Here is a 113,068-nt window from a genome sequence, read left to right as displayed (position 1 = left end):
CACCCATCGCACCGTGTCGCCGGCTGCTACCGCGCCGGTGTCGGAGAGTGTCTCGCCCTCCTGCAGCACAATGTCAGTGACCTGACCAACCGCGGCATAGACCTGATAAAGGCCGCCCGGTGCGTAGACGAACAGCTGTGTCGCGCCCTGCCAGCCGGCGGGGCGCGCGCTGATCCGCGCCGCATCGGTCGCCGCCGCGACCGGGCGCGCCGATGGCGGCGTGGATTGCGCGATGGTCGGTGCAGCCAAGAGCAAGAGGGGCGTGGCAAGTAGCAGGGTGCGCATGGTCATTCTCCGAGATCCTGGGACCAGTTGATGGCGTGGACGTAGAGTCCGAGCGGGTTGCGGCTGAGCGTCGCCGCGTCGGTGGGCGTGCGGACGACGATCGTGAGTACGCCGGTCCAATGGGTGGTCGCCGCGAGTTGGCCATGATCGTAGCGGCGCTCATCCCAGGCGATGCGGAAGCTGTCGGCAGACGCACGCACGACATTCTTCACGTCGATCGATACCTGCTTGTCGGCGAGATCGGCGAACGGATCGTTGCCGCGCGCATAGTCGTTGAGGACGCCCGCGCCCTGCTCGGTCGTGAAATCATAGGCCGCGCCCAGGTTTTGCCGCAGGACGATCGGGTCGGCCGGTCTCGAGCGGATATTCTCGATGAACCGCGCGAGGTGCCAAGCGATCTGCGGATCGGTCGGCCGATAATCGCTCGACACCGGCGCCACTGCGCGCGCAGCGCCCAGCCGATCGACTTCGACCACATAGGGAACGATATGGGAGCCGAATCTCAAGCGCAGATTGTCGGCGACCGATAGCGACAGCAGCGCGGTTGCCCCAAAGGCCATCAACCGCCAGCTCCGCGCTTGGACCCGCGCCGAGCCGATGCGCTCGTCCCATGCCTGGCCGGCACGCTGGTACGGGGTTTCGGGGACGGGCTCGCGGCCGAACCGCGACGAGGGACGACGAAACGGGTTCATGAGCGATCCTCCAGCGAGATGTGCGCCGACCCGCCATGGTGGTCGGCTGAGCGAAGTGTGTGGGCGGCGAGGGTTGCGCCTTGGACCATGGCTTGGCGGCGGCGCAGCTGCTTCGCCCAGGCCGGTGCAGGCACCTCGGCAGGCGCTGCCGCGGGCGAGGATATCGCTGTCCGTTCGCCGCTACTTTCCGGCCCAGCCTCAGCGGAGCCTGCAGCTCCCTCGGTGGTCGCCCCAGACGACCCGCCGGGTGCGGACGGGCCGGTACCGCTCTCGCCGCTGCCCGAACTAGCGCCGCCCCCCGGCGCTCCGGACGGCGGGGGAACCGTCGGAGCGCCGCCCGTCGGCGCCGGGGGAGCGGCAGGCCCCGACGAGGATCCACCAGACGGGGGCGAGCCGGCGGATCGGGAGAGGGTGGAGGCAGCAGCGGACCCTGCGCTGTTGGCAAGGCCGGCGGCGCCCGCGACGCCCATCGTCGCGGCGGCGCCGATCCCACCGACCACCGCGCCGGTTGCGACCGCGGCGCCGGCACCAAGCTGGGGGCCGCCTGAAATCAGGCCGGAGGCGATTCCAGGCCCGAAGATCGCAAGGCCGAGCAGCGTGAGCGCCGCCAGCGCGAGGCTCACGACCTGTTCGATCGTCGGCTGCGCGCCGCCGAAATCGATCACGAAATCGCGGAAGATGGTCGAGCCGATGCCGATGATGACGGCGAGCACCAGCACCTTGATACCCGATGCCATCACGTTGCCCAGCACGCGCTCGGCGAGGAACGCGGTGCGACCGAACAGCCCGAACGGCACCAGCACGAAACCGGCAAGTGTCGTCAGCTTGAACTCGATCAGCGTCACGAACAGCTGGATCGCGATGATGAAGAAGGCGAGCAGCACGATCGCCCACGCGAGCAGGAGCACAGCGATCTGGACGAAGTTGGTGAAGATGCCGACCGGCCCGACCAGCAGCGATGCCTGGTCGAGCAGCGGCTGGCCGGCATCGATGCCGATCTGCGCGATCTTGCCGGGATGGAGCAGATCTTCCGCATTGCCCGACCCGGCTGCCTTGAGGCCGATCCCCGAAAAACTCAGATAGATGATCTTGGCGAGGCCGTTCCAGTTCGTCATCAGGAACGCGAAGAAGCCGACCTGAAGAATTTTCCTGACGAGGCGCGCGACGATGTCTTCGCCTTCACCCCACGTCCAGAACAGGAAGGCGAGCGTCACATCGATGACGATCAGCGAACTCGCGAGAAATCCGACTTCGCCACGGATCAGGCCAAAGCCCGAATCGATGTAGCGCGCGAAGACATCGAGGAACCCATCGATGACACCTGTGCCTTCCATGGCTCAGTGCTCCCGTGATTGAAGGGACGGGACGGCGACATTCGCGATCGCGGGCGCCGGCAAAGGCGCCGGTTCGATCGCTGTCGGCTCGACGGGCGCCACGAAGCTACGGCTCTCGCCCATGAAACGGCGACGGTTCACGTCCCACGCCGCCTGGCACCGCGCATCGTCACGATTTGCCGGAAGCGTGCGGCACCGCGCCAGTTCGGCAAGGAGCGGATCGGTGGTGACCGGCGCCGATGCATCAGGGGTCTCGCCGACCGCATAATGCGCAACTGGCGGCGCCGTATCGGTTATCGTGACCAGGGCGAGCGCCCCGACCGTTGCTGCACCTGCGGCCATTGCAATCGACCGCCAGCCAAATCCGGCGAAGCGGCCGCGCGCCGCGCGTGTCGGTTCCTCAGTCACGGAACAGCGTCACGCTCTGCGGCACATAACCCGCGCCAGGCGCCAGGAACCGGCGGGTCTGTTCGCGACCCTGCGCCTCGTCTGCGGCAGCACGCGCAGCCTGGATCGCCGCCGCACGCGATTGCGCCGCGACCATGGCGGTCAGGTCGGCGAGCTGACGCGTCTGCAGCGCCACCAGCTGGTTGCCGGCTTGCGCCGCCTGCAGCGCGCCCGTCGCGCCCTGGCTGGCGGTCACCAACGTTGACGCCTGATCGCGCGTGCCATCGATATTGCCCGTTACCGTCGCGCCGGTGCGCAGCGAGTCCTGATAGGAGGCAAGAGCGTCGGTCCAACGCGACTGTGCGTTCGTGACGAGGGCGCCCGATGAACTTCCAGCGAGCGATCCCGACGGATAACGCTGGCTGAACACCTGATCGATATTCTCGACCTTGTAGGCGATCTGCTGCGCCTGCGTGATGAGCTGGCGGGTGCGATCAATGTCCCGCTGGATGCTCGACAACATGCTGGTCGGCAGGTTGGTCAGATTTCGCGCCTGATTGATCAGACTCTGCGCCTGATTCTGGATCTGGGTGATCTGGTTGTTGATCTGCTGAAGCGTGCGGGCGGCGGTCAGCACGTTTTGCGCATAATTGCTGGGATCATAGACGATCCCGCCGAACTGGGCGTCGGCTGGAGCGCTGAACACGAGCACCAGCGCGGCGGCGCCGACAGCGAATTTGGTCATACGAGAGCGGGTCATGCGAAAGTCTCCTTGAGGACGAGTTCATCGGCGGTGAGATGATCGGCGGCCCAGCCGAGCCCGCGGTGGCGCAGCCAGGCGACGGCAAAGCCGTCAGCCCCGTGCCGTTCGATCAATGCGGTGATCGCGGTGAGGTCGCTGCGTTGCGACGCCGCGGCGAAGGCGAGTGCGACCGGGCCCAACCCCAGATCGAACACCCGGTTGCCAAGCGCCGACTGGCAATAATAATCGCGCTTGGGCGTTGCCGAGGCGATAATCTCGATCTGGCGGTCATTGAGCCCGAACCGGCGATAGATGCCGGCGATCTGCGGCTCGAGCGCGCGCTCATTCGCGAGGAACAGCCGGGTCGGGCAGCTCTCGATGATGGCGGGCGCGATCGCCGAGCCTTCGATGTCGGCGAGGCTCTGGGTCGCGAACACGACGCTCGCATTCTTTTTGCGCAACGTCTTCAGCCATTCCTTCAGCTGGCGACCGAACATCGGATCATCGAGCGCGAGCCAGCCCTCGTCGATCAGGATCAGCGTCGGCCGGCCATCCAGGCGGCGGCCAATACGGTGGAACAGGTAGGCGAGCACCGCCGGCGCGGCCGGTGTGCCGATCAGCCCTTCGGTCTCGAAGGCCTGAGCATCACTTTCCCCGAAATACTCGACATCGGCGTCGAGCAACCGGCCATAGGGACCGGAGAGCGTATAGGGCGCGAGCGCGCGCTTGAGGCCCGATGCCTGGATCAGCACGGTGAGGCCCGTCAGTGTGCGCTGCGCGATCGGCGCGTCGGCGAGACTGCCGAGCGCGGTCCACAGATGGTCCTTCACCTCGGGCGTGATCGCAAACTCTTCGCGCGCGAGGATCGCGGCGAGCCAGTCGGCGGCCCAGGCCCGCTCGTCCGGCTCGTCGATCCGGGCGAGCGGCTGGAGCAGTACCGGCGCGGCATCGCCGCCAAGCGCGCCGCCGAGGTCGTGCCACCCGCCGCCGACGCCAAGCGTCGCCGCCCGGATCGAGCCGCCATGATCGAAGGCGAAGATCTGCGCCGCCTCGTAGCGGCGGAACTGCAGCGCCATGAAGGCGAGCAGCACGCTTTTGCCCGAGCCGGTCGGGCCGACAACCAAAGTATGGCCCACATCCCCGACATGGAGCGAAAGCCGAAAAGGGGTGGCGCCCTGAGTTCGGGCATGAAACAGGGGCGGCGCCTTGAAATGCGTGTCGCGCTCTTGGCCGGCCCACACCGCCGACACCGGCATGATATGCGCGAGGTTGAGCGTTGAGATCGGCGGCTGACGGACGTTGGCGTAAGGGTTGCCTGGCAGCGAGCCGAGCCACGCTTCGATTGCGTTCAGACTCTCGGCGATGCACGCGAAGTCGCGGCCGCGGACGATCTTCTCGATCGCCTGAAGTCGGAAATCGGCGTCCCGGGGCGTATCGCCCAGCACGGTGATGGTCGTGGTGACATAGGCATAGCCCGCGATATCCGCGCCGAGATCCTGCAGCGCCGCGTCGGCTTCGGCTGACTTGTTGGCGGCGTCACTGTCGACCAGCACGCTCGCTTCGTTGGTCAGCACTTCCTTGATGATCGCGGCCAGGCTCTTGCGCTTGGAGAACCAGAGCCGACGGATGCGGGTCAGCATCCGCTGCGCCGACACCTTGTCGAGGCAGATCGCTCGCGTCGTCCAGCGATAGGCGAAGCCGAGCCGGTTCAGCTCGTCGAGCATCCCCGGCACCGTCGAGGCCGGAAAACCGGTGATCGAGAGGCAGCGCAGATGCTTGTCGCCGAGTTGCGGTGCCAGCCCGCCAACCAGCAGTTCGTCCGCTAGCAACGCGTCGAGATGCATCGGCGTCTCGGGCACGCCGATGCGTTGATCATGGGTCGAGATCGTCGAATGGAGATAGGTCAGCGTCTCGGCAGGCGAGAGCCACGCCGTCTCGGGCATCACCCCCTCGATCATGTCGAGGACCCGGCCGGTATCGCGCTCGAAATCGTTGAGCTGATCCGCGGCCGTAGCCACGTCCTGCGCGCCGCCCTCATAGAGGAGCGAAGCCGCCTTCGAGGTATCGTCGGCCGGAGGCAGCCATTGCAACGTCAGATAGTAGGCGCTGGTGAAATTGGGTTGGGTGATATCGCCGCCCTCGAACAGGTCGCGCCGTTCCTCATCGATCAGCGCCGACACCGGGTCGGCGAATCCGTCTGACAGCGGATAGCCGGGCGATGGTTTTCGCTGCGCTTCGACATAGATCGCCCAGCCGGTGCCGAGCCGCTTGAGCGCGCTATTGAGCCGCGCCGAGGTCGCCATCAGCTCGGCCTGCGTCGCGCTGTCGAGGTCGGGGCCGCGGAACCGCGCAATGCGCAGGAAGCTGCCATCCTTGTTGAGGATAATGCCGGGTGCAATCATCGCCGCCCAAGGCAGGAAATCCGAGAGCCGCGACGCGCGGCGGGCATGTTCGCGCAGGAACATCATGGGGTCAGCTTTCGAAAAGAGTGGGAAGGGCCATGTGTCGGCGAGCGACGGGCAGGATCTGCGGATCGCGGCGCGCGGCGAACACGGCGAGGCCGTGGCCCACCACCGCCATCACCAGACCGGCGATCCAGAGCCGCAGGCCGATCCCCATCGCAGCGGCGAGCGTGCCGTTGACGATCGCGAGCGCGCGGGGGGCTCCCGCGAGCAGGATCGGCTCGGCGAGGGCGCGATGCACCGGCGCCGCAAATCCGGGCAGGTCTTCCTGCATCAGACGAGCGCCCCGCCGCCGAAGCTGAAGAAGCTCAGGAAGAAGGACGAGGCGGCGAACGCCACCGATAGGCCGAACACGATCTGGATCAGCTTGCGAAAACCCCCCGACGTGTCGCCGAACGCGAGCGTCAGACCGGTGATCACGATGATGATCACGCCGATCACCTTGGCGACCGGACCCTGCACCGAATCCACGATGGATTGGAGCGGCGTCTCCCAGGGCATGCCCGTACCGCCGGCCCAGGCGGGCATGGCGTAGAGCATCGCGGCAGCAGCAAGGCTGGCGCGATGGATAGTCTTCAGTCTGGTCATGATGCGGCTCCTTGGGGTTTGTGGATCGTGAGAAGGCGGTAGCTGCCGTCGGGCTCGAGCCCTTCGACGCGGACGAGTTCGAAAAGGCGGCGCTCGGTGCCACGGCCGGTCAGCACTGCGATCACGTCGATCGTCTCCGCGATCAGAGCGCGCGGGACATGGGCGATGGCCTCAAGGATCAGCTGCTCGAGCCGGTGCAATGCGGCGGTCGCGGTGCCGGCGTGGATCGTGCCGATCCCGCCCGGATGGCCTGTGCCCCAGGCTTTCAAGAGGTCGAGCGCCTCGGGGCCGCGCACCTCGCCGATCGGAATGCGGTCGGGGCGCAGACGAAGGCTGGAGCGCACGAGGTCGGTCATGGTGACGCCGGGGGCAGTCCTGAGCGCCACGACATTGGCGGCATCGCATCGTAGCTCGCGCGTGTCCTCGATCAGGATGATGCGGTCATGCCCGCCCGAGGCGACAGCCAACAGCGCATTGGTGAGCGTGGTCTTGCCGGTCGATGTGCCGCCCGCGACGAGGATGTTGGCGCGCGTCTGCACCGCCTGAGCCAGATAGGCCGCCGCCGTGGCGGTCATCGTTCCGGCGGCGACATAGTCGGACAGCGCAAGAGGCAGGCTCGCTGGCCGCCGAATCGAGAAGACCGGCTCCATCACCACCGGCGGCAACAGCCCCTCGAACCGCTCGCCACCTTCGGGAAGTTCCGCTGACACCCGGGGAGAGCCGCGATGCACTTCGGCGCCGACATGATGGGCGACAAGGCGGATGATACGTTCTGCCTGCGTCGGCGACAGGCGCTCCTCAGTCGCGGCCATGCCCTTATCGAGGCGGTCGACCCAGAGCCGGCCGTCGGCATTGAGCATGATCTCGGCGACTTGGGGCTCATCGAGCCAGCCAGCGATTGCAGGGCCCAGGGCACTCCGCAGCATCGCGGTGCCGCGTGCGTGAACGATGGCCGAAGGCTGGGTCACTTTGGGCTGTCTCCGTTGGTTCGGACCGCGCCATCGCGGCGTCGGAGACAGGTAAAGAATGCGAATTTCAGCCGGTTACAACAGCATTGCGAAGGCGTCGTAGGACCGGCGGCGCGGGGTTAGATAAGGGTGAGTTGGGCTTGAGCCAGTTCAGCAAAGAGCCGGCGATTCCGTTATCACAATGCCGTCAGGGCGAGTCGGCCGTCTGATGGAATCAAGGTCAAGCCGTGGCTGTGCAGATAGCCAGGGATTGGGGTTGGTCCGACTCGAACTCAGCGTTACCCTGTCAGATCGGGAGGGCACGGTATTGGATCCTTGGCCAACAATACCAGAAGATGTCGTGACGTGGTTCCGCAGCGTGTTCGCCCAGGCGAACCGAAGCGTCTGCGAGCGCCTCATTAATCTGCCAAATATTCGGGAAACATCCCTCGACGACGGTCTTATCGAAGCGCTGATCCCAGACAGCGCGCCAACGCTTCTACCGTCAGGCGCGATCGTCCGCATGGATACGCATAACATCGGCGGCCTGCGCAGGTTGGGAGCCCCGCACTTGGACTGGGATTTTCCGCAACGCCTCCGCTGGGAAACGGCCGACATCGCCATTTTGGTTTTCGTCTATCGGCGTGACGTCCTTGTCGCCAAGAAGATCGGCCTTCTCCAATCCAAGCGTCTGTTCCCGACAAATCAGGATGTCGATGACGAGGATGAGATCGGCTTCCTACACGGCATGAACGCCTTCATCCGTCGCGAAGGGCACCAGGCCGCAGCCTCGCTCCACCGGACGTTTAGTTTCGATGACACTTGCACATATGGTGCAATTCAGGCCGGCGATCGTCAGGTCGGCTTGATCGATAATTTGAACCGGGAGTTCGGAAAGGCAGTATTCTACCTTCTTTATAATCCGCCCGTCGTCCCCTGTTCTGTCAGCTATCCTCTTCAACAGCGAATCCGCGTTACCGACGCCCCGGTCGGCGGTCGAGTCATGGATGCCGACGACGTCCATGGCGCTTTGGCCGGCCTCCCCGAGGGGCAATCACCCAGCTTTGCCTTGCTCCGCTCCGCATGCGCGGCGCGCGACTGGCCGTTGGAGACCTGGGCTGCGGATCTGCTGCTCACTTGCAAGGTTGGACAGCAGTTCGACGACAGCAATGATGATCGTGTCCGCTACTTCCTTGAACGCCGGTCGGGCCCGATCGGCGCGGCGCTCGCCGCATCGATCACGCTACCCGACGAGGCGTAACCCGGCTATCTCCAAGACATGAGAAGTGGCGCTATCCCGTTCAAATTTGATCTCACCGACCTGCTCGGCCGAGCCCGTCGGCAGGTCACCGGGCGGATTGGCGATGTCACGTTGAACCTGCCGTTTGTGAGCATCGCCGTCCGCCCGAAAGACCGCGAACGCCAAGTTGCTCGCGAAATCGTTTTGCGACTACGCGACCGTCGTGTGCTGTCGGCTTGGGAATGCTGCGACGATTGCATCGAAAAAGCCCTCATCTCTCTCAAGGAGATTCGGCAGCTTATCGTCGACAAGGAGGTCGAACTTGCCGATCTCCAGGACGGACCGCTCTTCCTGCTTCTGGACGTAATGGCAGCTGGCATCCGGCAGTTCATGACGTTCGAGGAATTGCTGCGCCGTGAGGACGATGCACCACCTCATCCGCGCTTCGGTGATTTTCATCGACCCGCAGATGCGCGCCAGGGCTATTTCGATGGGCTCGAAATGTTGCGAGGGCATTTGAGCCGCTGTCTCGGTCAGATCGCGTTAATCGCCGGAATGGCCGCGCCCAGCGATGGCATAGTAGCGAACTATCAGGGGCCATGGCAGCTCGAAGCCTATAAGGAGCCGCCCAGACTTGCGGCGCCGATAGAATAGTCCGGTCGTGGAACAGTCCGCCCCGCACGATCCGCACTCCGATGATCCTCCAATCGATGCCGCGAAGCGACCGTTGAAAGGCGCGGCCGCCGCCCAGGCCGGCTATGATTATCAACTCGACGTCTCGATCCTTGCGGCGTTGCGGCTGCTGCTGATCACCAAAGCCGCGAGCCGGCTCGTGCTCGAGCCGGCGAACGAGGAGGACCTCGAAGCGGACCTTGCCCCCGCGACGCCAGGACGGGTCCAGCCGAGCGCGACGGTGGCGGGCGGATACAAGCTGGTGATCCAGGTCAAGCTGCGCGGCGGCGAGCCCTGGTCGATCGAGGATTTCCGGGTCCTGCTGAAGCACGGCAAGGTACGCCGCCCAGCTCTTCATCATCTCGACGATCCGGACACGCGTTACCTTCTGGTGACAAGTGCGGACGCAAAGGGCGTGGCGCGAGATCTGCTGGTAGGGAGTTTCGAGGAGCCTGCGGACAAAGACAAATTCCCAAAAACATTAAACTCCACCCTGAAGAAGAAACCCGCCGGCCGGGTGGCGATCTGGGGGAGCCTTACGGAAAAACAACTCGCGTCCGATCTGCGGGAGATGATGTCGGACTTGCTCCACGTCCCGAAAACCCGGCAGCGGGACCTGCTTGTCGAACTCCGCGCAGAGGCCAAGCGCCGTATGCGCGGCTCGACGCCGGGCGTGTGGACTCGTGAGGACCTGCTTGCCACGGTACGCAAACATGGCGGCTTCCTCGCGAGTTCCGCCAGCCTCGAGCTATTCGTGCCGCCCGCAAATTTCGATCAGATGATCAAGCTGCTAAATGACCGCGGCGCGATCGTCATTCGCGGACCGTCGGGAACCGGCAAAACACAGACTGCGCTCAAGCTATGCGAGATTGCCCGTGAACGCGACGGTTCGCTCGACATCGTGACGGTCGGCCCCGACGACGCTCCGGCCGGTACCCGGAAGATCATCGATACCGGGCCGACCTTATTTTATGTCGAGGACCCCTGGGGCCAGTATAGCCTGCGGGGCGGCTCGGAGGCGTGGACCGAACAACTACCACGGCTATTGGAAAGAGCGGGCCCGGATCATCAATATGTGATCACATCCCGTAGCGACATGATGCGCAGCGCGGATGTTGGCCACGGGCTCGATCACTGGTCGATCGAGCTGGATGGCGACCATTACAGTGATGGCCCGCTGATGACGATCCACGACAACCGAATGGACCAACTCCCGCCTGACTTGCAGGCAAAAGCGTTCGCCTTTCGTCGCGAGGCGTTGGAAGCGTTTGAGACGCCGCTAGAGATCGACCTCTATTTCAAGCAGATGCAGATCGGTCCTGAGGACGGCGAAAAAGATCACGAATTCTATCGCCGGCTGCTCACCGCGGCACATCGTGGCGCCGTGCAGGACGTCGTGTGCAGGTATTTGGAGAAGATCGACTCCTCCGGCCTGGCCGCAGTTGTTTGGGCATTGCTCGCTGTGCGCTCGCAATTCGACCGCGCCCAGCTAACTGCGCTCCAGCGCGTGCTGCGCCGGCTTTCGCCAGCGCTTTGCGACGATCTCGAGAAGGTGGTCGATCGCTTGGTCGCCACCCGCCATCTACGACAGCCGGCCCGGACTGTGGCCTTTGCCCATCCGAGCGTCCGCGAAGGCTTTGAGACGTTCGTCAAATCGGATTGGCCGCGAAGCGAAGCTGCGATCGAGATGCTGATTTCCGCGCTTGTACAGCTGAGTGGGGCCTATCGTGACTGGGGCGCAGAGACCGCGGCCCGTGCCCTTCAAGTCACCAAGGCATTGAGCAAGCAGATCGAGGGCCTCGATCCTCCGTTTGATGTCGATCGCAACAACCATACCGCCATTGACGCGTGGTTGGACGAAGGTCTGTTGGACGCCAAATCGGACTTTCCGCCACTGCTCGAGCTGGCGTCGGACGTAGGATCCGAGGCGTCAGCCCCAAGCGAGGTCGCACGCTGGCTACTCCTCGGCGTGCAGCGCGGCGCCTCTGTGTTTCTCAAGAACTGGGCACCGCCCGATTTCACAAACGAATGGTACGACCGAATTGGGCGCGATCCCCAAACGGCAAAGGTCGCCGCCCGCTTCGTTCGCGAGGAGCTTCCGTGGGATCGCGGAAGCTATGGGCGCGGCTTCCCGACCAAGCTCGACCGTATCGCACCAAACCTGACGGCAGCTTATGTTGATGCGGCACGAACGATGGTCGGCAACGGGTTCGAGTCCAATGCCGATACCGTCGCGACGGGCGCCGTGCGGGACCCGACCGCCTTCGAACCCGTGCTAGAAGCCGCGCTCGACGATCTCGCGGAACTGCGACGCCATGCCGCACAGGAAGGCGCCGAGGAATGGCGGGCGATAAAGGATGGTGAACGCGACTATGCCGTCGAGGAGGGTCACCAGTCCAGTCATGAGGGCGACGGCTATACTTCAGGCGTGTTTGTCGATGCCTATGTGGGGCAACTGCGCGGCGAGGGCCGATGGCAGAAAATCGCAAACCATCCACGCATCGATGAGCTGGTCGAGCCATGGGCACGCGCGATAGCGGTGTCCGCAAAATCGCCGGAGGACGCGGAGCTCGAAGCCGTATTGCGGCTCACCCAGGGAGGGCCTTTCGAGCAACAGGCGTGGTGGGCCGCCCGGGAAAATTGGCGTGCCATCCTCGCGCCGCAACTCCTGTCACGCCTGTTGGCAAGTGCGTCCGACACCGGATTGCGCGAGGAGCTCGCGACCTGCGGTCTCTTCGCGTCGCCCACGACCCTAATCGAAGCAATCGATGCGCTCGCGTTGAAGCCGGCGAACCAACTGAAGCTGCTTGTCGATGTTTGGTCGGTGCGAGGAAGATTGCGATCGAAGGGCCGCGCCTCCGCCTTGCAGAGGATCGGCAAAACCTTGCCGTCCGAACTCGCGGAAATCATAGGCGCCTTGGCGTTCAAGAGCCGGAAGGCGAAAGGCGTTGGGCCGGCCGCTCTTGCCTATCTTGAGACGACAATCGGCTCATTGCCCGCCGATACGCTCGAGGCGATTGTCCCCGTCATCATTGCGAGTGGCGGAAATGCCGCTGTCGCCATTGGCAAGTGGTTGGCCGAGGCTGACGAGAACGATTCGGCGCGCAAGGCCACCGAAGCGGCGAGAGCGATCGGCGACCACACGCTTTTAAAGCTCGCTCTGCATCACAAACGCGCGGAAGCCCGTCGCGTCGCGCTGCTCGCGCTCGCGCCGACCATGGCGGATCCGCTGCCGACCGACGTCCTCGAGTTGGCGAACGACCCGGGAAGCCGCGTGCGCCGGGCGCTGGTCTCAATCCTCAAGGATCGGCCTCATTCCGAACACCAGCGCGTGCTGCTCGGCCTCACCTCTGATACCTGGTCGAGCGCGGAGGCATTTTACAACGAGCCGGAATCCTACCCGATCGCGTGCGAGGCGGTTGAGGCGCTCGCCCAATACAAGAGCCTGACCGACCATGTCGGCCTTCAGCTCCTTGCGCTAGCGGACCGCACCCCAGACCGCGGGCTCGGCCAGTACGCGCTTATTCTGGCCTCGCATTCTTGCGGTCCGGAAATACGCGCGAGGATTTGGGCGCTGGTCCACATTCCCGAGTCCCGATGGATCCGCCTGGATGCGCTCGACGCGCTTGCCGATGCCGATTTCGTTGAGTCCGAAATCGTCTCGCAGGTCACCGCACAGTCGCTCCTTCAGCTGCCTGCGGTCCTGGCAGTCCCGGCGACCGTCCTGCTTGCTACTCATGCGCCAGTGGCGGAAGCCGTTCGAATTCTCGAACGCGTCGCCAGTTCAAACAAACGGCGGGCGCTGTTGTTGATTGGCGCGGTGACCCTCGCATCGAGAGACCCCGACTCAGCCCGCGGAGTCCTAGATCTCCTGGAGCCGAACCATCCGGCGCGCGCGATCCTCGATGCGGCCGAGCCGCTTCCCGACTCGATCCTCGACGATCTGGGAAAGATCCGCTTGCGCCGGGCTGTCCGCGAGCGGCTAGGGGACAGGCTTGCCGAGGCGCAAACCGACCCCGCAAGCAGTTAACTGCCTGTCGCGTCGATGGGGCAGCAAATGTTCGACGGCAGCGCCAAGGCGCACGCTTCAATCGAGACGATAGGGTCCATCGCCGCGCGCGCCGTCCCACGCTCCGGACGAGAAGGACGGTGAACCGTCGTCGAAGCCGGCGTCCATCCAAAGGCCATCGAGCATCGTCTTGAGCGCCAGCGCGTCGAGATCTTCGAGCGCCGCCACCTTCAATTCGCCGAGCGACACGTCACGGCGACGTCCGAAGCTGCCGCTTCGATGCCCGGCATAAGGCTCCACTGCCTCCAGTTCATGCAGGCTTGTGACCAGAAGAGCGGGTCCCGAGAAGCCGGTCACGACCGCAAGACGGGCGAGACGCGTGGCGCCATCCACGATCTTCGCTTCGAGTTTGTGCAGCTCGAGGCCGGTGATGGTGTCGTCGCCCTCGAAATAGGCGATCGTCTGCAGCGTCTCAAAAGCGCCGGGTCGCAGAACTCTGGTCGACCAGCGCGCCTCGTCGTTCGGCTTCTCGGGAATCGGCCGAAGCGGATCGTGGCTCGCCCATTGTCGCGACGTCGCGGTATCGATGCGGCGATTGTTCGCGAAGTCAACGGGCACGAAATTCGGCCGCAGCGATTTCATCAGGGCGTTGTCAAAGATATGATCGCGCGGGATCGTGAGCGGAACGAGAGCCAGTTTGAGACAGGGCGAGGACACAATGGCCGGCGCCTCGCCAGCCTGGCGACTGCTGTCGAGCAACGCGAGACGGCCCCGCGCCTGATCCAGAAGCGTCTCGTCGTCCATCGTTGCCAGCAGTCGTTTGCCGAGGACGAAATCGATGATCTGGCCGAGGTGATCCACGAGCAGATCGGCATAGGCGTCACGCGCGTTTCGCCGGGCACCGTCGGCGATCCCCGGCGCAGCCGAATATTCTGTCGGTCGGCGCATCAGCGCCAGATCGAAGGGCAACTCTTTGAAAGATCCAAACGCGGCATTGAACGCCAGAAGGATTTGCTCGTCGTCCAGAACATGGCGGGCATAGCCATATTCGAACATGACGTTCGGATTGGGCATCAACTTGCCGGCGCCGGTGCCGGCGACGTCATTCTCGGCGCGGCCGACGAAGGTCATATCGGCGACGAAGATGTCGCACGCATCTATCTTTCGCAGGATTGTTGGGGTGATCGGCGGCGTGCCGGCCACGCCCTTGGTATCCCGGTCGATTGCAAGGACGACGCCGCGCTCGGTCTCGATCCTTTCCTTGGCGGCCTCGAGCGCGCCCTCAATGAAATTGCGGCAGAGCTTGCTGTCGCGATCGCTTTGCCAGGAATAGAAGAGGTGCACGGACTCCATCGAGAGGCTGTAGCATCACGGTGCAGGTCTCCGAAACGATCTAGTCCTTGAAAGCTGCGAGTCTCCGGCGACCCGATGCCCGAGGAGCGACGATGACAGAAACGACGCAAGTTTATCCACCCGTCGACGGGACAAACGCAGCCAAGGTGGAAGCGATGCGCACGGTCCTCGCACCACTCTGGGGGCTGCAATCGCCCGGTCCGGACAACTTGTACCAGCACCCCGCTTTCGCAGCACTGAAGGCATTTTGCGAGGCAACTTATCCCTCAGCTGAGCCAGGTCTCGGCTCGGCCTTTGCGCTGGGTGACGCCTTGCGGGCGCTTGGACTCCCATGCTCAATCAAGCCGCCCAGGTCCGACCGTGTGGGCTCACTGGAGGATGCTGCAGAGCGTTTTGTCCATGCGCTCGAGGCGATGAAGATCACACAACGATATCTGAGTCCGCTTGATTGGGCGGACACCTTGCCCGACATGGAATTCGGCCGGGCCTTCGTCGGATCCCTGTCTCGGCCGGATCTTGCCGCACTCTTCGACGCGCCCCGCTTGGCGAGATTGTTTCCCGCACAGCCCCTGGACGTTAGCCGCCTGGCGCAATTCCACTGGCTTGTCGTCGAGGAGGAGGTGCTGCTGACCGAGGGCTTTGCAGAACGGGCCCTTCCGATGAAGCATCTCATGCAGAAGGATTTTGGCGAGATCGAGGTGCATGCCGGTGAACATAGTGCCGCACTAACCGACGCGCTGTTCGGTCTCCTGCTGGCGCCGTGGGAGGATTGGCATTCGACCGGAAGCGGCGACTGGCGAGCGTTTCGAATCCCCTGGATCCATGTCGAGACCGGCGACCTGTTCATTCGGCCGAAGCAGGTGCCACCTGCGGACCAGCTGAGCTGGACACCCTTCCACGTGGAGGAAGACGGCGAGCAGGTGGAAATCGAGGTGCCGCTGCATGTCTCTCTCTACGAGGAGGCAGAGATCGAGCTGCCTCAGTTCGGCCAGAGGTGGTGGGCGCAGCTGGAGATCGCGTCTTCATCGGTATTGTTCACGACGCCGATCAAGCACTTCCTGGTCCGAGCCTTCTTTAGTGACGGCATGGACGAGATCATGGCGCATATGACGACGATCGAGGCAGCGCTGGGGATGCACGAGGATTTCACTGGGCCGCGTCCATCACATGCGAAGAAGCTCAAGGTCCACGAACGCATGGCCCGGCGGATCGCCGCCTTGCTCGGCGATCTCCAGCTGGCCGACGACTACCGCGCTCTGTTCGAGCTCCGCAGCAAGTTCGTCCACGGACGGGCGATCGCCAACAAGGTCCCCAGCATCGATCGCATCAAGGCGCGCCGCCTTGCCCGCAAAGTGGTGGTCGGGGTCATCGACGCGGCCAACGGTTCGCTGGGCCAGCAGACCCGAGAGGACTATCTATGGTCTCTGGCGTGAGGCCGTTTCCCTGACTGGTGGAACCCCACCATGGGCGGAGAAGGATAGAATAGAGGGTTCAGCGGACCGGTCTCGGCATCAAATTTGTTCGGCAGGAGCTACTTGTAGCGCATGGCAATGTTGCTCGCTGACTCCAACGCACTGCGAAATCCCGATCTCAAGGCCTATCTGAGCGCGTCGCGCGACCATCACATAGCGCTGTCAGATCTTACCCTGATCGAGATGCGGAAAAGGAACGCCCTTTCGACCTCGCGGGAGTCACTCCAGATCACGTCGCAGTTCCCCGTTCAAGTGTTCGTCATGAAGAAGACGTACGAGATCCTGGAATTGAACATAGCCTCTGCCACGGATGTCGATTGGCTGTTCGACTACGAGGCTGGCATAGAGCTCGACCAGATTTCCGCCGATCTTATGACGCTACCATCGCCTGATCGGCTGAAGGCCCGCATAGCGGAACTCGAAGAGGAGGCGGTCAATGTAATCGCCGAGCTAGGGAAGCAGATGGAGGGCCTCGAGGATGCTCTGGTCAGCATGACCAAGGAGTTCACCCAGCCGCAGATAAGGCAACTGCGAACGGGCGAAGGCGTCAGCGACGACACGCAGCAAACGCTTTTTCGGCTGCTGAAAGAGACGACGGCTCGGTTTTTCGTGGATAATCACGCGCCGCTCAAACTGAAGGGCATAAAGGTCACGGAAGCGAGGGGAATGTTCGGATTCCGCTACTCTCTGTGCATGATGATCTACTATATTCTCTGGGTTCAGCAGGGTCGCCAAACCGGCCGGGCCGAGCATCTGCGCGTCAACGACGTCATCGACATGCAGCTCGCTGCGATCAGCACATATCTCAACGGAGTGCTGACTGGAGACAAGCTGGTGTGGGATACGTCTCGAACCGCCCGCGCGATCCTCAGGCGGTATGGCGCTTACGTCGGCGAGGATTGGGTGCTCCCGGCATCGCTCTCGTTCGACCCGTCAGCCTAAGCCTGCGGTCGTTCAGTCAACAACCGGTTTGGCCTTCGGATGCCGGAACATCCGATCGCCGACCAGATCGCCGCCGCCCCAGTTACAAAACGCGTCCAGGCTCTTTGCCAGCGGATGGTCCGCCACGGCGATCGGCCGATTGAGATCCGCATAGAGTTGATCAGGTCCGCGATTGCGGAAATGGTGGTAAAGGCTGTTCGCGAGCACATCGGCCGCCACCACGATAGGATCGGCATCGCTGACGATTTTGAGATCGAGCGATTTTACGCGCGTGGTGATGCGAAGCTCTTCTGGCCAGTAAGTTTCGAAACGCATCTCGCGCTTGATGACTTTGTTCGCGACGGGATCGAATCCGCTGGCGACCGTCTTCCGCGGCGCCGTGTCCAGCAGTTGATCGGCTTCGCGCCGGAAAGACTTCGCGATCGGGGTATCGACGGGATCAGTGCGCGCTTCGATTTCGACCTCGCCTGGGGAGCGTTCCTCGATGAAGGCGACCATATGCCCGTAGAGAGCCCGGAACAGCTCGACATGGAGGGAATCCGGCTTCTCGCGCGGCGCACCGGTCTTCACAAGATTCCCGAGGGCGCGGGCCTGGTCGGCTGCATCTTCGAGCAATCCGATCATCCGGTTGTGATGGGCGTGAAAGCCGGCGACGTGGATGGCGTACCAGAAGCATGGCAGTCGGCACGCTCGGATCGCTTCGTAGAGACCCTCCCGCAAGGACGCCTGCGCGGGCGCCAGCAGATCGGTGATATGGAGCTTGCCATCGGTTCCTCGATGCGGCGCGATCGCCGCCTCCAATGCAGCTTCGGTCTGGGCGAGGATGGACTCCGGCACCAGTAACCCAGCGAATACCCCCACCTGTCCGGAGTATTGCTCATCCTGGTCCGCATAGCCTTTGGCACCGGATTCGTCGCACGCGAGAATGAATTTCATATCCGTCCCAGATTTGGTGCTCGAGGTGAACGCGTCCAATCCGATCATCGGCACCTAACCTAGTGAAGCGTCGTGTCCGATACCAGAGTGAGGGCGACGGCGTTTCTGATGACAAACCATGCCGACAACTGCTCAAGATCCCGAGAGGCCATCAGTTCGTCGATCTTTGCTTGCAGAACGGCGGCTACATCGTCGCCGTGCTTCGCGATCAGCTCGCGCGCGATCTGGAAGGCTCTGGCTTCATCGTCAGGGTCCACGCTCCTCGCCTCCTCCTCTACTCGTCAACGTCGTCGAAAATCGTCGCGAGTTGCGCCAGCGAAGGACTGACAGGGCTGACGGGGCTCGCATGCCGCTCGACAGGCTCATCCTCTTGTTCCTCCAGCTCCGTGATCTTGGCATCGACCCGCTCGATTCCCGCCTGCACGATGGAATGATCTTCGCCGGCAGAGTACATGACGTAGCGCTCCAGGCTCGTTTTCAGATCTTCGAAATGAGCGCGTTCGTCCTCCACTGACCAATCTTCTTCCCAAGACCTGATCACCTCATCGAGATTGCCGACGATCTCGGCTTGGAACCGTTCGCTCAGCGCCTCAACCTCCTGTTTGGTAAGGATCGAAGCAAGATTGGTGTCGCGGAATACCGAACTGTCCACCACATCGATCGTCAGCTCGGCAATCTTATTGGCGGCGGTCAAACGGTCCGCCTCATCAAGCATTCCAACCTCGTTCAGCCGCGCGAGGAGATCCGTGTTGGCATCATATGCCATGGTCGACCCAATTGCTTTGATGAGGGCCGCTACGAGTGTCGGCTCTTGGTCAAGATGCGTTCTCAGGAATGGCCCATCGCAGCGCTTTGCCAAGAAGCGCCGCACGAACCAATCGCTTCGAGATTCGGCAATGCGCGTGCGAACAGAACTGTAGAGCTTCGAAGGTACGCGCACGCTCGCGCCCTGAATCTCGATCGCACCGCAGATCACTTCGTCCAGCAGGCGTTCGATCTTCGCGCCTCCGACGTATAATTCAATCAATTCCGGTGATTCTCCCACCAGCGTGGCGAACGCATCGCTGATCGTCGGATGCTTGTAGATCCAGCGCGGCCCGTCTTCCTGCTGAACGAGCAGGGTCAGGCTGTTGTTCATCGCTTCCAGAGCCCGCCCTATGCTTGGCAGGTTGACACCGAGCAGGCGCTCGACAGTCTCGGACGCCACGGATGGTTCGAGCGGTGACGGTTGGCCGGCCTGACCATGCAAGAAGATCAGTGCCATCGCGGCGCGTGAGTGATCGTCAAGATTCTCAAGCACCTCGCGCAGGAACGGCTCGGGTTTTTCGATGAACTCGATCACGCCGGCCTGATCCAGCCTCAGCGTATTCGTGAAGATTGTCGACCCAAGCCGCCGCGCGGTTTCGGGAAGGAAGCCGGCGTTCGCCGCCGCCGCAGCGAGCAACGGTTTCAATATCGTTCGGGTTTCGGGGGGCTGATCGCCCATCTTGAGGTGGTTGTAGAGGATCTGGGCACGCTCATCGTCCGATAAGCCGTGGACGTTGATGATCACCTGACTCCGCCCCAGCAAGGGGAACTGGCTGATCTTGAGATTGGGGCGCGCCGACTCCCAGATATGGGTACGCGATGTGAATAGAATGCGTGCACCCGCCTTGATCGCCGCCCGGAGCATCAGCAGTTCCTGGTTCCACCCGTCAACGCGCGACTGAAGATACTGGGTGGGTCCAAAGGCATCATCCACCCAGAAGAACTGGTCCGGCTCGTTGGGATTCCAGTGCCGCTTGAATTCCTCCGCCGATGTGACGCGCACGGTACGGCCACACCCATCGTCGAGCGCGCCGACCGCCAATGTCGCGCCGATCGTCGATTTGCCCGATGCCGGATCTCCCAAGAGCAGAACGAACCCGTGACGCGTCAATGCCTCGATACTTCGGCGGTGCGAATCTGTCGTCACGAAGCAGCGCAGGTCATCGCCCATCGCACTTAGGATGTACTGAGCCTGCAGATAGGCCCGCTCATCGATGATCTGCGAGAGATCGCCCAAGCCATAGACGCGCGGCACCATCATCCTCAGGCGTGGACGCTCGCGGATCTGCGCGGTGATCCAGTCACGACCGAATGTTCGGACGGTCCCGGCGCCGGCCGCTTTGAATCGAGCTTCGATCTCGGCGGCGGCAACACCTGACACGCCGTGGTTGGTCAATATAACATAGTCATCCGCTAGCCCGCGGCTGGCCAGTGACTGCACCTTCGAGAGTTCTGCCGTGAGATCCCCGGCGCCCAATGTAGCATCCGGGCGGCTCGTGAACTTACACTGGATCGTCGACCTGCTCCCGTCCGAAACCCCGACGAAAGCGCCGTCACGTCCACCATCGCGAGACGACAAAAATGTCTCCACGGGCTTTCCCAGCACCTCCGTTGCCACCGCCACGGCGAGATCCTGGAAAGCCTTCCAGCCCAGCGTGTGAAGATGATAATCTACGAGCGCCGCTTGCGGAGTAGCAGTAGCGCGAGCGCGTGGCTTCCGCGTCCGGCTCGCCGACCCAGCCGTTCGGATCGAAGCGCGGGGCGTACGACTAGGCAACGGCAGCCTGGCGTTGCCGAATGTCCGCGATCCAACTCGCCAGAGCCTTGATCTCGCGATCGATCGCCGAAGGCGCTGGCAACGCCGGGTTAAGCTCACCAGGCTGACTATGCAGGAGCAGCGAGCATCGGCCGAATGCCTCCCTCATGGCAGTGCAATCGGCCGCGGTCAGGACAGTGAGCTTCAGCAGACCCGTCGTATCGACCTTGCGCGCGAGCCGCTTGATGACGGGACAGACCGCCTCCTCCACGGCTCGTTCCCACGTTGTTCGAATCTGGTCCTGGAACGAAATCACCTCCCGAGACCATTTCGCCTGATCGCCACGCGCATGATGGACCGACACGTTCGCGAGATGATTGCCCATGGCTTCGATCACCTTGTCGAGTGGCATGACATTCGCTGGCGGATCCTGATGGCAAAAGCCGACCGCCTCCTCGCCGCGGCTGATCAGCCGATAGGCGATCAGGGTTTCGGTCCGATCCTTTGTCGCCCGACAGGCCTCCTCCATCAGCAGCAGGAACGCCATGTCGTGTGTAAAGACAATGACCTGCCTCGAGCGGCCCTCCTCTGCGAGCCGCGCAGCGACCTTGTCACGATGAAGATGGTCGAGCGACGACACCGGGTCGTCAAAGACGATGGCCGACTTGGCGTCGATGGTGGCCAATTCTGCAAGGAATGCGGCCAGTGCCACGCACCGGTGTTCGCCCTCGCTGAGCACCTTGCCCACCGGCTCGGATGGCTTGTCGATGAGGCGCACCTGAAAATAGGGCACGCCAGCGTTGGTCTTCGCCTGCTGCAGTTCGATCGCGAGCCCCGCTACACCAAGCTTCTCGACCTCACGGGCAAATCGGCCACGCAGCCGGTTGGTTACCAGTTGGCGCGCGATATCGGCGCTCTGCGTGGTGATCCGGTTAGTCGCGGTATCCTTCGTCGCGCGTACAAGCACCGCGATAGCTTGGAGGCGGACAATATGGGCCAGCACGTCCTCACGCACGATCGACAGCCATTTGCGGTCTGCCAAGCCGTTCATTTCGGTCACCAGCGCCAACCGCTCCGGCGAATCCGTTTCGGACTGCAGCGTCGCTGCACGCTTGGCCAGCTCGTCGCTCACCGCATGAAGCGGCTCAAGTGTCAGCGTCGTTGCTGGCGGCAGCTGGGCGGTTTCCCCGTGCGACGCCTTACGCAACAGTCCCCGCAACCGCCATGCATCGGTGACGGCGGCCCGGCGAACGGCTTCAGCAAGGGTCGTTTGTGCGAGTTCGTCTCGAAGCAGGGTCACCATCGCCCGAACTTTCGACATCGAAATCAGCACGGCGATCGCGGCATTCCTCGTGCGCGCATACGCACCCGCAGCGTCACGCTCTTGCCGCTTGCTCTCGTCCTTGATGAATGCCTCGAAGCTGCCGAGCCGGACCTTGGCCTCGTTATCGAGTTCCTGGTGACAGAGCACGCAGCGCGCGCCATCCTCTGTCACTGGAAACTGCCGTTCGGGGTATACGGACGCCTCCGAAAAGGCGCGGGCCGAATCCCAAAGCGCCCGCCACACATCAGACCCGACGTCGGGCAAGGGCTCTTTCGCGAAGAGGTCAATCGAAGCCGCGCGGGCGGCAGCGCGCGCGGTGACCAGAGACTTCGCCGTTTGTTCGAGAGCGTCCGCTGCCGTGGGCGAGACTGCTTCGGCCTGCGCGTTCAGCTTCGCGACAAATGCGGTGATTGTTGCGTGCATTGCCAGAAGGTGGCGCGCTGCCCTGCCTGGATCATTGCCAAGATCAGCCTGAAGCGCCTGCAAGCGATCCGTCTGTTCGACACCCAATCCCGCAAGGGCATCAATCTGGGCGACCGTGGTCTTCGCGGTAAGGCCGGCCATCAATCGGCCGACTGGGGTCGAGGCTGTGCATCCCGGGTTCGTGATGATCGCCGGTGTTTGCGACTCCAGAGCGGCAATCTCGGCCGAGAGCTTGGACTTCAGATCCTGGCAGGTCTGCGCAAGAGCTGCCAGGACCTTGAGGGGCAGGGGCGTATACGCAAGATCGTTGGTGTTCTCGACATGGACATTGGCCGTGCGGCTATCGAAGATACTGACCGCCGAGAGCAGCGCCTCGGCGCCGCTGCCCTGTGTCCAGCGGGACTCACGTTTCTGTCCGCCCACATGGAAATCGATACTGGCGGCGGGCACACCACTGCTGGCCGCATAGATGTTTGGGAGAATCGTTTCGCCTTTGGGCGAGCGCGCACGGCAGGCTTGTTTCAGAACCCGCGCATAGCCCGATTTTCCAGCGCCATTGTCGCCGTAAATGACAGTCACGCCGGCCTTGTTGAACGTCAGGCGCTCCCCGACGGCAAGCGCGTTGACATGCTCGAGCGCGTAAAGCGCGCTCAAGGAGACGTCGCCTCCGCTGGTGCTGCTGTCCCTGATGTGGGCCGACGTCAGCGGCTGCGCCTCGACGGCCCCTTTGCAGATTTCGAGGAGGGAAGTATGGTCAGTCGGCTCAAGCTTTTCCTGCATACAGAGCCGGCGAAGAGCATCGCGTTGCCAAGCTGGACAGTCGTTCGACCATGTCAGCAGCTCAGCAAAAACCATAGCCTCGCTCGTCGATCCGTCGCTTTGAGAATGTTGGTCGACCACATCGCCCCCCGGCATTTACTGTTGTGTTTGATCCTGTGCGATCGGTGTTCGACTGAACAACCTCCGCCACAGTGGTTTCCAGAAAGGTTCGGACTCAGCGACTGGCTGCGGATTTCGGCGCCGGACAGTCGCCTTGATCCGCTCGAACACCGTCTCGTGAAACCCCATCAGAAACAGTGCCCGCAGCAGGTCTTCCGCGCCGGGCTTAGCCTGAACCGTTTCGGCTTCGCGGCGCGCATAGTCGAGCAACAGCTCGCAGCGCGCGTGCAGATCGGCCACGTCCAGCAAATATTCCTCAAGCGCCGTCTTGAGGATATTTCGGCGACCGGGCGTGCCGGCCGCGGCATTGGCCTGCATCTCGCGGATGCGTCCGGATTGCACCTGCAAGTGCCCGAGAAGGTCGGCGATGACGTCCGCTGTGTCGTTCGCTGCGGCCTCGATCACAGTGGCCAGGGCAGCCGTTTCACCTTGGGGGACCGTGGGGATATCCCATGCGAGTAGCTGGTCCCGGTCGATGTGATTGCCAACGCTCGACAGATAGAGCTGCCGCATTCCCGCGGCGACCTGCCGCGCATAATTCATGATGCTGCTGAGAACGAGCGGCAGCGTCGATCGCGCCGCTGCGTTGCGGCGCTGCAGCCGGTCTTCCTCGATCGCGCGTGTCTGGCGTGTCTGGTGATAGACCAGTCCAGCACCGAGAAGCGCCGCGAGGATCGCAAGGATGCCCGCAATCAGCGTCTGCCAATGATCCGCAAAGCTGATCCAATCATCCATCGGACCGACCCTCCGTGACGATGGACGCTGGTTTGGTCATTCCGCCTCGCCGAGCCTGGTCCGACGGAGCTCAGCGAGCAGCTCCGCGCCACGCTCGGCGGCTTCCCCCGCAGCTATCGGATCGATGTCGTACCCGTGCGCGGCGCGATTCATGGCGTCGATCGCGGGACGGAACGCGGGAAAATCCGCCGGAAGGCGCCCGGTCTCTTGCAGTTCGGCCACCATCGGTCCGATGCTAAGCGGTCTGGAGGAGGTGCCGTCATCGACAAGCCGTCTCAGCTCGCGTTCAATTTCGATACGCAGTTTGACAAGGGACATGAGCGGAAACTCGCGCGCGAATTCTGCCACCGTCGGCAGCTCGGCCTGCAGCCCTTCCGGTAGCGCCGTAGACAGTCGGTATTCCGCCACGCCCATCGGTTTCTGGGAATCACGCAAGGCATACTCGACAATGACTTCGTTCTTGCCCTTGCACAGGATGATGCCGATGCTCGGCGCATCGTCAGCATGGCGGAGCTGCGCATCGACCGCAGAGAGGTAGAAATTCATTTTGCCAGCAAATTCGGGTTTGAAGTCCTCGATCTTCAGCTCGATGATGACGAAGCAGCGCAGCCGCAGGTGATAAAAAAGCAGGTCAAGATAATAGTCTTTGCCGCCGACCTCGAGATGGTACTGGCTGCCGACGAAAGCGAAGCCCTTGCCCAGCTCAAGGACCAGAGCGCGCAGATGATCGATCAACCCGTTTTCGAGCTCTCGCTCCGACATCTCGGTGCCGAGCGCCAGAAAATCGAAGCTGTAAGGATCTTTGACCAGTTCCTGAGCGAGGTCAGACTGCGGTGCCGGCAGCGTTCGCGCGAAATTCGTGAGCGCCTTGCCCTGTCGCCGGAACAGTCCAGTGTCGATCTGATGCGCGAGGACGTTCCGGCTCCAGCCATGCTCGATCGCCTGGCGCGCGTACCAGAGGCGTTCTTCCTCGTCCTTGATCGCCTCGACCAGCTTGATGTTATGGCCCCACGGCAATCGTGCAACGAGCTGTTGCACGATCTCCCGATCGCGATGCGCCTCGGCGAAGGCACGCATATATTTCAGGTTCCGCGAGGACAGCCCCGTCATGTCAGGAAAATCGCGCCGCAGATCCTGTGCCAGCCGGTCGATGACGCGGGTTCCCCAACCCTCCGCGCTCTGTCGCGCGAGGATATCGTCGCCAATGCTCCAATAGAGCAGGATTAGCTCCTGGTTGACGGTAACTGCCGCACGCAGTCGAGCCGTGCGGATCCGTTCCTTCAGCTCGTCCAGCAGCGCCGCATAACCATCCCCACCGAGCGCGGGAACAGAGTGACTCATATATTTGCCTCCTAGCAGGTCGCTTGTGGAAATGCGCGCATCCTGACGCCCCTCTGGCGACGCTGAAGCGGCTAGGCGACGGCTCAAGCGGCGCGGAGCACGAACTCCGCTTCCCCGCGCTGGATCGCGATCCACGCATCCAACGCAACGGCCGAGTAGACGACTCGACGCCCGATCTTTCGAAAGGCGGGACCAGTCCCCATCCAGCGATAGGTTTGCATCGTCCCCACCGTAAAGCCGAGGCGTACCGCCGCTGCGCGGGTGTCGAGCCACTGCGTCCTGATCACGTCGCCGAGCACGGGATCGCCTTTGGGATCGTCCACTGCCGTTTCCCCCGCCCAATATGCTCCGAACGGATCGTCGTTGGCCGTCGGCGCGCTCGTAACCCCCTCCGCGCCATGCTCTTCAAGATGCCTGGCGATCTCGTCGGAGATGCGTTCGGCCGCAGACTTCAGCGGATGGTCCGACAAATGGGTATAACGCTGCGTGGTCTTCGCGCTGCTATGACCGAGCAGGGCGCCGATGATCAGCATGCTGTCGCCGGTCGAGGCGCCGATCGACGCGAAACTATGCCGCAGATCATGAATGCGGACGTCTTCAAGCCGGGCGGTCTTGCGAATGCGCGTCCAAACTGCCTGCAGGTCGGTCACACGGGTGCCGTCCTTCTTGCCAGGCAGCAGATACGGATTGCCCTCGACCGGTGCCAGGGACGCAAGGATCCGGATCGCCGGAGCACCGAGATGGACGACCTTCGCACCCGTCTTGCTGTCGGGAAGCCGCAGGCAGCGATGGAATGTGTCCACATAGCTGCGCTTGAGCTTCAGTATCTCATGCTTCCTACAGCCGGTCAGCACCAGCAGCTTGAGGGCTGCGATCGCATAGGGGCTTTCGACATTGAGCGCCGTGGCTGCGGCCAGCGCCTCGCCAAGGCGCCCAAGCTCGGCCGGAGAAAGAAACCGCTCCATCTTCCTGCTTGGAAACCGCTTCACCCCGATCACCGGGTTTGCAGCTCTCAGCCCGCGCACGACGGCAACGCCCATCATTGCGCTCAGCACCGTGAGAACCTGATTGGCCGCACCTTTACCGCCGCGCACCTGCGAAAGCTTCCGATAGCCCACCTTCGCCTTGCGTGCCGTCTTGCCGCTCGCCACATCGCGCAGCAGTTGCTCGACCTCGACGCGCGTGATTGTCGAAGCCCGGCGCGATCCGAGGAGGGGCTTGATGTGGTTGTCGATATTGTTCCGCGCCGACTTCACCGACGTCTCCTTGGCCGTCGCAAGCGATTCCGTCAGATAGATCTCGCCCAACTCGGCAATCGTCAATTCTTGACGTTCACTGATACGCGCCTGCTGGGGATCGCTCCCGTCTACAATTTTACCTTGCAGGCTGCGCGCTTCCTGTCGCGCCGTCTCCGGCGTCCATGGCGATCCGTGCAACCCGATCTTGAAGCGGCGCTGGCGCCCCTCAAAGCGATATTGCAGTATGTAGGTGATGGTACCCACCGGCGAGATTCGCAGGCCAAAGCCAAGGACTTCATTGTCCCACAAGAAGAGCTCCTTCGGACCGGCCTTGAGGTCGCCGACGAGACGCTTGGTCAATTTTACACGGTGCTCGGACATTGCTACATTTACTCCCGATCCAGCTGCCGCGCCCAATCCCCCGATTCTGGAAACCGATCGGAAGCACGCGGTAGAATATCGACGACACCAATCTCGCATTTTGGCGTAGTCTGCTCAAGAATAAATGGCGGAAATCGTAGGTTTGGATAGTAATGAGTAAGTATAGATGCCACTTGGTAAGGCTGAGGTCGTGAGTTCAATCCTCACCGGCAGCACCATTTTTCTCGTCAGATCAAGCACTGGATGGTTTCCCTTCGGGGAGCCTTCGCCGCGAGAACATCGGCGACAGCGGTCAGCCGCATAGCAACGGGTATTCCGAAGCGCATCATGATCTGCTTTGCCGCGCAGTGCTAGGATCGGGTCAGCGCTCGGCCCGCACAACGCGATGCCCAAGCGCCCGGCCGATGTGTCAGCCACCGACGCACGATGTCCGTACCATGTAACAAAATTGAGCGCCAAACGTCACGGCGCTGAACAATAGAGTGCCTAACAGCCGCCTCGACCTGGCCATCCATTCGGTCAGACGGGAGGGTTTCATGAAGTTCAAGACCAGCAGCGCGGTCATCGCGCTGCAATTCGCCTGCGCACCCGCTTTTGCTCAGACGCAAGTCCAGTCCGGACCGCCATTTTCCGTATCGGAAGCGGCCGCCGATGTGCCGGAGCCGATCGGCGATATCGTCGTGACGGGCACGCGCGACCGGTCACGGACACAGTTCGACACGCTGGCGCCGGTCGACGTGCTGTCGGCGGACGCGGTGCGGTCGAGCGTTTCGGGCGACCTGTCCGACACGCTGGCGCAACTGCTGCCCTCCTTCAACGTCCAGCGCCTGCCCGCCGCCGATGGCCAGGCATTCGTGCGTCCCGCGTCGCTGCGCGGACTGTCGGCTGACCAGACGCTCGTCCTGATAAACGGCAAGCGCTATCACCGCTCCGCGCTGCTCGGCACGCGCGGTGCGCAGGCGCCCGATCTGGCCGGCGTCCCGTCGCTGGCGATCAAGCGGATCGAAGTGCTGCGCGACGGCGCGTCGGCGCAATACGGCTCCGACGCGATCGCCGGCGTGGTCAACATTATCCTCGACGACAGCCCGGGCATGGATGCCTTTGGCCAGTTCTCCCAATATGATCGCGGCGACGGGAAGGAATATCAAGTCGGCGCACGCGGCGGTATCGCTCTGGGCGACCGCGGCATGCTCGTCATCACCGGCGAATATGACCATAGCGAAGCGACATCGCGCACGCGTCAGCGGCCCGATGCCATCAAGTTCCAGGACCTCAACCCGGGGCTCGCGGTGCCCAATCCGGTGCAGCGCTGGGGCCAGCCCGACGAAGAGCGTATCCGCGGTGCCATCGACGCTCATTACGACCTGTCGGATGCGGCAACGCTTTATGCCTTCGGCACCGCACAGCAGGGCGAGGGCGTGACCGATTTCAACTGGCGCAACCCGGCCGGCACGGGCAGCGTGTTCAATACCAGTACCGCTTTTCCCGGCTTTTCCTTCCTCACCCTATATCCAGTCGGCTTCACGCCGCGTTTCAGCACGACGTTCAGCGACTACCAGGCGAATGGCGGCGTGCGCGGGGCGATCGGCGAGCGTTTCACCTATGATATCAGCGCGGCAGCGGGTCGCAGCCGGATCGACTATACGCTGAACGAAAGCCTGAATGCCTCGCTCGGTCCGCTAAGCCCGACCAGCTTCTATCTCGGCCGGCTGGAGCAGCGCGAATTCAACCTGAATGCCGATTTCGTCTATCGCCTGCCGCTCGGCACCGCCGATCCGGTCAATATCGCGTTCGGCGCCGAACGCCGGGTCGAGACTTATCAGGTCTCCGCCGGCGACCCCGCATCCTATGCGGTCGGCCCGGGCGCGGCGACCGGCCTTGCCCCCAATTCGAATGGGTTTCCGGGTTTCAGCCCGGCGGTGGCCGGCACCTTCGGCCAGACCAGCTATGCCGGCTATCTCGACCTGGAGTGGAAGCCGGCCGAAATGCTGACGCTCGGCGCTGCGGGGCGCTACGAGGATTTCTCCGAGTTCGGCAACACGTTCAACTACAAGTTCGCGGCGCGCATCGAGCCGATCAAGGGGATCGCGGCGCGTGCGACCTATTCGACCGGCTTCCGCGCGCCCACGCCCGCGCAGCTCAACACGTCGCAAACCACCCAGGGTCTCAACACAAGCACCCTGGAAATCTTCACGCAGGGCCGGTTGTCACCAAGCGATCCACTGGCCGTTGCCCTCCAGGCCAAACCGCTCACGCCCGAGACGTCGCGTACGGCGACGACGGGCCTGACTTTCCAGAGCCGCTTTGGTCTTAGCGGCAGCATCGATCTGTACCAGATCGACGTCAGTGATCGCTTCAGCCAGTCGCAGGCATTCCCGCCGCCGAATGACGTCCCCAATCCGCAGCGCTTCACCACGATCAGCTTCTTCACCAATGATTTCGACACGCGCACGCGCGGGATCGACGCTATCCTGTCCTATGCCCACCGGGCCGGTCCGGGGCGAGCGAGCCTGAGCCTTGCCTATAATTACAACCAGACCAAAGTGAGGAGCGGCATTTCCGCAGCGATTCCCAACAATACACAGCGCCGCGTCTTCGAGGAACGCCTGCCGCAACATAATGGCACCGCATCGATCGGCTATGATATTGGCCCGGTCTCGCTACTGGCACGCGGGCGCTATTATGGGGCGTGGACCGATATCGCCGCCAACGGCTCCGCCCAGTTGTTCCAGCGTTTCGGATCGATCGCCCTGTTCGACGTGTCGGCGCGCTATGCCGTGACCGAGCATTTCTCGGTACGGGTCGGGGCGGAGAATGTGTTCAACACTTATCCCGACGAAGCGACCAACCAAGCGGTGCGCGGTCTGATCTATTCGCGCAACGCGCCATACGATACCGATGGCGGGCAATATTATGTCCGGCTGGGAGTGACCTTTTGATGGCAACCGGTTTTCCGATCGACCGGCGTGCGTTATTGGCGGGTGCGGTGGCGTTGCCCGTCGCCGCGCACGCCGGGGCGCTACCTGGGGCGAGCGGTGACGATGATGCCTTTTGGCGCAATGTTGCGGCACAGTATGACGTGACGCGCGAGGTCATCCAGCTCGAAAACGGCAATTGGGGCATGATGGCCCGGCCGGTGCTGCGCGCCTATGAACAAGCGGTCGAACGAGTCAATCGCGACACCAGCTACTATGCCCGGCGCGGCATGGTGCGTGACGTGATCGCCGCGCGCGACGGGCTGGCCGCCACGCTTGGCGTGCCCGCCGAGGAAGTCGCCTTCACCCGCAACGCGACCGAAGCGCTGAAGACGCTGATTCTCGGCTATAACCGGCTCAAGACCGGCGATGCGGTGCTCTATGCCGATCTCGATTATGACAGCATGCAGGCATGCATGGAGAGCCTGGCCGCGCGGCGCGGTGTCGCGGTGGTGCGGATCGCACTGCCCGAACCGGCCACGCGGCAATCGATCATCGATGCCTATGCCGCGGCGATTAATGCCAATCCCCGGCTCAGACTGATGCTGCTGACGCATCTCAGCCATCGCACCGGTCTGGTCGTGCCGGTGCGCGAGATCGCGGCGATGGCGCGGGCGCGCGGGATCGATACGATCGTCGACGCCGCACATAGCTGGGGTCAGCTCGATTTCGCGCTGGTCGATCTCGATTGCGATTTTGTCGGGCTGAATTGCCACAAATGGCTCGGCGCGCCGCTTGGCGTCGGCGCGCTGCATATCCGCAAGCGCGCTCTAGCGGCGATCGATCGCGATCCGGCCAACGACGCCTCTGATCGCGACACGGTTCAGGCACGCGTCCATACCGGCACGCTGGATTTTGCCGCGCAGCTGACCGTGCCCGCCGCGATCGCCTTTCAGCAAGCCATCGGTACCAAACGTCGCGCCGACCGGCTGAGCATGCTGCGCAACCGGTGGGTCGCCCGTGCGCGGCAAATCCCGGGGATCGAGGTACTGACGCCCGAGGACCCGGCGTTGCACGGCGGGATCACTGCGTTCCGGGTCGCGGGCAAGACGAGCGTCGCCGACAATATCGCTTTGGCCGCGACGTTGCTCGAACGGCACCGCATCTTCACCGTACACCGTGTCGGACCGGCCAAGGGCGCCTGTGTCCGCGTGACGCCCGCTCTGTTCAACACCATGGCGGACATGGACGCGCTCGCCAGCGCCTTGCCGGACCTGGGCGGGTAGCGCAGGTACAATAATCCCCGGCATCCGCCGACAGGCATCGAGCCATGCGTCGCAGCAGGTCAGTCGCACTCGAACCGCGAATTTTACGGTATCCGGACGGACAATTAAGGCGCCTTCGGCAATGTGTCGATGATCACCTGCCGCGGCTGATCGCCGTCGTTTGGCTAAAAGGCGAATCCAGCCTGAGCAGCCTTGGGCGGTGATAGGTCGATGCCTTCGATTGCCAGCATCTTCATCTTCGCGTCCGACCCACCGGGCGCGGAGAAACCGCCGACCTTGCCGCCCGCCGCGAGGACGCGGTGACAGGGGATGATCAGGGGAACGGGATTGGCGGCCATCGCCTGACCGACATCGCGCGCCACCTCCGGTCCCTCGCCCAACTGCTTTGCGACGCCGCCATAGGTCGTCGTCTCGCCCCAGCCGAGCCGCCGAACCGCCGCATAGATGTCGGCGAAGAGCGGCGCCTGATCGCCGAGATCGACCGGCACGCCGGAGAAATCGGTTTCCTCGCCGTCGAAATAACGCTGAGCGGCGGAAATCGTATTGGCGACCGCAGTCGGAGGATCGGCGGCAACGGCATGCGGTAGTCGCTTCAATAACGAGCGCTCGGTCGCCTCGTGTGAACTCGCGGGCAGGCGAAAAGCGGTGATGCCGGTCGAATGCCAGGCGATCGCGGCAAAACCGTTCGCGGTCTCGAAGATACTGTAGCTTTGCGGGGTTTGCCCCATATCGCACTCCTGTGTCTTGCTCCTGCGAGATCGGCCGATACGACGCTGTTTTCAATCCGAATGTTGCGGTCAACGCTGTGGGCGTCGCACCGAAAAAGCTCGCCAAGGCGGTGGAAGGCGGGACGGCGATCGCGCGGGGCTTGCATGGATCGCCTCGATGCCGAATCCTCCTGGATTCGCGATAATCAGTCGAAGACAGCCGCGGCAACAATCGACCAAGTTATCGCGCCGAGTTTTGTTAACAGTCTCGAAACCGTCATAGAACCAAAACGGCTCATTCTTGCGCGTCACTATGACGCGGTAAGGTAGAGTTGAAACTATCGGCCCTAATAGCTGCCGAAACGGCAGTGATGGTGCCATCAATAGCCAAAATGGTCCCAATTCTCTCCTGCCAAGCACTCGACATCATCGATTCTTCGGAGGACAAGTTACACGTCGCACCGAACCGCGTGAAGACCTGAGGGGGGATCATGCTGCATCTCGATACCAAACTAGCCCGCACTAGCCTGTCTGTTTTGGCGATCGCGCTGACGATCGGATCCCCAAGCCTTGCCGCCGCCCAGGAGGGCGGGCGCATGGTGGAAAATCCACGCACGCTGGGCGATTCGAACCAGCCCGCGTCGAAGATGCTGCTCAGCGCCGTTCCGGGCACCGGCAGCACCCGCCCGGCGCCAAGCCCGACGGTCAGGGAGCGCGTGCTCAACCTGAACGTGGTGATGACCGACGGCCAGCTCTACAATCCGGCCACCGGATTGAACGACAAGGTGCGGCTGCGCAGCTATAACGGCACCGACGTCGATCCGACCAAACCCTATGTCTCGCCGACGATCGAAATCCGGCCGGGCGAGACGATCCGGGTCAATCTCGACAACCAACTGCCCGCCGATCCGGGCTGCGCGATGTCCGATCACATGCCGGACAAGCCGCATTGCTTCAACGGCACCAATCTGCACACCCATGGCCTGTGGGTGAACCCGGCCGGCAATGGCGACAATGTGCTGCTGTCGATCAATCCGGGCGTGAAATTCCAATATGAATATAATATCCCGGGCGAGCATCCGTCGGGCACGTTCTGGTATCATACCCACCGCCACGGATCGACCGCGCTGCAAGTGTCGAGCGGCATGGCCGGGGCGCTGATCATCCGGGGCGACCGGTTGCCGACGCTGCAAAGCAATGGCGATCTCGATACGATCGTCGCAGGCATGCCCGAGCGCATCCTGGTGATGCAGCAGATCCAGTACGCCTGCCGCACCGCGCCCTCGCCGGGTCATCCGCACGGCACGATCAAGCAGACCATCAAGGGCCGCTATCTGTGCGATCCGGGCGATGTCGGGGTGATCGAGGATTATGATCAGTTCGGCCCCGGCACCTGGCCGTCATCGGGCCGCTACACCTCGATCAACGGCGAAATCCTGCCCAGTTTCAACGCGGTGCAGGGCCAGGTCGAGCGCTGGCGCATGATCCATGCCGGGGTTCGCGACACGATCAGCCTGCAATTCTTCAAGGCGAAGCCGGGCAAGCTGGTGAAGAAGCTGCAGCTGATCAAATCGCCCGAGGATGAGGAAAAGGCGATCCGCGACAATTGCGGCACCGAGGCCCTGCCCTATTCGGTCGTCGCTGCCGACGGTCTGACCATGGCGGCGGGGCAGCAGACCAAGCTCACCACGTTCCAGCCCGGCTATCGCTACGATGCGCTGGTCGTGTTCCCCGACACCGCCGGCTATTGCGTGATCGATTCGGCGGCGCCCAAATCGGGCACGGTCAACGCGCTCGCGGTCAGCCGCCAGCTGCTTGGTTTCGTCAGGGTCGCACCGGGCACCAAGGTGACTGGCAATCTTGCCGACTATGTCACCGACGCACTGGTCCAGACCGCGACCAAGGTGATTCCGGCCGATGTCCAGCCGTCGGTCATCGCCGATCTCAAGGCCGGAATGAAGTTGACGCGCTTCGTGCCGCATCCGACGATCGAAGCAGGTGAAGTAACCGGCACGCAGGAACTGACCTTCTTCATCGATACCAAGACCGCCGACACCAAGTTCGAGGTCGGCAACACATTGGTCACGGCGGACGCGAAATCCTATGATCCCAACCGGCTCGACCGCGCGCTGAAGCTCGGCGGGGTCGACGAATGGACCCTGCAGTCGCATTTCGTCAGCCACCCGTTCCACATCCACGTCAATCCGTTCCAGATCGTCTCGATCATCGATCCCGATGGCAAGGATGTCAGCGCGATCGGATCGGCCGATGACGCCGGCGGCGATATCGACCCGCAATATGCCGGGCTGAAGGGCGTGTGGAAGGACACGCTATGGATCAAGAGCCTGATCGGCGGGACGAGCCTGCCGGAGGGTTTTTCCGGCATCTACACGATCAAGGTCCGCACCCGCTACGAGCGCTATATCGGCGAATTCGTGCTGCATTGTCACATCCTCGACCATGAGGATCAGGGCATGATGCAGAATGTCGCGGTTGTCCTGCCCGACGGTAATGTCGGCGCGCCGCCGGTGGCGCCACAGCAGCTGCAGGGCAATGCGCATGGCAACCACTAAAGCGCCCAAGCCGCCGAAACCGCCCAAAGCGCCCGCGCGCGCGGTGTTCGGCTATGCCGATGTGCAGACGATCCTGCGCGATGCGGGCGGGACGGGGTCCGGGGCGCTCGGCGCCTTCTGGGAATTGCCCTTACCGCAATTCCTCGTCCTCAGCGTGATGGGTGTGACGCTTATCGAACCGCAGGCCAGCGGCAGTTGCTGCGGAAAGGGCGGCGTATCGGATCGCGGTGCGCAATCCGGGCTGGTCCGCGGCCTGCGTGGCCAGTCGCCATACGACGGCGCACAATTCCCGCGCCTGCCCTGGGGCGGGGCGGCTGTGGCGGCGGCCGATATCGACCGGATCGAGGCGTGGATCGACGAGGGTTGCCCGGGGGCGCTGCTCGATACGCTGGCCATTGCCGGTGAAGTCAGCGTGCCCGGCGAAACCCGGGTCGAGGTGAGCGGCCTGTCCGGACCGGTGTTCGCACCGACCAGCGATCCCGGCGCCTACGCCTATGCCAAGGGCGAATTGCGTCAGCGCATGGACGTCGATGCGATGAGCGAGCCGCAGAAAGAGCGGCTGCGCTGCGCGTTTCGCGAACTCTACACGCTCAACAAATGGGTCGGCGACAAGCGCAGCTACAACAACCTCGCGCTGATCCATCAGAATCACTGTCAGCATGGCTGGGAGCGCTTCCTGCCCTGGCACCGCGTCTATCTCTATGAATTCGAACAAGCGCTGCAGGATCATTGTCCCGATGTGACGATGCCTTGGTGGGATTTTCCCGCGCCGCGCTATAATCCCGACGACCCGTCGAAGGGCGCGATCCTGCCCGAGGCGTTCAAGGCGTTCCTGACCGAAGCTTCGCTGCGCACGCTCGCCGGCCAGGGATTTCCGGTCAAGAAGCTGCAGCCCATCGTCGGGGTGCATTATGCGACGCTGAGCAAATTCCTTGCCGTGGTCGGCGCGGCGATCGGCGGCGATTATATCCAGGGCACTTATCGCGAACGGCTGATCGATGCCCTGCTCGAGGCCAATTCGCTTTGGTATCCGCTACGCTATTCGGGCGAATTCGGCCCCAACCAGACGATCAATACCCGGATTCACTACCATTATCCGCGGCCGGAAGACATTGACGAGATCATGGCCTTGCGCACCTTCCGCGATTTCGGCGGGGGCAGCCTATATGTCGACAGTTTCGGCTTTCTTGACCAGAATCCGCATAATACGATGCATATCTGGAGCGGCGGCATCAATCCGGCCTTCAATGCGGCAACGCCGCTCGACCGCAATCGCGCGGTGCAAGTGGCGGGCCGCAAATTCCACCAGCGCGAGGATCTGTACAGCGAACCGCAATTTGGCGACATGTTCAGCAACCTGACCGCGTCCTACGACCCGATCTTCTGGCCGATCCACGCCAATATCGACCGGTTGTGGCACAATTGGCAGCAGGAACATCCCGACGGACTGCCCGCCGATCTCGATTCGCCGCTGACGCCGTGGAGCTACGCCACGCGCGACACGCTCGACATGCATCGCTTCGGTTACGAATATGTCCGTGGTGGCAGCATGATCCCTGTCGGGCTGACCAATCCCGTCGGCCGGTTCGTGTCCGCGCCGCTGCCGGTGTCCGACGCGGTGTACAAGGGCTTCCGTTCGGCCGAGGTTCGGTTGCACCGCGTGCCGCAATTGCCGCGATCCTGCTTCATCCGGGTGTTCCTCAACACGCCCGATGCCGATGCGTCGACCCCACTGACCAGCGAAGGCTATGCCGGCTATGCGGCGGTGTTCGGGCACGGCGAATGCTATGGCGGCCCCGGTCATTGCGAACTGCCACCGGCGGACAATCGCAAGTTCGACCGGCGCGAGCGCAGCATGAACACGCCGCGCAACCACCGCATCGACGTGACACGCTGCGTGAAGAAGCTGCTCGCTACGGGGGCGAAGACGCTGACCGTCAGCCTGGTCGTGATCGGTGCCTCGTACGAGGAGGATCGCGAGTTGCTGCGGCTCGACGGGGTGTCGCTCAACTTTCTCGATTGAAGCAGCAGGGGGCGCCAATCGGGCGCCGGCCAAAGGGGAATTCTATGGCGTCGCCACCGGTATATCGTATCCATCCCGCGATCGGCATCGCCCGGCTGGGCGACAGCCCCGACGATTTCTGCATCACACCCGAAGGCCCGGCACAACTGCCGATCGAATGCGATTCGATGGGCAATCCGGCCAAGGGCAACAAGCCGGTCAAGACGTTCAAGGACAGCAAGGGCCGGATCAAGCGCCAGGCCGCGCGCTTCCAGATCTATGTCTATGACGAGGAACATCCGGATGGCCGCCGGCTCAAGCTCAACGAGGCGATCGAAGGCGGCGGCAACCAAGGGACATTGGTCGACATTCAGTGGCGCGTGCAGCTCGCCAACAAAAAGGCCGCCTGGTACACATTTGACGGCCTGCGCGGCGAGGTCGGTTATCCGAATGGCGCCCCCTTACGCAATCCGACGATCACCGATCCGCAGGAGCGGCAAAAGCTGATTATCGATCCCGGTCCGCAGACCGTCGATCACAAGACAAGGCGCAAGGCGAGCTTCAGCCGCAACGGCAATCCCGCCTATGCGGCCAATTTCCCGCCGACCGGCATGCAGCCGCGCGACATCGATACGCTTGGCGATTTGATCACCGACGATGACGGCCGGCTGCTGGTGCTCGCCGGGCACGGCAATAGCGGCTCGTTCGCGTCGGGCTTCGGCCATCCGCGCATCGACACCTATGCCAATAGCGACAGCTGGTTCGACGACATCTCCGACGGGCCGGTGATGGCTCGCCTCGTGATGCAGGCCGAGAATGTCGGCCAGCTGCGGTATGTCGATGTCGAATATCCCGCCTGGGTTCTCGCCGGCTATCCGCGTTATGCTCCGCAAGTCCTCGACATGATCACGTTGGAAGACGTGGTCGAGGATATGTCGATCCGTGAATTCGCCTATCGCACCGAAATGTACGGCACCGCCGGCACATTTGCCGCGCCGCAGAAGATCGATCCGGAAGACACGCCGGCCTTGCTCCATTGGAAAGCCGGGCCGGTGCAATGGAATCCGGATTATCGCCCATGGTTCTGGCGCGACATCTGGCCGATCCTGTTTCGCGCCGACGAATTCTCCTATTTCGCGTCGATCCTGCAGCTGTCGAATTTCCCGCACAACCAGTCGAGCCGGGGCACGTTCGATCCCTACCGACTGTGCATTCCGCCAAAGATGGCGCCACGCACGCTCGCCCGGAAACTGGCAGCGGCGGTCGATGCGCATCGCTCGGGCAAGCTGCTCGAAACGGCGCTCGAGCCGAGCCTGATGCAGCTCGATGCGACTCAGGCGCCGGGTGCGGCGGGGGCGATCGATATCGCGTCCGGCCCGCTCAAGGCAGCGGCGGCGGCATTCACCGCCGTCATATGTCCCCCGCTCGACGGCGAGACGCCCGAGGCCTTTGCCGCGCGCTGGCATCTGATCCAGACCGATAACGAGGCCGCGCCTTCGCCAGATTATGCCGCCGCGCATGCTGCATGGGGCGAAGCGGTCGATGCGGCGATCGCGGCGGTCGCGGCGGTGGTGTCGCCAAAGCTGAAGCCACTGCTGAAGCTGGCGCGCGGATCGTCGCGACAGGAACCGGACGCGCCGGACCGCACGCAGAATCCCGACGAACCGATCGAGTCGGTGCTGCGCCGGCTCGCCTTCGATTATCGCGCGGGAATCCTGCTCGATCAGGCACTCGATACCGCGCGGGCCGAGGCGACGACCGATCCCGGCCGTACCTATCGCCAATATCTGTTCGACCTGCTGCGCAAGCCGGGCGAGGAAAACAGCTTCCGCCTCGGCAGCAACCCGGCGACGCGAACCTATCATTTGCCGCTGATGCCGCTGCTCGCCGGCGACAACCCGATCACCAACAAGACAGTAAGCAAGTTCCTGCGGCTGACCGACACGCAGCTCTTCATGCTGCGGCAATGGGCCAAGGGACTGTTCATCGACGAAGTCGCGGCGGGTTTCGTACCCGATACGATCGATCCGTGGCAGCCGTACAAGGACTGGACGGCGACGACCGGGCGCGAGCTTGATCGCGGCATATTGTCCAATGGCCTTGGCGGCGCATTCTGCCCCGGTGGTGAGGTGACCTGGATCATCCGCAATCCGGCGATCTGGCGTGCGCCATACCGGATCAAGGCCGATCCCGAATGGTATCAGTTCCAGCTCACCGCCGCGCAGCAGAACGCCAATCGCTGGGGCGCGGGCGTCGGTGAGGAAGGTTATGTTTCCTACATCAACGATCCGCTGTCGCAGGGCAGCGATTTCACCGTCGGGCTGCAGCCGGGCGACATGACCAAGCTGTCGGGCCTGCCATGGCAGGCGGATTTCAACGAATGCTCCACGCAGATGATCGACGTCACCTATGAGGAGTGGAATCAGCTCAGTCCGGACAGCATCGGCGACAGCCTGATGACGCAGGAACAGCGTGTGTGGGAAACTTTGTGGTGGCCTGCGCACCGGCCGATGCAAGTCTATGTCCCGGCGGTCGTGGACGGCAAACCGACACTGCAGTTCCGCGCATGGGCACGCGGCATTCCGCAGACTTTGGCCGGCGACCTGAAGATGGTCACCGAATGGTCGAAACTCGGCTTCGTCGTGCGCAATCCACAAGCCGCCACCGGCCCCTCGCCCGACCAGAAATATATCAGCATCGAAGATTCGGGAGACTAAGCCATGACCAATCCATTCATTGGCAGCTGGACCTATCGCAGCCTGCTCAACGACCCAGATGTCGATACCGCGTTCAACGACCTGGAATTCGGGCTCGGCACGCTGGTCATCATCGAGACCGCGCCGGCCGAATTGGGCGGCACGATCGGCGGACCGGGCTGGTCGCTCGACCTGCGCGGCAGTTTCGAATTCGGATCGCCGATGGCGGTGCGCTTCCAGGGCAAGGGCGTGGTCGGCGGCGAGCAATGGATCTACGATTATATCGGCTGGCTGGTGCCAGTCTGGCCAAGCAGCACGGATGAGTTGCAGACCGCCGCGTTCGTCGGATCGGTGACGCGCACGATCCCGCATTCGAGCAGCGGCGGCGGCACCTCTCCGGCGGGCGTGGTCGCGTCCTTCTATGCCACCCGCCAGGGCTGAGATCGCGGTCATCGGCGGCGGCCCCGCCGGGGTGGGCGCCGCGCTGACCTTGCGCCGTCATGCACCGGGGTTAGCCGTGCGGCTGATCGAGGCGGGCGACTATCGAGCGCCACGACCGGGCGAGGTGCTGCCTGCCGTGGCGCGCGGCCTGCTCGAACAACTTGGCGTCATGGCAGCATTCGAGCGCGAGCGCTTCTTCGCAGGACGCGCGCTCGCTTCGGCGTGGATGGGTGATGACCTGGACGAGCGTCACAGCATCTTTTCCGCGCAAGGCCCCGGCTGGCATCTCGATCGGGCACGGTTCGACCGGATGCTCGCCGATGCCGCCATGGCGGCGGGCGTCGCGCTCTCGACCGGCAGCGCGGTGCGATCGGCCGCACCGGACGGCGAAGGCTGGCGGCTGACACTCGCCGATGGCAATCAGGTCGTCGCCCAGGCGGTGATCTGGGCGACCGGGCGAAGCTGGCGGTTGGCGCGGCCGTTCGGCGCGAAGGTGCGTGTGCATGGCGACCTGGTCGCACATAGTCGCTTCGTCGAAGGCGTGGCCGGGGATAACCGGACGGTGATCGAGGCGCGGCCGGAGGGCTGGTGGTACAGCGCGGACTTGCCCGGCGATCGCCGCATCGTCGCGTGCATGACCGACCCCGATCTTGGCGAGGCGCTCGCGCTTCGCACCGAACAGGGCTGGCGACGCGCACTGGATGCCACGCGCCATATACGCGCGCTCGTGCCGATCGATGCGCGGATCGGTGACGCGCGGGTGCGCTCAGCCGGCACCGGGACGGCCGAACCCGCCGCCGGGCGACGCTGGATCGCGGCGGGAGACACGCTGTTCGCCGCCGATCCGCTATCGTCGCGCGGCATCGTCCATGCGCTGCGCTCGGGTATCCTGGCCGCCTATGCCGCATCCGACATGGTCCATGGTGGTGACGTGCAGGGCCGGCAGGACGAAATCCGACGACGTTACGCGATGATCAGGGCGCATGGCTTCGAAGATTACACGCGTGCGCTGGCCGACCATTACGCAAACGGGTCGCGCTGGCCGGACGCGCCATTCTGGCAACGGCGCTCTCCCTTAGGCCAACTAAGGATCGGAGCGGCGCGATGATCATCGGTATCCCGGTATATGACGATGTCGACATGCTCGACGTGGCCGGACCGTATGAGATGTTCCGCTGGGCCGATATCGAGGTCGACCTGCTCGCCGTGAAGCGTGGCATGGTTCGGTTTCGCGATGGTTTCGAGTTCCGCGTCGAGCGGAGTTTCAATCAGGCGCGCCACTATGACGCGCTCTGGGTGCCCGGCGGCGACCCCAATGCGCTGTCGCAACTGATTCACGATCCGAAACGCGTCTATCTCGATTTCCTCATCAAGCAGGCGGCGATGACGCCGATGGTCGCGTCGGTGTGCGAAGGGGCGCTGCTGCTTGCCGCCGCCGGGCTGCTCGACGGCTATAAGGCGACGACGCACTGGGCGTTCATTCCGTGCCTGAAGGCGTACAAGCATGTCCGCGTGGTGCGGGGGCATCCGCGTTTCCATCTCGACCGCGACCGGCTGACCGGGGGCGGCATTTCCTCCGGGCTGGACGAAGCGCTGAAGCTGATCAAATTGCTGAAAGGCGGCAAGGTCGCGCGCGACGTTCAACGGACGACGCAATATTATCCCGACCCGCCGGTCAGCAGCAAACTCCCGGCCGCCAAAACCTGTCCCATGCCGCCCTGGCCACCGGCCGCAGCGCAAACATCGTCATGATCGGGCAGGCCGCCCGGCGCTGGCGTCATTGGCCGCTGGTCGCGCCGAGCCTGTTTGCCTGGGCCCTGCTGCTGTCGTGGAGCATCATCCCGATCCTGCCCGATCTATGCGGCCCGGGCGGGCATTTCTGGACCACGGTCCCGGCCAGTTTCGCCATCGCACTGCGCATCAATGCGCTACCGCCGCTGTTCCTATCCTGGCTGGTGATGCTGTGCGCGATGATGCTGCCGTTGCTCCATACGCCGCTGGCGCAGGTTCGCGCCGGCAGTGGTGCGCGTCGTCGCGATGCCGCGGTCGCGGCCTTTCTGATCGCTTACGTCGCCGTCTGGATTGCGGCGATCGTCGTCCTCGTCGCTCTGGCGTCATTGTTGCGGCTGACGACCGCCTCGTCGGTGCTGGCCGGCCCGCTGATCGCGCTTGGTGTAGCGGCGGCGTGGCAGGCAATGCCGATCAAGCAGCGCTGCCTGTACCGCTGCGGCGTTGCGCCGATGCCCCGATCCGGCTTCGTACATGAACTGAACGCGGCACGTCATGGCGTCATGGTCGGCGCCGCGTGCGTGGGATCGTGCTGGGCGCTGATGGCGCTGCCGTTCTTCTTCACAGGTGCGCCGCACATCCTGGTGATGGCGGCAGTCGCGCTGATCATGCTTTATGAGCGTTATGGTCGGCCGGAAGCGCATCGCGCGGCCGGACAAGGGTAACTCCTGTCCGGGCGGGAGCAACTCCGTTCAGCCCCCGGTCGTTCTCGCGCTCAACGGTCGGCCGACTCAACCGATAGGGTGCCTGCGATGCCAGGAGGTCGAGCCCTGATAGGCGATGCCCGCACGGATCAGCCCTGCTTCGTGCAGATGGCCCGCCACGAGCTGGAATCCGATCGGCATACCGGTCGCGTCATGGCCGCCGGGCAACGTAAGCGTCGGCAGGCCGGTCATATTGAAGGGACAGGTATAACGCTGAAGCGCGGCGATCAGGTGCGGCTGGTCGCCCAGCGTGCGGATGCGCTCCAGGGTGAGCGGTGCGAACGGATGGACCGGGGTCAGTAGCAAGTCGATCCGCGCGAGCAGCGCGTCGAACGCGCCACGCAGTGCCATGCGGCGCAACAGGATCCGCTGATACTCCATGCCCGACATGGCATGGCCCTGATCGAGAACCGCAGCGAGCACAGCGCCATAATCCAACTTGCGCGACGGATAGGTGGCCTGGTGCGCGACGGCGGCCTCCACCGCGCAATTCGCCGGCCAGTCGGCGACGGCGTCACCGACATCGGGCACCGTCACCTCGACGATCTCGGCCCCGAGCGCAGCAAAAACCTCCAGCGCTCCGGCGAGAACGGGCGGAACGATGTCATCCACGCCGTCGCCGTTCCACGCCGGATCGACCCCGATCCGGACCCCGCGCAAATCGCCCGTCGCTTCGCCGAAGCGACGGGGTGCCGGCGCCTGCACGGCGGTCAGATCCAGCGGGTCGGCGCCGGCAACAGCATCGAACAGCAATCCCGCGTCAGCCGCACTGCGCGTCAACATGCCGACATGGTCGAGTGAAGCGGCCAGTTCGAACACGCCGTAACGGCTTACCCGGCCCCAGCTCGGCTTGAGACCAGTGATGCCATTGGCCGCAGCCGGCCAGCGGATCGATCCGCCCGTATCGGAAGCGAGCGCGCCGTAACAAAGCCCCGCCGCAACCGCGACGGCCGGCCCGCTTGACGAGATGCCCGGCCAATAGTCCGCATTCCACGGATTGACCGGCGGCGTGACCGACGGATGATAGTCCGAATAGGCCCCTTCGGTCATTTCGAGCTTGCCGAGCAGGATCGCACCCGCCTCGCGCAACCGGCGGACGGCGGTTGCATCCTGCGCGGGCCGGAAATCGCGATGGATCGCGGTTCCAACCGCCGTCGGCGCATCCCTGGTCCAGAACAGGTCCTTGATGCCCAGCGGTACTCCATGAAGCGGGCCGCGCGCCTTTCCTGCTGCGATGTCCGCCTCGGCTTGCCGTGCCACGGCCAGCGTTTCCTCCGCCATCAAACAGGCATAGCTGTGCAGCGTGCGGTCTAGCGCCGCGATCCGGTCGAGCTGCGCCTGAACCACATCGACCGGCGACAGGTCACCGCGAGCAATCGCCGCGGACAATTCTTCGATCGTCAGATACTGCAACTCGGTCATGCAGCGAATCTGCCTGCGAGAACGGCGGCGATGAACTGTGCGATCGCCTCGCCCACCTCGCGCGGCGAATCTTCCTGCAGGAAATGCGCGCCCTCGACCGTGACCTCCTGCTGATTGTGAAAGCCGCGGCAATAGTCGCGCTGGGCGCCGATCAGAAAGCCGGCGGGGTCGCCATTGATGAACAGCTTCGGGACCGGGCTGGTCGCAAGCCAGGCCGAGTAAGCCTCGACCACCGCGACGACATCGGCGGGCTCGCCGGCGATCGGCAAGTCGCGAGTCCAGGCCAGCATCGGTCGGCGTGCTTCGCCCGGCACGCGAAAATGGCTGCGATACACTTCCATCGCCTCGCCGGAGAGACCGCGCAGCGGCAACAGATATTCGATGAACAGATTCTGTTCGAGAATCATCTTTTCCCCCGCCGCCGTGCGCTGGCCCTGGAAGAAATCGCGCGTCACTGCCGGCCACTCGTCCCATGACAGGAAAGGGCGCACGATCCCCTCCATATGGACGATCGCCTTGATCCTGTCGGGATGACGTCGCGCCCAGTCGAATCCGAGCGCCGAGCCCCAGTCGTGCACCACCAGAATGACGTCATGATCGAGGCCGAGCGCATCGAACCAGCCATCGACATAGCGCTGCTGGTCGGCCAGCCGATAGGCGCCGTTCGGCTCGGCACCCGAATTCCCCATCCCGGGATAATCCGGTGCGAGGCAGCGGCCGAAGGGCAGCGCATGCGGGATGATATTGCGCCACAGATAGGAAGGCGTGGGATTGCCGTGGAGAAAGACGATCGGATCGCCTTCGCCGACATCGACATAAGCCATCGGCACGCTGTGGACGGTGACATAGTTGCGGAAGATCGGGTTCTCGGTCGAGATTTCGGGCGCGGGATTCATGGCGGAACTCCTGACATCATGCGTCAACGAAGTAGCCGCGCTTCACTGAATCGTGCCGTTGGGCGATAGTTCATCGTTGTTGTGCGATCCTTTCTTGACATATATGCTGCGACTGACAAACGATCGTCGCTAACTTAACTAGATAAGTTTTTCTAATGCGAATGCCCGTATTGAACGGATTGCGCACCTTCGATGTCGTGGCCCGGCATTTGTCGATGAAGCACGCTGCCGAGGAATTGTGCGTCACCCCCAGCGCGGTCAGCCAGCAGCTTCGCGGTCTTGAGGACGAACTTGGCGTGGCACTGTTCCGGCGGGCGAACCGTGCCATCTACCTCACCGACGCAGGGCAATCGCTATTGCCGGGGGTGCGCCAGGCCTTTCGCCTGATGGCCGAAGCGGCGGACCGGGTGCGCGGCGGTGTCGAGAGCGGCGTCCTGACGATCAGCGTGACGCCATTCTTTGCGGAAACCTGGCTGGTTCCAAGGCTCGCCGACTTCCAGGACCGACATCCGACGATCGACTTGCGCGTGATGGCGGCGACGGGACTCGCCAATCTCGCGGCAGGCGAGGCCGATATCGCGATTCGCCACGGCCTCGGCAAATATCGCGACATGGTCAGCGACTTGCTGATCGCGCCGATGGTCGTGCCGGTGGCCAGTCCCGATCTCGTCGCCCGGCTCGGATCGCCCGCCCATGCCGCCGGTTTGCTCGACTGGCCGAAAGTGCACGGTGCTGATCGCGGGGGCTGGGCCTTATGGTTCGAGCATCAGGGCCTGGCATTGCCGGGCGCGGCGCGGGGCGCTTCGTTCGACGATGTCGGACTGTTGCGGATCGCGATCCTGTCGGGTCATGGCGTCGGACTGTTGCCCGCAGCGCTGGCCGAGCCGGACATCAGCGACGGAGGGCTGATCGCGCTTGCCGATCCGGCGCTGCTCGACGGGCTCGCTTATTATCTCGTCACCCCGGTCGCCACCACACTCCGGCCACCGATCATGGCCTTTCGCGATTGGGCGCTCGGGCAAATTCTCGCGTCCGGCGCCGGTGACGACGGCACTGGATAAGGCTACACGATCGGTCGGCCACGAAAATGCTCTCTTGGGAAACTGACTTGGACCTCGACGCCCTGCTCTATCATTATTTCGGCACCGAAAGCCTCGAGACGCTCGACGAAGCCGCGATCCAGTCGGGTCTCGAGCGGCTGCGCATCGATTTCGGCACCGAGCGCGACCCGAGCCGGCGTTTTGCCTTGTGGGTGCTGCTGCATGGACTTGGCGAGGCGCCCGATCCGGCGACCGCGTTCAAGGATGCGAGGGAGAGGCAGGCAGCGGAGAATTATGCCAGGGCCGCCGAGCGCGCGGAGCGCAACTCCTGACCGAAACGCTGAGCATTTCACTGGCGAGGCGTATTGCGCTGGGGGCGCAGGGCTTCGGCGCGGCGCTGCCAGAGACTGTCGGCCAGCATCATTTGCGGCGCACGATCGATACGCTGTCGCTGCACCAGATCGACAGTGTCAATGTCGCGGTGCGGGCGCATTACCTGCCGGCGTTTTCGCGGCTCGGAGATTATGACCGCACGCTGATCGACCGCGCCGCCTGGGGGCCGAAGCGCGAACGGCGGCTGTTCGAATATTGGGCGCATGAGGCATCGCTGCTGCCGATGGCGCTGCATCCGCTGCTGCGCTGGCGCATGGCGCAGGCCGATCGCGGCGAGGGCGGCTGGACCAGCCTCAGGCGCTTCGCGACCGAACGGCGCGGTGAAGCCGAACTGATCCTGGAGCGTATCCGGAGCGACGGGCCGATGGCCGCCTCCGATTTCGAGGAAGGCAAGAGCCGCAGCGGCTGGTGGGAATGGGGCGATACCAAACAGGCGCTGGAATGGCTGTTCCGTGCCGGCCACATCACCACCGCAACGCGGCGCGGCAGCTTCGAGCGCGTGTATGACGTCACCGAGCGTGTTATCCCGGCGGAGATCCGCGATGTACCCACGCCGAGCGATGTCGATGCGTTCCGCGCACTGACCGAGCGCGCCGCACGAACGTTGGGCGTGGCGACCGAGACCGATCTGCGCGACTATTTCCGCCTCAAGCCGGAGGCTGCGCGGACCAGTGTCGAAACATTGGTCGAGGAGGGTGTGCTCATCCCGGTCGCGGTGAGCGGATGGAGCAAACCCGCTTTCCTCCATCACGAGGCACGCCGACCGCGACGCATCACCGGCGCAGCGCTGCTGGCCCCGTTCGATCCGCTGATCTGGGAACGCGCGCGGACCGAACGGCTGTTCGATTTCCATTATCGCATCGAAATCTATGTCCCGGCCGAGAAGCGCCGGCATGGCTATTATGTCCTGCCTTTCCTGCTCGACGATCGTATCGTCGCGCGCGTCGATGTGAAGGCCGACCGGCAAGCGGGCCGGTTGCTCGCGCACCGTGTGACGGTCGAGTCCGGCGCTCCGGGCGAGACGATCGAGCGGCTTGGCGTCGAACTGCGACGCATGGCCAGCTGGCTCGGGCTGGAAAATATGGCGGTCGGCGCGGTGGTGCACGCAGAATAAAGACGCTTACCGCCGGGGCCGGAGGCGCATAAAAAGCCGCCGTGACCCGCAAGATCATCCATGTCGATATGGACGCATTCTATGCGTCGGTCGAACAGCGCGACAATCCCGACCTGCGTGGCCGGCCGCTTGCCGTCGGCGGGTCGAGCGGGCGTGGCGTGGTCGCGGCGGCGAGTTACGAAGCGCGCACGTTCGGCGTCAGATCGGCGATGCCGTCGGTTACCGCGCTGCGCCGCTGCCCCGATCTGGTGTTCGTGCCGCCGCGCTTCGAAGTGTATCGCGCGGTGTCGGCGCAGATCCGCGCAATCTTTCAAGACTATACGCCGCTGGTCGAACCGCTCTCGCTCGACGAGGCCTATCTCGACGTGACCGACAATCTGCGCGGCCTTTCTTCGGCGACCGCGACGGCGGCGGAAATCAGGGCACGTATCCTCGAGACGACCGGGCTGACCGCCTCGGCGGGCATTTCGTACAACAAGTTCCTCGCCAAGCTCGCATCGGACCAGAACAAACCCAATGGCCAGTGCGTCATCCCGCCCGGCGCGGGTCTGGACTTCGTCACAGCATTGCCGGTCGGCCGCTTTCACGGCATCGGACCCAAAACCGCGGAACGGATGAACAAACTCGGCATCGTTACCGGCGCCGATCTGCGGACGCACGAATTGCAGTTCCTCCAAGCCCATTTCGGCAAGGCTGGTGCCTGGTACCATGCCATTTCGCGCGGCGAGGACGACCGGCAAGTGACGCCCGACCGGCCACGCAAGTCGTCAGGTTCGGAAACGACCTATGAAGTCGATCTGATCGAGCCCGAACAGGTCGAGGCGGGCGTGCGCGCGATGGCCGACGATGTCTGGGCCTGGTGCGAGAAATCGGGCGGGCGCGGGCGCACCGTCACGGTCAAGGCGCGCTACGCCGATTTCCGCCAGGTCACGCGCAGCCGGACCCGCGCGTCGCCGGTGGCGGACAAGGAGACGCTGTACGATGTCTCGCTCTCGCTGGTACGCACGCTGTTTCCGCTACGCGCTGGCATCCGGTTGATCGGGGTCACACTGTCGACCTTCGACGCGGAGGAGGACACGACGCCGCAACTCGATCTCGAAATGTGACAAACCAAGCCTGCCGCGCGCTTGCCTTCGCCGCGATTCTCATGCCGTTCCCGCTGTTATATCGACGCAAATTTTTTCCATGCTGTTAATCGGCCGGACTGGTCCGATTTTCCGGCTGTTTTCCAATGAGTTGAAGCCGCTGCCGCTGTTATCGAATAACAGCGGTGGAACAGCCTGATAACAGCACGGAACAGCACGCTGTTATGCGCCGGAACAGCGTGCCCGACGCAGCTGGACAATTTCAACGATGAGAAAGAGCGGAGCGGAAATGCCGATGGTCTTCCGTCCGCTTGCATGCTGCAACAATCGGCCCCGGTCTTGAATCGGCACCGCCACTCGGACCGAACCTGCCCCCCGATTTCGCCCCGAGCTTGCCGAAAGGTCGCTTTTCTTCGACCCGGAACAGTGACCTCAGTGCATCGGCTCGCTCAGGGAATCAGCAACCCCGCCAGCGCCGCCGACATCAGGTTGGCGAGACTGCCCGCGCACAGCGCGCGCAGGCCGAGCTTGGCGATCATCGGCCGCTGATTGGGCGCAAGGCTGCCGGTGACCGCCATCTGGATCGCGATCGAGGAGAAATTGGCGAACCCGCAGAGCGCGAAGGTGACTACCGCGACAGTGCGCGGAGAAAGCGCCGCCGCTTGCTTGCCGAGGTCGATATAGGCGACGAATTCGTTGAGCACGATCTTCTGCCCGAACAGCCCGCCCGCGGCGCCCGCTTCGTTCCACGGCACGTTGAGCAGGAACATGATCGGCGCGAAAACATAACCGAGCAGGGCCTGGAAGCTCAGATTCTCCAGGCCGAACCAGTGACCGATGCCACCAAGGATGCCGTTGGCGAGCGCGACCAGAGCGACGAACGCCAGCACCATCGCGCCAACCGCGACCGCCAGCCTGACGCCGGTTTGCGCACCCTGCGCCGCCGCCATGATGATGTTGGCGGGCTTTTCTTCGTCATGGCTCGCCTCGGGCATGGGTTCGCCGGGCGTTCCCTCGGGCAAGAGCGCGGCCGGACCTTGTCCGCTGACGCGTGCCTCGGACAGCTTGATCTGCTGGTCCTCGGGATGGTCGCCGAGCGGCAACTCGCCCTGAACGGTCGCGGGGACATCGGGCATGATGATCTTGGCCATCAGGATGCCGCCGGGCGCGGCCATGAAGCTCGCGGCGAGCAGATATTCGATCGAGATACCCATTGAGGCATAGGCGGCGAGGATCGTACCGGCCACACCGGCCATCCCGCTGGTCATCACGGTGAACAGCTGCGCCGGGGTTAGGCTGGCGAGATAGGGGCGGATGACGAGCGGCGATTCGCTCTGCCCGACGAAAATGTTGGCCGCCGCGCACAGCGATTCGACCTTCGATACGCCGATCACCCATTCGATCGCACCACCGATCCAGCGCACGACGAACTGCATGATGCCGAGATAATAGAGGATCGACACGAGGCTGGCGAAGAAGATGATTACCGGCAGCGCCTGAATCGCAAAGTTCGCGCCCAGAGGATCGGCGGCAAGCTTGCCGAATAGAAAGCTGGTGCCGGCATTGGCATAGCCGAGCAGATTGGCGACGCCGCCCGACAGGAACTGCAGCACATGCTTGCCGGCGGGCACATAGAGCACGAGCAAGGCGATACCGGCCTGCAGCGCGAACGCCGCACCGACCACACGCAGACGGATCGCACGGCGGTTGTTCGACAACAGCACCGCAATTCCGAGAATGACGGCGATCCCCGCCAGACCGATCAGAAACTTGTTCATCGATTAACCCCGCCGGCGTTTGCCACGCCCAATTGGCCCCAGCTTCGCAGCATAAGCGGAAGTTGTGCAAGGAAATTGCGCCCCTCCCGATGCGCCCGCCCCTCACCTGCCGGATTGACGCAACGGCGCAAGCCATTAGCGTCGCTGCCATGAACCAAGCCAGTCCTGCGATCCCGCGTTCGCTCTTCATCTTCTCGGTGCTTTACGGCGGCATGGTCTGCATCGCCGGCGTGCTCGGTGTGAAACAGGTCGCGCTTGGGCCGCTTGCGGTGGAGGCCGGCATTTTTGGGTTCCTGTTGCTGGTCGTCATAAGCAGCGCGATCGCGGAGCTGTACGGCCAGAAAACAGCCACCAGCCTGGTCCGGCTAGGGTTCATCCCCCTGATCGTGTCGGCCAGCCTGATCCAACTCGTTCTGGCGCTCCCGCATGATCCGGGAATGTATCCGCCAGCGATCGACGCCTTCCCGATCGTGGTCGGGCAAAGCGCCCGCATGATGATCGCCGGACTGATATCCTATGGCATTTCCCAGACGTTGAACGTGCTGATCTTCTCCAAATTGTCGCGTGGTGAGGGCAAGCTGGTCTGGCTCAGGGGAATGATCGCCAGTGTCATTTCACAGATCATCGACACTTTGCTGTTCATCACCATCTCCTTTTATGGCGAACGGCCGATCCTGCAGCTGATGGAAGGACAGATGCTCACCAAGGTCGTGTTGTCGATCGTGCTGGTACCGTTCCTGATCACCGGCTTCGTCGCAATCGGACGGCGGCTGGACCGCACTTGACCCCGATACGATCGGCCGCGCGGTTCGATCCAGCACACCGCTTTCACTGGCGTAACTTCGGGGTTATGGCGCGCGCATGACAGATCATTCGCCAGACCCCGCTTTGCTCGCCAAGGCCGAAACGCTGACCGAAGCGCTGCCCTATATGCAGCGCTATGCCGGGGCGACCTTCGTGGTGAAATATGGCGGTCATGCGATGGGCGATCCGGAACTGGCCCGCGATTTCGCCGAGGACGTGGTGCTGATGAAAGCGGTCGGGATCAACCCGGTCGTGGTGCATGGCGGCGGGCCGCAGATCGGCGCGATGCTCAAGAAGCTCGGGGTCGAATCGAGCTTCATCGACGGCTTGCGCGTGACCGATGCGCAGACCGCGCAAGTCGCGGAAATGGTCCTGTCGGGGGCGATCAACAAGGAACTGGTTGCGTGGATCGGCCAGGCCGGCGGTCGCGCGGTGGGCATTTCGGGCAAGGACGCAAGCTTTGTGCGGGCAAAGAAGGTCGAGCGAACCAAGCGCGACCCGGATAGCAATATCGAGCGCGTGGTCGATCTCGGCTTCGTCGGCGAGCCGATCTCGGTCGACCGCTCGATCATCGACACGCTGAGCGCGGCGGGCGTCATCCCAGTGGTCGCGCCGATCGCGATCGGCGACGACGGCCATACCTACAACATCAATGCCGACACCATGGCCGGCGCTGTCGCCGCGGCGATGGGCGCGTCGCGGCTGTTCCTGCTGACCGATGTCGCGGGCGTGCTCGACAAGCAGGGCGAGTTGCTCACCGATCTCGACCCGGCTGCGATCGCCAAGCTGCGCGCCGATGGCACGATCAGCGGCGGCATGATCCCCAAACTCGAAACCTGCGTCGCGGCGGTCGAGGGCGGGGTCGATGCGGCAGTCATCCTGGACGGGCGCGTGCCGCATGCGATGCTGCTCGAGATCTTCACCCGCCAGGGCGCGGGAACCCTCGTCCACCGCTGACGTTCGCTTCAGGCGCGGCACGCGCTTGAACAGGGAGAACGTCATGCATCGTCTCTTATCGCTTATCGCCTCGATCACAGCAGCAGCCTTGCTCGCGGGATGCAGCATACTGAACGGACCCGGCGCGGCGGATATCGAGAAAATCGCGCGCCAGCAGATGCTGGACAATCTCGGCCCGGACGCCGGCGACCCGGCGGCGAAAAAAGCGCTCGAGGCGGCGGTGGCCGGTGCGACGATTTCCAAGAGCGGGCTGTGCAACAACAGCACGCCGGACCGCCAGGCCTGCGCCGTCAATGTCTCGATCACCATGCCCGGCGCGACCGAGGCCACCATGCAGACCTTCGTCGTCGAACTCGCCAAAGGCGCCGATGGGACATGGAAGGGCGTCTGACCGCACCGCGCCCTCGCGGCTGAGCACGGAACGATCCATGTCAGACCCGTGACGTTTTCGTGTCGCCCACCGTCACACCAGTGTCGCGTCAGCTTAACATCGTCGCGCTAAGCCGAAATCCGGTAAAGCGAAGGAAACGGCGATGACCCACAACCACAGCTTCGACGAGGCACGCTGGATCGCGGCCCTCGGCACCGCAATCGATCGCGCCACGGCGCCCGACCCGGTCTCTCCGGGTATTGCCTATCGCAGCGGCGCGACAACGCTCGCCTTTAGCGTCGATGCGGGCGGTGCGATCGCCGATATCCGCATCGTGCAAGGATCGGGCGACGCCAGCCTCGATCGGCGCGCGATCGCCAAGCTGCGCCGGGCCGAGCCGCTGCCGAGCGGTCCGATGGGCGTTGCCCGGCGCACGCATCTGGCGGTCGTCAGGGTCGCCGAGCCGGTGCGCGCTGCCCGACCCGTAACGGAAAAACCGCGGACCCTTGCAACCGCGTAACGATTGAGCCGGGCGCCCTTGTTCAGGGTACCCGCTTTCCGCTATCGATGCATATCCACGCTCAGCGGAGAGCAGCTTTGATCTTCATCCTTGGTATCGTTCAGGTACTGCTTAATGTCGTCTGGTGGATCATCATCGTTCAGGCGATCCTTTCATGGCTGCTCGCGTTCAATGTCATCAACACCCATAACGACACGGTCCGTACGATCTGGGAGGCGCTGAAGCGCATGACCGAGCCGCTGTATCGGCCGATCCGGCGCATCCTGCCCGATTTCGGTGCGCTCGACTTGTCGCCGCTGGTCGTATTGCTGATCCTCTATATCCTGATGAACAATGTGATCCCGGCGCTGCAGATTCAGTTGATGACCGCACCGACGGTCTGATCGCCCGCCCGGGCCGAACGCGGCGACGGATCCGTATCGCGGGCGATGTCGCTACGCTGGCGGGAATCGCCGCCGCATTCTATGGGGCCGAGGCATGAGCGCAGAGATCATTGACGGCAAGGCATTCGCCCAGGCCCTTCGCGGGCGCATAGCCCTTCAGGTCGCGGAATTCCGTGCGGCAGCCGGACGCGCGCCGGGGCTCGCCGTGGTGCTGGTCGGTGAAGACCCGGCCTCCGCCGTCTATGTCCGCTCGAAGGGCAAGGCGACGCATGCGGCGGGGATGGAGAGCTTCGAACACCGCCTGCCCGCCGACGTACCGCAGGCGGAACTGCTCGCACTGGTCGATACACTCAATGCCGATCCGGCGGTCGACGGGATTCTCGTCCAGCTGCCACTGCCGGGGCATATCGACGAGCGTCTGGTGACGACGCGGATCGACCCCGATAAGGATGTCGACGGTTTCCATCCGGTCAATGCCGGGCGGCTGGCGACCGGGCTGAACGGCTTCGTGCCGTGCACCCCACTCGGTTGCCTGATGCTGCTCAAAGACCGGCTCGGCGATCTTGCCGGGCTCGACGCGGTGGTGATCGGCCGGTCGAACATCGTCGGCAAGCCGATGGCGCAATTGCTGATCGGCGAAAGCTGCACCGTGACGGTGGCGCATTCGAAGACCCGCGACCTGTCCAGCGTGGTGCGCCGCGCGGATATCGTCATCGCGGCGGTCGGGCGGCCGCAGATGATCAAGGGCGAATGGATCAAGCCCGGCGCAACGGTGATCGATGTCGGCATCAACCGAACCGAGCAGGGGTTGGTGGGCGATGTCGATTTCGCCGGCGCGGCAAGCGTCGCGGGCGCGATCACGCCTGTGCCGGGCGGGGTCGGGCCGATGACCATCGCGGTCCTGCTGCGCAACACGTTGGTGTCCGCGCATCGCCGGGCGCTGGTGCCCTATGACAAGGGAGCGCTGTGATGCTGTTCGCGATGCTGCTTGCAGCCGCCGCTCCAGCACCGGCTGTCACAGCCATCGATGCCGAGCGCGCCTTTGCTGCCGTCGCGCAGACAGGCGGGCAATGGACCGCCTTCCGCCGCTACGCGACCGACGATGCGATGATGTTCGTGCCGCAGCCGATCAGGGCGCAGGAATTCCTCAAGGATCGCAAGGATCCGCCCAAGGCGATCAATTGGTGGCCGACCGAGAGCTATGTCTCGTGCGACGGATCGCTGGCGATCAATACCGGCGGCTGGAGCCGTCCGGATGGGGCGGTCGGTTATTTCTCGACCGTGTGGGTCAAGCAGCCTGACGGCAACTGGAAATGGATCGTCGATGGCGGTGGCGGGCTGGAAAAACCGCGCCCCGCTCCTGCGCAGCCCAAGGTCGTTCGTGCGCACTGCGGCAAAAATCTAGATCGAACGATAACGGTCGCCCGCGACGCGAAAGCGAGCAATGGCCAGTCCGCCGATGACACCCTCGCGTGGCAGTGGGTGGTAGCGACGGACGGCCGCAGACTATTCGAAGCACGGCTTTGGAACGGAAAAAAGTTCGTCACCGTAATCGCCGACAACATTGCAGCCGCACGGCAATGATCGAACTCTTCGTCTCTTCGCTGATCACCTTTTTCGTGGTGATCGATCCGCCGGGCTGCGCGCCGATCTATGCCGGGCTGTCGGCGGGCGCGACATCTGCCAATCGGCGGTCGATGGCGGTGCGCGCGGTGCTGGTCGCTGCGGCGATCCTGCTGGTCTTCGCGCTGTTCGGCGAGGATTTGTTGCGCGGGCTCGGCATCAGCCTGGCGAGCTTCCGTATCGCCGGCGGCATCATGCTGTTCCTGATCGCGCTGGAGATGGTGTTCGAGAAACGCACCGAACGCCGCGAGGACCGCGCCGCCAAGGTCGCGGCCGCACCCGAGGTCGAGGATGTGTCGATCTTCCCGATGGCGATGCCGATGATCGCCGGACCGGGGTCGATCGCATCGGTCATGCTGCTGATGAGCAAGAATGAGGGGATCGAGCGATCGCTCGTGATCCTCGGCGCATTGGCGACAATCCTGTTACTGACCCTGATCGCGCTGCTCGCCGCCGGCCCGCTCATGCGCGTGCTCGGTGCGAAGATCGAGGCGGTGATCACCCGGCTGCTCGGCGTGCTGCTGGCGGCGCTGGCCGTACAGTTCGTGATCGACGGAATCCGCACCAGCCTGACCTGAGAGTCAGTTTGAACATGCGCTGAACGCGGGCCTATGGCTTCAGTGCGGCGGTCCCGTAATCGATGCGGAACAGGCGAAACGGCGATTTCTTAGGCAGCGGTAGCGGTTTGAGCCAGGCGGGGACCTTGCCGGTGGCGAGCTGGTCGTAGAACCCACCGGGATTGCGCGCCCGATAGACCGTCGACTCGGCCATGTTCGGGCACACCAGCAGCAAGGTTGCGCCATGGCGCTTGGCGATCGTCCGGAAATCCTCCGCCGAGCGCGAAAAGGCGTGCTGCACGTCGAGGATCGCGTCGCCGTTGCGGTGATAGGGGCCGGCGACCGCATTGTGATGCGTCGTCGCGATCAGCCGCGGGCCGAGATCGACAAAGGTGAAGATGGTCTGTGCGGGATAACGGTCGAGCGGCTGCAGCGCCGGTAAGGTCATGCACAGACCGCTGGCGCGGTTGACGACATTGGTGCGCGGGGTGGGCCGATCGATCGGCAGATATTTGATCGCGGCGCCCGCAAACATGCCCGACACCGCCATGAACCCGATGACCGTGCCGAAGACGCGAACCAGCACATTCTTGTTGTTGAGCGTCCAGCCGAGCACGATCCAGGCAAGCGCGACCGCGCCGGGCACGGCGAGCAGTTGCGCCGCCGGACCGGCACGTGCCTGCCACAGCAACATCAGGCCGGCGAATGTCGAGAACATCAGCACCGGTACCCAGCCGTTGATGCTGATGTCGTTCCTCGCGCGCCAGCTGGCGAACGCCGCACCGAGGATGCCGATCACTGGCAGCGTGACGATCGGGAACGCCATGCGGAACGGATGTTTGTAGATCGGCCGCGCCTCGCGAACATTGTCGAGCCAGGTCCGCGCCAGTTCGGGCGACACTTGTTCGGGGCGCCCAAGGCATTGCGGGAAGAGCAGCGCAAAACCACCCGCGATCACCGCACCGGCGACCAGCGCGAGCGTCAGGCGAAGCCAGCGCTGTTCCGGGCTGAGCCGTGCCAGCGCAAACAGCAATCCGCCACCGACCACCATCACGCTCAGCCAGACCGGGGTCAGTGCGTCGCAGCGCAACACTTGGTTGGCGTGCGACGCGAACAGCAGGAAACCGATCCCGCTGCCGCCGGCGAGCGTCAGGCCATAAATCGACAGGCGCGCCGCTTCGCTTCGGTCCCACGCCCAGCGCAAGGTGATGATCGCGCCGGCCATCGCCGCATAAGGCAGCAATTCGAGTCCGATATTGAGCGACACCGCGCTCGCCACGCCGACCAGCGCGCCGCCGCGCATCTTTTTCGGGTCGGCCAGGCCCGCAACGGTCAGGCTGAGCATCGCGAGTTGCCAGCCATGATGGTCGATGCGATCGGGCATGAACATCAGCATCGTCGCGGTGCAGCCGATCAGGACGACGATCGCCAACGGCCAGGCGACCGGGCTGACCAGCCGCCGCGCAGTCGCGGCGAGACCGATCATCGCAATGCTCAGCGGCAACAGCGGCGCGATCCCGCAAGCGAGCTGTTCCGCCACGGGCGTGCCGGTGAATGGACGCAGGATCAAGATCAGGCCGGCGATCGGCAGATCGACGATCCGGCTCCAATGGATATCGAAACCACCGGGCGGATTGAGCCGGTACTGGCGCAGATCATACCAGCCCTGCCCGTCGAGCAAGGCGCGGACCTGCATCAGGCGCATATTGTCGTCGGTATCGCCCAGCGCCAGCCAATGGATCGAATACCAGCGATCGAACACATACCAGACGAGCAACACGCCCCACGCGATCAGCGTCAGCCGCAGCCAATAGCGATCGAGTTCGTCCCTGAGCGGCATGGTTTTCGGACCGTCGTTCAAAATGCTTCCCTCGCCCTGCTTCGCGCTCTAGTGCCACCGCCACAAAGGGCAAGACAGTGTGACGGCGATTATCAGACGATTTGAGATGTGGCGGACGAGTGGCATGCTCGGCCAGTTGATTCGCTTCGGCATTGCCGGGGGGATTTCGACGGTCATCTATTCGGCGGTGTACCTGCCGCTATCGGCCTATGTCTTTCGCCACGGCAACGCCGTACTCGCGGTGCCGTTCGCCTTCGCCGTCGCGGTGACCTGCGGTTTCTTCCTGCACAGCGGCTGGAGTTTCAAGGGGCATGGCACGCGCGACACCAGCGGCCGCCAGCATGTGAAGTTCCTCGTCGTGCAGGGCATCGGCCTGGCGCTCAACGCGGTATTCACCTGGGTACTGACCGGACCGCTGCATCAGCCCAATTGGGTTCCACTGATCCCGGTCGTGCTGATCACGCCGATCGCGACCTTTGCGCTCAATCGCCAATGGGTGTTCGGCGAGATGGCGAAAAACTGATGGATAGAATCGTTTACGACCGCATGGCGGCGCATGACTCGACGCACTGGTGGTACCGCGCGCGGCGCGACATCCTGGCCGATTACCTGACGCGCGAGGGCAATCTGCCCGACAATGCACGGATCCTGGAGATCGGTTGCGGCACCGGACATAATTTGCCGATGCTGGCGAGCTTCGGGACGGTCGAAGCGATCGAGATCGATCCGGCCGCGCGCGACATCGCCAGCCTGAGGCTCGGGCGCGAGGTCAGCGCCGCGCCATTGCCGATCCTGCCCGGGGTCGAGCGCGGCGCGTACGACTTGATCGCGGTGCTCGATGTGGTCGAGCATATCGAGGACGATATCGCGGCGCTGAAGGCGATGGCGACGTGCCTGAAGCCCGGCGGCAAGATCCTTATCACCGTGCCGGCGCATCAATGGTTGTGGAGTGCGCACGACGTGGTCAACCATCACCATCGGCGTTATTCCAAAGCGACGCTGACCGCGGCGATCCGCAAGGCCGGGCTGGAACCACGCAAGCTCGGTTATTTCAATTCGCTGCTGTTCCCGCTCGCTGCCGCGGCGCGGCTACTCGGGCGGATGACGGGCCGCGACGATAGCGACGATTCGCCCCCGCCCAAGGCGGTCAATTCATTGTTCGAGATGATCTTCCGGATGGAGCGCCATCTTGTCGGGCGGGTTCCGATGTCGCCTGGCGTTTCGATCATCACCCTGGCGGCGCCAAAGGCCTGAGCCGTGCTCGCTCGCTCGTTCGAGAGCGATTAGCCGAAGCGTCCTTTGATACGGCTACTCAGGGCGAACGGCGGCGGTTGCCTCGGGCGCTGGAATAGGCTCGGCCCGCAATTCGCCGCGCGGCTCGGCGCGATAACCCAGCGTCGCGGTACCCTTAACCGGCCCGGCGATGTCGGACACGAGGTAGAGCGGGCGGCGTTTCGATTCGACATAGAGCCGGCCGAGATATTCGCCGATCATGCCGAGCACGAACATCTGCACCGCACCGAGCAGTACCACGACCAGCATGGTCGAGGTCCAGCCCTGCACTGCCGTCCCGGAAATAAAGCCGATCGCAATATACACGAACAACAACAGCGACAGGCCGGTGAGCGCAAGGCCGACATGGCTGGCGAAACGCAAGGGCGCAGTCGAAAAGCCGGTCACCGCGTCGAACGCGAGACGCACCATCTTGCCGAGCGGATAATTGGTCTCACCGGCATGACGCTCGGCGCGGTCGTACAGGAACGGTACCTGACGGAAGCCAATCCATGCGACCATGCCGCGGATGAAGCGCGCCTGTTCGGGCAAGGACAGAAAGGCGTCGAGCGCGCGCCTGCTCATCAGCCGGAAATCGCCGGTGTCGAGCGGGATCGGCGTGTCGGTCAGCCGGTCGAGCATGCGGTAGAAGATCGCCGCGGTGATCTTCTTGAACACGGTCTCGCCCTCACGCTTGCGGCGCACGGCATAAACCACATCGGCGTCCTGTTCGGCCATGGTCCGGCGCATCTCGACGAGCAGTTCGGGCGGATCCTGCAGATCGGCGTCGATAATCAGGATCTGCGCGCCGGCGCACAGATCGAGCCCGGCGGTCAGTGCGAGCTGATGCCCGTGGTTGCGCGACAGGTTGATCGCGACAAGATGCGGATCGCTCGCGGCGAGGCGCTGCATCGCCGGCCAGCTGCCGTCGCGCGACCCGTCATTGATGAAGATGACCTCATAATCCTCGCCCACCGCCGCACGCGCCGCCGCCGATACGCGCGCATGGAGCAATTCGAGGCAGGATTCCTCATTGTAGCAGGGAATGACGACGGAGAGTGCGGGGCGGTTCATGGCAAGCGATGTAACGGCTGGCGCGACGCTCGTCATCCCCGTCCCATCCCTAACGGCGCATTCAGACCCGTTCGACCGTGCTGACCGCGTCGGCCGCGCGCAGGGCGGCGATCACGCGCGTCAAATGCTGCACGTCGTGCACTTCGACATCGATGGTGTTGGTATGAAAGCCGGTGTCGCGATTATCGAGCCGCAGGTTGACGATATTGGCCTTTTGCGCGCCGATGATCGTCGCGATCGTGCCGAGCGCGCCGGGTTCGTTCTTGACCTCGACCAGGATGCGCCCGATCGCCCCCTCCGTCTTGTCGCCCCAGGCGAGGTCGACCCAATCGGCATCGTCGCCCGACACCAGCTTCTCGCAATCGATCGCATGCACCTCGATCCCCTTGTCGGGACGGCGCAGCCCGACGATCCGGTCACCGGGCACCGGATGGCAGCATTCGGCCAGGTCGAAGGCTACGCCAGGGGTCAGCCCGCGGATCGAGATCGCGCTCGATTGCGGCGGCAGCTCGCGCATTGCCTCGGCCCCCGCCGATCCGGGCATCAGCGCCTCCATCACCTCGGCATCGGTGATGCGGCGACGCGCGATCGCTTCCATCAGGGATGGTTCGTCGACCAGCTTCAGCCTTTTGAGCGCGGCCTTCAGCGCATCGCCGGCGATCTGCGCGGGCAGGCGCTGGACGATCTCGTCATAAATCTTGTGACCGAGCGCCTGGGTTTCCTCGCGCTCCTTGTGGCGCAGATGGCGGCGGATCGCGGCGCGCGCCTTGCCGGTGAAGGCGAAGTTCATCCAGTTGGGCTGCGGCTCCTGTGCCTTGGAGCGCAGGATCTGCACCTGGTCGCCGTTCTCGATCTGGGTGCGCAGCGGCACGATTCGGCCGTTGATCTTCGCGCCGACCGCCTGGTCGCCGAGATCGGTATGCACGGCATAAGCGAAGTCGATCGGGGTCGCGCCCTTGGGCAGCTGATGCAATTCTCCCTTGGGCGTGAAGGCGAAGATGCGGTCCTGGTACATCGCCATGCGGGTGTGTTCGAGCAGTTCCTCGGGCGATTCGGCGGTGTCGAGGATCTCGATCAGGTCGCGGATCCAGGTGACCTGGGTCTCCGGCTTCACCTTGTCCTGCTTGTACGCCCAGTGCGCGGCGAGGCCGAGTTCGGCTTCTTCGTGCATGTCCTCGGTGCGAATCTGGATCTCGACCCGGGTATTGTCGGCATGGATTACCGATGTGTGGAGCGAGCGGTAGCCGTTGCGCTTCGGCGTCGAGATATAATCCTTGAAGCGGCCCGGGACCATCTGCCAGCGGCGATGGATCACCCCCAGTGCCTCGTAACAGGCCTCGACACTTGGCACGATCGCGCGGAACGCCATGATATCGGAAAGCTGTTCGAAGCTGATGTGCCGCTCGGCCATCTTCTTCCAGATCGAATAGGGATGCTTTTCGCGACCCGACACGTCCGCCTCGACACCGTGACGCGAGAGCAGGAGCTTCAGCCCCGATCCGATCTTGGCGATGCGATCCCCGCCGCCTTCCTTCAGTTGCGAAAGACGGCGGTCGATCGATTGATAGGCTTCGGGTTCGAGCTGCGCGAAGGCGAGCGTCTGCATCTCCTTCATGAATTCATACATGCCGATTCGCTCGGCGAGCGGGGCATAGATGTCCATCGTCTCCTTCGCGATCCGACGGCGCTTGTCCGGATTGGCGATGTGATGGAGCGTGCGCATATTGTGCAGCCGGTCGGCGAGCTTGACCAGAAGCACGCGGATATCGTCCGACATGGCGAGCAGGAATTTCCGCAGATTCTCCGCCGCGCGCTCATTCTCGGTCTGCGCCTCGATCCGCGACAGCTTGGTGACGCCATCGACCAGTCGCGCGACCGCAGGGCCGAACAATTTCTCGATCTCCTCGATCGTGGCGACGGTATCCTCGACCGTGTCATGGAGGATCGCGGTGGCGATCGTCTCATCGTCGAGATGGAGCTCGGTCAGGATGCCGGCCACCTCGATCGGATGGCTGAAATAGGGGTCGCCTGAGGCGCGTTTCTGCGTGCCGTGCGCGTTGACCGAGAAGACATAGGCGCGGTTGAGCAACGCCTCATTGGCGTCGGGATCGTAGCTCAGGACGCGATCGACAAGTTCATATTGGCGCAGCACCCGGCCAAGATGGGGCCGGGTGCTGCTGCTTTGCAACAAATTCGTTCTTTAGTGCTTTTTTGATATAGACGGAGCCAGCCCGCTCCCCCTCCCGACCACCCATTCAGGATACGCTGTGGGTGGTCGGGAGGGGGAGCGGGCTGGCTCCGAACCGACGTCAGTCGGCAAAAGCGTTACTTCGCGCGGGCGTTGCACTTTGCCAGCGCATCGGTATCGAACGCCGCTCCATTGGCAGTGAACGTGCTGAGCGCGCCGACGCGCTTGACGACGAGTTCGCACACGATCGTGTCGCGTGCCGAGCCCTTGGCGGCGGTGCATGCGGTGTCGCCGCACTTCCACATCATGCCGTTGGTGATGACGTTAGGCTTGGCCGGCGCAGCCACCGGGGTTGCGTTATAATAACCGCCGCCCTGCGCGCTGGCCGCCGTCGCGGGCAGAAGCAGCGTGGTGGAAGCAAGGGCGATGGCGAGCGAGATGAAACGAGACATTTTTTCCTCCGGGGAGTGCGTTGCAGCATAGGTTGCCAAACGCTACTTATCTCGTTAGGTTTCTCGTTGCAACTGAAAATTGATAATTCATTCGCAAGACACGGAAAATGGGTTAGGCTGATCGATCATGAACCAGAAATTGCGTGAACCTCTTCGCGACCTTGCCGAGTGCAGCCTGCCGGCGGCGCTCGAGGCGATGGGGGAACGCTGGTCCTTCCTCATTCTGCGCGCGGCGTTCAACGGCCTGTACCATTTCGAGGAATTCCAGTCGGAATTGGGGATCGCGCGCAACATCCTGGCCAACCGGCTCGCACGGCTGGTCGAACATGGCATCCTAAAGCGCGACGCGCTGCCCGAAGATCGGCGCAAAATCGAATATCGCCTGACCGACAAGGGATCGGCGCTGCTGCCAACGATGATCGCGCTCAGGCAATGGGGCGAACGCTGGGAAACCGGCATGCCAGCGACCCCGGTGCTGGTCGATGAGCGCGACATGCGCCCGATCGCGCCGATCGACGTCCGCGCCTGGGACGGCCGCATCCTGACCAAGCATGAACTGCTCTGGGCGCTGCCCGAGGATGTCGTGACAAGCGATCCGGCGGCACAGGCCGCCGAATAGCGCGCTGTTAGCTAGCGAGCAGCTTTTCCAGGAAAGCGCGCATCCCGGACGAGAAGGGCGCGGATCGCCCCTGCTCAAGATCGACGTTCACGCTCACCATCAGGATCGCGCAGTGCAGTTCGCCGGTCACCGCGTGGCACAGTTCGAATTTCTTGGTCAGGCTGGTCCCGCCAAGCCGGTCGAGTCGTACGAACGCCTCGATCTCATCGCCGAGGCGGAAGGGTTTCAGATAATCGATCTCGGTATGGCGAACGTTGAATTCCGCCCCGTGCCAGTCGGGTAGCGCGTCGATCCCGCTCCAGGCCCAGAACTCGGTCACCGCGACATCGGCATATTCGAGATAACGCGAGTTGAAGACGATCTTCTGTCCGTCGATCTCGGCATAACGCACCTTGAAGTGCGTCGAAAAGGTGAAACCCTCTCTCATGCCGCCGGTTGACCCGCGGCGAAGCGCTCCGCGATCCATGCCTCCGCCTCGACCCAATCGTCGATCCGCGCATGCGCGGCGGGTGCCTTGGGCACTTTGGGCGCGAGCGCCGGTTCCGAGATCATGTGCAGACGGTGGACCTGCGGCGCGTGGCGCGCGACCGAATCGTGATGGACGGCGAGATCGTCAACGAATACCGTGACCGGATCATTATGCTCGGCGACGAGGCGCGCGACCGGATCACCTTTGCCACCCTGGTTACATTCGACCCGGTGCGCGATGCCAAAGCGCGCCAGTTGCTCGATGCGCGGCTGGCGGCACTGATCCTGCAAATTGGTCAGGATGACGATATCGGCGCTCTGTGACAGCGCGGCGAGCGCTTCGCGGGCATGGGGCACGAGCGTCTGGCGATCCATTTCGGCGGGGAAGAACTGGTCGAGCATCGCCCACATCTCTTCACGCACCGGGGTCGGGCCGCCATCGCGGCGCTTCATCGAACTGGCGAAATCGCCGCCATTGGGGGAGAAATCGATCTCATGCGTCTCGCCCAGCCACACACTGAAATGCCGCACCATGTGCAGCAGCACCTCATCGCAATCGCAGATCAGCAGCGGCCTCATGCCTGGAGACTCCGATTGGCGGCAACCAGCGCCATGGGCGGGACCTCGATCGCGGCAGCACAAGCGACCAGATCGGGTTCATACCCCTCGAGGAACGCGAGCACCGCTGCCAAGACCGCCGGATCGCCGGCGCGAGCGCGCAGATCGTCGGGCTGTAGCCCGGTCACGGCAAGCAGCCGCGAGGCGCGATCGGAATCGCCAAGGATCCACACCAGCGCGCGCAGGGCGAGCGCGGTCGCGTCTTCATTTGTCTGTGGCACGCGCTTTTCTTATCAAGGAGGGGGGCCTATCAGCGTGAACTGAATGGAAGGATGGGCTTCGCGTGGCAAAAAGAGTGCTCGTTGTCGAGGACAATGAACTCAATCTAAAGCTGTTTTGCGACCTGTTGCGTGCGCACGATTACCTTGCAGAGGGGGTCCGTGACGAGCGTGAGGCGCTGACACGCGCGCGCGATTTCGCCCCCGACCTGATCGTGATGGACATCCAGCTGCCGCATATCAGTGGATTCGAACTGATCGTCCAGATGAAGGCCGATGATGCACTCAAGGCGATCCCGATCATGGCGGTGACCGCCTATGCCGGGCGCGAGGATGAGGAGCGGATTCGCGCGGCGGGCGCGGACGCCTATGTCTCCAAGCCGATTTCGCTGGCGCGCTTCGTCGATGCGGTGTCATCGCTGCTGCTGTGAAAGGCTTGTTTGAAAACTCGCTCTACCGCGAGTTTTCAAACAGACATAGGAAAGGGCCGCCAGGCGTGCGCCCGCGGCCCCGGATCCCGACTGGATCGGGATAACCAAACGGGGACTTACGCCCCCGGCCCGATCACTTGATCTTGGTTTCCTTGAACTCGACATGCTTGCGCACGACGGGATCATACTTCTTGAAGCTGAGCTTCTCGGTCTTGGTGCGCGGATTCTTCTTGGTGACATAGAAGAAACCCGTGTCAGCCGAGCTGAGCAGCTTGATCTTGACGGTTGTCGGCTTGGCCATGAGCCCGATTCCTGTACGATAAAAATGCAAAAGCGGCGGACGCGCCGCCGCTCACAGACCGGGGCGATTGGCCGAGGCCTGCGCGAATGTCAAGTCCGGCACCGGTTTAACCCCCTGTTTACCATATCGGGCGCAGCTTTCTAACGAAGGGGAAGCATGGCATGACGCAGCGGGAATCGGGGTACGACCCCATCAGGGCGGAACTGGCGGCACGAATCGGCCTGATCGACGCACGCATGTCGATCAGCGAATCGGCCGACGTCGCGCACGAGATCGATGCGATCCGGTCGATCGCGTACCGCAGCGGCATATATCCGGCTGTCACCGTCGCCCAGGCGCTCGAATCGGCATTGGCCCGCGGTGAGCGCGGACCGTTGATCCATGACTGGCTGGCGATCCTCAGCGATGCGGTCGATAGCGAGCGGACCGATGGCGCCGCCTGCGCGACCTATGCCGCCGCCTGCTCCGTTCGCCTGACCGGCTAAGCCGCCGACATGGATGCGCTGATGGCCGCCTTTGTCGCGGCGCTGCTGGCGCAGGCGAGCGACCGGACGCCATGGCTGACCGCCATACTCTCCACCCGATTCGCACGCCCCGCAACGATCATCCTTGCGACAGCGATCGCACTGGCGATCGGCAATGGCGTCGCCGCCGTTGGTGGGGCACTGATCGGACCACGCATATCGCCCAACGCCAGGGATCTGTTCCTCGCGCTCGCCCTGGTGTCGGCAGGCGGATCGGCGCTGTTCGCGATCAAGCCGCCCGACCGGCTGTCGGGCTGGCGGATCGGCGCATTCATGACCAGTTTTCTTGGCGTCGCGATTCTCGCCGCCGGGGACCGGACCCAATTCATCACGCTGGCCATTTCCGCACGCACCCCCTCCCCCGTGCCTGCGCCCATTCTGGCGGCGGTCGGCGCGACGATCGGCGCGATGGTCGTCAACGTACCCGCGATCATCGCTGGAGAGGGTGCGCGTAAAAAACTGCCGATCACCGCGATCCGCGTTGCGATCGGCATCCTGTTCCTCATCGTCGGCGTGGTGCTTGGCCTGGGCGCAATCCGGCTGATCTGATTGTTCGATCACTCTGATCGAACAAGTTCATCGCATATCGACGGAGCGTTTCCGCTATCGAATCGTTATCGCAACGACTCGACCGTAAACAGGATATTCCATGGCAACGCCCCCCGCACCGCTCAAGACGCCCACCGACCTCAAGACCAATGCCGCCAAGTCGGTCGCCGAAGCGCTCAATGGCATCCTCGCCGACAGCTTCGCGCTGTACTTCAAGACGAAGAATTTCCACTGGCATGTGTCGGGCCCGCATTTCCGCGACTATCATCTGATGCTCGACGATCAGGCGACGCAAATCCTCGGTACGACCGATGCGATCGCCGAGCGTGTGCGCAAGACCGGCAATACGACGTTGCGATCGATCGGCGACATTGCGCGCCATCAGACGATCAAGGACAATGACGCCGCTTTCGTCGCCGCCGCCGACATGCTGTCGGAACTGCGCGAGGATAATCTGAAACTGGTCGAGGCATTGCGCGAGGCCAAGGACATCGTCGACGACGCGAAAGACAATGCCACCAGCGGCATTCTCGACGACTGGACCGACCAGGCCGAGGAACGTGCCTGGTTCCTGTTCGAAGCAAGTCGGGGCGCTTAAGGTTTGTAAGACAGTGCCCACAAAACCCGGAACAAGCTCGCTCGGCGGGTCGTTTCGCCTCCGTACAACAGGAGGCGTCACATGATCGTGCTGCTGTTGACGGGTTTTGCTGCCGGCAAGGGCGTCAAGAGCCCGCTCGACTAGACTATAAATTTGGGGCCGGGTTCGCGCGTCGCGGACCCAGGGTCACGATCCACATCTCTGGCGGGGCGCCGATACGCATCGGCAGGATGCTGGTGCCGACCCCGCCGGTAACGATCATCGCATGATGGCCCTGATGCGAGAAGCCGCAGGAAAATTGTTCGCGATGATCGATGATCGTCCTGAGCGGGCCGAACCAGGGCAGTACGATCTGGCCGCAATGCGTGTGGCCGGCAAAGACCGGCTGGCTGCCGAGGCGCGAGATGCGGGCGATGTCCGGCGAATGCGCGAGAATGATATTCGCGCCTTTCAACTTGCGCATTGCCGCTTCGGTCTTCGGGACATCGTCATGCTCAGCGATCTTGTCGTTGACGCCACCGATTACGAGCGGCCCGCGCTGCACCGCCTCGTTGATCAACACATCGACTTTGGCGGCAGACAGTGTGCGGCGAACGGTCGCGGCGTCGGTCCAATAGTCATGGTTGCCGAGCACCGCGACCACCCCGAGCGGCGCGTGCAGCCTCGCCATCTCGGCAGTGAGGTCGGGCGAGACCGCGCGCGCGGTTCCCGCGTCGTAACCGGAGATGAAATCGCCCGCCAACAGGATCAGGTCGGGCTTCTGCGCCATGGCCTGATCGACGATCCGGTTGAGTCGTGCGGTGTTCATCGTCGAATTGCCGAGATGGATATCGCTGAGCAATAGCATCCTGATCGGCCGCGCGCCCGTCGGCCAATCGGCCAGGCCCATACGACCCTGCTTCACCACCGGATCGCGCCGCGCCTCGAAGAAACCATATACGAAGATCAACAGGGCGGCCAATGCGACCCAGGCGATCGAACGAAACACGAAGCGAAGGAAGGTGCGCATTATTGGCTCCCTAGCGGGAGCGTCCGCGATGCGCCATGCGTTGGTCCGTCATGCGCGCTTTCGCCGACCTTCTCGATTCGCTGATCTACACGCGATCGCGCAACGCCAAGCTTAAGCTGATCGGCGATTATCTGATTGCGACGCCCGATCCCGATCGCGGCTGGGCAATGGCCGCGCTGACCGGCGATCTCGATTTGCCCGCGGTCAAGCCGGCGGTGGTCCGTGGGCTGATCGAGGCGCGCGTCGACCCCGTGCTCTATCGCATGAGCCGCGATTATGTCGGCGACAGCGCCGAGACGATCGCACTGCTCTGGCCGACGCCACCGGTGCCGCCGGAGGAAAGCGGGCCGCTGACCATCGCCCAAGCGGTCGAGACACTCAATTCGCTGTCACGATCGGACGCCCCGGCCGCATTGGCTGCCATGCTCGACCGGCTCGATGCCGAGGAGCGCTTCGCTTTGCTCAAGATGGCGACGGGCGCGTTGCGCATCGGCGTGTCGGCGCGGCTCGCCAAGACCGCGCTGGCGAACGCGTTCGGCATTGATGTGGAGGCGGTCGAAGAGGTCTGGCACGGCATCTCGCCGCCCTATGCCGCGCTGTTCGACTGGGCCGAGGGGCGCGGGGCACAGCCGACCGCCGCCGACGTGCCGGTGTTCCGCCCCTTCATGCTGGCGCACCCGCTGGAGGACCTGCGCGTCAACCTCGACGATTATGCCGCCGAATGGAAATGGGACGGGATCCGCGTGCAGATCGTCCATATCGCCGGCACAACGCGCCTCTATAGCCGCGCCGGCGACGACATCACCGCCAGCTTCCCGGAGGTCGCGCGCGATTTCGCCGCGCTTGGCGTGGTCGATGGCGAGCTGATGGTGAAGGGCGATGTCCAGGGCGGCGCGCTGGAGGAAGGCGGCGGTGCTGCGAGCTTCAACGCGCTGCAGCAGCGGCTGGGACGGAAGATTGTCTCGGCGAAGATGCTCGCCGATTATCCCGCGTTCGTACGGCTCTACGACATCCTGTTCGACGGCGCGGAGGATCTGCGCGAGCTGCCCTGGACCGAACGGCGCGCGCGGCTCGAACGGTTCGCGGCAAAGCTCGACCCGGAACGGTTCGATGTCAGCCAGATGATCGAGGCGGACGATTTCACCGCACTGGAAGGGATTCGCGCCGGCGCGCGCGACGCCGCGATCGAGGGCGTCATGCTCAAGCGGCGCGATTCGCCTTATGTCACCGGGCGGCGCGTCGGCCTCTGGTATAAATGGAAACGCGACCCGCTGACCGCCGATTGCGTGATGATGTACGCGCAGCGCGGATCCGGGCGGCGGTCGTCCTTCTACAGCGATTACACCTTTGGTTGCTGGACAGAGGACGGCGAGCTGCTGCCGGTCGGTAAGGCCTTTTCGGGCATCACCGACGAGGAGCTGAAGATGCTCGACAAGTTCGTGCGCGGCCACACGCTCAACCGCTTCGGCCCGGTGCGCGAAGTGGCGAAAACCCTGGTTCTGGAGATTGCGTTCGATTCGATCCACGAATCGAAACGGCACAAGTCCGGGGTGGCAATGCGTTTTCCGCGCATTGCCCGCATCCGGACCGACAAGCCGGCGGCCGAGGCGGATACGGTGGCAGGGCTGAAGCGGCTGATTGTGTAGTTCAGCAACGCCCTTGCGCTCTGCGCCTCGTCTCGCCACCGCTGACCAATGCCCCCAATCGTTCTAGCCTCGATCCTGATGATCGCCTCCGGGTCGATCCATGCGGTGGTCAACGCGATCGTGAAGGGTGGCAAGGACAAGGCGTCCGGGCGTGCGGTGACCGATGGGACCAGCGCGCTGGTGTTGTTGCCCGCGACCTTGCTGGTGCCGCTACCCCATGGCGCCTGGCAATGGCTCGCGGCGAGTGCATTGATCCACGCGCTGTACCTCTATTCGCTGGTCCGGGCCTATTCGCTGGGCGACTTGTCGGCCGTCTATCCGGTGCTGCGTGGCAGCGCGCCGCTGATCACGGCGGGAGTGACGATCGGCGTGCTTGGCGAACATGCCACGATCACACAAATCGCCGGGATCGCGGTGATCGGCGCGGCGATGTTCGTGATGATCGCGGGCCGGCATATCGGCCACCGCGCGCTCGGATGGTCGTTGCTGACCGGCCTGTCGATCGCCGCCTACACAGTGGTCGATGCGATCGGCGTGCGCGCGGCGCCGACGCCCGCCAGCTATATCGTGTGGGTGTTCGTGCAGATGGGCGCGGTGGTGGTCGCGATGTTCGGCATCCTCACGCGCGGTGGCATCTTCGCTGCGGCGCGGCGGCAATGGCGGCCGGGGATGATCGCCGGGACGCTGTCGATCCTGACCTATGGCATGGCGCTCTATGCCTTCTCGCTCGGGCCGACCGCGCCGCTGGCCGCGTTGCGCGAGACGGGCATGGTCACCGCACTGATCATCTCGATCCTGTTCCTGCGCGAACCGGTGACGTCGGGCCGGGTGATCGGCGTGGTGGGGATATTGGGTGGCGCGGCGCTGATCCTGGTCGGTTAAGCCGTCGCTCTTTTCCGCAGGAAGCCGGGGCATTGATTGCCAGGAACGCGCCTGTTCCGCTGCGAGTGTTCGTGTTCGTCATGTGAAAGAGCGGGGCGGCGGCGAGAGAGGAGCCGTCCGAAAATCGTGTTAACGGTTCGACAGGCGGGGTTGAATCGACGGGGTATATCAGCAGGCGCCGTGCGTTTTGGGCACTGCCATCAGCAGTCAAATTCCCGCAGCGACGGGAAGCCTTACGGGAAAATGCTTTTTTGAGCGGCCTGCGGGAATTTACGGGAAATCCTGCGGGAATATTGTTGGATCGCCACGGGAATTTTTCGGCCGTGCTGCGGGAAAATCGGGAAGTGTCTGGGTGGGAGTCATGGCCTGCTCGTTTCCGGGTGTACTGATTCAAATGGTCGGGCGAATGGGCTTTTATCCGTGACGCGCAAACCCATGCGCCGGAGAGCAGTCCTGACGATCCCGGCAATCGATGTGAATCGAACCGGCATGCAGCCGAATGTCGTGGCCCGAATGCCAGAGCGGCAGTGGGTTCGCGCAGCGAGCGCCGGGACTCCGATCGATATGCACTGGGCAAAGAAAAACCCGGCGCGCATTTCGGCGCGCCGGGTTTTCTAACTCATTCGGCTCGCGGGTTACGCGATCGAGGTGAGGTTCACCGCTGCGTACTTGCCGCGACGATCGACTTCGAGTTCGAATTCGAGCCGGTCGCCTTCGTTGAGGCTGGTCATGCCGCCGCGTTCGACCGCGGAGATGTGCACGAACGCATCGGGCTGTCCGTCGTCGCGCTGAATGAAACCGAAGCCCTTCATCGCGTTGAAAAACTTGACCGTGCCGGTCGCCTTCTCGCCAGTCAGCTCGCGCTGCGGGGCACCAGCACCGCCGCGTGGCGCGCCGCCGCCCGGAGCCGCCGCATCACGCTCGCGCGGCGGGCCGCGGTCGGTGACAGGGAGCGGCTCTCCCTCGATTTTGAGGTCGGTTGCCGAGATACGGCCGCCGCGATCGACCAGGGTAAAGCCGAGCGGCTGCCCCTCGGCCAGACCGGTTAGGCCAGCCTGCTCGACCGCGCTGATGTGCACGAACACATCCTCGCCGCCATCATCGCGAACGACGAAGCCGAAGCCCTTTTGACCATTGAAGAATTTGACAATGCCGGTGCCTTCGCCAACGACCTGGGGGGGCATGCCGCGGCCTGCGCCGCCGCCGGCACCACCGCCGGCAAAGCCGCCGCCACCGCCACCGCCGCTGCGGAAACCGCCGCCACCGCCACCGCCGCCGAAGCGATCGCCGCCACCGCCGCCGCCGCCACCGAAGCGGTCGCCACCACCACCGCCGCCGAAACGATCGCCGCCGCCGCCGAAGCTGCTACCGCCGCCGAAATCGTCGCCGCCGAAACCATCGCGCTTGTCGCGGCCACGCCCGCCGCGATCCCCGCGGCGTCCTTTATCGAAACTCATGCCCTGTTCGTCTTCCCGGTCCGCCCAAATCGCCTATCAAGAACCGATACGCCGGACGAAGAGCGCAGGTCTTCGGGCACCAAACCAATCGTGCCACCGAATCGGTTTAGCCTAAAAACACCCGTGCTGCGAATGAATTCGTCGGAATTACTGCGCGCAGGTATCGTTCGCTTGCGCCCCTGTGGCCAAGACGGCACAGGGGCAAGCCATGTCGATCGTCGCGCTTCTGTCCGATCCCGCCGTCTGGGCGGCCCTTGCCACGCTGATCGTGCTTGAGGTCGTGCTCGGCATCGACAATCTGATCTTCATCTCGATCCTGTCGAACAAGCTGCCCGAACATCAGCAGGCCAAGGCGCGCCGGCTCGGCATCGGCCTCGCGCTGGGCCTTCGCCTCGTGCTGCTGTCGATGATCGCATGGATCGCGGGACTGACTCAGCCGGTGTTCGATCTGGGACTGAGCGGGGCACCCGGCGCGCATGGCGAGCCGAGTTTCGAAACCGCCTTTTCGTGGCGAGACCTGATCCTGATCGCCGGCGGCATCTTCCTGTTGTGGAAGGCGACCAAGGAGATTCACCACAGCGTCGATCCCGAGGAATCGGGCGAACAACTCGACAAGAAAGGCAAGGTCGCACTGAGCTTTGGATCCGCGATCGCCCAGATTCTTGCGCTCGACATGGTCTTTTCGATCGATTCGATCCTTACCGCGATCGGCATGACCGACCATCTTCCCATCATGGTCGTCGCCGTGATCATCGCAGTCGGCGTCATGATGTTCTCCGCCACCCCGCTGGCCAATTTTATCGCCCGCAACCCGACCGTGGTGATGCTGGCGCTCGGTTTCCTGCTGATGATCGGCGCGGTGCTGATCGCCGACGGCTTCGGCATGCATGTGCCCAAGGGTTATATCTACACCGCGATGGCCTTTTCCGCCGGGGTCGAGACGCTCAACATCTTCGCCCGGCGTCGCCGCGAAAAGCGCGCTGCGACCGACGTGCCGGTAGCACCAGGCCATTGAGCGGATTCGCGTTCGCGGCTAGGCGATTCGCATGACTGTATATTTCCACGAAGAAGACATTCCCGCAGGCCTGTTCGCCGATGGTACTGATATCGCCGTCGACACCGAGACGATGGGGCTGATAACGCCGCGCGACCGGCTGTGCGTCGTGCAATTGTCCGATGGCGGGCCGGACGAGCATCTCGTGCGCTTCGGACCCGGCAGCGATTATGCCGCGCCTAACCTGCGCGCGTTGCTCGCCGACCGGAACCGCGTGAAGCTCTATCATTTCGCGCGTTTCGACCTTGCCGCGATCAGCCATTATCTGAAAGTCACGGCGGCGCCGGTCTATTGCACCAAGATCGCCTCACGCCTGGTGCGCACTTATACCGACCGCCACGGCCTGAAGGAACTGGTGCGTGAATTGCTCGGCCAGGATATCTCCAAGCAGCAACAATCGTCCGACTGGGGCGGGCCGGTGCTGAGCGATGCGCAAAAGGACTATGCCGCGTCCGATGTCCGGTTCCTGCACGCGATGCGCGAGGAATTGAACCGCCGGCTGGTGCGTGAAGGCCGCATGGCGCTTGCCCAGTCCTGCTTCGATTTCCTGCCGGCGCGCGCCGAACTCGATCTCGCCGGCTGGCCCGAAGTAGATATTTTCGCGCATGTCTGAGGTCGCGGCCCGGATCCGCTCCGAACGGCAGGTCTGGGCCGCACCGGGCAGCAGCCACGACCGCGTCGTCGCCGGGTCGCGAATCATGCTGCCGGTGGGTATCGGCATCCTCGCCGCATTCCTGGTCATGGCGCCGCTGACCAAGAGCGGCGATGTCAGTTTCCTGCTCGACAAGAATAAGGTCGAGGTCGCGAAGGAACGGCTGCGCATCCAGCAGGCGCTTTATCGCGGCGAGGACGGCAAGGGCCAGCCCTTCGCACTGACCGCCGGATCGGCGGTACAAAAAAGCTCGCGCGAGCCGATCGTTCAGCTCAAGACCCTGTCGGCGGCGATCAGCCTGCCCGATGGCCCGGCGACGCTGGTCGCCGACAAGGGCAATTACAACATGAACAGCGAGCAGGTCGCGGTCGAAGGCCCGATCCGCTTCCGCGCGGCGAACGGTTATCAGCTCGACACAAACGACGCGACGGTCGACCTGAAGACGCGCAAACTGCAGAGTGGCGGCGCAGTGACCGGGACGGTGCCGCAAGGCATTTTCAGCGCCAACGGCATGAAAGCCGATCTCGAATCACATATCGTTACGCTTGACGGCAACGCGCGCTTGCGGATCGTGCCGGGAAGGAACAAATAGGCGCCCATGGTCACGCCAGCCCGCCTGTTCGCCGTCATCGCCCTCACTGCCGCTACGGCGGCAAGCGCGCAGTCGCGCCATAATTCGAACGCGCCAATCGATTTCGGCGCGGACCATATCGAGTTACAGGACAAGGCCAACCGCGCGATCCTGTCGGGCAGCGTATCGGTCAAGCAGGCAGAAATGACGCTCAACGCGGCGCGCATGAATGTCGCCTATACCGGCCAAGTGGTCGACGGCAGCCCGCAGGTATCGCGAATCGACGCCTCGGGTGGCGTCGTCGTGACGCGCCCCGACCAAAGCGCGCGCGGTCGATATGCGGTCTACGACCTCAACCGCCGCGTCATCACCATGCTCGGCGGGGTGTCGCTTCTTCAGGGCGGCAGCACCGTCAATGGTGGGCGGCTGACGATCAATCTCGATTCCGGGAAAGCGGTGATCGACGGATCGTCGGTCGGCGGCACCCGCGCCAATCCCGACGGCAGCACGACCACGACGCCCGGCGGACGGGTGACCGGCCGTTTCTCGGTCCCGAAGCGGAACTGAAAACCCTCGGCATCCCGCGTTTTTCCCGCGTTTCGCCGCGCTCCTCTTCCCTAAATCATCGGCCTGCTGCAAAGGGGCCATGCATGAAGCTTGCCAAGTCGTGTTTTGGTAAGGTTTTGCTAACCCTATGATGCGAGCACGGACTCAACCGATGACCGACACCGCAACCCTCGAAACGATCCCGCCGATCCACGAAGCACCCGCGATGGCCGGGCTATCGGTGGTGTCGATCGCCAAATCCTATGACAAGCGCGTGGTGCTGTCCGACGTCTCGGTCACGGTCGGACGCGGCGAGGTGATCGGCCTGCTCGGGCCGAATGGCGCTGGCAAGACGACCTGCTTCTATTCGGTGATGGGACTGGTGAAGCCCGATTCGGGCCGCATCATGCTCGACGGCGACGATATCACCGGCCTGCCGATGTACCGCCGCGCGATCCTCGGCCTTGGTTACCTGCCACAGGAAACCTCGATCTTCCGCGGCCTTTCGGTCGAAAAGAACATCCTGACCGTGCTCGAACTGGCCGAGCCCGACAAGGCAGCACGCGCCGAGCGGCTGGAGAAGTTGCTCGGCGATTTCGGACTTACGCGGCTACGCGACGCGCCGGCAATGGCGCTGTCGGGCGGCGAACGACGCCGCGCCGAGATCGCGCGCGCGCTGGCCGCCGATCCCTCGATCATGCTGCTCGACGAGCCGTTCGCCGGGATCGACCCGATCTCGATCGCCGACATCCGCGACCTAGTGTGCCAGTTGAAGGAACGCGGCATCGGCGTGCTGATCACCGACCACAATGTCCGCGAGACGCTCGACATCGTCGACCGCGCCTACATCATCTATGACGGCCGCGTGCTGTTCACCGGCTCGCCCGCCGAGCTGGTCGCCGACGCGAATGTGCGGCGTCTGTATCTGGGCGAGGGCTTCTCGCTCTGATCTTATGAGCCTCGCGCCCCGTCTCGATCTGCGCCAGTCGCAATCGCTGGTCATGACCCCGCAACTGCAGCAGGCGATCCGCTTGCTCGCGCTGTCGAACCTCGAGGTCGAGGGGTTCATCGCCGAGGAGATCGAGAAGAATCCGCTGCTCGAAAGCGGCGCGGCCGAGGATGACGGGCCGACGCTGGAGCGCGAAGCCGCACCCGAACCGCGCGACGAGCCAGCCAGCGCCGACGAACTGCTGATGGGTGGCGACGCGACTGGCGAAGCCTCGCTCGACGTCGATTTCACATCTGAAAGCTTCCACCACGACAGCGCCTCCGATCAGCCGGGCGGTGCCGGCATGGATGGCGCGCTCGGGCTGACCGGCGGCAGTGGCGGCGGCATGGGCGATGACGGCCCTGATTTCGACAGTTTCGCCGATACCGGCGCGAGTCTCGCCGATCATCTGCTCGCCCAGGCGGGGCCGGTGGTCGATGGCCCCGACATGTTCATTGCCGCGCATCTGATCGATCAGATCGACGAGTGCGGTTACCTGACCGTGCCGCTGCTCGAGATCGCCAATCGGCTGGGCATCGCGCTCGCACGAGTCGAGGCGGTGCTGATGACGATCCAGACCTTCGACCCGACCGGGATCGGCGCGCGCGATCTGGCAGAATGCCTTGCGTTGCAGGCGAAGGAAGCGGACCGCCACGACCCGTGCATGGCGCGGTTGATCGACAATCTCGACTTGCTCGCGCGCGGCGATCTAACGCGGTTGAAGCGGATGTGCGGCGTCGATGACGAGGACATGGCGGATATGATCCGCGAGCTGCGGGGCTATGATCCCAAACCAGGCTGCCGCTTCGGCGGAGAGCCGGCGCAAGCGGTGACGCCCGATATATTCGTCGCGCGGCGCAAGGAAGGCTGGGGCATCGAGATCAACGCCGCGACTCTGCCCCGCCTGCTGGTCAACCGCAGCTACTATGTCGAATTGTCGGGCGGACACCAGGACAAGGCGTCCAAGGCATGGCTCAGCGACATGCTGGCCAGCGCCAACTGGCTGGTCAAGGCACTCGACCAGCGGCAGCGCACCATTGTCAAGGTTGCGACCGAGATCGTCAAGCAGCAGGAAGCGTTCTTCCTGCACGGCGTCGCGCATCTGAAGCCGATGACGCTGCGTCAGGTCGCCGACGCGATCGAGATGCACGAATCGACCGTCAGCCGGGTGACCAGCAACAAATATATGAGCTGCGCGCGCGGGCTTTACGAACTCAAATATTTCTTCACCTCGGCCATCCAGTCGTCCGATGGCGGCGATGCGGTGTCGGCCCAGGCGGTCAAGAGCGCGATCCGTGCGCTGATCGGCGCGGAAGGCGCCAAGATCCTGTCCGACGACACATTGGTCGAACTGCTCAACGCCAAGGGCTTCGATATCGCACGTCGCACCGTCGCCAAATATCGCGAGGCCCTGGGCATCGGCAGTTCGGTGCAGCGCAGGCGTGCCAAGGCGCTGGAGGGTGCGGGATGAGTGTTTCGCGTTGGTGGCTCACGCTGCTGTTGTTGACTATGGCTTCGATCGCGACGGCGCAGACCGATTATGCGGCCGATGCCGCCGCTATGTCGAAGCTGTCGCTGGCCAGGGTCAGCAAGGCTGCGAAAACCTATCTCCTGCACGGCAAGGATCGGGCGGGATGCCCGGCCAATAGCGTGCGGTGCCGGCGAGCCGCCTATCTCGTGACTGGCGATCCGGTACTGATCGACGCTTCGGCCGGTGCTTTCGTGTCGGTCAACTATGTCGCCGCGAGCGGCACAATGACCCAGGGCTGGCTGCCCGCCACCGCCGTCACGCGCGTCGCGCCATTACCACCCGGTAGCGCCGCCTGGCGTGGCAATTGGCAACGTGACGAGGCGTCGATCGATATCAAACCGACCAAACGCCCCGGCCGCCTGAATATCGACGGCACGGCCAGTTGGGGCACGCATGATCCCGAACGGGTTGAACGGGGCGGCATCCACACGGGCGAATTGAATGGCGAAGCGACACCGGTCGGCGATCGCCTCTCCATTACCGACGGCCCGGACGGGTGCGCGGCCTGGCTCAGGCTGGTCGGCCCCTATCTTGTCGTGACCGACAATCTGCAATGCGGCGGCGTTAACGTATCGTTTTCCGGCATTTATCGGCGGTCACGGTGATCCCGAACAACTCGACCAGGGAGAAGCGCGCATGATCATCGTCACCGGAAGCATCATCGCCCGGCCTGATAGCTTCGACGAACTGCGCCAGGCGAGCCTAGACCATGTCCATCGTTCGCGCGCAGAAGATGGCTGCATCAGCCATTCGGTGCAGGTCGATTGTGAGAATCCGCTGCGACTATTCTTCTACGAACGCTGGCGCGATATGGCCGCGCTCAAGGCCCATTTCGTCCAGCCCGGATCGGCCGAATTCATCGGCGCGGTGCGCAAGTTGGCGGCGTCGAGCGAATCGGTCAGCGTGTACGAGGCAAGGGAAGTCCCGGCGGACGATCCGGCCTGACGCCTTCAATCGTAATCGAGGTTCGGATACCATTTCGGATCGCGCCCCTCAGGCGTCGTATCGAGCACGTTCCATAATGGCGTCAGGTCGGGTGCACCGCGCGGATCCTGGCCCGGGTCGGCGGTCTCGCCGCTCATCTCCCCGCCCCAGAAATGACGGATCGTGCCGTCGCGCCGGGTGAAGACATTATAGCCGGGAATGTCCCCCTGGTCGGTCCAGGTGAGATAATCCTTGCCGAATTGCTCGGTCGTATCGGTGTAGAGCAGCAGGTTGCGCCAGCCACGCTCCCGCTTGAATGCGACCAGACGGTCGATCGGCGCACGCGCGACCACCGCCAGCCCGGTGCGCTGCATGATGTCGGCGGCATTGGCGGCCAGCGGGCCGAGGAACGCGGTGCACATCGGGCAGGGCCGCTCGCGTTCGGGTCCGAACATGAAATTATACACGACCAGGCTGTCATGGCCCTGGAACAGGTCGGCGAAATGGACCGGACCATTCTCTCCCTCGAACGGATAGTCGATGGTCACTTCGCGTCCCGGCGGGAGCTGTCGGCGATGCTCAGCCACGCGTTCGATCTGGCGGCGCAGTTCAATCTCTTCGGCAAGCAATGCAGTTCGCGCCGCGCGATATTCCGGACTCTCGCCAGGAAAACGATAATTGCTCTTCGCGGCGAGTTCGGCGGATGTCGGGCGTTTGTCGGCATTCGACATGGCGGGGTCCTCTTCCTCGAGACAAACCATATCCGGTGGTTCGTTGTTCCACGCAACATGCCGGATGGCCTTGCACGCATTAGTAATATCGTAGGTGTCGCCCCGTATCGAAAGTTACATGGATGCAATTTTCTCCGTCGATGCCGATCCGTCGCGCGATCTGATTCGGATCCGGATGAGCGGCTTTTTCACGCCAGACAGCATCAAGGTCTTTCTGACTGCCAGACGCGATGCTCATGCGAAATTGCGCTGCGGCCCGAACGAACATCTGACGATAAACGACCTGCGAGAGATGAAGATACAGTCGCAGAACGTGGTCAGCCAATTCTATTCCGTCCTGGCAGACCCGGCCTATCGGTCGCGCCGACTCGCTTTTGTCGTCGCGTCGTCGCTGGCCCGGATGCAGTTGGTTCGCGCACTTGGATCGCGCTCGGCGGAATGCTTCACCGATCCCGCCGCGGCCGAGCAATGGCTGTTCGAAGATCTGATCGCGTACCGCGCCGCCGTCGCCGGACGTTAATGGCTTTGGGCGTCAATCGTCCTCATCCTCATAACCGACCAGAGCCAGCGCGCGCGCCTTTATCTGGCGCGCCATGCACCAATGGACCAGCGCGTCCTCGCGGCCATGCGTGACCCAGACTTCCTTCGGCGCGATTTCGGTCAGCGTGGTCGTCAGCTCGTCCCAATCGGCATGGTCCGACAGGATCAGCGGCAATTCGACATTGCGTTGCACCGCGCGCTGGCGAACGCGCATCCACCCGCTCGCCATCGCGGTGATCGGGTCGGGCAGGCGGCGTGACCAGCGATCGTTGAGCGCGGAGGGCGGGGCAAGGACGATATGGCCCTTGATTGCCGCCTTGTGCACGCCGGTCGCCGGGACCAGTTCACCGAGATCGACGCCCAGTTCGACATAGAGATCGCACAGCCGCTGCATCGCGCCATGAATATAGATCGGCGCGGTATGGCCGCGGTCGCGCAATTCGCGAATCACGCGCTGGGCCTTGCCCAGCGCATAGGCACCAACCAGCACGCAGCGATCGGGATTGGCGTGAAGCGCGGCCAGCAGCTTGTCGATCTCGTCGCCGGTTTCGGGATGGCGGAACACCGGCAGGCCAAAGGTCGCCTCGGTGATGAACACGTCGCATTTGACCGGCTCGAACGGCGCGCAGGTCGGGTCGGCGCGGCGTTTATAGTCGCCCGAAACGACGATGCGTTCGCCGCGATGTTCAAGCAGGATCTGCGCCGAGCCGAGGACATGGCCGGCGGGTACGAAGGTCGCCTTGACCTCGCCAAGGTCGAGCATCTCGCCATAGGCGACGGGATGGCCGGATTGCGGACCGTAGCGCGTTTCCATGATCGCCAGCGTCTCGGGCGTCGCCCAGACCGCACCATGCCCGCCGCGCGCATGATCGGCATGACCATGTGTGACCAGCGCGCGCGGGCTGGGACGCGCGGGATCGACCCAGATGTCAGCGGGTTTCACATAGATGCCGTGCGGTTGCGGATCGATCCAGTCGCCGAGCTTTGCCATCATGCCTATATGGTCGGGATGACTGGTTGTTCCAATTCTTGTGTATGCCTCACACGGTTCGTCACGCCGAAACAAGTTCAGCGCGACGGTGGACCCTGGAGCGCATGACGACCTTACCAGTACCCCTGGCCGACTGGTTCGCGCAGCGTGGCTGGGCGCCGCGCCGGCACCAGCTCGACATGCTCGCGGTCGGGCGCGCCGGGCGGCACGGGCTGCTGGTCGCGGCGACCGGCGCGGGCAAGACGCTGGCCGGGTTTCTGCCGACACTGACCGAGCTGATCGAGGCGCCGCCGACGGGGCTGCACACGCTCTACGTCTCGCCGTTGAAAGCGCTGGCGGTCGATGTGCAGCGCAACCTGATCACGCCGATCGAGGAGATGGGCCTCGACATTCGGGTCGAGACACGCACCGGCGACACGCCATCGGACCGCAAGGCGCGGCAGCGCATCCGGCCGCCGCAGATTCTGCTCACCACGCCCGAATCGCTCAGCTTGTTGCTCAGCTATCCCGATAGCTTCCTGATGTTCGAAGGACTGAGGACCATCGTCGTCGACGAAGTCCACGCCTTCGCCACAGGCAAACGTGGCGACCTGTTGTCGCTGTGTATGGCGCGACTGCAGGCGATCGCGCCCGGCCTGCGCCGTGTCGCTTTGTCGGCGACGGTCGCGGACGCCGATGGCTATCGCGCCTGGATCGCGCCCGATGGTGATATCGACCAGGTCACCCTGGTCGAGGGCGAGCCAGGCGCCGATCCCAACATCACCATCCTGCTCCCCGAAGGACGTGTGCCCTGGTCGGGCCATTCGGGCCGCTATGCCGCCGAGCAGGTGATGGCGGAGATCGAGCTGCACAAGACCTCGATCATCTTCTGCAACACGCGCAGCCTGGCCGAGCTGATCTTCCAGGATTTGTGGAAGGCCAACACGATGGGCCTGCCGATCGGTATCCATCACGGCTCGCTCAGCCTGGAGGCGCGGCGCAAGGTCGAAGGCGCGATGGTGGCGGGCCGATTGCGCGGGCTGGTCGCAACCGCAAGCCTCGATCTGGGCGTCGATTGGGGCGATGTCGATTGCGTGGTGCAGATGGGGGCGCCAAAGGGGTCGTCGCGGTTGCTGCAACGCATCGGGCGCTCGAACCACCGGCTCGACGAGCCGTCCGAGGCCGTGCTCGTGCCCGGTAATCGCTTCGAATATCTAGAGGCGCGCGCGGCGCTCGACGCGGTCGAGGCGGGCGAACTCGACCCCGACATTTTCCGGCCTGGCGGGCTCGACGTGCTGGCACAGCATATCATGGCATGTGCCTGCGCCGCGCCGTTCACCGAAGCGGCGATGCTCGACGAGATCCGCTCGGCGCTGCCTTATTCCGCGCTGACCGACGAGACCTTTGCGCGCGTGCTCGGCTTTATCCGCGACGGCGGTTATGCGCTGAAAGCCTATGACAAGTTCAAGCGGCTGACCCAGGACCTCGATGGCAGCTGGCGCGTCAGTCATCCGCGTTTCGTCGCACAGCACCGGCTGAACGCCGGGATCATCGTCGAGGCAACGATGCTGACGGTGCGTTTCAAGAATGGGCGCAGCCTTGGCAAGGTCGAGGAAGGATTCGCCGCGACGCTGTCGCCCGGCGACACCTTCTTCTTCGCCGGCATGAGCCTGGAAGTGATGGGCGTCGACACCGAGGATCTGCTGGTGCGTGCGACCGCGCGGCCGGCACGCATCCCGACCTATGGCGGCGCGCGCATGCCGCTGTCGACCAACCTCGCCGAGCGGGTGCGCGGGTTCCTGTGGGACCGCAGCGAATGGCCGCGTTTCCCGAACGACGTGCGTGAGTGGCTGGAGATCCAGGCGCTGCGCTCGCGCCTGCCGGAGCCGGGGCAATTGCTGGTCGAAACCTTCCCGCGCGAAGGCCGGCATTACATGGTGATCTACAGCTTCGAAGGATGGAACGCGCACCAGTCGCTCGGCATGCTGATCACACGGCGGATGGAAACGCAGGTGTTGAAACCATTGGGCTTCGTATCGAACGACTATGCGCTGGCCTGTTATGCGCTCGACCCCATTACCGATCCGGCGAGCCTGTTGTCGCCCGACATCCTGGAGGACGAATTCGTCGATTGGGTACAGACTTCGGCCTTGCTCAAGCGCGCCTTTCGCGAAGTCGCGGTGATCGGCGGGCTGGTCGAGCGCCAGCACCCCGGCAAGCGCAAGACCGGCAAGCAAGTGACCTTTTCGACCGACCTAATCTACGACGTGCTGCGCAAGTATGAACCGGGGCATTTGCTGCTCCAGGCAGCCTGGGCCGATGCGCGCGCGCGGATGACCGATGTCGGGCGACTGGCAAGCCTGCTCGACCGCGCGGTCGAGACAATGGTTCATGTCGACCTGCCGCGCCTGTCGCCACTGGCGGTTCCAGTACTGACCCTGATCGGCCGCGAACGAGTCGCGACGGGCCTTGCCGACGATGCGCTGCTGGTCGAGGCGGAAGTGCTGGCGGCGGAGGCGATGCGGCTTGATTGAGCCCGCTTGGCAAAGGTCCGGAGCGGGCGTACCCTGCCGACATTCGCCTGATCCCCGCCTTGATCTTCACGCTGTTCGCGGTGCCGTTGACCGGGCAGGCCGCCCCGCCTGGCGAACCCGTCATATCCCCCATTCTTCCCCCCCTTTTACCCAGCGTGCCCGCCGCAGCCACGAACGACATGGGCATGGACATGATCGACGATCGCATGACGGTACCCGTCATGATCGGCGGGGTCGGCCCGTTCGCTTTCATCATTGACACCGGTGCCGAACGAACGGTGATCGCGCGCGAACTTGCGACAACGCTCGGACTGACGCGCGGCCGTAACGTCAGGGTCACCGCGATGACGGGTACAACCAATGTCGGCACCGTGATGATCCCGTCACTTAATGTCAGCGCCATCACCAGCGCGCCGATCGAGGCGCCCGCACTTGAGGCGATCAATCTCGGCGCGCAGGGCCTGCTTGGTATCGACACGTTGCAAGGTCATATGCTGACGATCGATTTCGAGACCAACCGGATGACGCTGACGCCATCGACCAGGAAAAAGCGCCGCGGCGAAGATCGCAGCGGCGACATCGTGGTGCGCGCCAAAAGCTATCTCGGCCAGCTGATCGTGACCGATGCGCATTATCGCGACAGGCGCATCCGCGTGGTCCTCGATACCGGATCGGTGGTCAGCATGGGCAATGCCGCGCTGCGCAAGCGCATCCACCAGCAGGGCGAACCGCAGAAGATCACACTGAAGAGCGTGACCGGCGGCGTGCTGCTCGCCGACTATACTCAAGTCGAGCGGATCGAGGTCGGCGGCGTTGGATTTGCAAATTTGCCCGTCGCCTTCGCCGATGCTGCCCCCTTTCGCCGTTTCGGATTGGACGACAAACCGGCGCTATTGCTTGGCATGGATGCGCTGAAGCTGTTCCGGCGTGTCGAAATAGACTTTGCGAACCGTGAAGTGCGCTTTTCAAAGCCCCGTGCAGAGGCTCGCAGCACGGGCTGATCGCGCTGCTTGCAATATGTCCGAAACGGGCGCAGATTTCGGCCATGCACGGCTCGCTTTCTCTTTTGACGATTGCGCTGCTGACCGCGGGCGCCACACCGATCGCCGATCAGGCCAGTCGCCCGCAGCCCGAAGCAACACCAGCGCCCGTGCTGACCTTCGGTGCCGCAAACAATGGCCGAATGACCGTTCCCGTTCAGATCGGCGGTCAGGGTCCGTTCGAGTTTGTCATCGATACCGGCGCAGAACGCTCAGTCGTGTCGCGGGAGTTGGCCGCGTCGCTTAAACTCCCGCGCGGCCGGCCGGTGCGCATTTTCGGCTTCGGCGGCGTGGCGGCGGTTGACACGGTGGTCGTCCCCGCACTGTCGGTCAGTACGCTGGGTACGACCACGATGGAGGCTCCGGCGCTGGCGAGCAGCAACCTCGGCGCGCGCGGCATGCTCGGGATCGACGCGTTGAAGGGCCATCGCATTTCGATCGACTTCAATCGCAAGCAAATGACCCTGACGCCGTCGAACAAACGCCGGCTCGGCGGCAGGATCGTCGTGCACGCGAATGATTATGCGGGCCAGCTGATCGTGACCGACGCCACCTATGCGGGCAAACCCATCTCGGTCATCGTAGATACCGGCTCGCCCGTCACGGTGGGTAACAGCGCGATGATGCGCCTGACCAAGACCCGCCTGCGGCCGATCGGCCCGATATCGGTGATCTCGGTGACCGGCCAGTCGTTCGACGCCAATTATGTCACGACCGACGGCCTTAATATCGGCGGCGTCCGTTTCGACAATGTGCCGCTGGCGTTCGCCGATGCGCCGCCATTCGACCGGTTCGGCCTGCGCGATAAGCCGGCGCTGATCCTGGGCATGAGCTCGCTCAAGCTGTTCCGCCGCGTCGAGATCGATTTCGCAAATCGCGAAATATTATTTACCTTGCCAAGCCCACCACTGCTGCGGAGTGCCTGCCGCGCATGGTTGAACTGCAACACGTACGGGGCCCGATGATCGCCCCGGAAAAGGGGTTATCATGACGGGACTGATCGGGCGTGTGGTTGCTGTATTGCTGATCACGGGCGGCGTGCAACCGCTCGCTGCGACCGCCCAGACGCTGTCCCCCGACCAGCAGCGCTTCTTCGATCTCTACAAGGAACTGGTCGAAACCAACACGACGCTGTCGTCGGGCAGCTGTACCCAAGCATCGGCACAGATCGCGACGCGGTTGAAAGCTGCGGGGTATACCGACCAGGACATCACCTTGTTCTCGGTGCCCGACCATCCCAAGGATGGCGGCATCGTCGCGATCCTGCCCGGTAGCGACAAGAAGCTGAGGCCGATGCTGCTGCTCGGCCATCTCGACGTGGTCGAAGCCAAGCGCGAGGACTGGATCCGCGATCCCTTCAAGCTGACCGAAGAGGATGGCTATTATTATTCGCGCGGTACGGTCGACGACAAGGGTATGTCGGCGATCTGGGCCGACAGTATGATCCGCTTCAAGACCGGCGGATATAAGCCCAGGCGCACGATCAAGCTGGCACTGACCTGCGGCGAGGAAACGACCTTTGCCTGGAACGGCGCGCAGTGGCTGGCCGCCAACAAGCCCGACCTGATCGCCGCCGAATTCGTGCTCAACGAAGGTGGCGGCGGGCGCTCGGATGCCAAAGGCAAGCCAGAGGTTTTGGCAATCCAGGTCGGCGAAAAAGCGGCGCAGAATTATACGTTCGCGACAACCAATCCCGGCGGACACAGCTCGCAGCCGGTGCCCGACAATGCGATCTATGAACTGGCCGACGCGATCGAGGCGGTGCGCGGGTATGAATTCCCGATCAAGTTCACCGATACGACGCGAGCCTTTTTCTCGGCCACGGCGCAGTCGGTGCCGGGGCCGATGGGCGACGCGATCAAGCGCCTGCTCGCCAACCCTAACGATGCCGAGGCCGACAAGATCGTCAGCCGCGACAAAACGATGCATTCGACGCTGCGCACGACTTGCGTCGCAACGCTGCTTGCCGCCGGCCATGCCGAAAACGCCCTGCCGCAGCGGGCGACCGCCAACATCAATTGCCGCGTCTTTCCCGGCGAAACGGTCGAGGCGACACTCGCCAAGCTGACTGAACTGGCTGGCCCCAAGGTCAAGGTGACGATGAACATGCCGGTTCGCCCGACCGCCGTGCCGCCACCGCTCGACCCCAAGATCCTCGGTCCGGCCAAGACGATCGCGGCCAAACATTTCCCTGGCGTGCCGATGCTGCCGCTGATGTCCACCGGCGCGACCGACGGCATCTTCTTCCAGGCGATTGGTATCCCGGTTTACGGCGTGCCCGGCATCTTCGTCGATCCCGATTTCAACGGCATCCACGGGCTGAACGAGCGGATCCGGGTCAAGTCCCTCTATGACGGCCGCGCGTACCTGTACGATCTGGTCAAGGCTTATGCGGGCTAGAGTTCGGCCCTGGAGTCTTTCCGGGTTTAGACGACGTAAGTCGGAAAGACCCTAGCGCAGGGTCATCTTGTCGCCGGCGATCTGCACATTTTGCATCCGGCGCAGATAGGTATGGCCGAGCAGCGACATGTCGCTGCCCTCCAGTACCACGGCGCGAACATCGGTCGCTCGCTTGCCGTCGAGCACGATGTCAGCGATCCGCACCTCTTGCCCGCGCACATCGCCCGACGCGCCGCGCCCGACCACCTGGAACAGTGACGGGTCGAACGCGACATGCGCGCGCTTCGCGTCCTCGACCGTTAGCGCGACCGTATCTGCGCCGGTATCGACGACGAAGCGGATCGGCTCGTCATTGACGTCGACGACCGCGAGGAAATGCCCGCCGGGACTGCGGTCGAGCACCGTCTCCACCGGCACGTCGCCCACCGGTTGCGCCACCAGTGCGGCAGCGGCCCTGGGCTTGGCCGGGATGGCTAGGCCGATGACGATGCCCGTTAAGGCCATCAGGGCAAGCGCGATCTTCATGCTACCTGCCTTAGCGGTGGGACGTTAGGTTCGGGCTAAGAGCTATGGCAAACGATGTACTAATGCCTGAAGCCAGCCGTCACCGATCGAAGAGTCGGGCGAACCAGCCCCGCTTGTCGACCGTCGATCTATCCGTAACTGTTGCGGCACTTTCAGCTGCAGTGAAATGGGGCACTCCCCAATCGAATTCTATCAGGTCATGGCGAAAGCCGCATAGCCTGCGTGCCATCTCGATCGGGGCATCAAACATATAGTCAACCTGCCCTGGCTCAGCCCGGTCTGCCTCAACTTGCAGTGCGCGATGTTGATCGACAATATCCTGAAATTCCGCGGGATATTCACCTTGGATGTCGCGATCCGCAGGGTTATCGGCGTTGGCGTCATGGCCAGCAAACCAATAGGTGTCTCGGCTGAAATAGTTGACCGACGAAACCATCGCAGTCTCATTTACCCAGCAGCTCACGACTGGTCGGCGCTGCGAAATCGGCTGACAGATGGCAATACGGGCAAATGTCGGATCATTCGACCAGAGCACGCTCCAGCCCGTGGGTAGTTCAGCCACCGAGAAGTCGGCCTCATTAGCTTCATCGCGGCGTTCCGTATCGACGAGCTGAAAATGCTTCAACAAGTCCGCCTTGCGCATGTCCTTCGCGGCTAACCAAGAAATTCGAAAGCCCATTACTAAGCCGCCGCGCGCGCCTCATCCGCCGCGTCGATCTCGGCCGCCTTGGCCTCGACCAGCTTGACGATATGTTCGAGCATGTCGGCGCTCGATACGGTGTGGTCGGTGACGCCCGACAGATAGACCATATGCTTGCCGTTGCCCCCGCCGGTCAGGCCGATATCGGTCTCACGCGCTTCACCCGGGCCATTGACGACGCAGCCGAGCACCGACAGCGACATCGGCGTGCGGATATGCTGGAGCCGTTCCTCCAGCGCCTGTACCGTGCGGATCACATCGAAGCCCTGGCGCGCACAACTCGGGCAGGAAATGACGCGAACCCCGCGGTTGCGGATGCCGAGGCTCTTGAGGATTTCGAAGCCAACGCGCACTTCCTCTTCCGGCTCGGCCGAGAGCGAGACGCGGATCGTGTCGCCGATGCCGTACCAGAGCAGCGAGCCGATCCCGATCGCGCTCTTCACCGTGCCGCCGACAAACCCGCCCGCTTCGGTGATGCCGAGATGCAGTGGGCAATCGACCACTTCGGCAAGCTGCTGATAGGCGGCGACCGCGAGAAACAGGTCGGACGCCTTCACCGCGACCTTGAATTCGTGGAAATCATGATCCTGCAGCAGCTTGATATGGTCGAGCGCGGATTCGACCAGCGCCTCGGGGCACGGCTCGCCATATTTTTCGAGCAAGTCCTTTTCCAGGCTGCCGGCATTGACGCCGATGCGGATCGCGCAGCCATTGGCCTTGGCCGCATTGACCACCTCGCGCACCCGCTCCGAGGAGCCGATATTGCCCGGGTTGATGCGCAGGCATGCAGCGCCGGCATCGGCGGCCTCCAGCGCGCGTTTATAATGGAAATGGATATCGGCGACGATCGGCACGCGGCTGGCGCGCACGATCTGCTTCAAGGCGGCGGTGCTCTCGACATCGGGGCAGGACACGCGGATGATATCGACGCCGGCGTCCTCGCAACGGCGAATCTGGTCGATCGTTGCGCGCGGGTCGCTGGTCGGCGTGTTGGTCATCGTCTGCACCGTCACCGGCGCATCGCCACCAACGGGAACATTCCCGACCATGATCTGGCGGCTCTTGCGGCGGGTGATGTCGCGCCACGGACGAAGGGACATTGGGATTCCTCGGGGTGTCTTCCCGCCTCCTATAGCGTGACCGCGAGTGTGGAGGAACCTATTGCTTCCAAAAGGCCCCAACCCGCACGACCGCGTTTTCGCGCAGGTTCATATAGGCGATGTTGTAATCGACATTATGAAAATTGCCGAGCGGGATCATCAGGTCGGTATAAGCCTTGCCCGGCGGCGAGACGTACAACGCACCGTCGCGCATCCGGCCCGATACCAGCCCCGGCACCGGAGCGGCCGGCGTAGCGCCCGCGCCATGGATCCAGCTGCCCTTATCCATCGTCTTGGGCGCCATCGCGTCGCCGCTGCTCCAGTTGAACGGGTTGATCCCGGCATAGGGCCTGATCTTCGTTTCGGGCGTATATTTCGATTGCCGCCCGATATTCACGCGCTGCAACGACGCGTTGCGGCCTTGCGCATAGGTCGACCAGGTGACCACGCAGCCGGTGTCGAACGCCTGGGTGCAAGCGCGCACGTCGCGCAGACCCTTGAACCAGTCCTTCTCGATCCAGGTGCCGATCAGATAGGCCGCGATCATCCGCCGCGCGAGCGGCTTGCCGTCGATCTCGCGCTCGATCAGCAACCGGCCGAGCCGCGATCCCTGGCTGTGCCCGGCGATGATGAACGGCCGGCCCTTGTTGTGATTGGCGAGGAAGTAGCGAAAGGCGCGCGCGACATCGCCATATGCGAGCTCGGTCGCCGCTTCGCTGTTGGCCGACCATTTGATGTAACCACCAAGCGTCATCTGACGGTAGCGCGGCGCATAGATCGCACAGCAGCCGTTGAATACGCTTGCCTGTCCGCGGATCGTCGTATCCTCGATTTTGCGGTTGAGCGCGACGTCGCCGACATCGGCGTTCCATTGCGTCCGGCTCATCAGCACGGTCGGATAGATGAAGAACACATCGGCATCCGCGCTGCGCTGGTCGATGCCGGTCACGCCGCGCGGGGTGACATCGGCCTCGTCGCGCGCCGTCGGCAGCGCGGCCCAGTTCGACGCCCTTGCATAATCCGGCGCGGGCGGTGCCCTGCGCGGGTCGAATGGGAATGGCGGTGGCTGGTTGTTGCGCGCGATCTTCAGCGCCTGGCCGATCTGCGATATCGCCGGTGTCGCCGCCCCCGCGGCGAGTAGCCCCGCCAGTCCGACCCAGCCGCCGATCCGCATCGCCCGTCCTAACCTTTTGGTGATTGGACCCCCGCTATAACAGACCGACCCACTATTATGAAGTTGAACGAGTTTGATAAAAGGCGGCCGCCATTACGGGCTCGATTGGCTGCGCGTCGCTGCGTTCGGCCTGCTGATCCTGTATCATATCGGCATGGTCTTCGCGCCATGGGACTGGGTGGTGAAATCCGCCCAGACCTATCCGCAGCTTATCGTGCCAATGGCGCTGCTCACGCCGTGGCGCCTGCCGTTGCTGTTCGCGGTGTCGGGTTACGCATCACGCAAGCTGTTCGAGAAGTCACCCTCGGTGCGCGGCTTTGTGCGTTCGCGCAGCGCGCGCCTGCTGATCCCGCTGGTCTTCGCAATGGTCTTCATCGTGCCGCCGGAAATGTGGGTGCGGGTAATGGAGAAGGGCTATCCGCTCGGCTTCTTGCATTTCTGGTCGCATGATTATTGGCGGGTCGGCACCTTCTACGAACGCAGTTTCCCGAGCGTCGAGCATCTGTGGTTCGTCGAATATCTCTGGGCCTATACGATGCTGCTCGCGGGGCTGCTCGGCTGGCTCGGCAGCGATGGCGCGGCGCGGCTGCAGCGCTGGTTCGAATGGCTCAGCCGCGGCCACCGCATCTTGTGGGCGCCGATCGCCCTGGTCGTCATGCTGAAGCTGGCGCTGCTGTTCGTCGTGCCGGAGAAACAGGGCCTGTTCACCGACTGGGCCGGCCATTCCCATTATGTGCCGATCTTCCTGTTCGGCTTCGCGCTCGGCGGCTCGCAACTGCTGTGGGCGCCGATCGCGCGTCACTGGCGGCTCGCGGCGCTGATCGCATTGCTCTCCGGCACGATCGTCGTCGGGTTCGAACTGGCCTATCAGGCGCATGAGATGCCTTCGCATCTGATGATGGCGCTCGATCGATCGGCGCAGCTGGTCATGGCGTGGAGCATGATCGTGACGTTGCTCCACATCGCCGAGACATATTGGAACCGCGACCATCCATGGCGCGCGACCCTGGGTGAGGCGGTGTTCCCGTTCTACATCATCCATCATCCGGTGATCGTCGTGACGGCGTGGTTTACGCTGCCGCTTGGCCTTGCGCCATGGACCGAGTTCGCGCTGCTGTTCGGCGCCACCGCATCGGCCTGTCTCGGTTTCTATCTGGTCGGGCGCGAGATCAACTGGCTGCGGCCGCTGATCGGGTTGCGCGCACGGCCGCGGATCAGGCCTGTACCCCTGTCCGGAAGCGTCGGCTCCCCCGCACGCTGATGCCGCTCGCCAGTTCGACGGTGAAGTCGCCGCTGCGATCGGTCTCGACCCGCCGGATCGCGGCGCGGCGCACGATGCGGCTGCGATGGATGCGCACGAAAGCGTCGCCCAGCGCCTGTTCGACCATGGCCAGCGTCGCGCGGTGGAGCAGGACGCGCGAACCCCACATGACCTCGACATAATTGCCCGCGGCGACCAGCTGGTCGATCTCGGCGACCGGCACCTGATGCGTGACGCTGCCGTCCGTCACCGCGAGGAACGAAATGCCCAATGCCGGCGCCGGCGGTCCCGCGCCGATCGTCGCCAGCAGCCACTGCGCGATCGCCGCCAGGCCGATCCATTGCAGGTAAGTGCCGACATCCTTGCGGTATTCGTAGAGCAGCGGGTTCGGCATGTTACCGAAGAAATGATAGGTCTGCCCCTCGAGCGCGTAGAACGACTTGCGCAGCGCGACCATCAACCCGATGTGCCAGGCCGATGCCGGCACGCTCGCCAGCGCCAGGATCAGCGCGACCTGTGCCCAGGAGAAGCGCGGCGGCCGGACCTTGGCGATCATGTACCAGACGGCCGGCGCGAGGCTGAGCCAGGCGATGATGCTCGACACTTCCCACACCCACACATGGGTGCGGGTCACAGCGATGCCCGCTGCGGCGAAATCGGTCATCATCGATTCGGCGTTGGCGATCATGATCGCGGCCACGGTGAGTGCGAAACCGGCGGCAAGCAGCAGCGCGAGCCGCCGCCGCGCCCCGCTTGCCCCGACATTCCCGCCGCTCGTCCCGCCGTCCGCCACGCTCGTCCCCTGCCTGCAGCCACCCGCCCCTCCCCGATACCGGGAGAGCGCGCTGCTCGCTAGCCAGCGCCATCTTACGCGTTAAAGGGACTGAGATGGAACGGCATTACGGACTGGACTGGCTTCGGATCGGCGCATTCGGGCTGCTCATCTTTTACCATATCGGCATGATCTTCGTGCCGTGGGATTTCCATGTGAAGACCGCCGACCCAATGGATTGGGTGGCGATTCCGATGCTCGCGACCAATAGCTGGCGGCTGCTGCTGCTGTTTGTGGTGTCGGGCTATGCCAGCCGCGCGCTGTTGATGAAGGGCGGCGGCACAGGAGCATTCGCCGGATCGCGAAGCAAGCGGCTGCTGATCCCTCTACTGTTCGGCATGATTGTGGTCATCCCGCTTCAGCCCTGGGCGGAACTGGCCAGCAAGCACGGCTATGCCGGCAGCCTGTGGAGCTTCTGGCTGCACGACTATTTTCGCTTCGGCAAACTCAACGGCATTGACCTGCCGACCTGGCAGCATCTGTGGTTCGTCGTCTATCTCTGGGTCTACACCATGGCGCTGGCGCTCGGCGCCGCCTTGATCGGGGCGCTGCTCAGCCGACTCAAGCTGCAAGTCGTGTTCGACCGCATCTTCGGTGGGATTGGCGCATGGCTGATCCCGACCGCATGGCTGATTCTCGTCGCGGCCTGGCTGTTTCCCGGCGCGCGCGAGACGCATGCGCTGTTCGGCGACTGGGTTGCCCATGCACAATATCTGCCGGGTTTCCTGTTCGGCTTCGCGCTCGCCGGGTCGAAACCGACCTTTGCCGCGATCGGCCGATGGTGGCGCCCCGCAGCGGTGGCGGCGGTGATCGGCTACGCCGTGGCCGCATCGATCGAGTGGCGCTGGCCCGGTAGCGCGATGCCGTCCTGGCCTTACGGCCAGGTCTTCTCCTGGGCGCGCGCGATCCAGGGGTGGAGCACGATCATCGCACTGATCGGCTTTGCCGACAGCCATTGGAACCGCGACCATCCGTGGCGCGTGACGCTGACCGAAGCGGTGTTCCCCTTCTACATCATCCATCAGACGATCATCGTCGGGGTCGAATTCGCGCTGTTGCCCTTCCATCTGCCGCCGGGCGTCGAGTTCGTCATCCTGGTGACGACCACTGTCGCCGGATGCTGGGCCTTTTATCTGATCGGACGCGAAGTGGGGTGGCTGCGACCGCTGATCGGGTTGCGGGCTAGGGTGGCGCGACCGGTATCATCTGATACCAGACCCGCGACCATCTGACCCTCCGATACCGGAACCCGATCATGCCCGAACCCGTTCCCGACCCCATTTCAGATCGGCGCTGGACGCTGATGATCCATGGCGGGGCGGGTATGATGACCCGCGACCGGCTGACGCCCGCGCAGGACGCCGGCATCCGCGCAGGGCTTGCCGAGGCGCTCGATGCCGGGTCAGCGATACTCGGCAGTGGTGGGTCGGCGCTTGATGCAGTGGCCGCGGCGGTGCGCGTGCTTGAAGACGATGAGCATTTCAACGCGGGGCGGGGCGCGGCGCTGAGCTTCGACGGCGTGGCCGAACTGGACGCTGCGATCATGGACGGACGCGACCGGCGCGCGGGCGCGGTGGCTGGCATCACCGCGACGCGTCACCCGGTCGATCTGGCGCAGGCGGTGATGGTGGACGGGCGGCACGTGTTGTTGTCGGGCACCGGCGCCGATGCCTTCTCGATCGATGCGGGACTCGAACAGGTCGGTCAGGACTGGTTCGCCCTGCCCGAAAGACGCCGGCAGCTGGACGAGCTCAAATCGCGCGGCGGCGGCGCGTTCGACGTGGACATGAAATACGGCACGGTCGGTGCCGTCGCATGCGATGTGCGCGGCCATGTTGCGGCGGCGACCTCGACCGGCGGCGTGACCGGCAAACGCTGGGGCCGGGTCGGCGATTCGCCGCTGATCGGCGCAGGCACCTATGCCGACGACCGCGCCTGTGCGGTGTCGGCGACCGGCGCGGGCGAGTTCTTCATCCGCGCCGGCGTCGCGCACGAAATCTGCGCCCGGGTCCGGCTGAGCGGCGAAACCGTACAGGGTGCGGCCGACGCGGTGCTGGCCGATGTCCGTGAGCTGGGCGGCACCGGTGGCGTGATCGTCGCCGCGCCAAATGGCGACCTCGCATGGAGTTTTATCACCGCGGGCATGAACCGGGCGCGCGCGACATCGGACGGCGCACGATCGCTCGCAATCTATGGCGACGAGTAACGGCACGCATGATCACAATGCCCCAACTCTTGTTCGGGGGAACGAGAGGAGTAGAGCGGCGCCCATGAATCGTGTCATCCCCGCCCTGCTCGCCTTGTTCGCGGCCACCATCGCGGCACCCGTTTCAGCCTATTGGGAATATGGTCATGAGACGGTCGCCTCGATCGGCTATCGCAATGCCAAACCCAAGACCCGAGCCGCCATCGACCAGATCCTGCGCCATGCACAGCTGCTTGAGACTCCGACGTGCCCCGCCATGACGATCGAGCAGGCCAGCGTGTGGGCCGACTGCATCAAGACGCTGGGTCCACGCTTCAGCTACACGTCCAGCTGGCATTATCAGAATGTCGATGTGTGCAAGCCGTTCGACCTGAAATCGGCATGCCGCGACGGCAATTGCGTCTCGGCGCAGATCGAGCGCGACCTGAAATTGCTCAAGGACAAGAAGCTGCCGATGCGCGAGCGCGTCCAGGCACTGGCGTTCCTGATCCATTTCATGGGCGATTTGCACCAGCCGCTCCATGCCGGCGACCGTGGCGATCTCGGCGGCAACAAGGTGACCGCCGCTTATGGCTCCTATGCGCCCGAACGGCTCAACCTGCATGCGATCTGGGACGGCTATCTCGCCGAGCGTGCGATCTCCACCCCGCCATCGCTGTTACGGCGCTATTCGCCGGAGGAGAAAATGCCGATCCAGGCGGGCAGTGTCGAGGATTGGAGCCGGGAGAGCTGGCAGGTCGCGCATGACGCGACCTATGCCACCGCGCTCGGCGGCGATGCCTGCGGCCCGGTGCCGACACGCGCCAAACTCGACCAGGCGACGATCGGGAAGCTGGTGCCCACCGCGCGACTCGAGATCGAGCGCGGCGGATTGCGGCTGGCACGGTTGCTTGACGAGGCGTTTGGCTAGGGATTTGGCTCCCAGCGCCAGCGCCAGCGCCAGTCACCATCGGTCTTACGCCAGGTGATGACGATCATCGCGGCGGTCAGCGCGATGCCGACAAGGATGCCCGGAACGGCACCTGGCAACCAGTTGAGCATCGCCAGCATCGCCACGACGTAACCCAGCATCACGACCCAGCCCTGCCAGTTCACTGGCGTCGCGCCATAGCCGAACAGCCTGGGCGCGAACCAATATCCCTCGCGTATGCGGTAGGCGCGTTTGATCGATTCGACATTCATCACGCTTCTCCTTCGATTTGCTTTGGTGGCCGTCCGCGACGCGCGGCGACCGGCGCCTCCAGCTTCACCCCGCGCCGCGCCAGCGCCTCGCGCAGCAAGCATTCAAGCTCTGCGTTGACGCTGCGCAGGTCGCTCGCCGCCGCGCGCTCGATCGCCGCGTGAAGCGCGGGGTCGAGGCGCAACGGGAACGCTTTTTTGGAAGGGGGCGTCACGCGGCGCGGCCTATTGGTACAGGCTGCCCGTGTTGACCACCGGCTGCGTATCGCGCTCACCGCACAGCACGACCATCAGGTTCGATACCATGGCCGCGCGGCGCTCGTCATCGAGATGGACGACATTCTTTTCGCTGAGCATCTCTAGCGCCATTTCGACCATGCCGACCGCGCCCTCGACCAAAGTCTTGCGCGCCGCGACCACCGCTTGCGCCTGTTGCCGGCGGAGCATTGCGCCTGCAATTTCCTGCGCATAAGCGAGATGGGTAAAGCCGCATTCATCGACCGTGATGCCGGCGACGACCAGCCGCGCGATCAGTTCCTGGCGCAGTTCGACCGCGACCTGGTCGTGATTGCCGCGCAAGGTCACTTCCTGATGCTCGAAATCGTCATAGGGGTAACGTGAGCCGATCGTGCGCACCGCGGCTTCGATCTGGACGATCACGAACGATTTGTAATCGTCGATATCGAACAGCGCCTGGGCGGTATCCGTCACGCGCCACACCACCTGCGCCGCGATCTCGATCGGATTGCCGCGCAAGTCGTTCACCTTCAGTCGTTCGGAGATCATGTTGTTGGCGCGCAGCGACACCTTCTTGCGGCCGAGCCACGGCAGCAGCCAGCGCAGCCCGGTGTTGCGATCTGTGCCCTTGTACGCACCGAACAGGGTGATCGCAGTCGCCTGATTGGGCTGCTGCATATAGAAGCCGCACAGTATGAAGGAGAAGGCGATCACCGAAACGGCGATGATCATGCCGCCAAGCGCCGGATCGCGTTGCATCAGCGAAGCGCCGAACACGCCAGCCACGATCGCGACGAGCATCAGCAACAGCATCACATAGCCGCTCGACGTGACCGCAGGCCGCTCGCGAGAGAGCGTGAGCGCAGTGTTGGTCGTACTCGAATCCGACATTGGAACCTCCCGTTAATATGATATCATATTTATATCGGGTATCGAGTGGGTGCAAGCGGAATCGGATCGGTTGCGACATGACGCGAAAACGCCGCCGGGTGCTGCGATCCGACGGCGTTTCGAGAAAGATCGGACGGCAAACCGCCCGGTATCAGTTCAGGACGATGGTCACCGCGCGGCGGTTCTGCGCCCAGCTTGCCTCGTCCGAGCCAAGTGCGATCGGTCGTTCCTTGCCATAGCTGATGGTCGAAATCCGCGCCGGATTCACACCGCGACCCGCGAGATAATTCTTCGCCGCATTGGCGCGGCGATCGCCGAGCGCGAGGTTATATTCGCGTGTGCCGCGTTCGTCGGCATGGCCTTCGAGGCTGACCGGCACATTGGGCCATTTGGCGAGCCAAGCCGCCTGGCTGTCGAGAATTTCACGCGCACGGGCGTCGATATCATAACGATCGAGCGCGAAATTGACGGTGTTGCTGGTCACCGAACGCTCGAAATCGGCGCGCGAACCGGGCTGCACATTATCGCCCTGACCCGGGGACGTGCCCTGATCGACGCCTGGCGCCGGCGGCAGCACTTCGGGGCGCTTTTTGCTGCAGGCAGCGGTGGCGAGCAATGCCGTCGCAATGAGCATCGTGGTTGTCAGTCTGGCCATCTGGTTTCTCCTTCGGTCAGTGGTCTTGATAAAGCTCAGGGGTGTAACGGTCTCAACGACGTAACGGTCCCCAACCTGGATCGGATCCATCGAGCGGGGTCGGCACGCGGCGTTCGTTGACGCCGGTCAGGTCGACCGACCAGAGATCGGCCTTGCCCGCGCCGCCACGCCCCTGGCGATGGAACATCAGCACGCGGCCATTGGGCGACCAGCTCGGACCTTCGTCCTGCCAATCGTCGGTAAGCAGCTTTTCGGCGCTGCCCGACGGGCTCATGGTGCCGATGCGGAAATTACCGGCGATCTTGGTGAAAGCGATCAGGTCGCCGCGCGGGCTCCACACCGGCGTCGCATAACGTCCGCTGCCGAAGGAAATGCGCTGCTGGTTCGATCCATCCGCGTTCATCACATAGATTTGCTGTGCGCCCGAACGATCGCTTTCGAACACGATCCGGCGGCCATCGGGCGAGAAGCTGGCGCCGGTATCGATCCCCGGCGCATCGGTCAGCCGCTGCGGCGAGCCGCCCGATATCGCTACCTTGTAGAGGTCGGTATTGCCCGCGACCGCCATCGAGAACACGACAGTGCGGCCATCGGGCGAGACGCGGGGCGAGAAGCTAAGGCTGGGATTGTTGACCAGCAAATGCTGTTTGCCGGTTCCGATGTCATAGACATAGATCGCCGGCCGATCGTTGAGATAGCTCATATAAACGATCGTCTGCTGGTTCGGCGCAAAACGCGGCGTCAGCACGATCGACTGGCCATTGGTCAGGAAACGGTGATTGGCCCCGTCCTGATCCATGATCGACAGGCGCTTGATACGTTTGGCCTTGGAGCCGGTTTCCGAGACATAGATCACGCGGCTGTCGAAATAGGGCCCTTCGCCGGTCAGCTTCGAATAGACCATATCGGCGCATTTGTGCCCCGCGCGGCGCCAGTCGCCCGGCGGCACGACGAAACCCTGGCGTGCGAGTTCATTGCGCGAGAACACATCATAGAGGTAACAGCCGACGGTCAGCGTTCCGTCGCCATTGGCGCGGATATAACCCTGGACCAGTGCGGAGGCGCCGGCGCCGCCCCAATAATCGAAGGTCGGCGCAGTCACCTCGGGAAAGGCCACGCCTTTCAGGCCGCCCGACGCGATCGGTTTGAACAAGCCGCTGTTGCGCAAATCGTTGGTCACGATCCCGGCAAGCTGACGCCCCAGTTCGTCGGTGCGGCCAGCGGGCGTATCGACGACGGCAGCTGTCGGCATGATCGGGATGGCGATGCCGAGCGGCGCGGAGATGCCGCCGACGACATCGACGACCAGCTCGTCCGGCTGCTGGCCGGCGGCCGGCGCGGCCTGGCCCGGCTGCGGCGCGGATTGGGTCGAGCGGACCGGCGGCGGCGCGGTCTGTGCCTGTGCCACGGCCGCTCCGGAAAGCGCCAGCGCGAACGCCAGATATTTACTGTGGTGCATCATGGTCTTTCCTCACCCGGGTAGATTATAACGTAGGCTGAACGTCTTCCAGCCGCGGGGCACGTCGTACAGCTCGATCGGCAACCCGCGCAGCGGAGAACAACCCGTGAAAGTCGCGATGGCATTGCGGTCGACCGCGTCGACATAACGGCCATTTTCGTCATCCACGCCGGTATGCCCGACGATCGTCGGCCGCGCAGCCAATGATCCGTCCTTGTTGAGCTGAAGCCGGATCTGCACGCGAATTCGCTCGGCGCCCGGTCCCGGCTTGACCTGACGATTGGCGCAGGGCTGAACCTGACGCACGATCGCCGAACCGATATCCGCCGCCGCCTTCGAATCCATCGTCGCGCCAGGCGGCGTCTCCGCCTTCGATTTGGATTCCGCAGCGGCCAGCCCGCGGCGCGTCTCGTCCGACAGCACGAACCCACCGGGATTGCGCCGTGTGGCACCCGGCTTGGTGCCGGTCGCCTTGGCGACGCTGGCCGCCTTGGGCGCGGTCGTCGCGGTCTTGGCCGGCGGCGTCTTGGCCTTGTCCGGCTTGGTTACAGGCGGCTTTTTGGGCGGTGGCGGCGCTTTGGGTGCTGGCTTGGGTGCCGGCGCGGGTTCGGGCTGCTTGGCCGGGGGCGTGGGCGCAGGCTCCTCCACCGCCGGCTCAGGTGGCGCGGCTTCCTCGGGGGGAGCCTCTTCGGGCGCACGCGATTGCGCTGGCGGCTCGGCCGATGGTGGCGCCTGCGAATCCAGCGCGACATCGTCGACCAGCGAGATTTCGATCGGCTTCGCCTTGGGCGTTTCTTCGGCGGGCCAAAGCCAGCTCAGCGACAATGCGCCGAACAGCACGACATGGCCCAGCACGGCGGCGCCCACCCCGATCTTTTCGGTCCGTTCCACCGGGTCTAGCCCGAATACCGTTGGCGAAACTTCACTTGTCGCTGCCCACCGTGACCAGCGCGACGCGGTTGAGCCCGGCGCGGTTGAGTTCACCCATCACGCGCATCACGCGGTCATATTTCAGCGACTTGTCGGCGCGCAGGAATATCTGCGGCGGCTGTCCACCATCAGTCTTCCTGGCGATCTGCTGCAGCACATCGGGCAGGAGCGCGTCGGTTACCTCATCGTCGTCGACGAACAGCTTGCCCTGATCGTCGAGCGAAATCTGCACCGGCTTCTGGTCCTGGTCGAGCGGCTTGGCGCGGCTGTCGGGCAAGTTCACCGGTACGCCAGCGGTAAGCAGCGGGGCGGTGACCATGAAGATGATCAACAGCACCAGCATGACGTCGACCAACGGCGTGACGTTGATGTCGGCCATCGGCGCCCGGCGACCACGACCGCGCTGCGAGGGGAGATTGATCGACATCGCTTAAATTCCTCCCCCGATGGGGGAGGAATTTCGAAGAACCATCACTTGCGCACCTCGGTCTCGAGCTGCCGGCTCAGTGTCGCGTGGAAGCCGTCGGCGAAACGGTTGAGCCGTGCCTCGATCCGGTTGATGCCATGACTGAAGCGATTATAGGCGATGACCGCCGGAATCGCGGCGAACAGGCCGATCGCGGTCGCGAACAGTGCTTCGGCGATGCCCGGCGCGACCACCGCGAGCGACGTGCTCTGCTGCTGCGCGATGCCGGTGAAGCTGCGCATGATGCCCCAGACGGTGCCGAACAGGCCGACGAACGGTGCGACCGAGCCGACCGTGGCGAGGATGTTGAGGCGGTCCGACAATTTGTCGATCTCATGCGCGACCGACGCGCCCATCGCCGTCGCCAGCCGCTCACGCGTGCCGCCGCGATCGACCGCGCCGCTGGCGGTGGAGCGCCGCCATTCGGCCACGCCGGATGAAAAGATCTTGGCGATCGGCAAGTCGCTGTCGCCTTCTATGCGGTGGAAGGCGTCGATATCTTCGGCCTTCCAGAAATCGCGTTCGAAGCGGTCGATCTTCTTGCGCGTACGCCCGAGCTTGAGCGCGAAGCTGACGATGATCGCCCAGGTCCAGATGCTCGCCAGCAACAGGCCGAGCATAACGAACTTCACGACGAAATCGGCCTGCAGGAACAGGGCGATGGGCGACATGGTCGCGGCATCGGTATTCAACAATACGCTCATTATTTTCCTTCTATCCCCATCTGATTCCCAGGCCCGACGAGACGCTCGAACGCCTCGACCCAATGTTTCGGTTGCCGGCGCGGTCGCCCCGATGCCCCCACCAGCGCCGCCGTCACCTCGGCTGTGGTCAGTATCTCCGCACCGCGCATGACTCGTTGCTGAATATCCACCGATGCGGCGCGCACCCGGATCACGTCGGATATAACCACCAGCGCGTCGTCGAGTTTCGCGGGCGCCTCATAGCGAATGGCGAGCTTGGTGATCGCATAGGCGCCCTCACCAGAATCATGCGCACCGCGCTGATCGACCCCGACAAGACGCAGCATGTCCGAGCGGGCGCGTTCCATGAAACGCAGATAATTGGCGTGATAGACCATACCCGAAAGATCGGTGTCCTCGAAATAGACTCGGATCGGGAAACGATGCTGCCGGCCGACGAAGCGCCCACCGCCGGGCAGATCGGGGATCGTCAGATCGGAACTCGGCTGGTCGGGATCATGCTCGGCCATCGGTTCGTCGTAGCGAAGCCGGAGGCTGTAAGGAACCCCGTTCGACCCGCATCCGGCGCCACTTGCTAACAACGTAACCACTGAGTCACGCGGCACTCATCGGCGGCGGGCCGGTGTCGTCTTATTCAAAAGATTCTATGGCAGGCGGAAGATCGCCGGGTCGATCTCGATCCTGGGCGACGGGCGTTGCACGGTGTTCGACGCGAGCGAAATGATCGGACCGGACGGCTGGCGCTGCGTGCGCCACGCGTCATAGGCGCGGTAGAAGTCGGTGAAGCTATGATCGAGTTCGGGTAGGCGCGCCTCGGCAAAGGCGGTGAAATTCTCCGACGGCACCTTCGCCGCCTCGGCCAGCAGCCGCTGTGCCGTTGCGCACAAGGCGGGCTTGGCCGGTGCCTGGGCGTAATAATTGTAAAGCCGGGTCATGGCATCGTCATAGGAATCGCGCCACGCCACGCCGCCCGAGACGCGATATTCCGCCGTCAACGAGCGCTCCGCCTGCGCCAGGGCCGTTTTCTGACCGCGCAGCATCGCATTATAGCTGGCGATGATCGCCCCTTCCTCCGGGCCGCGACAACCAAGCGCGGCGAAGTTCAGCCCGGCCCGCAGGTGCCAGACGCTGGCGGCGGGCGAGAGGTCTTCATTCGGCGTGGGATAGCTGCCGTCGATCCGGGCAACCGGGATCGCCATGCCCGGATACGCACCTGCCGGCATCGCGATGCTCGGCGCCGGCGGTGCAAACACCATGGGTGGAGGCGGCGGCGTCACGGCGACCTGCCGGCTTGCGCAACCAGACATCGCGGCAATCGCCAGCGGCAGCAACAGGACGCGGCACAAGCGTGTCATTCAGGATCTCCGTGCCCCCCGGCCGGACAGTCATCGCCCAAGATGGTTAAGATCGCGTTAGCCTCACGCGCTTGTCAGGCGCTTACAGGGCGGCTGAAGTCACGGGCGAAATCTTGGCGCTGGTAGCGCTGTGACGACCTGTTTTCGACAATAGGAAAGAGCGGGCCGTCATATTCCGGCAGGGATGACATGCCCCACCCTATGTCATCGCTGAATCGCTGGTGATCGGGCCGATGGGACCAGCGATTGTGGGTGTGGCACAAAAGGCGGGAGATATGTCACACCCATATGTGACATATCTTTATCCGTCCCCGCCCCGGCGAGATGAGCTATATATAATTATATATCAGCTACTTAAAGATAAGATCGGGCATTAGCGTGGGCAGGAAGCGCAAGTTCTCCGCGCTGGAGTCAGATGATTTGAGACCTAGCTTCTTCTGTCATCCCTGCCTTTCCCGCAGCAAGCAGCAGTAGAAAAAGAAGCGGGATACCCGTTTCTGCGGGAATGACGGTGGTGGGCCGGGTGCCCGGTGCTCTGGCTTCACCGATCCCCGTGGACGGTTTCGCCCCGCATGCACATGCCGACGAACTTCGAGATCCGCGCCGTTCGCGTCTCCGGCTTCTTCGCTTCATGGATGCGGTACAGAATCGCATAGCGGTTCGCCCCCGTCAGCGTGTCGAAAAAGGCGCGTGCCCTGGGTTCGGCGTCGAGCGCCGTCGCAAGATCATCCGGCACGCCGATCGTCGATTGCGGCGCATAGGCCGCATCCCAGCGCCCATCCGTTTTCGCCGCATCGATTTCCGCCTGTCCGGCGGGCGCAATCCGGATTTCGGTAATCAGTTCCAGCGCACGCGTGCGGTTCTTTTCCGACCATTTGCTCCGCGCCTTGCGCGGGGTGAAGCGGATCAGCCACCAATCGGCATCGAAAGGATTGAGCTGACCGTCGATCCAGCCATGGATCAGCGCACCGTCGATCGCCTGCGCCTTGGATACTGATGGCACGCCGGCACTGGACTTGGCGAGTTTGAGCCACACGCCCTTCGATGTGCGCGGCTGCTTGCCGAGCCATGCTTCCCATGCCGCCGAATCGGCGAAGGGAAGGATTGGCAGGCCGGCGCGCTCGGTCTCCATTCAGACTGCCCGCTTCTCTAGCGCATGGGCCGCTTCGGCCATCAGCGTCGCGATGATCTCCGTGACCGGTTCTTCCTTCGTCACCATGCCGACCGACTGGCCGGCCATGATCGAGCCATGCTCGATATCGCCATCGATCACCGCGCGGCGTAGCGCGCCCGCCCAATAATGTTCGATCTGCAATTGTGCCTCGCCCATCGCGACGCTGCCCTCATCGAGCAATTGCGCGACCTCACGCTGTTTGGCGGTGAACAACTCGCTCGACGCGTTTTTCAGCGCGCGCACCGGAATGACCGGCAAACGCGGGTCGATCTGCACGCTGGCAACCGCATCGCGTGCCGAGGCGCGAATGAAGGCCTTTTTGAAATTGGCGTGCGCGATGCTTTCGGTCGCACACACGAAACGCGTGCCGAGCTGCACGCCAGCCGCACCCATGTCGAGATAGGCGGCGATCGCCTCGCCCCGGCCGATCCCGCCGGCGACGAACACCGGTACCTGCTCGGCGACCTCGGGCAGGATTTCCTGCGCGAGCACGCTGGTCGAGACCGGGCCGATATGCCCGCCCGCTTCCATGCCCTCGACCACCAGCGCATCGACACCGGAGCGGATCAGCTTCTTGGCCAGGCTCAGTGCGGGCGCAAAGCAGATCAGTTTCGCGCCATTCCGCTTGATCGCATCGATGCTGCCGGTCGGCGGCAGGCCCCCGGCGAGCACGACATGGCCGACGCCATGTTTGTTGCAGACCTCGATCAGGTCGAACAGGCCGGGATGCATGGTGATCAGGTTCACGCCGAACGGCCTGGTCGTAAGCGTCTTGGTCGCTGCGATTTCGGCATCGAGCAGTTCGGGGGTCATCGCGCCGCAGGCGATCAGGCCGAAGCCGCCCGCATTGGACATCGCCGAAACGAGATGCCGCTCGCTGACCCAGGACATTGCGCCGCACAGGATCGCCACTTCGGAGCCGAGAAATTCGACGCCGCGCGCCATGCGGCGGGCCAGGCGCTCCTCCCCCACGTTCGGAGAAGGGTTGGACGAGGTATCGGCCTTAGCGGCAATGGTATCGGTCATGCGCTGCGACATGCCCTCCCCGGCCCGCCCCCGCAAGCGGGTGTGACGATTTTAAGCCGCGTCCTCGGCATCCAGCCCGTACGCCGTGTGCAGCACACGCACCGCCAGTTCGGTATAATCCTCCTCGATCAGCACGCTGACCTTGATCTCCGACGTGGCGATCGCCTGGATATTGATGCCGCGTTCGCCCAGCGTGGTGAACATCAGCGAGGCGACGCCTGCGTGGCTGCGCATGCCGACACCGACGACCGAGATCTTGGCGACGCGCGTGTCGTGGAACAGTTCGGCATAACCGATATCGCCCTGCGCCTTGCCCAGCACATCGAGCGACTTGGCGAGATCGGCGGCGGGCACGGTGAAGGTCACGTCGGTCGATCCGGTGGTGTGCGCGACGTTCTGCACGATCATGTCGACGTTGATATTGGCGTCGGCGAGCGGCGCGAAGATCGAGGCGACCGAACCGGGCCGGTCGGGCACGGCGGTCAGCGTGATCTTCGCTTCATTCTTGTCGTGCGCGATGCCGGTGATCAATTGCCGTTCCATGTCGCCCAATTCCTCTTCACTGACGATCAGCGTGCCGGGTTCGGCACTGCCCAGGGGCGCATCCTCATCGACGAACGACGACAGGACCTGCACCCGCACATTTTCCTTCATCGCCAGACCGACCGAGCGCGTCTGCAGCACTTTCGCGCCGACGCTCGCCAGTTCCAGCATTTCCTCATAGGTCACGCGCTTCAGTTTGCGCGCGCGCGGGACGATCCGTGGGTCGGTGGTGTAGACGCCGTCGACATCGGTATAGATGTCGCAGCGATCCGCGCCCATCGCCGCCGCCATCGCCACCGCCGACGTGTCCGACCCGCCGCGACCCAATGTCGTCACGCGCTCGCCGGGCGCGACGCCCTGGAAGCCGGGGATGACCGCCACTTCGCCGCGCGCGAGCGATTCGTTGAGCCGTGTCGTTTCGATCTCGCCGATGCGCGCCGAGGCATGGCCGTCCGACGTGCGGATCGGCAATTGCCAGCCGAGCCAGCTACGCGCCGGCACACCGATCGCCTGCAGCGCGATCGCGAGCAGCCCGCTGGTCACCTGTTCGCCCGAAGAAACGACGACGTCATATTCATGCGGATCGTAAAGCGATGACGCCTCACGGCAGAAATTGACCAGCCGGTCGGTCTCCCCGGCCATCGCCGAGACGACCACGGCGACCTGATTGCCCGCCTCCACTTCACGCTTGATGCGCGCGGCGACGGTGCGGATGCGCTCGATCCCGGCCATCGACGTGCCACCGAATTTCATCACGATACGGGCCATTGAGGTCGGAAGTCCTTGGGCTGCGGAGGGGCTGCTGATAGAAACCGGTCATGGCAAACGCAAGCGCACCTGTAACGACCATCGATCCGGCAGAGGCCGCGCATTTTGGCGCGATGGCGGCCGATTGGTGGGATCCGCATGGATCGTCGGGGATGCTCCACCGTCTCAACCCGGTGCGGTTGGTCTATCTCCGGTCGCAGATGGACCGGCATTGGCAGCTCGACGAGAGGAGCTTCAAGCCGATGACGGGCAGGACAGCGCTCGATGTCGGATGCGGTGCGGGGCTGTTGTGCGAACCGCTCGCCCGACTCGGTGCGGCGGTGACCGGCATCGATGCCGCGCCCGAGAACATCGCCGCCGCGCGCGTGCACACCATGCAATCCGGCCTGACGATCGATTACCGGGCCGGTGGCATCGAAGGGGTGGGCGCTGAGAAATTCGACCTGGTCACCTCGCTCGAGGTGATCGAACATGTCAGCGACCCGGCCGGCTTCATCGCCGGGCTGGCGGGCGCGCTCGCCACGGGTGGGTTGCTGATCCTGTCGACGCCCAACCGCACCGCGCTGTCGCGGCTCGCGATGATCACGCTGGCCGAGGGAACCGGACGGATCCCGCGGGGAACGCATGACTGGAACAAGTTCCTGACGCCGGGCGAGCTGACAGCACTGATCGAGGCGGCCGGGTTAACCGTGGTCAACACGCGTGGCTTGAGCTTTTCCGCCGCGATGGGGTTCATACTCAGCGACGATCTGAAGCTCGATTATTTCGTGACGGCGGTGCGGGTCAGCTGATCTCCACCGTGAGGTGCTCCGGCGCCAATGCGCGCAGAAAATCCCGCGCATCGAATATCTCGCCCGGCGCAAGCACGCCTCGCGCGTCGACCGCGCCCGCCAAAATCCGCTGGACCGCCTCCACCACCAGTGGGGCGGTGAACGCGTAGATATCCTGGCCGTGCGCACTGGCCCGGCGCTCCACCGGACCCTTTCTAACGATCGCCTCCATCAGGAAAATCTGCGCCGAGCGACCCATTTCGTCGACCGGGCTGGGCGGTGGAGTCGACGGATCGCGCAGGTCGAGCAGCGGCGCGAGATTGAGATAGGTATGAAGGCTGTCGGTGCGCAGATGACGCGAAATCAGGACCGTTTCGGTCATCGGCATTTCGACGGCGTCCTGCACGCCGAACGGATCAGCGAAGGTCCATGAGACTTGCGGTGCCGGGTCGGCCAATGGCACCAGTTCTCCGCCGGCGATAACCAAGCGTCTGGCTGTGTTACGCTGGCCGGTAAGCCGCGTACCAGGTGTTGGTTGCCAGCTGTCCAGCGCAATACCGATGCGGATCTCGTCCGCCAACGCCCAGTCGCCCATCGCGGCCGTGGCCAGAAGGTCGCCAAGACCGCCATAGAACCCCATCGCCGGGACCAGGACGATACCGGCGGCCTGCGCCGGTGCGGCGAACCGTTCGAATGTTGCCAGCGCGCTCGACTGTTCGGGTGTGACATCGAGATAATGGATACGCGCACGTACCGCCGCAGTGGCAAGCGCATCCGCAGTATCGAGAAACGGCCCGGCGCAATTGATCACCGCCGCAGCACCGATCAGTGCCCGATCGAGCGATGCGGCGTCCTCGACAGTGGCGACGCGCGTTTCGACGGCTTGGCCGGGCGAGGCCAACGAGATCAATCGGGCCGCGTCGCGACCGATCGCGATCGGGACAAATCCACGGCGCTGCAGTTCCGCGATAACGAACCGCCCGGTGTGACCCGAGGCGCCGAAAACGGCAATCGACTGACCCCGTTGAGTTGATTCCGAACTCGACATTTCGACCTCCCTTGACACGCTACAGACCTGTCTGTTGCAACATGCCTACAAACAGGTCTGTAGCGTGTCAAGGATTTTGCTGATAGACAGCGGATCAGGAGATCGACCAATGCGACACAGGAACGACGCCAGCCCCGACGATGGGCCGCTCCAGGGCGCAACCGATGTGCGGAAGCGCGTCCTCGATACGGCATCGGCATTATTCTATCGCCGGGGCGTGCGTGCGGTTGGCGTGGATCTTGTGGTCGAGGAAGCCGGTGTGGCGAAGACCAGCCTTTATCGGCACTTCCGCACCAAGGACGACCTTATCGCCGCGTTTCTTGCCCGTGAGGACCAGGATTTCTGGGCGTGCTGGAACCGGGCAGCGCAAGGCCATGAGGCGGATGCCGACGCGGAACTGGCAGCACAGTTGGACTGGATCGCAGAGCGCGTCGGTCGCCCGGACTATCGCGGCTGCCCGCAGATCAACGTCGCCGCCGAATTTCCCGACGCCGACCACCCCGCGCGCGCTGTTGCGACAAAGCACAAGAACGATCTTCGCGTGCGCCTGAAAGGCGTGGCCGTCCGGCTCGGGGTGCGACGCCCCGATGAACTGGCCATGCAATTATCACTGCTGATCAACGGGGCGTTCGTGAGTTCGCAGATGTTTTCGGCGGGCGAGGCCGGACCGTTATTGCTGACAACCGCGCGCACTCTGGTTGCCGCCGCCCGCCAGGAATAAACCCCCGTCCGGATTAAACTAAGCCATCACATTCCGTCCACGTGCCACCGACACGCTGTGGCCGACGATGCCCCCGGCCGACTTCGTCTTGACCGGATCGACCATCACCCAGTCGTTGCTGACCCGTTCCGGGGTCAGGGTCGTCGCCATATAGCCGCGCCGCGATGTGTCGCACCATTTCAGCTCGCGATTGGCCTTGACCAGTCCCGCCGCGACGATCTTGGGATCGGCCGCCAGCGCGGATTCATAACCGCCCGAGGTGACCGAATGCCCGGCGAATTCGACGCCCGCCGCCTGGCCGTCCTGCGCCAGATCGAATGCCCAGGCATTATGGCTGTCGCCCGAAATGACCACCAGGTTCGCCCCGGCGCCTTGCGCGCCCTTGAGGAAACGCGCGCGTGCCATGGGATAGCCGCCCCAATTGTCGAGGTTGGAGGGCAGTCCCGCCTTTGCCGCCGCCAATCCTTCGCTGACATAACCGCGCACATAAGCCGGCGCATCGGGTGAGAGCCAGTTAAGCGAATCGGGCGGCGTCATCGTTTCGCCCATGATCGTGCCGAAGCCGACCACTTGCCACTTTTGTCCCGCCTTCACCGACCGACGCAGTTCATGGTCGAGCCAATATTCCTGCTGCGTGCCCATCATCGTCGCGTCCGGGTCCATCCACGCGCCGTTGCGGAAATCGACCAGCGCCCTGGCCGGATCGGGGCCTTTCAACAACGGCTCGAGGTCGGGCTGCCTGGTGCGCCCGAGCAGCCGGGTCTCGGTGCGGAACAGCGTCGCCAGCGTACCGATGTCATAAACCTTCCACGGCTCGTCGGAAACCGGCATCCATTCGCGATAGGCCTGGATCGACGCGGCACGGCGGTCGTTCCAGTCGCCCTCGCCCGGCTGATGGTTTTGCGCCCCACCCTCCCAGCTGTCATTGGCGGATTCGTGATCGTCCCATTGCACGATCATCGGATGCTTCGCGTGGAGCGCCTGCAGGTCCGGATCGGCGCGATAGCTGCCATAGCGCAACCGATAATCGGCGAGATGGAGCAATTCGCTCGCCGGTTCGGGCAGGCGGTTGCCGATCGTTTCCTTGAGCGACGGATAGGCACCGGGTTTATATTCGTAGAAATAATCGCCGAGATGGATGACGAGATCGAGATCGTCGCGCGCCACGGCATGGGCATAGGCATTGAAATAACCAAAGGCGAGGTTCGAGCAGGAGAAGATCGCGGTGCGGAAGCGAGCGATTTTGCCTTCGGGCAGAGTCTTGGTGCGCCCGACCGGCGACATGCCGCCATCGGGCGCGACGAAGCGGAAATGATAGACGGTTCCTGGTTCCAATCCGGCGACGGTGATCTTGGCCGTATGGTCGCGCCAAGGGCCAGTGATCTGCACCCCACCGCTGACGATCTTCGCGAAATCCGCCGTTGGCGAAACCTCGGCCTTCAATTCGACCGCGCCGCCATCGGTGGGAACGTAGCGCGTCCACAGCAGCATCGAATCACTGGCCGGTTCGCCGCTCGCCACCGAATGGGTGAAGCCACGTCCGCCGGCAACCGTCACCGTCTGCGCGAAGCCGGGAATGGCATAGGCGCCGAGCCCCAGCGCGCCGGTCAGGATCAATGAACGGCGGTCGATCGTGAATTCCATGGCGGCCCTCTTCGCGTTGTCGGCGTCTGATGCGCCGCGGATATGGCGCGCCCATGACAGTCCTGTCCGTGACAGTTCCACCCGCGCTGGCTAAGGCTGCGCCAATCCGCCGCGAAACGAAAGAACCATGCGCCAATACTCGAATTCCGCGCGCACCTGGTTTGTGGCGACGGCCCTGGTGTTCGTCATGCTGACGCTCGCGCGACCGCTCGATCATGACGAGAGCCAATATGTAGCCGCGGCGGTGCTGACCGCGCATGGTTATCTGCCCTATCGCGACTTCGCCTATCTGCAGGCCCCGCTTCAGCCGATCCTGTTCGCGCCGCTGGCCTGGGCGTTCGGCGGCTGGGCCTGGCCGGGATTGCGCATCGTCAATGCGTTGCTCGGCGCGGCTGCGGTCGCCTTCGTCTATCGCGCGGCGCGCGAAGGCGGCGCGGAACCCCGCCCGGCGCTGCTTGGCACCGGCCTGTTCGCCTGTACTGACATCTTGTTGTTCAGCATCGGCACCGCACGCAATGACGCGCTGCCCGTGGCTCTGCTCGCCGCCGCGCTGCCGCTGGTGATCCGTACCGCGAACGATCGCGGCACGCGCTGTACGGCGTTGCTCGCCGGGCTCCTGCTGGCCGGGGCGAGTGCGGCGAAAATCTCCTATGCGCTGCCGGCGGTCGCCTATGGCCTTTATGCGCTGTCCGATCGTCGCCACCAGCCCTTATGGCTTGCGCTGGGCACATTGCCGGTCTGCGCTTTCATGATCGCGAGCATCGCCTGGCAGCCCTATGGTTTCCAGTTTGGCGTGCTCGATTTTCCTGCGTTCGCGCCGGGCGAATATTACCGCGCGATCGATCGTCCATGGAAGATGTCATGGGCCGCAAAAGCGCTCGACACGTTCAAGTTCCTCGCGCTCGGCCCGGCCCTGATCGGGCTGTTGCTGACCAGCCGGGTGCGCTGGCGCGCGACATCGGGCCGCGCGATCGACTGGATGCTGTGGGCCGGCATCATCGCCGCGTTGTTGCCCTCCCCCACCTGGCGCCAATATCTGCTGCCGCTGCTCCCGCCCTTGTTCGTGCGGCTCGCGATCGGCTGGCAAGCGGGTCCGCCGGGACGGCGCACGCGGATCGCGCTGGTCGTATTCGTCTGTGCCGGGTTCGCGCCGTCGGTCGAGGCGCTCGCCCGAACCGTGGCCGGCGTGCCGATGCTCGAGGCGATGCGCCAGGGCAGTGCGATTCGCGCAGGCCTCGACCGCGCTGGCGTCACCGGTTCGGTCGCGACCCTGTCGCCGCAATTCCTGCCCGTGACGGGCCGCTTGCCCGACCCGCGCTTTGCCACCGGGCCCTTTTATTTCCGCAGCCACAAGCTGCTCAACGCCAATGCCGAATCGGTTTACCGCGTCGTCGCGCGCGACACGCTGGGCGTTCATTTTGCGCAGGCACCGGCCGCGATCCTGATCGGTGGCGAAGGCCCATGGACCAGCGGCGATGCAGCACTCGATGGTGTATTGGAGGATTGGGCGAAGCATAACCATTGGCGGCCGGTATCGGTCGCGGGCGGACGGTTCCGGCTTTACGTCAGGCCGCTTTGAGCGCCCGCTCGGCGCGCTTAGCGGCGACCAGCCCGGCATAATAGGCCATCAATTCCTCGGTATGCTCGCGGTCGCTGCGCACCTTGCCGGCCGCGATCACCGCCGCGCGGCGCAACAGGGTCCGATCGCGCGTGTAGAGCCGCTCGATCGCCGCGGCGCAGGCCGTCGCATCGCGCGCGGTGTAGAGTTCCGACGCATGCGGGTCGGCGATTTCCGCGCAGCCGCCGGTGTCCGGCGCGATCAACGGCAGACCCGCTGCCATCGCCTCCGACGCGACCAGCCCGAACGGTTCGGCTTCCGACCCGTGGATAAGCGCATCGCAGCTGGCCATTACGCGAGCGAGCCGTTCGCGGTCATAGACCGGGCTGAACATACGGATATGGGGTGAGCCGGCGATCGTCTTCTCTATTCTGCGGCTGGCAACGCCGGTGCCGAGCAGGATCATGCCGACGGGCACTTTCGAACCGGCGCGCGCGACCGCATCGGCAACCAGCTGCCAGCGCTTTTCCGGGTGATGCCGGCCAAGCCCGAGCAGCAATAGTCCCTCGGGCGGCAGATCACATTGTGCGAGCAGCGAAGCGCGCAGTTTCTCGTCGCGAAATTCGGGAGAGAAATGCCCGCGCTCGATCCCCAGCGGCATCGCCGCGTCGATCCTGACCCCACGTGCCTTGAGACGCTTTTCCAGCGCCGGCCCGTTGGTCACCACCGCGTCGTAATTGTCGAGGAAGCGGCTCATGTAACGACTGTACCAGGCAAAGGCGCGCTCGATCCGGTCGTGCGGCGCGAGCCCCTCGAACCAGCGCAGCGCATAGGCCGCGACATTGTCGTTGTGCATGAAGAACACCTTGGCGGCGTCATGCCCGGGTTGAGGCTGCCATTGACCGACGATCCAGGCCGGCCGCCAGGGCGAGGATGCCTCGACCAGATCGGGTTTCAACTCGTCGAGCAGCCGGATGATCGGATCGGCATCCCAGAACAGCCCGTAATTGCTGTCGAACGGCAGGCGCGACGCCTTCACATAGATGATCTTGCCGCCGCCCGGACGTTCCTCGACCAGATCCTCGCGCCCTGCGGCGATAACGATCAGTTCATGACCCAGATCGGCCATGATCCCCATCTTGCGGTCGATGTAGGTGCGTACCCCGCCACCGGTCGGCGAGTAGAACTCGTTGACATCGACGATGCGCATCCGATCAATCGCCCTTCATCGGCGCGAACCCACCAAGGCCACGCAGATACTGCGCACGGATTTCGGTCGTCACCACGCCATTGGGCACGTTGATCATCGCCTGGAACAGTTTGGGGCGCGAACGGCCAAGCTTCTGGTTGCTCGGAAAGCCGGCACCGTCAGACCAAAAATCGAACTTGTTCCGGCCGTCGCGATTGTGTGTGAAGAGCAGTGCGTATCGTCCCGCGCGCGGCGCCCTGATGCATACCGAAACGGCACCGCTTTGCGGCGTCGCCACACGTATGCGGCGGAAGAATTTGCCTTGCTTGATCAGATCGCGATCGTCCTTGAGGAAATCCTCTTCGGTCGCCGGATAGAGTTCGAGCTTGAGCTCGCCGATGCGGTCCTTCAACCCGGTGATATTGGCGCGAATCGCCGCGCCGCCGCCGCCGAGACAAGCGGCGGCGTCGCTGCCGATCACGCCCGCGCGCGCCGACGCGTCGATCGCGGGGACGGCCACCGTCACCAGACCAATCCCGGCCAGCGCGATCGCTACAACAGATTTCATCTCCGCTTCCTCACCAAGCCATGCAGTCCGAACGACGCGATCAGAACCACATGGATCAGCAAGGTTAACGCTGCGCTGAACGCGACCAGTTCGGACAAGGCCTGATCCTGCCCGATAAACAGGATCGCAACATTGGCGAAAAGAAGGTCTTTGTTCGGCACCAGCGGCAGGCGCGACACAAGCAGGCGCGCGGCGGCCAGGAACAGCCACATCCACACCGACACCGTCGGCAATGCGAAATGCCAGGCGAGCGCGATCAGCACCGAGCCGGCGGTCAGCCTGAGGCAATGGACCATGAACACCCACCACAGCGTCTTGCGTGGTAGCGAAAATACCTTTTTCGAAAAGACCAGGAAGGGCAGCGAGATCGCAAAGACCACCGCGACCGACCCGCCCAGCGTCTGCAGCTGCGCCTCGGTCAGCAGGTTGATGCCGAGCGGCAGGGCAAGCACGATCATCAGCAGGGTGATGCCGTTGCCGGCGATCGCCGACAGGATCGTCACGTCCTTCACCGCACCGAACGGCGCCGCGATCATCCGCGCTCGCTGCCGCGCCCAGGTGTAGAAATAGGCGTCGCCCGAATAACCGATCACGACCTCGTTCGCGATCCGCTTCTTGAGCAGCGCGGCATAGCCTTGCCCGACCGGAATGCCCCATAGCTTGCGGAAGATGACCAGATCGCCGGTCGGTGGCGACATA

111 protein-coding genes (2 of these 111 running past the window's edge) are annotated in these 113,068 nt (G+C 63.8%); 55 read left to right on the top strand and 56 right to left on the bottom strand.

Going from position 1 to position 113,068, the window contains the following annotated elements:
- The 9 genes in view from trbG to trbB are tightly spaced (at most 4 nt apart) and all read right to left on the bottom strand, a layout consistent with a single transcriptional unit that may run on beyond the window.
- A protein-coding gene (gene trbG, locus ACVWZA_RS02325; protein ID WP_457309532.1) for a P-type conjugative transfer protein TrbG crosses the window boundary here: on the bottom strand, positions 1-291 show its beginning. 555 nt of this gene lie to the left of the window's left edge; the window shows 291 of its 846 coding nt (coding positions 1-291); its start codon is at positions 289-291; the stop codon falls past the left edge of the window.
- Positions 288-977 (bottom strand): conjugal transfer protein TrbF, encoded by a 690-nt coding sequence (trbF, locus tag ACVWZA_RS02320; protein WP_457309531.1) that lies wholly within the window; start codon positions 975-977, stop codon positions 288-290. Before trbF ends, trbG begins: the two co-directional genes overlap by 4 nt.
- The gene (gene trbL, locus ACVWZA_RS02315) at positions 974-2,311 is read right to left on the bottom strand and encodes a P-type conjugative transfer protein TrbL (protein WP_457309530.1); all 1,338 of its coding nucleotides are present in this window, start codon (positions 2,309-2,311) and stop codon (positions 974-976) included. Before trbL ends, trbF begins: the two co-directional genes overlap by 4 nt.
- Positions 2,312-2,314: 3 nt before the next feature.
- The gene (trbK-alt, locus tag ACVWZA_RS02310; protein ID WP_457309529.1) at positions 2,315-2,719 is read right to left on the bottom strand and encodes a putative entry exclusion protein TrbK-alt; all 405 of its coding nucleotides are present in this window, start codon (positions 2,717-2,719) and stop codon (positions 2,315-2,317) included.
- Complete coding sequence (gene trbJ, locus ACVWZA_RS02305; protein WP_457309528.1) at positions 2,712-3,458, bottom strand: P-type conjugative transfer protein TrbJ; 747 nt, start codon at positions 3,456-3,458, stop codon at positions 2,712-2,714. The genes trbK-alt and trbJ overlap by 8 nt, the downstream gene beginning before the upstream one ends.
- Complete coding sequence (gene trbE / locus ACVWZA_RS02300; RefSeq protein WP_457309527.1) at positions 3,455-5,908, bottom strand: conjugal transfer protein TrbE; 2,454 nt, start codon at positions 5,906-5,908, stop codon at positions 3,455-3,457. Before trbE ends, trbJ begins: the two co-directional genes overlap by 4 nt.
- A 4-nt stretch (positions 5,909-5,912) precedes the next feature.
- Complete coding sequence (locus ACVWZA_RS02295; RefSeq protein ID WP_457309526.1) at positions 5,913-6,176, bottom strand: VirB3 family type IV secretion system protein; 264 nt, start codon at positions 6,174-6,176, stop codon at positions 5,913-5,915.
- Positions 6,176-6,490, bottom strand: coding sequence for a TrbC/VirB2 family protein (locus ACVWZA_RS02290; RefSeq protein WP_457309525.1), 315 nt, complete (start codon positions 6,488-6,490; stop codon positions 6,176-6,178). Before ACVWZA_RS02290 ends, ACVWZA_RS02295 begins: the two co-directional genes overlap by 1 nt.
- Positions 6,487-7,416, bottom strand: coding sequence for a P-type conjugative transfer ATPase TrbB (trbB, locus tag ACVWZA_RS02285; RefSeq protein WP_457310051.1), 930 nt, complete (start codon positions 7,414-7,416; stop codon positions 6,487-6,489). Before trbB ends, ACVWZA_RS02290 begins: the two co-directional genes overlap by 4 nt.
- Before the next feature lie 298 nt (positions 7,417-7,714).
- Here trbB and ACVWZA_RS02280 point away from each other — a divergent pair, with 298 nt between their 5' ends.
- Genes ACVWZA_RS02280 through ACVWZA_RS02270 form a run of 3 tightly spaced genes read left to right on the top strand, consistent with a single transcriptional unit; the run spans position 7,715 to position 13,379 of the window.
- Positions 7,715-8,698: a hypothetical protein gene (locus tag ACVWZA_RS02280; RefSeq protein WP_457309524.1), complete on the top strand. Its 984-nt coding sequence runs from the start codon at positions 7,715-7,717 to the stop codon at positions 8,696-8,698.
- Between the two features lie 18 nt (positions 8,699-8,716).
- Positions 8,717-9,331 (top strand): hypothetical protein, encoded by a 615-nt coding sequence (locus tag ACVWZA_RS02275; protein WP_457309523.1) that lies wholly within the window; start codon positions 8,717-8,719, stop codon positions 9,329-9,331.
- A 7-nt stretch (positions 9,332-9,338) separates the two neighbouring features.
- Complete coding sequence (locus ACVWZA_RS02270; protein WP_457309522.1) at positions 9,339-13,379, top strand: nSTAND3 domain-containing NTPase; 4,041 nt, start codon at positions 9,339-9,341, stop codon at positions 13,377-13,379.
- Between the two features lie 57 nt (positions 13,380-13,436).
- On the opposite strand, the gene ACVWZA_RS02265 is transcribed toward ACVWZA_RS02270, so the two are convergent.
- Complete coding sequence (locus tag ACVWZA_RS02265) at positions 13,437-14,702, bottom strand: hypothetical protein (protein ID WP_457309521.1); 1,266 nt, start codon at positions 14,700-14,702, stop codon at positions 13,437-13,439.
- 101 nt (positions 14,703-14,803) lie between these two features.
- On the opposite strand from ACVWZA_RS02265, the gene ACVWZA_RS02260 reads away from it, so the two are divergent.
- On the top strand, positions 14,804-16,144 hold the full coding sequence (locus ACVWZA_RS02260) for a hypothetical protein (protein WP_457309520.1): 1,341 nt from the start codon (positions 14,804-14,806) through the stop codon (positions 16,142-16,144).
- 111 nt (positions 16,145-16,255) lie between these two features.
- Positions 16,256-17,125: a hypothetical protein gene (locus tag ACVWZA_RS02255; protein ID WP_457309519.1), complete on the top strand. Its 870-nt coding sequence runs from the start codon at positions 16,256-16,258 to the stop codon at positions 17,123-17,125.
- Between the two features lie 12 nt (positions 17,126-17,137).
- Here ACVWZA_RS02255 and ACVWZA_RS02250 read toward each other — a convergent pair whose 3' ends face one another.
- The 7 genes from ACVWZA_RS02250 to ACVWZA_RS02220 form a co-directional block, all read right to left on the bottom strand.
- A complete protein-coding gene (locus ACVWZA_RS02250; RefSeq protein WP_457309518.1) occupies positions 17,138-18,061 on the bottom strand; it encodes a hypothetical protein in 924 nt (307 codons plus the stop codon).
- A 59-nt stretch (positions 18,062-18,120) separates the two neighbouring features.
- Positions 18,121-18,318 carry a hypothetical protein gene (locus ACVWZA_RS02245; RefSeq protein WP_457309517.1) on the bottom strand — a complete coding sequence of 66 codons (198 nt, stop codon included), beginning with the start codon at positions 18,316-18,318 and terminating at the stop codon, positions 18,121-18,123.
- Positions 18,319-18,335: 17 nt separating this feature from the next.
- Positions 18,336-20,492: an nSTAND3 domain-containing NTPase gene (locus ACVWZA_RS02240; protein ID WP_457309516.1), complete on the bottom strand. Its 2,157-nt coding sequence runs from the start codon at positions 20,490-20,492 to the stop codon at positions 18,336-18,338.
- Between the two features lie 145 nt (positions 20,493-20,637).
- Positions 20,638-23,271, bottom strand: coding sequence for an AAA family ATPase (locus ACVWZA_RS02235; protein WP_457309515.1), 2,634 nt, complete (start codon positions 23,269-23,271; stop codon positions 20,638-20,640).
- 15 nt (positions 23,272-23,286) lie between these two features.
- Positions 23,287-24,045 (bottom strand): hypothetical protein, encoded by a 759-nt coding sequence (locus tag ACVWZA_RS02230; protein ID WP_457309514.1) that lies wholly within the window; start codon positions 24,043-24,045, stop codon positions 23,287-23,289.
- Positions 24,046-24,081: 36 nt separating this feature from the next.
- A complete protein-coding gene (locus ACVWZA_RS02225; RefSeq protein ID WP_457309513.1) occupies positions 24,082-25,386 on the bottom strand; it encodes a PDDEXK nuclease domain-containing protein in 1,305 nt (434 codons plus the stop codon).
- Positions 25,387-25,469: 83 nt separating this feature from the next.
- On the bottom strand, positions 25,470-27,005 hold the full coding sequence (locus ACVWZA_RS02220; RefSeq protein ID WP_457309512.1) for a tyrosine-type recombinase/integrase: 1,536 nt from the start codon (positions 27,003-27,005) through the stop codon (positions 25,470-25,472).
- Positions 27,006-27,541: 536 nt separating this feature from the next.
- On the opposite strand from ACVWZA_RS02220, the gene ACVWZA_RS02215 reads away from it, so the two are divergent.
- Complete coding sequence (locus ACVWZA_RS02215; RefSeq protein ID WP_457309511.1) at positions 27,542-29,944, top strand: TonB-dependent receptor plug domain-containing protein; 2,403 nt, start codon at positions 27,542-27,544, stop codon at positions 29,942-29,944.
- The gene (locus tag ACVWZA_RS02210; RefSeq protein WP_457309510.1) at positions 29,944-31,206 is read left to right on the top strand and encodes an aminotransferase class V-fold PLP-dependent enzyme; all 1,263 of its coding nucleotides are present in this window, start codon (positions 29,944-29,946) and stop codon (positions 31,204-31,206) included. The genes ACVWZA_RS02215 and ACVWZA_RS02210 overlap by 1 nt, the downstream gene beginning before the upstream one ends.
- Before the next feature lie 164 nt (positions 31,207-31,370).
- Here ACVWZA_RS02210 and ACVWZA_RS02205 read toward each other — a convergent pair whose 3' ends face one another.
- Positions 31,371-31,934 (bottom strand): methylated-DNA--[protein]-cysteine S-methyltransferase, encoded by a 564-nt coding sequence (locus tag ACVWZA_RS02205; RefSeq protein ID WP_457309509.1) that lies wholly within the window; start codon positions 31,932-31,934, stop codon positions 31,371-31,373.
- A gap of 470 nt (positions 31,935-32,404) precedes the next feature.
- On the opposite strand from ACVWZA_RS02205, the gene ACVWZA_RS02200 reads away from it, so the two are divergent.
- The 7 genes from ACVWZA_RS02200 to ACVWZA_RS02170 are packed head-to-tail and all read left to right on the top strand — an operon-like array spanning position 32,405 to position 42,078.
- Positions 32,405-34,486, top strand: a complete 2,082-nt coding sequence (locus ACVWZA_RS02200; protein ID WP_457309508.1) for a multicopper oxidase family protein — start codon at positions 32,405-32,407, stop codon at positions 34,484-34,486.
- On the top strand, positions 34,473-36,509 hold the full coding sequence (locus ACVWZA_RS02195) for a tyrosinase family protein (RefSeq protein ID WP_457309507.1): 2,037 nt from the start codon (positions 34,473-34,475) through the stop codon (positions 36,507-36,509). Before ACVWZA_RS02200 ends, ACVWZA_RS02195 begins: the two co-directional genes overlap by 14 nt.
- Before the next feature lie 44 nt (positions 36,510-36,553).
- A complete protein-coding gene (locus tag ACVWZA_RS02190; RefSeq protein WP_457309506.1) occupies positions 36,554-39,205 on the top strand; it encodes a LodA/GoxA family CTQ-dependent oxidase in 2,652 nt (883 codons plus the stop codon).
- A 3-nt stretch (positions 39,206-39,208) separates the two neighbouring features.
- On the top strand, positions 39,209-39,625 hold the full coding sequence (locus ACVWZA_RS02185) for a hypothetical protein (RefSeq protein ID WP_457309505.1): 417 nt from the start codon (positions 39,209-39,211) through the stop codon (positions 39,623-39,625).
- Positions 39,606-40,733: an FAD-dependent oxidoreductase gene (locus ACVWZA_RS02180; protein WP_457309504.1), complete on the top strand. Its 1,128-nt coding sequence runs from the start codon at positions 39,606-39,608 to the stop codon at positions 40,731-40,733. Before ACVWZA_RS02185 ends, ACVWZA_RS02180 begins: the two co-directional genes overlap by 20 nt.
- Positions 40,730-41,377, top strand: coding sequence for a DJ-1/PfpI family protein (locus ACVWZA_RS02175; protein ID WP_457309503.1), 648 nt, complete (start codon positions 40,730-40,732; stop codon positions 41,375-41,377). Before ACVWZA_RS02180 ends, ACVWZA_RS02175 begins: the two co-directional genes overlap by 4 nt.
- Complete coding sequence (locus ACVWZA_RS02170; RefSeq protein ID WP_457309502.1) at positions 41,374-42,078, top strand: copper chaperone; 705 nt, start codon at positions 41,374-41,376, stop codon at positions 42,076-42,078. Before ACVWZA_RS02175 ends, ACVWZA_RS02170 begins: the two co-directional genes overlap by 4 nt.
- A 66-nt stretch (positions 42,079-42,144) precedes the next feature.
- On the opposite strand, the gene ACVWZA_RS02165 is transcribed toward ACVWZA_RS02170, so the two are convergent.
- Together ACVWZA_RS02165 and ACVWZA_RS02160 are read right to left on the bottom strand one after the other, a co-directional pair.
- A complete protein-coding gene (locus tag ACVWZA_RS02165) occupies positions 42,145-43,539 on the bottom strand; it encodes an amidase (RefSeq protein ID WP_457309501.1) in 1,395 nt (464 codons plus the stop codon).
- The gene (locus tag ACVWZA_RS02160; protein WP_457309500.1) at positions 43,536-44,435 is read right to left on the bottom strand and encodes a haloalkane dehalogenase; all 900 of its coding nucleotides are present in this window, start codon (positions 44,433-44,435) and stop codon (positions 43,536-43,538) included. The genes ACVWZA_RS02165 and ACVWZA_RS02160 overlap by 4 nt, the downstream gene beginning before the upstream one ends.
- A gap of 161 nt (positions 44,436-44,596) precedes the next feature.
- Between ACVWZA_RS02160 and ACVWZA_RS02155 the strand changes: the two genes are divergently transcribed.
- The 4 genes from ACVWZA_RS02155 to dinB all read left to right on the top strand — a co-directional run bounded on the left by ACVWZA_RS02155 (position 44,597) and on the right by dinB (position 48,088).
- Positions 44,597-45,496, top strand: a complete 900-nt coding sequence (locus ACVWZA_RS02155; protein ID WP_457309499.1) for a LysR substrate-binding domain-containing protein — start codon at positions 44,597-44,599, stop codon at positions 45,494-45,496.
- A gap of 47 nt (positions 45,497-45,543) precedes the next feature.
- Positions 45,544-45,807 carry a hypothetical protein gene (locus tag ACVWZA_RS02150; protein WP_457309498.1) on the top strand — a complete coding sequence of 88 codons (264 nt, stop codon included), beginning with the start codon at positions 45,544-45,546 and terminating at the stop codon, positions 45,805-45,807.
- Positions 45,808-45,899: 92 nt separating this feature from the next.
- Positions 45,900-46,982, top strand: coding sequence for a winged helix-turn-helix domain-containing protein (locus tag ACVWZA_RS02145; protein WP_457309497.1), 1,083 nt, complete (start codon positions 45,900-45,902; stop codon positions 46,980-46,982).
- A gap of 41 nt (positions 46,983-47,023) precedes the next feature.
- Positions 47,024-48,088, top strand: a complete 1,065-nt coding sequence (gene dinB, locus ACVWZA_RS02140; protein WP_457309496.1) for a DNA polymerase IV — start codon at positions 47,024-47,026, stop codon at positions 48,086-48,088.
- A gap of 428 nt (positions 48,089-48,516) precedes the next feature.
- Here the strand turns inward: dinB and ACVWZA_RS02135 are convergent, their stop codons facing one another.
- Positions 48,517-49,845: a NupC/NupG family nucleoside CNT transporter gene (locus ACVWZA_RS02135; protein WP_457309495.1), complete on the bottom strand. Its 1,329-nt coding sequence runs from the start codon at positions 49,843-49,845 to the stop codon at positions 48,517-48,519.
- Between the two features lie 149 nt (positions 49,846-49,994).
- Between ACVWZA_RS02135 and ACVWZA_RS02130 the strand changes: the two genes are divergently transcribed.
- The 8 genes from ACVWZA_RS02130 (at position 49,995) to ACVWZA_RS02095 (ending at position 55,080) form a co-directional block, all read left to right on the top strand.
- Complete coding sequence (locus ACVWZA_RS02130) at positions 49,995-50,630, top strand: queuosine precursor transporter (protein WP_457309494.1); 636 nt, start codon at positions 49,995-49,997, stop codon at positions 50,628-50,630.
- Between the two features lie 76 nt (positions 50,631-50,706).
- Positions 50,707-51,606 carry an acetylglutamate kinase gene (gene argB, locus ACVWZA_RS02125; protein ID WP_457309493.1) on the top strand — a complete coding sequence of 300 codons (900 nt, stop codon included), beginning with the start codon at positions 50,707-50,709 and terminating at the stop codon, positions 51,604-51,606.
- 43 nt (positions 51,607-51,649) lie between these two features.
- A complete protein-coding gene (locus tag ACVWZA_RS02120; RefSeq protein ID WP_457309492.1) occupies positions 51,650-51,997 on the top strand; it encodes a hypothetical protein in 348 nt (115 codons plus the stop codon).
- 142 nt (positions 51,998-52,139) lie between these two features.
- Positions 52,140-52,496, top strand: coding sequence for an energy transducer TonB (locus ACVWZA_RS02115; protein ID WP_457309491.1), 357 nt, complete (start codon positions 52,140-52,142; stop codon positions 52,494-52,496).
- 77 nt (positions 52,497-52,573) lie between these two features.
- Positions 52,574-52,879: a YggT family protein gene (locus tag ACVWZA_RS02110; RefSeq protein WP_457309490.1), complete on the top strand. Its 306-nt coding sequence runs from the start codon at positions 52,574-52,576 to the stop codon at positions 52,877-52,879.
- 94 nt (positions 52,880-52,973) lie between these two features.
- Positions 52,974-53,849, top strand: coding sequence for a bifunctional methylenetetrahydrofolate dehydrogenase/methenyltetrahydrofolate cyclohydrolase FolD (gene folD / locus ACVWZA_RS02105; protein WP_457309489.1), 876 nt, complete (start codon positions 52,974-52,976; stop codon positions 53,847-53,849).
- Entirely contained in the window at positions 53,849-54,463 is a 615-nt protein-coding gene (locus ACVWZA_RS02100; RefSeq protein ID WP_457309488.1) for a hypothetical protein, read from the top strand. Before folD ends, ACVWZA_RS02100 begins: the two co-directional genes overlap by 1 nt.
- Complete coding sequence (locus ACVWZA_RS02095) at positions 54,460-55,080, top strand: MarC family protein (RefSeq protein WP_457309487.1); 621 nt, start codon at positions 54,460-54,462, stop codon at positions 55,078-55,080. The genes ACVWZA_RS02100 and ACVWZA_RS02095 overlap by 4 nt, the downstream gene beginning before the upstream one ends.
- Before the next feature lie 31 nt (positions 55,081-55,111).
- Here ACVWZA_RS02095 and ACVWZA_RS02090 read toward each other — a convergent pair whose 3' ends face one another.
- On the bottom strand, positions 55,112-56,899 hold the full coding sequence (locus tag ACVWZA_RS02090; RefSeq protein WP_457310050.1) for an AcrB/AcrD/AcrF family protein: 1,788 nt from the start codon (positions 56,897-56,899) through the stop codon (positions 55,112-55,114).
- A 106-nt stretch (positions 56,900-57,005) separates the two neighbouring features.
- Here ACVWZA_RS02090 and ACVWZA_RS02085 point away from each other — a divergent pair, with 106 nt between their 5' ends.
- Positions 57,006-57,422: a GtrA family protein gene (locus ACVWZA_RS02085; protein WP_457309486.1), complete on the top strand. Its 417-nt coding sequence runs from the start codon at positions 57,006-57,008 to the stop codon at positions 57,420-57,422.
- The gene (locus ACVWZA_RS02080) at positions 57,422-58,153 is read left to right on the top strand and encodes a class I SAM-dependent methyltransferase (RefSeq protein WP_457309485.1); all 732 of its coding nucleotides are present in this window, start codon (positions 57,422-57,424) and stop codon (positions 58,151-58,153) included. The genes ACVWZA_RS02085 and ACVWZA_RS02080 overlap by 1 nt, the downstream gene beginning before the upstream one ends.
- 54 nt (positions 58,154-58,207) lie before the next feature.
- On the opposite strand, the gene ACVWZA_RS02075 is transcribed toward ACVWZA_RS02080, so the two are convergent.
- The 3 genes from ACVWZA_RS02075 to ACVWZA_RS02065 form a co-directional block, all read right to left on the bottom strand.
- Positions 58,208-59,245 (bottom strand): glycosyltransferase family 2 protein, encoded by a 1,038-nt coding sequence (locus ACVWZA_RS02075; protein WP_457310049.1) that lies wholly within the window; start codon positions 59,243-59,245, stop codon positions 58,208-58,210.
- Positions 59,246-59,306: 61 nt separating this feature from the next.
- Positions 59,307-61,397, bottom strand: coding sequence for a RelA/SpoT family protein (locus ACVWZA_RS02070; RefSeq protein ID WP_457310048.1), 2,091 nt, complete (start codon positions 61,395-61,397; stop codon positions 59,307-59,309).
- 173 nt (positions 61,398-61,570) lie between these two features.
- Positions 61,571-61,885, bottom strand: coding sequence for a CC_3452 family protein (locus ACVWZA_RS02065; RefSeq protein WP_457309484.1), 315 nt, complete (start codon positions 61,883-61,885; stop codon positions 61,571-61,573).
- Between the two features lie 127 nt (positions 61,886-62,012).
- Between ACVWZA_RS02065 and ACVWZA_RS02060 the strand changes: the two genes are divergently transcribed.
- Positions 62,013-62,504: a winged helix-turn-helix transcriptional regulator gene (locus tag ACVWZA_RS02060; protein WP_457309483.1), complete on the top strand. Its 492-nt coding sequence runs from the start codon at positions 62,013-62,015 to the stop codon at positions 62,502-62,504.
- Between the two features lie 7 nt (positions 62,505-62,511).
- On the opposite strand, the gene ACVWZA_RS02055 is transcribed toward ACVWZA_RS02060, so the two are convergent.
- From ACVWZA_RS02055 to ACVWZA_RS02045, 3 genes are read right to left on the bottom strand one after another with little or no spacing between them, the layout of a single operon-like run.
- Positions 62,512-62,931: an acyl-CoA thioesterase gene (locus ACVWZA_RS02055; protein ID WP_457309482.1), complete on the bottom strand. Its 420-nt coding sequence runs from the start codon at positions 62,929-62,931 to the stop codon at positions 62,512-62,514.
- Positions 62,928-63,551 carry an HAD family hydrolase gene (locus ACVWZA_RS02050; protein ID WP_457309481.1) on the bottom strand — a complete coding sequence of 208 codons (624 nt, stop codon included), beginning with the start codon at positions 63,549-63,551 and terminating at the stop codon, positions 62,928-62,930. Before ACVWZA_RS02050 ends, ACVWZA_RS02055 begins: the two co-directional genes overlap by 4 nt.
- A complete protein-coding gene (locus ACVWZA_RS02045; protein ID WP_457309480.1) occupies positions 63,548-63,811 on the bottom strand; it encodes a DUF3572 domain-containing protein in 264 nt (87 codons plus the stop codon). The genes ACVWZA_RS02050 and ACVWZA_RS02045 overlap by 4 nt, the downstream gene beginning before the upstream one ends.
- A 62-nt stretch (positions 63,812-63,873) precedes the next feature.
- On the opposite strand from ACVWZA_RS02045, the gene ACVWZA_RS02040 reads away from it, so the two are divergent.
- Complete coding sequence (locus tag ACVWZA_RS02040; RefSeq protein WP_457309479.1) at positions 63,874-64,239, top strand: response regulator; 366 nt, start codon at positions 63,874-63,876, stop codon at positions 64,237-64,239.
- 133 nt (positions 64,240-64,372) lie between these two features.
- Here ACVWZA_RS02040 and rpmG read toward each other — a convergent pair whose 3' ends face one another.
- The gene (gene rpmG / locus ACVWZA_RS02035) at positions 64,373-64,540 is read right to left on the bottom strand and encodes a 50S ribosomal protein L33 (protein WP_034157855.1); all 168 of its coding nucleotides are present in this window, start codon (positions 64,538-64,540) and stop codon (positions 64,373-64,375) included.
- Positions 64,541-64,701: 161 nt separating this feature from the next.
- Here rpmG and ACVWZA_RS02030 point away from each other — a divergent pair, with 161 nt between their 5' ends.
- From ACVWZA_RS02030 to ACVWZA_RS02020, 3 genes are all read left to right on the top strand, one after another.
- Positions 64,702-65,025, top strand: a complete 324-nt coding sequence (locus ACVWZA_RS02030; protein ID WP_457309478.1) for a hypothetical protein — start codon at positions 64,702-64,704, stop codon at positions 65,023-65,025.
- A 21-nt stretch (positions 65,026-65,046) separates the two neighbouring features.
- Positions 65,047-65,613 (top strand): TMEM165/GDT1 family protein, encoded by a 567-nt coding sequence (locus ACVWZA_RS02025; RefSeq protein ID WP_457309477.1) that lies wholly within the window; start codon positions 65,047-65,049, stop codon positions 65,611-65,613.
- 100 nt (positions 65,614-65,713) lie between these two features.
- Entirely contained in the window at positions 65,714-66,211 is a 498-nt protein-coding gene (locus tag ACVWZA_RS02020) for a Dps family protein (RefSeq protein ID WP_457309476.1), read from the top strand.
- 145 nt (positions 66,212-66,356) lie between these two features.
- Here ACVWZA_RS02020 and ACVWZA_RS02015 read toward each other — a convergent pair whose 3' ends face one another.
- A complete protein-coding gene (locus ACVWZA_RS02015) occupies positions 66,357-67,220 on the bottom strand; it encodes a metallophosphoesterase (protein WP_457309475.1) in 864 nt (287 codons plus the stop codon).
- 50 nt (positions 67,221-67,270) lie between these two features.
- On the opposite strand from ACVWZA_RS02015, the gene ACVWZA_RS02010 reads away from it, so the two are divergent.
- Both ACVWZA_RS02010 and ACVWZA_RS02005 read left to right on the top strand, forming a co-directional pair.
- A complete protein-coding gene (locus ACVWZA_RS02010) occupies positions 67,271-68,866 on the top strand; it encodes a cisplatin damage response ATP-dependent DNA ligase (RefSeq protein ID WP_457310047.1) in 1,596 nt (531 codons plus the stop codon).
- A gap of 48 nt (positions 68,867-68,914) precedes the next feature.
- Positions 68,915-69,748 (top strand): EamA family transporter, encoded by an 834-nt coding sequence (locus ACVWZA_RS02005; RefSeq protein ID WP_457309474.1) that lies wholly within the window; start codon positions 68,915-68,917, stop codon positions 69,746-69,748.
- Between the two features lie 635 nt (positions 69,749-70,383).
- Here the strand turns inward: ACVWZA_RS02005 and ACVWZA_RS02000 are convergent.
- Positions 70,384-71,205 carry a cold-shock protein gene (locus tag ACVWZA_RS02000; protein WP_457309473.1) on the bottom strand — a complete coding sequence of 274 codons (822 nt, stop codon included), beginning with the start codon at positions 71,203-71,205 and terminating at the stop codon, positions 70,384-70,386.
- Positions 71,206-71,413: 208 nt separating this feature from the next.
- On the opposite strand from ACVWZA_RS02000, the gene ACVWZA_RS01995 reads away from it, so the two are divergent.
- The 8 genes from ACVWZA_RS01995 to ACVWZA_RS01960 all read left to right on the top strand — a co-directional run bounded on the left by ACVWZA_RS01995 (position 71,414) and on the right by ACVWZA_RS01960 (position 77,492).
- Positions 71,414-72,220, top strand: coding sequence for a TerC family protein (locus tag ACVWZA_RS01995; RefSeq protein ID WP_457309472.1), 807 nt, complete (start codon positions 71,414-71,416; stop codon positions 72,218-72,220).
- A 31-nt stretch (positions 72,221-72,251) separates the two neighbouring features.
- Positions 72,252-72,872 (top strand): ribonuclease D, encoded by a 621-nt coding sequence (locus tag ACVWZA_RS01990; RefSeq protein ID WP_457309471.1) that lies wholly within the window; start codon positions 72,252-72,254, stop codon positions 72,870-72,872.
- Positions 72,865-73,503, top strand: a complete 639-nt coding sequence (gene lptC / locus ACVWZA_RS01985; protein WP_457309470.1) for an LPS export ABC transporter periplasmic protein LptC — start codon at positions 72,865-72,867, stop codon at positions 73,501-73,503. Before ACVWZA_RS01990 ends, lptC begins: the two co-directional genes overlap by 8 nt.
- Before the next feature lie 6 nt (positions 73,504-73,509).
- Complete coding sequence (locus ACVWZA_RS01980; RefSeq protein WP_457309469.1) at positions 73,510-74,049, top strand: LptA/OstA family protein; 540 nt, start codon at positions 73,510-73,512, stop codon at positions 74,047-74,049.
- 151 nt (positions 74,050-74,200) lie between these two features.
- The gene (gene lptB / locus ACVWZA_RS01975; RefSeq protein WP_457309468.1) at positions 74,201-74,977 is read left to right on the top strand and encodes an LPS export ABC transporter ATP-binding protein; all 777 of its coding nucleotides are present in this window, start codon (positions 74,201-74,203) and stop codon (positions 74,975-74,977) included.
- 4 nt (positions 74,978-74,981) lie between these two features.
- Complete coding sequence (gene rpoN, locus ACVWZA_RS01970) at positions 74,982-76,487, top strand: RNA polymerase factor sigma-54 (RefSeq protein WP_457309467.1); 1,506 nt, start codon at positions 74,982-74,984, stop codon at positions 76,485-76,487.
- Complete coding sequence (locus tag ACVWZA_RS01965; RefSeq protein WP_457309466.1) at positions 76,484-77,152, top strand: hypothetical protein; 669 nt, start codon at positions 76,484-76,486, stop codon at positions 77,150-77,152. Before rpoN ends, ACVWZA_RS01965 begins: the two co-directional genes overlap by 4 nt.
- A 31-nt stretch (positions 77,153-77,183) precedes the next feature.
- Positions 77,184-77,492 (top strand): putative quinol monooxygenase, encoded by a 309-nt coding sequence (locus ACVWZA_RS01960; RefSeq protein ID WP_457309465.1) that lies wholly within the window; start codon positions 77,184-77,186, stop codon positions 77,490-77,492.
- 5 nt (positions 77,493-77,497) lie between these two features.
- Here ACVWZA_RS01960 and ACVWZA_RS01955 read toward each other — a convergent pair whose 3' ends face one another.
- The gene (locus ACVWZA_RS01955; protein ID WP_457309464.1) at positions 77,498-78,202 is read right to left on the bottom strand and encodes a DUF899 family protein; all 705 of its coding nucleotides are present in this window, start codon (positions 78,200-78,202) and stop codon (positions 77,498-77,500) included.
- Positions 78,203-78,320: 118 nt separating this feature from the next.
- Here ACVWZA_RS01955 and ACVWZA_RS01950 point away from each other — a divergent pair, with 118 nt between their 5' ends.
- Entirely contained in the window at positions 78,321-78,722 is a 402-nt protein-coding gene (locus ACVWZA_RS01950; protein ID WP_457309463.1) for a hypothetical protein, read from the top strand.
- A gap of 12 nt (positions 78,723-78,734) precedes the next feature.
- Here ACVWZA_RS01950 and ACVWZA_RS01945 read toward each other — a convergent pair whose 3' ends face one another.
- Complete coding sequence (locus ACVWZA_RS01945; RefSeq protein WP_457310046.1) at positions 78,735-79,733, bottom strand: ligase-associated DNA damage response exonuclease; 999 nt, start codon at positions 79,731-79,733, stop codon at positions 78,735-78,737.
- A gap of 104 nt (positions 79,734-79,837) precedes the next feature.
- Here ACVWZA_RS01945 and ACVWZA_RS01940 point away from each other — a divergent pair, with 104 nt between their 5' ends.
- The 4 genes from ACVWZA_RS01940 (at position 79,838) to ACVWZA_RS01925 (ending at position 85,686) form a co-directional block, all read left to right on the top strand.
- Positions 79,838-82,246 carry a ligase-associated DNA damage response DEXH box helicase gene (locus ACVWZA_RS01940; protein ID WP_457309462.1) on the top strand — a complete coding sequence of 803 codons (2,409 nt, stop codon included), beginning with the start codon at positions 79,838-79,840 and terminating at the stop codon, positions 82,244-82,246.
- Positions 82,243-83,247, top strand: coding sequence for a retroviral-like aspartic protease family protein (locus tag ACVWZA_RS01935; protein ID WP_457309461.1), 1,005 nt, complete (start codon positions 82,243-82,245; stop codon positions 83,245-83,247). Before ACVWZA_RS01940 ends, ACVWZA_RS01935 begins: the two co-directional genes overlap by 4 nt.
- Positions 83,248-83,312: 65 nt before the next feature.
- Positions 83,313-84,251 carry a retropepsin-like aspartic protease gene (locus ACVWZA_RS01930; protein ID WP_457309460.1) on the top strand — a complete coding sequence of 313 codons (939 nt, stop codon included), beginning with the start codon at positions 83,313-83,315 and terminating at the stop codon, positions 84,249-84,251.
- Between the two features lie 22 nt (positions 84,252-84,273).
- The gene (locus ACVWZA_RS01925; protein WP_457309459.1) at positions 84,274-85,686 is read left to right on the top strand and encodes a M20/M25/M40 family metallo-hydrolase; all 1,413 of its coding nucleotides are present in this window, start codon (positions 84,274-84,276) and stop codon (positions 85,684-85,686) included.
- A 51-nt stretch (positions 85,687-85,737) separates the two neighbouring features.
- On the opposite strand, the gene ACVWZA_RS01920 is transcribed toward ACVWZA_RS01925, so the two are convergent.
- The 4 genes from ACVWZA_RS01920 to ACVWZA_RS01905 all read right to left on the bottom strand — a co-directional run bounded on the left by ACVWZA_RS01920 (position 85,738) and on the right by ACVWZA_RS01905 (position 89,185).
- Positions 85,738-86,211 (bottom strand): retropepsin-like aspartic protease family protein, encoded by a 474-nt coding sequence (locus tag ACVWZA_RS01920; protein ID WP_457309458.1) that lies wholly within the window; start codon positions 86,209-86,211, stop codon positions 85,738-85,740.
- 79 nt (positions 86,212-86,290) lie between these two features.
- Positions 86,291-86,890 (bottom strand): hypothetical protein, encoded by a 600-nt coding sequence (locus tag ACVWZA_RS01915; RefSeq protein ID WP_457309457.1) that lies wholly within the window; start codon positions 86,888-86,890, stop codon positions 86,291-86,293.
- Positions 86,891-86,892: 2 nt separating this feature from the next.
- Entirely contained in the window at positions 86,893-88,011 is a 1,119-nt protein-coding gene (gene ispG, locus ACVWZA_RS01910; protein WP_457309456.1) for a flavodoxin-dependent (E)-4-hydroxy-3-methylbut-2-enyl-diphosphate synthase, read from the bottom strand.
- 58 nt (positions 88,012-88,069) lie between these two features.
- A complete protein-coding gene (locus ACVWZA_RS01905) occupies positions 88,070-89,185 on the bottom strand; it encodes a DUF3089 domain-containing protein (RefSeq protein WP_457309455.1) in 1,116 nt (371 codons plus the stop codon).
- A gap of 73 nt (positions 89,186-89,258) precedes the next feature.
- On the opposite strand from ACVWZA_RS01905, the gene ACVWZA_RS01900 reads away from it, so the two are divergent.
- Entirely contained in the window at positions 89,259-90,446 is a 1,188-nt protein-coding gene (locus ACVWZA_RS01900) for an acyltransferase family protein (RefSeq protein ID WP_457309454.1), read from the top strand.
- Here the strand turns inward: ACVWZA_RS01900 and ACVWZA_RS01895 are convergent.
- The gene (locus ACVWZA_RS01895) at positions 90,400-91,239 is read right to left on the bottom strand and encodes a LytTR family transcriptional regulator DNA-binding domain-containing protein (protein ID WP_457309453.1); all 840 of its coding nucleotides are present in this window, start codon (positions 91,237-91,239) and stop codon (positions 90,400-90,402) included. The genes ACVWZA_RS01900 and ACVWZA_RS01895 overlap by 47 nt on opposite strands.
- A 95-nt stretch (positions 91,240-91,334) precedes the next feature.
- Here ACVWZA_RS01895 and ACVWZA_RS01890 point away from each other — a divergent pair, with 95 nt between their 5' ends.
- From ACVWZA_RS01890 to ACVWZA_RS01880, 3 genes are all read left to right on the top strand, one after another.
- The gene (locus ACVWZA_RS01890; RefSeq protein ID WP_457309452.1) at positions 91,335-92,510 is read left to right on the top strand and encodes an acyltransferase family protein; all 1,176 of its coding nucleotides are present in this window, start codon (positions 91,335-91,337) and stop codon (positions 92,508-92,510) included.
- 23 nt (positions 92,511-92,533) lie between these two features.
- Positions 92,534-93,484, top strand: coding sequence for an isoaspartyl peptidase/L-asparaginase family protein (locus ACVWZA_RS01885; protein WP_457309451.1), 951 nt, complete (start codon positions 92,534-92,536; stop codon positions 93,482-93,484).
- 64 nt (positions 93,485-93,548) lie between these two features.
- A complete protein-coding gene (locus ACVWZA_RS01880) occupies positions 93,549-94,394 on the top strand; it encodes a S1/P1 nuclease (RefSeq protein ID WP_457309450.1) in 846 nt (281 codons plus the stop codon).
- On the opposite strand, the gene ACVWZA_RS01875 is transcribed toward ACVWZA_RS01880, so the two are convergent.
- The 13 genes from ACVWZA_RS01875 to ACVWZA_RS01815 all read right to left on the bottom strand — a co-directional run bounded on the left by ACVWZA_RS01875 (position 94,391) and on the right by ACVWZA_RS01815 (position 104,871).
- On the bottom strand, positions 94,391-94,666 hold the full coding sequence (locus ACVWZA_RS01875; protein WP_457309449.1) for a hypothetical protein: 276 nt from the start codon (positions 94,664-94,666) through the stop codon (positions 94,391-94,393). The two genes, ACVWZA_RS01880 and ACVWZA_RS01875, sit on opposite strands and share 4 nt — an antisense overlap.
- Complete coding sequence (locus ACVWZA_RS01870; RefSeq protein WP_457309448.1) at positions 94,666-94,878, bottom strand: toxin-antitoxin system HicB family antitoxin; 213 nt, start codon at positions 94,876-94,878, stop codon at positions 94,666-94,668. Before ACVWZA_RS01870 ends, ACVWZA_RS01875 begins: the two co-directional genes overlap by 1 nt.
- A gap of 10 nt (positions 94,879-94,888) precedes the next feature.
- Positions 94,889-95,791, bottom strand: a complete 903-nt coding sequence (locus ACVWZA_RS01865) for an SPFH domain-containing protein (protein WP_457309447.1) — start codon at positions 95,789-95,791, stop codon at positions 94,889-94,891.
- A gap of 151 nt (positions 95,792-95,942) precedes the next feature.
- Entirely contained in the window at positions 95,943-96,446 is a 504-nt protein-coding gene (gene pal / locus ACVWZA_RS01860; RefSeq protein ID WP_457309446.1) for a peptidoglycan-associated lipoprotein Pal, read from the bottom strand.
- Between the two features lie 52 nt (positions 96,447-96,498).
- Positions 96,499-97,908: a Tol-Pal system beta propeller repeat protein TolB gene (gene tolB, locus ACVWZA_RS01855; RefSeq protein ID WP_457309445.1), complete on the bottom strand. Its 1,410-nt coding sequence runs from the start codon at positions 97,906-97,908 to the stop codon at positions 96,499-96,501.
- Between the two features lie 9 nt (positions 97,909-97,917).
- The gene (locus tag ACVWZA_RS01850; RefSeq protein WP_457309444.1) at positions 97,918-98,796 is read right to left on the bottom strand and encodes a cell envelope biogenesis protein TolA; all 879 of its coding nucleotides are present in this window, start codon (positions 98,794-98,796) and stop codon (positions 97,918-97,920) included.
- 31 nt (positions 98,797-98,827) lie between these two features.
- Positions 98,828-99,262, bottom strand: coding sequence for a protein TolR (gene tolR / locus ACVWZA_RS01845; RefSeq protein ID WP_457309443.1), 435 nt, complete (start codon positions 99,260-99,262; stop codon positions 98,828-98,830).
- Positions 99,263-99,306: 44 nt separating this feature from the next.
- Positions 99,307-100,005: a protein TolQ gene (tolQ, locus tag ACVWZA_RS01840; RefSeq protein ID WP_457309442.1), complete on the bottom strand. Its 699-nt coding sequence runs from the start codon at positions 100,003-100,005 to the stop codon at positions 99,307-99,309.
- Positions 100,005-100,514, bottom strand: a complete 510-nt coding sequence (locus tag ACVWZA_RS01835) for a YbgC/FadM family acyl-CoA thioesterase (protein ID WP_457309441.1) — start codon at positions 100,512-100,514, stop codon at positions 100,005-100,007. The genes tolQ and ACVWZA_RS01835 overlap by 1 nt, the downstream gene beginning before the upstream one ends.
- A 135-nt stretch (positions 100,515-100,649) precedes the next feature.
- Complete coding sequence (locus ACVWZA_RS01830; RefSeq protein ID WP_457309440.1) at positions 100,650-101,360, bottom strand: hypothetical protein; 711 nt, start codon at positions 101,358-101,360, stop codon at positions 100,650-100,652.
- A gap of 541 nt (positions 101,361-101,901) precedes the next feature.
- A complete protein-coding gene (locus ACVWZA_RS01825) occupies positions 101,902-102,492 on the bottom strand; it encodes a YdeI/OmpD-associated family protein (protein ID WP_457309439.1) in 591 nt (196 codons plus the stop codon).
- Positions 102,493-103,479, bottom strand: a complete 987-nt coding sequence (locus ACVWZA_RS01820) for an NAD(P)H-dependent flavin oxidoreductase (RefSeq protein ID WP_457310045.1) — start codon at positions 103,477-103,479, stop codon at positions 102,493-102,495.
- A 132-nt stretch (positions 103,480-103,611) separates the two neighbouring features.
- Positions 103,612-104,871, bottom strand: a complete 1,260-nt coding sequence (locus ACVWZA_RS01815) for an aspartate kinase (protein ID WP_457309438.1) — start codon at positions 104,869-104,871, stop codon at positions 103,612-103,614.
- 50 nt (positions 104,872-104,921) lie between these two features.
- On the opposite strand from ACVWZA_RS01815, the gene ubiG reads away from it, so the two are divergent.
- Positions 104,922-105,662, top strand: coding sequence for a bifunctional 2-polyprenyl-6-hydroxyphenol methylase/3-demethylubiquinol 3-O-methyltransferase UbiG (ubiG, locus tag ACVWZA_RS01810; protein WP_457309437.1), 741 nt, complete (start codon positions 104,922-104,924; stop codon positions 105,660-105,662).
- Here the strand turns inward: ubiG and ACVWZA_RS01805 are convergent.
- Positions 105,655-106,689 carry a saccharopine dehydrogenase family protein gene (locus ACVWZA_RS01805; RefSeq protein WP_457309436.1) on the bottom strand — a complete coding sequence of 345 codons (1,035 nt, stop codon included), beginning with the start codon at positions 106,687-106,689 and terminating at the stop codon, positions 105,655-105,657. The two genes, ubiG and ACVWZA_RS01805, sit on opposite strands and share 8 nt — an antisense overlap.
- A gap of 109 nt (positions 106,690-106,798) precedes the next feature.
- Between ACVWZA_RS01805 and ACVWZA_RS01800 the strand changes: the two genes are divergently transcribed.
- Entirely contained in the window at positions 106,799-107,410 is a 612-nt protein-coding gene (locus tag ACVWZA_RS01800; protein ID WP_457309435.1) for a TetR/AcrR family transcriptional regulator, read from the top strand.
- An 18-nt stretch (positions 107,411-107,428) separates the two neighbouring features.
- Here ACVWZA_RS01800 and ACVWZA_RS01795 read toward each other — a convergent pair whose 3' ends face one another.
- Positions 107,429-109,054, bottom strand: a complete 1,626-nt coding sequence (locus ACVWZA_RS01795; protein WP_457309434.1) for an alkaline phosphatase D family protein — start codon at positions 109,052-109,054, stop codon at positions 107,429-107,431.
- 127 nt (positions 109,055-109,181) lie between these two features.
- Between ACVWZA_RS01795 and ACVWZA_RS01790 the strand changes: the two genes are divergently transcribed.
- Entirely contained in the window at positions 109,182-110,633 is a 1,452-nt protein-coding gene (locus tag ACVWZA_RS01790; RefSeq protein WP_457309433.1) for a glycosyltransferase family 39 protein, read from the top strand.
- Here the strand turns inward: ACVWZA_RS01790 and ACVWZA_RS01785 are convergent.
- The 3 genes in view from ACVWZA_RS01785 to ACVWZA_RS01775 are tightly spaced (at most 4 nt apart) and all read right to left on the bottom strand, a layout consistent with a single transcriptional unit that may run on beyond the window.
- Complete coding sequence (locus ACVWZA_RS01785) at positions 110,620-111,822, bottom strand: glycosyltransferase (RefSeq protein WP_457309432.1); 1,203 nt, start codon at positions 111,820-111,822, stop codon at positions 110,620-110,622. The two genes, ACVWZA_RS01790 and ACVWZA_RS01785, sit on opposite strands and share 14 nt — an antisense overlap.
- 4 nt (positions 111,823-111,826) lie before the next feature.
- On the bottom strand, positions 111,827-112,369 hold the full coding sequence (locus ACVWZA_RS01780; protein WP_457309431.1) for a DUF2141 domain-containing protein: 543 nt from the start codon (positions 112,367-112,369) through the stop codon (positions 111,827-111,829).
- Positions 112,366-113,068, bottom strand: the 3' portion of a protein-coding gene (locus ACVWZA_RS01775) for a hypothetical protein (protein ID WP_457309430.1). Its footprint extends 224 nt past the window's final position; 703 of the gene's 927 nt are visible here — the last part of the coding sequence; its start codon lies off the right edge, out of view; it ends in the stop codon at positions 112,366-112,368. Before ACVWZA_RS01775 ends, ACVWZA_RS01780 begins: the two co-directional genes overlap by 4 nt.

This window comes from Sphingomonas sp. UYAg733 (genome assembly GCF_054057355.1).
This window is presented reverse-complemented; position numbering and strand designations above follow the sequence as displayed.

Bases quoted from the DNA above. Each gene is read 5' to 3' on its own strand.
- trbF (WP_457309531.1), bottom strand. From the start codon at position 977: ATGAACCCGTTTCGTCGTCCCTCGTCGCGGTTCGGCCGCGAGCCCGTC.
- trbL (WP_457309530.1), bottom strand. From the start codon at position 2,311: ATGGAAGGCACAGGTGTCATCGATGGGTTCCTCGATGTCTTCGCGCGC.
- trbJ (WP_457309528.1), bottom strand. From the start codon at position 3,458: ATGACCCGCTCTCGTATGACCAAATTCGCTGTCGGCGCCGCCGCGCTG.
- trbE (WP_457309527.1), bottom strand. From the start codon at position 5,908: ATGATGTTCCTGCGCGAACATGCCCGCCGCGCGTCGCGGCTCTCGGAT.
- ACVWZA_RS02295 (WP_457309526.1), bottom strand. From the start codon at position 6,176: ATGCAGGAAGACCTGCCCGGATTTGCGGCGCCGGTGCATCGCGCCCTC.
- ACVWZA_RS02290 (WP_457309525.1), bottom strand. From the start codon at position 6,490: ATGACCAGACTGAAGACTATCCATCGCGCCAGCCTTGCTGCTGCCGCG.
- trbB (WP_457310051.1), bottom strand. From the start codon at position 7,416: ATGCTGCGGAGTGCCCTGGGCCCTGCAATCGCTGGCTGGCTCGATGAG.
- ACVWZA_RS02275 (WP_457309523.1), top strand. From the start codon at position 8,717: ATGAGAAGTGGCGCTATCCCGTTCAAATTTGATCTCACCGACCTGCTC.
- ACVWZA_RS02260 (WP_457309520.1), top strand. From the start codon at position 14,804: ATGACAGAAACGACGCAAGTTTATCCACCCGTCGACGGGACAAACGCA.
- ACVWZA_RS02255 (WP_457309519.1), top strand. From the start codon at position 16,256: ATGGCAATGTTGCTCGCTGACTCCAACGCACTGCGAAATCCCGATCTC.
- ACVWZA_RS02250 (WP_457309518.1), bottom strand. From the start codon at position 18,061: ATGAAATTCATTCTCGCGTGCGACGAATCCGGTGCCAAAGGCTATGCG.
- ACVWZA_RS02230 (WP_457309514.1), bottom strand. From the start codon at position 24,045: ATGGATGATTGGATCAGCTTTGCGGATCATTGGCAGACGCTGATTGCG.
- ACVWZA_RS02225 (WP_457309513.1), bottom strand. From the start codon at position 25,386: ATGAGTCACTCTGTTCCCGCGCTCGGTGGGGATGGTTATGCGGCGCTG.
- ACVWZA_RS02220 (WP_457309512.1), bottom strand. From the start codon at position 27,005: ATGTCCGAGCACCGTGTAAAATTGACCAAGCGTCTCGTCGGCGACCTC.
- ACVWZA_RS02215 (WP_457309511.1), top strand. From the start codon at position 27,542: ATGAAGTTCAAGACCAGCAGCGCGGTCATCGCGCTGCAATTCGCCTGC.
- ACVWZA_RS02210 (WP_457309510.1), top strand. From the start codon at position 29,944: ATGGCAACCGGTTTTCCGATCGACCGGCGTGCGTTATTGGCGGGTGCG.
- ACVWZA_RS02205 (WP_457309509.1), bottom strand. From the start codon at position 31,934: ATGGGGCAAACCCCGCAAAGCTACAGTATCTTCGAGACCGCGAACGGT.
- ACVWZA_RS02200 (WP_457309508.1), top strand. From the start codon at position 32,405: ATGCTGCATCTCGATACCAAACTAGCCCGCACTAGCCTGTCTGTTTTG.
- ACVWZA_RS02195 (WP_457309507.1), top strand. From the start codon at position 34,473: ATGGCAACCACTAAAGCGCCCAAGCCGCCGAAACCGCCCAAAGCGCCC.
- ACVWZA_RS02190 (WP_457309506.1), top strand. From the start codon at position 36,554: ATGGCGTCGCCACCGGTATATCGTATCCATCCCGCGATCGGCATCGCC.
- ACVWZA_RS02185 (WP_457309505.1), top strand. From the start codon at position 39,209: ATGACCAATCCATTCATTGGCAGCTGGACCTATCGCAGCCTGCTCAAC.
- ACVWZA_RS02180 (WP_457309504.1), top strand. From the start codon at position 39,606: ATGCCACCCGCCAGGGCTGAGATCGCGGTCATCGGCGGCGGCCCCGCC.
- ACVWZA_RS02175 (WP_457309503.1), top strand. From the start codon at position 40,730: ATGATCATCGGTATCCCGGTATATGACGATGTCGACATGCTCGACGTG.
- ACVWZA_RS02170 (WP_457309502.1), top strand. From the start codon at position 41,374: ATGATCGGGCAGGCCGCCCGGCGCTGGCGTCATTGGCCGCTGGTCGCG.
- ACVWZA_RS02165 (WP_457309501.1), bottom strand. From the start codon at position 43,539: ATGACCGAGTTGCAGTATCTGACGATCGAAGAATTGTCCGCGGCGATT.
- ACVWZA_RS02160 (WP_457309500.1), bottom strand. From the start codon at position 44,435: ATGAATCCCGCGCCCGAAATCTCGACCGAGAACCCGATCTTCCGCAAC.
- ACVWZA_RS02155 (WP_457309499.1), top strand. From the start codon at position 44,597: ATGCCCGTATTGAACGGATTGCGCACCTTCGATGTCGTGGCCCGGCAT.
- ACVWZA_RS02135 (WP_457309495.1), bottom strand. From the start codon at position 49,845: ATGAACAAGTTTCTGATCGGTCTGGCGGGGATCGCCGTCATTCTCGGA.
- ACVWZA_RS02130 (WP_457309494.1), top strand. From the start codon at position 49,995: ATGAACCAAGCCAGTCCTGCGATCCCGCGTTCGCTCTTCATCTTCTCG.
- argB (WP_457309493.1), top strand. From the start codon at position 50,707: ATGACAGATCATTCGCCAGACCCCGCTTTGCTCGCCAAGGCCGAAACG.
- ACVWZA_RS02120 (WP_457309492.1), top strand. From the start codon at position 51,650: ATGCATCGTCTCTTATCGCTTATCGCCTCGATCACAGCAGCAGCCTTG.
- ACVWZA_RS02115 (WP_457309491.1), top strand. From the start codon at position 52,140: ATGACCCACAACCACAGCTTCGACGAGGCACGCTGGATCGCGGCCCTC.
- folD (WP_457309489.1), top strand. From the start codon at position 52,974: ATGAGCGCAGAGATCATTGACGGCAAGGCATTCGCCCAGGCCCTTCGC.
- ACVWZA_RS02100 (WP_457309488.1), top strand. From the start codon at position 53,849: ATGCTGTTCGCGATGCTGCTTGCAGCCGCCGCTCCAGCACCGGCTGTC.
- ACVWZA_RS02095 (WP_457309487.1), top strand. From the start codon at position 54,460: ATGATCGAACTCTTCGTCTCTTCGCTGATCACCTTTTTCGTGGTGATC.
- ACVWZA_RS02090 (WP_457310050.1), bottom strand. From the start codon at position 56,899: ATGCCGCTCAGGGACGAACTCGATCGCTATTGGCTGCGGCTGACGCTG.
- ACVWZA_RS02085 (WP_457309486.1), top strand. From the start codon at position 57,006: ATGTGGCGGACGAGTGGCATGCTCGGCCAGTTGATTCGCTTCGGCATT.
- ACVWZA_RS02080 (WP_457309485.1), top strand. From the start codon at position 57,422: ATGGATAGAATCGTTTACGACCGCATGGCGGCGCATGACTCGACGCAC.
- ACVWZA_RS02075 (WP_457310049.1), bottom strand. From the start codon at position 59,245: ATGAACCGCCCCGCACTCTCCGTCGTCATTCCCTGCTACAATGAGGAA.
- ACVWZA_RS02065 (WP_457309484.1), bottom strand. From the start codon at position 61,885: ATGTCTCGTTTCATCTCGCTCGCCATCGCCCTTGCTTCCACCACGCTG.
- ACVWZA_RS02060 (WP_457309483.1), top strand. From the start codon at position 62,013: ATGAACCAGAAATTGCGTGAACCTCTTCGCGACCTTGCCGAGTGCAGC.
- ACVWZA_RS02055 (WP_457309482.1), bottom strand. From the start codon at position 62,931: ATGAGAGAGGGTTTCACCTTTTCGACGCACTTCAAGGTGCGTTATGCC.
- ACVWZA_RS02050 (WP_457309481.1), bottom strand. From the start codon at position 63,551: ATGAGGCCGCTGCTGATCTGCGATTGCGATGAGGTGCTGCTGCACATG.
- rpmG (WP_034157855.1), bottom strand. From the start codon at position 64,540: ATGGCCAAGCCGACAACCGTCAAGATCAAGCTGCTCAGCTCGGCTGAC.
- ACVWZA_RS02030 (WP_457309478.1), top strand. From the start codon at position 64,702: ATGACGCAGCGGGAATCGGGGTACGACCCCATCAGGGCGGAACTGGCG.
- ACVWZA_RS02025 (WP_457309477.1), top strand. From the start codon at position 65,047: ATGGCCGCCTTTGTCGCGGCGCTGCTGGCGCAGGCGAGCGACCGGACG.
- ACVWZA_RS02020 (WP_457309476.1), top strand. From the start codon at position 65,714: ATGGCAACGCCCCCCGCACCGCTCAAGACGCCCACCGACCTCAAGACC.
- ACVWZA_RS02015 (WP_457309475.1), bottom strand. From the start codon at position 67,220: ATGCGCACCTTCCTTCGCTTCGTGTTTCGTTCGATCGCCTGGGTCGCA.
- ACVWZA_RS02010 (WP_457310047.1), top strand. From the start codon at position 67,271: ATGCGCGCTTTCGCCGACCTTCTCGATTCGCTGATCTACACGCGATCG.
- ACVWZA_RS02005 (WP_457309474.1), top strand. From the start codon at position 68,915: ATGCCCCCAATCGTTCTAGCCTCGATCCTGATGATCGCCTCCGGGTCG.
- ACVWZA_RS02000 (WP_457309473.1), bottom strand. From the start codon at position 71,205: ATGAGTTTCGATAAAGGACGCCGCGGGGATCGCGGCGGGCGTGGCCGC.
- ACVWZA_RS01995 (WP_457309472.1), top strand. From the start codon at position 71,414: ATGTCGATCGTCGCGCTTCTGTCCGATCCCGCCGTCTGGGCGGCCCTT.
- ACVWZA_RS01990 (WP_457309471.1), top strand. From the start codon at position 72,252: ATGACTGTATATTTCCACGAAGAAGACATTCCCGCAGGCCTGTTCGCC.
- lptC (WP_457309470.1), top strand. From the start codon at position 72,865: ATGTCTGAGGTCGCGGCCCGGATCCGCTCCGAACGGCAGGTCTGGGCC.
- ACVWZA_RS01980 (WP_457309469.1), top strand. From the start codon at position 73,510: ATGGTCACGCCAGCCCGCCTGTTCGCCGTCATCGCCCTCACTGCCGCT.
- lptB (WP_457309468.1), top strand. From the start codon at position 74,201: ATGACCGACACCGCAACCCTCGAAACGATCCCGCCGATCCACGAAGCA.
- rpoN (WP_457309467.1), top strand. From the start codon at position 74,982: ATGAGCCTCGCGCCCCGTCTCGATCTGCGCCAGTCGCAATCGCTGGTC.
- ACVWZA_RS01965 (WP_457309466.1), top strand. From the start codon at position 76,484: ATGAGTGTTTCGCGTTGGTGGCTCACGCTGCTGTTGTTGACTATGGCT.
- ACVWZA_RS01960 (WP_457309465.1), top strand. From the start codon at position 77,184: ATGATCATCGTCACCGGAAGCATCATCGCCCGGCCTGATAGCTTCGAC.
- ACVWZA_RS01955 (WP_457309464.1), bottom strand. From the start codon at position 78,202: ATGTCGAATGCCGACAAACGCCCGACATCCGCCGAACTCGCCGCGAAG.
- ACVWZA_RS01950 (WP_457309463.1), top strand. From the start codon at position 78,321: ATGGATGCAATTTTCTCCGTCGATGCCGATCCGTCGCGCGATCTGATT.
- ACVWZA_RS01945 (WP_457310046.1), bottom strand. From the start codon at position 79,733: ATGGCAAAGCTCGGCGACTGGATCGATCCGCAACCGCACGGCATCTAT.
- ACVWZA_RS01940 (WP_457309462.1), top strand. From the start codon at position 79,838: ATGACGACCTTACCAGTACCCCTGGCCGACTGGTTCGCGCAGCGTGGC.
- ACVWZA_RS01925 (WP_457309459.1), top strand. From the start codon at position 84,274: ATGACGGGACTGATCGGGCGTGTGGTTGCTGTATTGCTGATCACGGGC.
- ACVWZA_RS01920 (WP_457309458.1), bottom strand. From the start codon at position 86,211: ATGAAGATCGCGCTTGCCCTGATGGCCTTAACGGGCATCGTCATCGGC.
- ACVWZA_RS01915 (WP_457309457.1), bottom strand. From the start codon at position 86,890: ATGGGCTTTCGAATTTCTTGGTTAGCCGCGAAGGACATGCGCAAGGCG.
- ispG (WP_457309456.1), bottom strand. From the start codon at position 88,011: ATGTCCCTTCGTCCGTGGCGCGACATCACCCGCCGCAAGAGCCGCCAG.
- ACVWZA_RS01905 (WP_457309455.1), bottom strand. From the start codon at position 89,185: ATGCGGATCGGCGGCTGGGTCGGACTGGCGGGGCTACTCGCCGCGGGG.
- ACVWZA_RS01890 (WP_457309452.1), top strand. From the start codon at position 91,335: ATGGAACGGCATTACGGACTGGACTGGCTTCGGATCGGCGCATTCGGG.
- ACVWZA_RS01885 (WP_457309451.1), top strand. From the start codon at position 92,534: ATGCCCGAACCCGTTCCCGACCCCATTTCAGATCGGCGCTGGACGCTG.
- ACVWZA_RS01880 (WP_457309450.1), top strand. From the start codon at position 93,549: ATGAATCGTGTCATCCCCGCCCTGCTCGCCTTGTTCGCGGCCACCATC.
- ACVWZA_RS01875 (WP_457309449.1), bottom strand. From the start codon at position 94,666: ATGAATGTCGAATCGATCAAACGCGCCTACCGCATACGCGAGGGATAT.
- ACVWZA_RS01865 (WP_457309447.1), bottom strand. From the start codon at position 95,791: ATGTCGGATTCGAGTACGACCAACACTGCGCTCACGCTCTCTCGCGAG.
- pal (WP_457309446.1), bottom strand. From the start codon at position 96,446: ATGGCCAGACTGACAACCACGATGCTCATTGCGACGGCATTGCTCGCC.
- tolB (WP_457309445.1), bottom strand. From the start codon at position 97,908: ATGATGCACCACAGTAAATATCTGGCGTTCGCGCTGGCGCTTTCCGGA.
- tolR (WP_457309443.1), bottom strand. From the start codon at position 99,262: ATGTCGATCAATCTCCCCTCGCAGCGCGGTCGTGGTCGCCGGGCGCCG.
- tolQ (WP_457309442.1), bottom strand. From the start codon at position 100,005: ATGAGCGTATTGTTGAATACCGATGCCGCGACCATGTCGCCCATCGCC.
- ACVWZA_RS01835 (WP_457309441.1), bottom strand. From the start codon at position 100,514: ATGGCCGAGCATGATCCCGACCAGCCGAGTTCCGATCTGACGATCCCC.
- ACVWZA_RS01830 (WP_457309440.1), bottom strand. From the start codon at position 101,360: ATGACACGCTTGTGCCGCGTCCTGTTGCTGCCGCTGGCGATTGCCGCG.
- ACVWZA_RS01825 (WP_457309439.1), bottom strand. From the start codon at position 102,492: ATGGAGACCGAGCGCGCCGGCCTGCCAATCCTTCCCTTCGCCGATTCG.
- ACVWZA_RS01820 (WP_457310045.1), bottom strand. From the start codon at position 103,479: ATGGCGCGCGGCGTCGAATTTCTCGGCTCCGAAGTGGCGATCCTGTGC.
- ACVWZA_RS01815 (WP_457309438.1), bottom strand. From the start codon at position 104,871: ATGGCCCGTATCGTGATGAAATTCGGTGGCACGTCGATGGCCGGGATC.
- ubiG (WP_457309437.1), top strand. From the start codon at position 104,922: ATGGCAAACGCAAGCGCACCTGTAACGACCATCGATCCGGCAGAGGCC.
- ACVWZA_RS01805 (WP_457309436.1), bottom strand. From the start codon at position 106,689: ATGTCGAGTTCGGAATCAACTCAACGGGGTCAGTCGATTGCCGTTTTC.
- ACVWZA_RS01800 (WP_457309435.1), top strand. From the start codon at position 106,799: ATGCGACACAGGAACGACGCCAGCCCCGACGATGGGCCGCTCCAGGGC.
- ACVWZA_RS01795 (WP_457309434.1), bottom strand. From the start codon at position 109,054: ATGGAATTCACGATCGACCGCCGTTCATTGATCCTGACCGGCGCGCTG.
- ACVWZA_RS01790 (WP_457309433.1), top strand. From the start codon at position 109,182: ATGCGCCAATACTCGAATTCCGCGCGCACCTGGTTTGTGGCGACGGCC.
- ACVWZA_RS01785 (WP_457309432.1), bottom strand. From the start codon at position 111,822: ATGCGCATCGTCGATGTCAACGAGTTCTACTCGCCGACCGGTGGCGGG.
- ACVWZA_RS01780 (WP_457309431.1), bottom strand. From the start codon at position 112,369: ATGAAATCTGTTGTAGCGATCGCGCTGGCCGGGATTGGTCTGGTGACG.